125 protein-coding genes, 1 tRNA gene and 4 rRNA genes (2 of these 130 running past the window's edge) are annotated in these 109,866 nt (G+C 55.0%); 35 read left to right on the top strand and 95 right to left on the bottom strand.

The window, feature by feature from the left end:
* The 5 genes from ttdA to mdh all read right to left on the bottom strand — a co-directional run.
* Positions 1-820, bottom strand: partial view of a L(+)-tartrate dehydratase subunit alpha gene (ttdA, locus tag AC3EMD_RS02480; protein WP_008806674.1) — the 5' portion only. The gene continues 80 nt to the left of window position 1, outside the view; the window shows 820 of its 900 coding nt (coding positions 1-820); it begins with the start codon at positions 818-820; its stop codon lies beyond the left edge, outside the window.
* A gap of 32 nt (positions 821-852) precedes the next feature.
* Complete coding sequence (locus AC3EMD_RS02475; RefSeq protein WP_012967161.1) at positions 853-2,121, bottom strand: SLC13 family permease; 1,269 nt, start codon at positions 2,119-2,121, stop codon at positions 853-855.
* Positions 2,122-2,332: 211 nt separating this feature from the next.
* On the bottom strand, positions 2,333-2,998 hold the full coding sequence (locus AC3EMD_RS02470; protein ID WP_032733866.1) for a GntR family transcriptional regulator: 666 nt from the start codon (positions 2,996-2,998) through the stop codon (positions 2,333-2,335).
* Positions 2,985-3,614 (bottom strand): GntR family transcriptional regulator, encoded by a 630-nt coding sequence (locus tag AC3EMD_RS02465; RefSeq protein ID WP_008806677.1) that lies wholly within the window; start codon positions 3,612-3,614, stop codon positions 2,985-2,987. Before AC3EMD_RS02465 ends, AC3EMD_RS02470 begins: the two co-directional genes overlap by 14 nt.
* 131 nt (positions 3,615-3,745) lie before the next feature.
* Positions 3,746-4,684, bottom strand: a complete 939-nt coding sequence (gene mdh / locus AC3EMD_RS02460) for a malate dehydrogenase (protein ID WP_008806678.1) — start codon at positions 4,682-4,684, stop codon at positions 3,746-3,748.
* A gap of 414 nt (positions 4,685-5,098) precedes the next feature.
* Between mdh and argR the strand changes: the two genes are divergently transcribed.
* The 3 genes from argR to yhcN-B all read left to right on the top strand — a co-directional run bounded on the left by argR (position 5,099) and on the right by yhcN-B (position 6,571).
* On the top strand, positions 5,099-5,569 hold the full coding sequence (gene argR / locus AC3EMD_RS02455; RefSeq protein WP_002918625.1) for a transcriptional regulator ArgR: 471 nt from the start codon (positions 5,099-5,101) through the stop codon (positions 5,567-5,569).
* Between the two features lie 373 nt (positions 5,570-5,942).
* The gene (gene yhcN / locus AC3EMD_RS02450) at positions 5,943-6,206 is read left to right on the top strand and encodes a peroxide/acid stress response protein YhcN (RefSeq protein ID WP_008806679.1); all 264 of its coding nucleotides are present in this window, start codon (positions 5,943-5,945) and stop codon (positions 6,204-6,206) included.
* Between the two features lie 98 nt (positions 6,207-6,304).
* Complete coding sequence (yhcN-B, locus tag AC3EMD_RS02445; protein ID WP_008806680.1) at positions 6,305-6,571, top strand: DUF1471 family stress response protein YhcN-B; 267 nt, start codon at positions 6,305-6,307, stop codon at positions 6,569-6,571.
* Positions 6,572-6,682: 111 nt separating this feature from the next.
* Here yhcN-B and AC3EMD_RS02440 read toward each other — a convergent pair whose 3' ends face one another.
* From AC3EMD_RS02440 to aaeX, 5 genes are all read right to left on the bottom strand, one after another.
* Positions 6,683-7,705 (bottom strand): alpha/beta hydrolase, encoded by a 1,023-nt coding sequence (locus AC3EMD_RS02440; RefSeq protein WP_064171729.1) that lies wholly within the window; start codon positions 7,703-7,705, stop codon positions 6,683-6,685.
* A 254-nt stretch (positions 7,706-7,959) separates the two neighbouring features.
* Positions 7,960-8,235 (bottom strand): barstar family protein, encoded by a 276-nt coding sequence (locus AC3EMD_RS02435; RefSeq protein ID WP_012540452.1) that lies wholly within the window; start codon positions 8,233-8,235, stop codon positions 7,960-7,962.
* Positions 8,236-8,314: 79 nt separating this feature from the next.
* Positions 8,315-10,282, bottom strand: a complete 1,968-nt coding sequence (gene aaeB, locus AC3EMD_RS02430) for a p-hydroxybenzoic acid efflux pump subunit AaeB (RefSeq protein WP_008806682.1) — start codon at positions 10,280-10,282, stop codon at positions 8,315-8,317.
* 5 nt (positions 10,283-10,287) lie between these two features.
* Positions 10,288-11,220, bottom strand: a complete 933-nt coding sequence (aaeA, locus tag AC3EMD_RS02425; RefSeq protein WP_008806683.1) for a p-hydroxybenzoic acid efflux pump subunit AaeA — start codon at positions 11,218-11,220, stop codon at positions 10,288-10,290.
* 7 nt (positions 11,221-11,227) lie between these two features.
* Positions 11,228-11,431, bottom strand: coding sequence for a p-hydroxybenzoic acid efflux pump operon protein AaeX (aaeX, locus tag AC3EMD_RS02420; RefSeq protein ID WP_002918640.1), 204 nt, complete (start codon positions 11,429-11,431; stop codon positions 11,228-11,230).
* A 131-nt stretch (positions 11,432-11,562) separates the two neighbouring features.
* On the opposite strand from aaeX, the gene aaeR reads away from it, so the two are divergent.
* Positions 11,563-12,492: an HTH-type transcriptional activator AaeR gene (gene aaeR, locus AC3EMD_RS02415; RefSeq protein ID WP_008806684.1), complete on the top strand. Its 930-nt coding sequence runs from the start codon at positions 11,563-11,565 to the stop codon at positions 12,490-12,492.
* 35 nt (positions 12,493-12,527) lie between these two features.
* On the opposite strand, the gene tldD is transcribed toward aaeR, so the two are convergent.
* From tldD to AC3EMD_RS02370, 9 genes are all read right to left on the bottom strand, one after another.
* Positions 12,528-13,973, bottom strand: a complete 1,446-nt coding sequence (gene tldD, locus AC3EMD_RS02410) for a metalloprotease TldD (RefSeq protein WP_008806685.1) — start codon at positions 13,971-13,973, stop codon at positions 12,528-12,530.
* 88 nt (positions 13,974-14,061) lie between these two features.
* Complete coding sequence (gene yhdP, locus AC3EMD_RS02405; protein WP_110203993.1) at positions 14,062-17,859, bottom strand: AsmA2 domain-containing protein YhdP; 3,798 nt, start codon at positions 17,857-17,859, stop codon at positions 14,062-14,064.
* Positions 17,860-17,896: 37 nt separating this feature from the next.
* Positions 17,897-19,366, bottom strand: a complete 1,470-nt coding sequence (rng, locus tag AC3EMD_RS02400) for a ribonuclease G (protein WP_008806687.1) — start codon at positions 19,364-19,366, stop codon at positions 17,897-17,899.
* Between the two features lie 2 nt (positions 19,367-19,368).
* Positions 19,369-19,950: a Maf family protein gene (locus AC3EMD_RS02395; protein WP_008806688.1), complete on the bottom strand. Its 582-nt coding sequence runs from the start codon at positions 19,948-19,950 to the stop codon at positions 19,369-19,371.
* 7 nt (positions 19,951-19,957) lie between these two features.
* Positions 19,958-20,446: a rod shape-determining protein MreD gene (gene mreD, locus AC3EMD_RS02390; RefSeq protein ID WP_008806689.1), complete on the bottom strand. Its 489-nt coding sequence runs from the start codon at positions 20,444-20,446 to the stop codon at positions 19,958-19,960.
* Entirely contained in the window at positions 20,446-21,438 is a 993-nt protein-coding gene (gene mreC, locus AC3EMD_RS02385) for a rod shape-determining protein MreC (protein ID WP_008806690.1), read from the bottom strand. Before mreC ends, mreD begins: the two co-directional genes overlap by 1 nt.
* Before the next feature lie 70 nt (positions 21,439-21,508).
* Complete coding sequence (gene mreB / locus AC3EMD_RS02380) at positions 21,509-22,552, bottom strand: rod shape-determining protein MreB (RefSeq protein ID WP_002918653.1); 1,044 nt, start codon at positions 22,550-22,552, stop codon at positions 21,509-21,511.
* A 305-nt stretch (positions 22,553-22,857) separates the two neighbouring features.
* Entirely contained in the window at positions 22,858-24,798 is a 1,941-nt protein-coding gene (csrD, locus tag AC3EMD_RS02375; protein ID WP_008806692.1) for an RNase E specificity factor CsrD, read from the bottom strand.
* A gap of 79 nt (positions 24,799-24,877) precedes the next feature.
* Positions 24,878-25,069 (bottom strand): hypothetical protein, encoded by a 192-nt coding sequence (locus AC3EMD_RS02370; protein WP_032691257.1) that lies wholly within the window; start codon positions 25,067-25,069, stop codon positions 24,878-24,880.
* Positions 25,070-25,297: 228 nt separating this feature from the next.
* On the opposite strand from AC3EMD_RS02370, the gene msrP reads away from it, so the two are divergent.
* From msrP to fis, 10 genes are all read left to right on the top strand, one after another.
* Positions 25,298-26,299 (top strand): protein-methionine-sulfoxide reductase catalytic subunit MsrP, encoded by a 1,002-nt coding sequence (gene msrP / locus AC3EMD_RS02365; RefSeq protein ID WP_012540448.1) that lies wholly within the window; start codon positions 25,298-25,300, stop codon positions 26,297-26,299.
* The gene (gene msrQ / locus AC3EMD_RS02360; RefSeq protein ID WP_110203992.1) at positions 26,299-26,898 is read left to right on the top strand and encodes a protein-methionine-sulfoxide reductase heme-binding subunit MsrQ; all 600 of its coding nucleotides are present in this window, start codon (positions 26,299-26,301) and stop codon (positions 26,896-26,898) included. Before msrP ends, msrQ begins: the two co-directional genes overlap by 1 nt.
* Positions 26,899-27,130: 232 nt before the next feature.
* On the top strand, positions 27,131-27,583 hold the full coding sequence (aroQ, locus tag AC3EMD_RS02355) for a type II 3-dehydroquinate dehydratase (protein ID WP_012540446.1): 453 nt from the start codon (positions 27,131-27,133) through the stop codon (positions 27,581-27,583).
* Positions 27,584-27,605: 22 nt separating this feature from the next.
* Positions 27,606-28,073 carry an acetyl-CoA carboxylase biotin carboxyl carrier protein gene (gene accB, locus AC3EMD_RS02350; RefSeq protein WP_008806696.1) on the top strand — a complete coding sequence of 156 codons (468 nt, stop codon included), beginning with the start codon at positions 27,606-27,608 and terminating at the stop codon, positions 28,071-28,073.
* A 10-nt stretch (positions 28,074-28,083) separates the two neighbouring features.
* The gene (gene accC / locus AC3EMD_RS02345) at positions 28,084-29,433 is read left to right on the top strand and encodes an acetyl-CoA carboxylase biotin carboxylase subunit (RefSeq protein WP_008806697.1); all 1,350 of its coding nucleotides are present in this window, start codon (positions 28,084-28,086) and stop codon (positions 29,431-29,433) included.
* 110 nt (positions 29,434-29,543) lie between these two features.
* Complete coding sequence (locus AC3EMD_RS02340) at positions 29,544-29,786, top strand: YhdT family protein (protein ID WP_012540445.1); 243 nt, start codon at positions 29,544-29,546, stop codon at positions 29,784-29,786.
* Positions 29,776-31,227 carry a sodium/pantothenate symporter gene (gene panF, locus AC3EMD_RS02335; RefSeq protein WP_012540444.1) on the top strand — a complete coding sequence of 484 codons (1,452 nt, stop codon included), beginning with the start codon at positions 29,776-29,778 and terminating at the stop codon, positions 31,225-31,227. The genes AC3EMD_RS02340 and panF overlap by 11 nt, the downstream gene beginning before the upstream one ends.
* A gap of 11 nt (positions 31,228-31,238) precedes the next feature.
* Positions 31,239-32,120, top strand: a complete 882-nt coding sequence (gene prmA, locus AC3EMD_RS02330) for a 50S ribosomal protein L11 methyltransferase (RefSeq protein WP_131000216.1) — start codon at positions 31,239-31,241, stop codon at positions 32,118-32,120.
* A 357-nt stretch (positions 32,121-32,477) separates the two neighbouring features.
* Positions 32,478-33,443 carry a tRNA dihydrouridine synthase DusB gene (gene dusB / locus AC3EMD_RS02325; protein WP_008806700.1) on the top strand — a complete coding sequence of 322 codons (966 nt, stop codon included), beginning with the start codon at positions 32,478-32,480 and terminating at the stop codon, positions 33,441-33,443.
* 24 nt (positions 33,444-33,467) lie between these two features.
* Positions 33,468-33,764, top strand: a complete 297-nt coding sequence (gene fis / locus AC3EMD_RS02320) for a DNA-binding transcriptional regulator Fis (RefSeq protein ID WP_000462905.1) — start codon at positions 33,468-33,470, stop codon at positions 33,762-33,764.
* 84 nt (positions 33,765-33,848) lie between these two features.
* On the opposite strand, the gene envR is transcribed toward fis, so the two are convergent.
* A complete protein-coding gene (envR, locus tag AC3EMD_RS02315; protein WP_008806701.1) occupies positions 33,849-34,502 on the bottom strand; it encodes an acrEF/envCD operon transcriptional regulator in 654 nt (217 codons plus the stop codon).
* Between the two features lie 378 nt (positions 34,503-34,880).
* Between envR and AC3EMD_RS02310 the strand changes: the two genes are divergently transcribed.
* The 3 genes from AC3EMD_RS02310 (at position 34,881) to AC3EMD_RS02300 (ending at position 39,642) form a co-directional block, all read left to right on the top strand.
* Positions 34,881-36,020 (top strand): efflux RND transporter periplasmic adaptor subunit, encoded by a 1,140-nt coding sequence (locus tag AC3EMD_RS02310; RefSeq protein WP_008806702.1) that lies wholly within the window; start codon positions 34,881-34,883, stop codon positions 36,018-36,020.
* Positions 36,021-36,032: 12 nt separating this feature from the next.
* Positions 36,033-39,143 carry an efflux RND transporter permease subunit gene (locus AC3EMD_RS02305; RefSeq protein ID WP_060619395.1) on the top strand — a complete coding sequence of 1,037 codons (3,111 nt, stop codon included), beginning with the start codon at positions 36,033-36,035 and terminating at the stop codon, positions 39,141-39,143.
* Positions 39,144-39,420: 277 nt separating this feature from the next.
* Positions 39,421-39,642, top strand: a complete 222-nt coding sequence (locus AC3EMD_RS02300; RefSeq protein ID WP_023298285.1) for a hypothetical protein — start codon at positions 39,421-39,423, stop codon at positions 39,640-39,642.
* Between the two features lie 454 nt (positions 39,643-40,096).
* Here AC3EMD_RS02300 and rrf (AC3EMD_RS02295) read toward each other — a convergent pair.
* From rrf (AC3EMD_RS02295) to AC3EMD_RS02275, 5 genes are all read right to left on the bottom strand, one after another.
* A 5S ribosomal RNA gene (gene rrf, locus AC3EMD_RS02295) occupies positions 40,097-40,212 on the bottom strand.
* A gap of 38 nt (positions 40,213-40,250) precedes the next feature.
* Positions 40,251-40,326, bottom strand: a tRNA-Thr gene (locus AC3EMD_RS02290).
* Positions 40,327-40,340: 14 nt separating this feature from the next.
* Positions 40,341-40,456: ribosomal RNA gene (rrf, locus tag AC3EMD_RS02285) — 5S ribosomal RNA — on the bottom strand.
* Between the two features lie 96 nt (positions 40,457-40,552).
* A 23S ribosomal RNA gene (locus tag AC3EMD_RS02280) occupies positions 40,553-43,456 on the bottom strand.
* A gap of 198 nt (positions 43,457-43,654) precedes the next feature.
* Positions 43,655-45,194: ribosomal RNA gene (locus AC3EMD_RS02275) — 16S ribosomal RNA — on the bottom strand.
* The 16S, 23S and 5S rRNA genes sit together here with 1 tRNA gene alongside, the layout of an rRNA operon.
* A gap of 470 nt (positions 45,195-45,664) precedes the next feature.
* Here AC3EMD_RS02275 and AC3EMD_RS02270 point away from each other — a divergent pair.
* Positions 45,665-46,219: a gamma carbonic anhydrase family protein gene (locus tag AC3EMD_RS02270; protein WP_008807065.1), complete on the top strand. Its 555-nt coding sequence runs from the start codon at positions 45,665-45,667 to the stop codon at positions 46,217-46,219.
* On the opposite strand, the gene AC3EMD_RS02265 is transcribed toward AC3EMD_RS02270, so the two are convergent.
* Genes AC3EMD_RS02265 through dprA form a run of 6 tightly spaced genes read right to left on the bottom strand, consistent with a single transcriptional unit; the run spans position 46,195 to position 49,986 of the window.
* Entirely contained in the window at positions 46,195-46,452 is a 258-nt protein-coding gene (locus tag AC3EMD_RS02265) for a DUF1488 family protein (RefSeq protein ID WP_012967156.1), read from the bottom strand. The two genes, AC3EMD_RS02270 and AC3EMD_RS02265, sit on opposite strands and share 25 nt — an antisense overlap.
* Entirely contained in the window at positions 46,449-47,267 is an 819-nt protein-coding gene (gene aroE, locus AC3EMD_RS02260) for a shikimate dehydrogenase (RefSeq protein ID WP_008807063.1), read from the bottom strand. The genes AC3EMD_RS02265 and aroE overlap by 4 nt, the downstream gene beginning before the upstream one ends.
* 3 nt (positions 47,268-47,270) lie before the next feature.
* The gene (gene tsaC / locus AC3EMD_RS02255) at positions 47,271-47,843 is read right to left on the bottom strand and encodes an L-threonylcarbamoyladenylate synthase type 1 TsaC (protein WP_008807062.1); all 573 of its coding nucleotides are present in this window, start codon (positions 47,841-47,843) and stop codon (positions 47,271-47,273) included.
* A gap of 4 nt (positions 47,844-47,847) precedes the next feature.
* On the bottom strand, positions 47,848-48,390 hold the full coding sequence (locus AC3EMD_RS02250) for a DNA topoisomerase family protein (protein WP_004145330.1): 543 nt from the start codon (positions 48,388-48,390) through the stop codon (positions 47,848-47,850).
* A 26-nt stretch (positions 48,391-48,416) separates the two neighbouring features.
* Positions 48,417-48,890, bottom strand: a complete 474-nt coding sequence (smg, locus tag AC3EMD_RS02245; RefSeq protein ID WP_008807060.1) for a DUF494 family protein Smg — start codon at positions 48,888-48,890, stop codon at positions 48,417-48,419.
* Entirely contained in the window at positions 48,862-49,986 is a 1,125-nt protein-coding gene (dprA, locus tag AC3EMD_RS02240; RefSeq protein WP_012967155.1) for a DNA-protecting protein DprA, read from the bottom strand. The genes smg and dprA overlap by 29 nt, the downstream gene beginning before the upstream one ends.
* 128 nt (positions 49,987-50,114) lie before the next feature.
* Here dprA and def point away from each other — a divergent pair, with 128 nt between their 5' ends.
* From def to mscL, 5 genes are all read left to right on the top strand, one after another.
* Entirely contained in the window at positions 50,115-50,624 is a 510-nt protein-coding gene (gene def / locus AC3EMD_RS02235) for a peptide deformylase (RefSeq protein ID WP_008807058.1), read from the top strand.
* A gap of 14 nt (positions 50,625-50,638) precedes the next feature.
* Positions 50,639-51,586, top strand: a complete 948-nt coding sequence (fmt, locus tag AC3EMD_RS02230; RefSeq protein ID WP_008807057.1) for a methionyl-tRNA formyltransferase — start codon at positions 50,639-50,641, stop codon at positions 51,584-51,586.
* Between the two features lie 52 nt (positions 51,587-51,638).
* Positions 51,639-52,934 carry a 16S rRNA (cytosine(967)-C(5))-methyltransferase RsmB gene (gene rsmB / locus AC3EMD_RS02225; RefSeq protein WP_008807056.1) on the top strand — a complete coding sequence of 432 codons (1,296 nt, stop codon included), beginning with the start codon at positions 51,639-51,641 and terminating at the stop codon, positions 52,932-52,934.
* Positions 52,935-52,947: 13 nt separating this feature from the next.
* Positions 52,948-54,324 carry a Trk system potassium transporter TrkA gene (gene trkA / locus AC3EMD_RS02220; RefSeq protein ID WP_008807055.1) on the top strand — a complete coding sequence of 459 codons (1,377 nt, stop codon included), beginning with the start codon at positions 52,948-52,950 and terminating at the stop codon, positions 54,322-54,324.
* Between the two features lie 140 nt (positions 54,325-54,464).
* Positions 54,465-54,878 (top strand): large-conductance mechanosensitive channel protein MscL, encoded by a 414-nt coding sequence (mscL, locus tag AC3EMD_RS02215; protein WP_004145325.1) that lies wholly within the window; start codon positions 54,465-54,467, stop codon positions 54,876-54,878.
* On the opposite strand, the gene AC3EMD_RS02210 is transcribed toward mscL, so the two are convergent.
* The 32 genes from AC3EMD_RS02210 to AC3EMD_RS02055 all read right to left on the bottom strand — a co-directional run bounded on the left by AC3EMD_RS02210 (position 54,814) and on the right by AC3EMD_RS02055 (position 70,080).
* Positions 54,814-55,092 carry an alternative ribosome-rescue factor A gene (locus tag AC3EMD_RS02210; protein ID WP_131036038.1) on the bottom strand — a complete coding sequence of 93 codons (279 nt, stop codon included), beginning with the start codon at positions 55,090-55,092 and terminating at the stop codon, positions 54,814-54,816. The genes mscL and AC3EMD_RS02210 overlap by 65 nt on opposite strands.
* Before the next feature lie 57 nt (positions 55,093-55,149).
* On the bottom strand, positions 55,150-55,575 hold the full coding sequence (gene zntR / locus AC3EMD_RS02205; protein ID WP_008807053.1) for a Zn(2+)-responsive transcriptional regulator: 426 nt from the start codon (positions 55,573-55,575) through the stop codon (positions 55,150-55,152).
* 2 nt (positions 55,576-55,577) lie between these two features.
* The gene (locus AC3EMD_RS02200) at positions 55,578-55,946 is read right to left on the bottom strand and encodes a DnaJ family domain-containing protein (protein ID WP_008807052.1); all 369 of its coding nucleotides are present in this window, start codon (positions 55,944-55,946) and stop codon (positions 55,578-55,580) included.
* A gap of 108 nt (positions 55,947-56,054) precedes the next feature.
* Entirely contained in the window at positions 56,055-56,441 is a 387-nt protein-coding gene (gene rplQ, locus AC3EMD_RS02195; RefSeq protein ID WP_002919206.1) for a 50S ribosomal protein L17, read from the bottom strand.
* A gap of 40 nt (positions 56,442-56,481) precedes the next feature.
* Positions 56,482-57,471 (bottom strand): DNA-directed RNA polymerase subunit alpha, encoded by a 990-nt coding sequence (locus AC3EMD_RS02190; RefSeq protein WP_002919219.1) that lies wholly within the window; start codon positions 57,469-57,471, stop codon positions 56,482-56,484.
* 25 nt (positions 57,472-57,496) lie between these two features.
* Positions 57,497-58,117, bottom strand: coding sequence for a 30S ribosomal protein S4 (rpsD, locus tag AC3EMD_RS02185; RefSeq protein ID WP_002919224.1), 621 nt, complete (start codon positions 58,115-58,117; stop codon positions 57,497-57,499).
* Positions 58,118-58,150: 33 nt separating this feature from the next.
* A complete protein-coding gene (gene rpsK / locus AC3EMD_RS02180) occupies positions 58,151-58,540 on the bottom strand; it encodes a 30S ribosomal protein S11 (protein ID WP_004388621.1) in 390 nt (129 codons plus the stop codon).
* A 16-nt stretch (positions 58,541-58,556) separates the two neighbouring features.
* A complete protein-coding gene (gene rpsM / locus AC3EMD_RS02175) occupies positions 58,557-58,913 on the bottom strand; it encodes a 30S ribosomal protein S13 (protein ID WP_002919259.1) in 357 nt (118 codons plus the stop codon).
* A 146-nt stretch (positions 58,914-59,059) separates the two neighbouring features.
* Complete coding sequence (gene rpmJ / locus AC3EMD_RS02170; RefSeq protein WP_000868187.1) at positions 59,060-59,176, bottom strand: 50S ribosomal protein L36; 117 nt, start codon at positions 59,174-59,176, stop codon at positions 59,060-59,062.
* Between the two features lie 33 nt (positions 59,177-59,209).
* On the bottom strand, positions 59,210-60,541 hold the full coding sequence (gene secY, locus AC3EMD_RS02165; protein WP_008807050.1) for a preprotein translocase subunit SecY: 1,332 nt from the start codon (positions 60,539-60,541) through the stop codon (positions 59,210-59,212).
* Between the two features lie 7 nt (positions 60,542-60,548).
* Positions 60,549-60,983, bottom strand: coding sequence for a 50S ribosomal protein L15 (gene rplO / locus AC3EMD_RS02160; RefSeq protein ID WP_002919516.1), 435 nt, complete (start codon positions 60,981-60,983; stop codon positions 60,549-60,551).
* A gap of 3 nt (positions 60,984-60,986) precedes the next feature.
* Positions 60,987-61,166 (bottom strand): 50S ribosomal protein L30, encoded by a 180-nt coding sequence (rpmD, locus tag AC3EMD_RS02155; RefSeq protein ID WP_001140434.1) that lies wholly within the window; start codon positions 61,164-61,166, stop codon positions 60,987-60,989.
* Positions 61,167-61,169: 3 nt separating this feature from the next.
* Positions 61,170-61,673: a 30S ribosomal protein S5 gene (rpsE, locus tag AC3EMD_RS02150; RefSeq protein WP_000940121.1), complete on the bottom strand. Its 504-nt coding sequence runs from the start codon at positions 61,671-61,673 to the stop codon at positions 61,170-61,172.
* A gap of 14 nt (positions 61,674-61,687) precedes the next feature.
* Positions 61,688-62,041, bottom strand: a complete 354-nt coding sequence (rplR, locus tag AC3EMD_RS02145; RefSeq protein WP_006817270.1) for a 50S ribosomal protein L18 — start codon at positions 62,039-62,041, stop codon at positions 61,688-61,690.
* 9 nt (positions 62,042-62,050) lie between these two features.
* On the bottom strand, positions 62,051-62,584 hold the full coding sequence (rplF, locus tag AC3EMD_RS02140) for a 50S ribosomal protein L6 (protein ID WP_008807049.1): 534 nt from the start codon (positions 62,582-62,584) through the stop codon (positions 62,051-62,053).
* A gap of 12 nt (positions 62,585-62,596) precedes the next feature.
* Positions 62,597-62,989 carry a 30S ribosomal protein S8 gene (gene rpsH, locus AC3EMD_RS02135; protein WP_008807048.1) on the bottom strand — a complete coding sequence of 131 codons (393 nt, stop codon included), beginning with the start codon at positions 62,987-62,989 and terminating at the stop codon, positions 62,597-62,599.
* Positions 62,990-63,022: 33 nt separating this feature from the next.
* Positions 63,023-63,328 carry a 30S ribosomal protein S14 gene (gene rpsN / locus AC3EMD_RS02130; RefSeq protein WP_002919667.1) on the bottom strand — a complete coding sequence of 102 codons (306 nt, stop codon included), beginning with the start codon at positions 63,326-63,328 and terminating at the stop codon, positions 63,023-63,025.
* A 14-nt stretch (positions 63,329-63,342) separates the two neighbouring features.
* Positions 63,343-63,882, bottom strand: a complete 540-nt coding sequence (rplE, locus tag AC3EMD_RS02125; protein ID WP_003031123.1) for a 50S ribosomal protein L5 — start codon at positions 63,880-63,882, stop codon at positions 63,343-63,345.
* Between the two features lie 14 nt (positions 63,883-63,896).
* Positions 63,897-64,211, bottom strand: coding sequence for a 50S ribosomal protein L24 (gene rplX, locus AC3EMD_RS02120; RefSeq protein ID WP_003031122.1), 315 nt, complete (start codon positions 64,209-64,211; stop codon positions 63,897-63,899).
* Positions 64,212-64,221: 10 nt separating this feature from the next.
* The gene (rplN, locus tag AC3EMD_RS02115) at positions 64,222-64,593 is read right to left on the bottom strand and encodes a 50S ribosomal protein L14 (protein ID WP_002919748.1); all 372 of its coding nucleotides are present in this window, start codon (positions 64,591-64,593) and stop codon (positions 64,222-64,224) included.
* 165 nt (positions 64,594-64,758) lie between these two features.
* On the bottom strand, positions 64,759-65,013 hold the full coding sequence (gene rpsQ / locus AC3EMD_RS02110; protein ID WP_004106347.1) for a 30S ribosomal protein S17: 255 nt from the start codon (positions 65,011-65,013) through the stop codon (positions 64,759-64,761).
* A complete protein-coding gene (gene rpmC / locus AC3EMD_RS02105; protein WP_002919754.1) occupies positions 65,013-65,204 on the bottom strand; it encodes a 50S ribosomal protein L29 in 192 nt (63 codons plus the stop codon). The genes rpsQ and rpmC overlap by 1 nt, the downstream gene beginning before the upstream one ends.
* A complete protein-coding gene (gene rplP, locus AC3EMD_RS02100) occupies positions 65,204-65,614 on the bottom strand; it encodes a 50S ribosomal protein L16 (protein WP_002919759.1) in 411 nt (136 codons plus the stop codon). The genes rpmC and rplP overlap by 1 nt, the downstream gene beginning before the upstream one ends.
* 12 nt (positions 65,615-65,626) lie before the next feature.
* Positions 65,627-66,325 (bottom strand): 30S ribosomal protein S3, encoded by a 699-nt coding sequence (gene rpsC / locus AC3EMD_RS02095; protein ID WP_002919766.1) that lies wholly within the window; start codon positions 66,323-66,325, stop codon positions 65,627-65,629.
* 17 nt (positions 66,326-66,342) lie between these two features.
* A complete protein-coding gene (gene rplV, locus AC3EMD_RS02090; RefSeq protein ID WP_002919773.1) occupies positions 66,343-66,675 on the bottom strand; it encodes a 50S ribosomal protein L22 in 333 nt (110 codons plus the stop codon).
* Between the two features lie 14 nt (positions 66,676-66,689).
* The gene (rpsS, locus tag AC3EMD_RS02085; RefSeq protein WP_001138115.1) at positions 66,690-66,968 is read right to left on the bottom strand and encodes a 30S ribosomal protein S19; all 279 of its coding nucleotides are present in this window, start codon (positions 66,966-66,968) and stop codon (positions 66,690-66,692) included.
* A gap of 16 nt (positions 66,969-66,984) precedes the next feature.
* A complete protein-coding gene (gene rplB, locus AC3EMD_RS02080; RefSeq protein WP_002919786.1) occupies positions 66,985-67,806 on the bottom strand; it encodes a 50S ribosomal protein L2 in 822 nt (273 codons plus the stop codon).
* 17 nt (positions 67,807-67,823) lie between these two features.
* Positions 67,824-68,126 (bottom strand): 50S ribosomal protein L23, encoded by a 303-nt coding sequence (gene rplW, locus AC3EMD_RS02075; RefSeq protein ID WP_000617546.1) that lies wholly within the window; start codon positions 68,124-68,126, stop codon positions 67,824-67,826.
* Positions 68,123-68,728 (bottom strand): 50S ribosomal protein L4, encoded by a 606-nt coding sequence (gene rplD / locus AC3EMD_RS02070; RefSeq protein ID WP_002919794.1) that lies wholly within the window; start codon positions 68,726-68,728, stop codon positions 68,123-68,125. The genes rplW and rplD overlap by 4 nt, the downstream gene beginning before the upstream one ends.
* A 10-nt stretch (positions 68,729-68,738) precedes the next feature.
* The gene (gene rplC / locus AC3EMD_RS02065) at positions 68,739-69,368 is read right to left on the bottom strand and encodes a 50S ribosomal protein L3 (RefSeq protein WP_002919796.1); all 630 of its coding nucleotides are present in this window, start codon (positions 69,366-69,368) and stop codon (positions 68,739-68,741) included.
* A gap of 32 nt (positions 69,369-69,400) precedes the next feature.
* Positions 69,401-69,712, bottom strand: a complete 312-nt coding sequence (gene rpsJ / locus AC3EMD_RS02060; RefSeq protein ID WP_001181005.1) for a 30S ribosomal protein S10 — start codon at positions 69,710-69,712, stop codon at positions 69,401-69,403.
* Positions 69,713-69,921: 209 nt separating this feature from the next.
* A complete protein-coding gene (locus AC3EMD_RS02055; RefSeq protein WP_153242722.1) occupies positions 69,922-70,080 on the bottom strand; it encodes a hypothetical protein in 159 nt (52 codons plus the stop codon).
* A gap of 13 nt (positions 70,081-70,093) precedes the next feature.
* Here AC3EMD_RS02055 and AC3EMD_RS02050 point away from each other — a divergent pair, with 13 nt between their 5' ends.
* Positions 70,094-70,579, top strand: coding sequence for a prepilin peptidase (locus AC3EMD_RS02050; RefSeq protein ID WP_087499161.1), 486 nt, complete (start codon positions 70,094-70,096; stop codon positions 70,577-70,579).
* On the opposite strand, the gene bfr is transcribed toward AC3EMD_RS02050, so the two are convergent.
* The 11 genes from bfr to fkpA form a co-directional block, all read right to left on the bottom strand.
* On the bottom strand, positions 70,563-71,039 hold the full coding sequence (gene bfr / locus AC3EMD_RS02045) for a bacterioferritin (protein ID WP_004206792.1): 477 nt from the start codon (positions 71,037-71,039) through the stop codon (positions 70,563-70,565). The two genes, AC3EMD_RS02050 and bfr, sit on opposite strands and share 17 nt — an antisense overlap.
* A 73-nt stretch (positions 71,040-71,112) precedes the next feature.
* The gene (gene bfd, locus AC3EMD_RS02040) at positions 71,113-71,307 is read right to left on the bottom strand and encodes a bacterioferritin-associated ferredoxin (protein WP_004152415.1); all 195 of its coding nucleotides are present in this window, start codon (positions 71,305-71,307) and stop codon (positions 71,113-71,115) included.
* 179 nt (positions 71,308-71,486) lie between these two features.
* Entirely contained in the window at positions 71,487-72,671 is a 1,185-nt protein-coding gene (gene tuf / locus AC3EMD_RS02035; RefSeq protein ID WP_012540432.1) for an elongation factor Tu, read from the bottom strand.
* Positions 72,672-72,740: 69 nt separating this feature from the next.
* Positions 72,741-74,855, bottom strand: a complete 2,115-nt coding sequence (fusA, locus tag AC3EMD_RS02030; RefSeq protein WP_008807045.1) for an elongation factor G — start codon at positions 74,853-74,855, stop codon at positions 72,741-72,743.
* A gap of 96 nt (positions 74,856-74,951) precedes the next feature.
* Positions 74,952-75,422 (bottom strand): 30S ribosomal protein S7, encoded by a 471-nt coding sequence (gene rpsG / locus AC3EMD_RS02025; RefSeq protein ID WP_008807044.1) that lies wholly within the window; start codon positions 75,420-75,422, stop codon positions 74,952-74,954.
* Positions 75,423-75,518: 96 nt separating this feature from the next.
* Positions 75,519-75,893, bottom strand: coding sequence for a 30S ribosomal protein S12 (gene rpsL / locus AC3EMD_RS02020; RefSeq protein ID WP_002920115.1), 375 nt, complete (start codon positions 75,891-75,893; stop codon positions 75,519-75,521).
* 124 nt (positions 75,894-76,017) lie between these two features.
* Positions 76,018-76,305, bottom strand: coding sequence for a sulfurtransferase complex subunit TusB (tusB, locus tag AC3EMD_RS02015; protein ID WP_008807043.1), 288 nt, complete (start codon positions 76,303-76,305; stop codon positions 76,018-76,020).
* Between the two features lie 7 nt (positions 76,306-76,312).
* Positions 76,313-76,672: a sulfurtransferase complex subunit TusC gene (gene tusC, locus AC3EMD_RS02010; RefSeq protein ID WP_302073913.1), complete on the bottom strand. Its 360-nt coding sequence runs from the start codon at positions 76,670-76,672 to the stop codon at positions 76,313-76,315.
* Positions 76,672-77,058 carry a sulfurtransferase complex subunit TusD gene (gene tusD / locus AC3EMD_RS02005; RefSeq protein ID WP_008807041.1) on the bottom strand — a complete coding sequence of 129 codons (387 nt, stop codon included), beginning with the start codon at positions 77,056-77,058 and terminating at the stop codon, positions 76,672-76,674. The genes tusC and tusD overlap by 1 nt, the downstream gene beginning before the upstream one ends.
* Complete coding sequence (locus AC3EMD_RS02000) at positions 77,058-77,780, bottom strand: helix-turn-helix transcriptional regulator (protein ID WP_002920130.1); 723 nt, start codon at positions 77,778-77,780, stop codon at positions 77,058-77,060. The genes tusD and AC3EMD_RS02000 overlap by 1 nt, the downstream gene beginning before the upstream one ends.
* Before the next feature lie 168 nt (positions 77,781-77,948).
* Complete coding sequence (gene fkpA / locus AC3EMD_RS01995; protein ID WP_012540430.1) at positions 77,949-78,779, bottom strand: FKBP-type peptidyl-prolyl cis-trans isomerase; 831 nt, start codon at positions 78,777-78,779, stop codon at positions 77,949-77,951.
* A 222-nt stretch (positions 78,780-79,001) separates the two neighbouring features.
* Between fkpA and AC3EMD_RS01990 the strand changes: the two genes are divergently transcribed.
* Positions 79,002-79,220, top strand: a complete 219-nt coding sequence (locus tag AC3EMD_RS01990; protein WP_002920136.1) for a protein SlyX — start codon at positions 79,002-79,004, stop codon at positions 79,218-79,220.
* Positions 79,221-79,278: 58 nt separating this feature from the next.
* On the opposite strand, the gene slyD is transcribed toward AC3EMD_RS01990, so the two are convergent.
* The 4 genes from slyD to kefG form a co-directional block, all read right to left on the bottom strand.
* Entirely contained in the window at positions 79,279-79,869 is a 591-nt protein-coding gene (slyD, locus tag AC3EMD_RS01985) for a peptidylprolyl isomerase (protein WP_008807039.1), read from the bottom strand.
* A gap of 93 nt (positions 79,870-79,962) precedes the next feature.
* A complete protein-coding gene (locus AC3EMD_RS01980) occupies positions 79,963-80,163 on the bottom strand; it encodes a YheV family putative zinc ribbon protein (protein ID WP_002920143.1) in 201 nt (66 codons plus the stop codon).
* An 11-nt stretch (positions 80,164-80,174) separates the two neighbouring features.
* Positions 80,175-81,980 carry a glutathione-regulated potassium-efflux system protein KefB gene (gene kefB, locus AC3EMD_RS01975; RefSeq protein WP_008807038.1) on the bottom strand — a complete coding sequence of 602 codons (1,806 nt, stop codon included), beginning with the start codon at positions 81,978-81,980 and terminating at the stop codon, positions 80,175-80,177.
* Positions 81,967-82,530, bottom strand: a complete 564-nt coding sequence (gene kefG, locus AC3EMD_RS01970; RefSeq protein ID WP_008807037.1) for a glutathione-regulated potassium-efflux system ancillary protein KefG — start codon at positions 82,528-82,530, stop codon at positions 81,967-81,969. The genes kefB and kefG overlap by 14 nt, the downstream gene beginning before the upstream one ends.
* A 173-nt stretch (positions 82,531-82,703) precedes the next feature.
* Between kefG and AC3EMD_RS01965 the strand changes: the two genes are divergently transcribed.
* The 4 genes from AC3EMD_RS01965 to AC3EMD_RS01950 all read left to right on the top strand — a co-directional run bounded on the left by AC3EMD_RS01965 (position 82,704) and on the right by AC3EMD_RS01950 (position 86,953).
* Positions 82,704-84,608 carry an ABC transporter ATP-binding protein gene (locus AC3EMD_RS01965; RefSeq protein ID WP_023323334.1) on the top strand — a complete coding sequence of 635 codons (1,905 nt, stop codon included), beginning with the start codon at positions 82,704-82,706 and terminating at the stop codon, positions 84,606-84,608.
* A gap of 225 nt (positions 84,609-84,833) precedes the next feature.
* On the top strand, positions 84,834-85,832 hold the full coding sequence (locus AC3EMD_RS01960) for a hydrolase (protein WP_162493231.1): 999 nt from the start codon (positions 84,834-84,836) through the stop codon (positions 85,830-85,832).
* A complete protein-coding gene (locus AC3EMD_RS01955; protein ID WP_002920151.1) occupies positions 85,829-86,047 on the top strand; it encodes a YheU family protein in 219 nt (72 codons plus the stop codon). Before AC3EMD_RS01960 ends, AC3EMD_RS01955 begins: the two co-directional genes overlap by 4 nt.
* A gap of 36 nt (positions 86,048-86,083) precedes the next feature.
* A complete protein-coding gene (locus AC3EMD_RS01950) occupies positions 86,084-86,953 on the top strand; it encodes a phosphoribulokinase (RefSeq protein WP_008807033.1) in 870 nt (289 codons plus the stop codon).
* A 55-nt stretch (positions 86,954-87,008) separates the two neighbouring features.
* Here AC3EMD_RS01950 and AC3EMD_RS01945 read toward each other — a convergent pair whose 3' ends face one another.
* Positions 87,009-87,413: an OsmC family protein gene (locus AC3EMD_RS01945; RefSeq protein WP_044613556.1), complete on the bottom strand. Its 405-nt coding sequence runs from the start codon at positions 87,411-87,413 to the stop codon at positions 87,009-87,011.
* A gap of 306 nt (positions 87,414-87,719) precedes the next feature.
* On the opposite strand from AC3EMD_RS01945, the gene crp reads away from it, so the two are divergent.
* Positions 87,720-88,352, top strand: coding sequence for a cAMP-activated global transcriptional regulator CRP (gene crp / locus AC3EMD_RS01940; protein ID WP_000242758.1), 633 nt, complete (start codon positions 87,720-87,722; stop codon positions 88,350-88,352).
* A gap of 51 nt (positions 88,353-88,403) precedes the next feature.
* Positions 88,404-90,482: a YccS/YhfK family putative transporter gene (locus AC3EMD_RS01935; RefSeq protein WP_302073912.1), complete on the top strand. Its 2,079-nt coding sequence runs from the start codon at positions 88,404-88,406 to the stop codon at positions 90,480-90,482.
* On the opposite strand, the gene argD is transcribed toward AC3EMD_RS01935, so the two are convergent.
* The 5 genes from argD to ppiA all read right to left on the bottom strand — a co-directional run bounded on the left by argD (position 90,472) and on the right by ppiA (position 93,814).
* Positions 90,472-91,692 carry a bifunctional acetylornithine/succinyldiaminopimelate transaminase gene (gene argD / locus AC3EMD_RS01930; protein WP_048268273.1) on the bottom strand — a complete coding sequence of 407 codons (1,221 nt, stop codon included), beginning with the start codon at positions 91,690-91,692 and terminating at the stop codon, positions 90,472-90,474. The genes AC3EMD_RS01935 and argD overlap by 11 nt on opposite strands.
* Positions 91,693-91,782: 90 nt before the next feature.
* Positions 91,783-92,346: an aminodeoxychorismate synthase component 2 gene (pabA, locus tag AC3EMD_RS01925; RefSeq protein ID WP_008807029.1), complete on the bottom strand. Its 564-nt coding sequence runs from the start codon at positions 92,344-92,346 to the stop codon at positions 91,783-91,785.
* Positions 92,347-92,378: 32 nt separating this feature from the next.
* Positions 92,379-92,981, bottom strand: coding sequence for a putative adenosine monophosphate-protein transferase Fic (locus AC3EMD_RS01920; protein ID WP_008807028.1), 603 nt, complete (start codon positions 92,979-92,981; stop codon positions 92,379-92,381).
* Complete coding sequence (locus AC3EMD_RS01915; protein WP_012540423.1) at positions 92,971-93,138, bottom strand: YhfG family protein; 168 nt, start codon at positions 93,136-93,138, stop codon at positions 92,971-92,973. Before AC3EMD_RS01915 ends, AC3EMD_RS01920 begins: the two co-directional genes overlap by 11 nt.
* Before the next feature lie 106 nt (positions 93,139-93,244).
* Positions 93,245-93,814 (bottom strand): peptidylprolyl isomerase A, encoded by a 570-nt coding sequence (gene ppiA, locus AC3EMD_RS01910; RefSeq protein WP_002920238.1) that lies wholly within the window; start codon positions 93,812-93,814, stop codon positions 93,245-93,247.
* 277 nt (positions 93,815-94,091) lie between these two features.
* Here ppiA and tsgA point away from each other — a divergent pair, with 277 nt between their 5' ends.
* Positions 94,092-95,279 carry an MFS transporter TsgA gene (tsgA, locus tag AC3EMD_RS01905; protein ID WP_002920240.1) on the top strand — a complete coding sequence of 396 codons (1,188 nt, stop codon included), beginning with the start codon at positions 94,092-94,094 and terminating at the stop codon, positions 95,277-95,279.
* Here tsgA and AC3EMD_RS01900 read toward each other — a convergent pair.
* A complete protein-coding gene (locus AC3EMD_RS01900) occupies positions 95,276-96,598 on the bottom strand; it encodes a cytosine deaminase (protein WP_012540421.1) in 1,323 nt (440 codons plus the stop codon). The two genes, tsgA and AC3EMD_RS01900, sit on opposite strands and share 4 nt — an antisense overlap.
* Before the next feature lie 238 nt (positions 96,599-96,836).
* Here AC3EMD_RS01900 and nirB point away from each other — a divergent pair, with 238 nt between their 5' ends.
* The 3 genes from nirB to cysG all read left to right on the top strand — a co-directional run bounded on the left by nirB (position 96,837) and on the right by cysG (position 101,229).
* On the top strand, positions 96,837-99,380 hold the full coding sequence (gene nirB, locus AC3EMD_RS01895; protein WP_302073911.1) for a nitrite reductase large subunit NirB: 2,544 nt from the start codon (positions 96,837-96,839) through the stop codon (positions 99,378-99,380).
* The gene (gene nirD / locus AC3EMD_RS01890; protein ID WP_012540420.1) at positions 99,377-99,703 is read left to right on the top strand and encodes a nitrite reductase small subunit NirD; all 327 of its coding nucleotides are present in this window, start codon (positions 99,377-99,379) and stop codon (positions 99,701-99,703) included. The genes nirB and nirD overlap by 4 nt, the downstream gene beginning before the upstream one ends.
* Positions 99,704-99,855: 152 nt before the next feature.
* Complete coding sequence (gene cysG / locus AC3EMD_RS01885; protein ID WP_012967144.1) at positions 99,856-101,229, top strand: siroheme synthase CysG; 1,374 nt, start codon at positions 99,856-99,858, stop codon at positions 101,227-101,229.
* 75 nt (positions 101,230-101,304) lie between these two features.
* Here cysG and trpS read toward each other — a convergent pair whose 3' ends face one another.
* The 10 genes from trpS to AC3EMD_RS01835 form a co-directional block, all read right to left on the bottom strand.
* On the bottom strand, positions 101,305-102,309 hold the full coding sequence (gene trpS / locus AC3EMD_RS01880; protein WP_008807022.1) for a tryptophan--tRNA ligase: 1,005 nt from the start codon (positions 102,307-102,309) through the stop codon (positions 101,305-101,307).
* Positions 102,302-103,063 carry a phosphoglycolate phosphatase gene (gph, locus tag AC3EMD_RS01875; RefSeq protein WP_012540418.1) on the bottom strand — a complete coding sequence of 254 codons (762 nt, stop codon included), beginning with the start codon at positions 103,061-103,063 and terminating at the stop codon, positions 102,302-102,304. The genes trpS and gph overlap by 8 nt, the downstream gene beginning before the upstream one ends.
* Positions 103,056-103,733, bottom strand: coding sequence for a ribulose-phosphate 3-epimerase (gene rpe, locus AC3EMD_RS01870; RefSeq protein ID WP_004202179.1), 678 nt, complete (start codon positions 103,731-103,733; stop codon positions 103,056-103,058). Before rpe ends, gph begins: the two co-directional genes overlap by 8 nt.
* Positions 103,734-103,750: 17 nt before the next feature.
* Positions 103,751-104,578 carry an adenine-specific DNA-methyltransferase gene (gene dam, locus AC3EMD_RS01865; RefSeq protein WP_008807019.1) on the bottom strand — a complete coding sequence of 276 codons (828 nt, stop codon included), beginning with the start codon at positions 104,576-104,578 and terminating at the stop codon, positions 103,751-103,753.
* Between the two features lie 78 nt (positions 104,579-104,656).
* On the bottom strand, positions 104,657-105,946 hold the full coding sequence (gene damX, locus AC3EMD_RS01860; protein ID WP_032739008.1) for a cell division protein DamX: 1,290 nt from the start codon (positions 105,944-105,946) through the stop codon (positions 104,657-104,659).
* An 84-nt stretch (positions 105,947-106,030) separates the two neighbouring features.
* The gene (gene aroB, locus AC3EMD_RS01855) at positions 106,031-107,125 is read right to left on the bottom strand and encodes a 3-dehydroquinate synthase (protein WP_302073910.1); all 1,095 of its coding nucleotides are present in this window, start codon (positions 107,123-107,125) and stop codon (positions 106,031-106,033) included.
* A 55-nt stretch (positions 107,126-107,180) separates the two neighbouring features.
* Complete coding sequence (gene aroK / locus AC3EMD_RS01850; protein WP_002920267.1) at positions 107,181-107,702, bottom strand: shikimate kinase AroK; 522 nt, start codon at positions 107,700-107,702, stop codon at positions 107,181-107,183.
* A gap of 270 nt (positions 107,703-107,972) precedes the next feature.
* Positions 107,973-109,214: a DNA uptake porin HofQ gene (gene hofQ / locus AC3EMD_RS01845; RefSeq protein ID WP_032731340.1), complete on the bottom strand. Its 1,242-nt coding sequence runs from the start codon at positions 109,212-109,214 to the stop codon at positions 107,973-107,975.
* Positions 109,150-109,530, bottom strand: a complete 381-nt coding sequence (locus AC3EMD_RS01840; RefSeq protein WP_038421864.1) for a HofP DNA utilization family protein — start codon at positions 109,528-109,530, stop codon at positions 109,150-109,152. The genes hofQ and AC3EMD_RS01840 overlap by 65 nt, the downstream gene beginning before the upstream one ends.
* A protein-coding gene (locus AC3EMD_RS01835) for a HofO family protein (RefSeq protein WP_302073909.1) crosses the window boundary here: on the bottom strand, positions 109,520-109,866 show its 3' portion. 82 nt of this gene lie beyond the right edge of the window; the window shows 347 of its 429 coding nt (coding positions 83-429); the start codon falls outside the window, past its right edge; it ends in the stop codon at positions 109,520-109,522. Before AC3EMD_RS01835 ends, AC3EMD_RS01840 begins: the two co-directional genes overlap by 11 nt.

Below are 109,866 nucleotides of genomic sequence, written 5' to 3'. Positions count from 1 at the left end.
AGCAGCCGACGTTGACCGCCACGCCAATGGTGGAAGGATGGCGTGCGGTATTTTCGATATTGACGCCCATCACGGAGGTATTGCCGGACATCCCCTGCGGGCCCAGACCGATTTTGTTGATGCCGTCTTCGAGCATTTTTTCCAGCGATGCCGCCCGTTCGTTATCATTGTGCGAGCCAATCGGGCGCATCAGCGCTTTCTTCGACAGCAGCGCCGCGGTTTCCACCGACGTTGCCACCCCAACGCCAACCAGCAATGGCGGACAGGCGTTCAGGCCATAGCTGGTCATCACATCCAGCACAAAGCGGGTCACCCCTTCATAGCCAGCGCCAGGCATTAACACCATCGCTTTACCCGGCAGCGAGCAGCCGCCGCCAGCCATATAGGTGTAGATGCTGCACTGATCGGAATTGGGAACGATCTCCCAGAAGACCGTCGGCGTACCTTTACCGACGTTTTTACCGGTGTTGTATTCATCAAAGGTCTCGACGCTGTTATGACGCAGCGGGGAGTCGACGGTGGCTTTGATCACCGATTCGCGCAGCAGCGCTTCCAGTTCGCCGATCAGCGGAAAGTTGGCGCCGCACTCCACCAGAAACTGGATCACGCCGGTATCCTGGCAGGAGGGACGATCCAGCTCTTTCGCCAGACGCTGGTTTTCAATCATGGTGGTAAAGATGACGTCCGCCAGCTGGCTGGTCTCTTTCTTATGCAACTCTTTTAGTTTTGCCGTGACGTCATCAGGCAATACTTTGCCGGTATATCCCACAAATCTGGCCATGATGTCGGTCATGCGGGATATCTGTTCGCTTTTGCTCATAAAGGCTCCTTAGTCAGAACAGCGTCCGTAAGTTACGGATGAAAAGGGAAAAGGATTGGCAGCAGGATCAGGCTGACAATGGTGGAAACGATAATCAGAGGGATGCCGGATTTGGCGTAATCGACGAACTTATAGCCCCCGGCCGACAGCACCATCATATTGGCGGGCATCCCGATCGGCGTCGCATAGGCGCAGGAGCTGCCAATCACCGTCGCCATCAGCACCGCACGCGGATCGGCGCCCATACCGGCGGCAATCGACAGGCTCACCGGCACCAACAGCGCGACGGTGGCGGTATTGGACATAAAGTTGGTCATCACCACGGAGAGGGCAAAGACCACCACCAGCAGCATGAACGGCGAGGAGTTGTTGCCCAGCAGACCGATAACCTGGTCAGCCACCAGCTTGCCCGCCCCGGTCATTTCCAGCGCCTTTGCCAGCGCCAGGGTGCCGCCGAAAATAAAAATAGTCTGTGAATCAATGGCTTTGTAAGCTTGCTTTTCCGTCAGCACCCCGGTAACCACCAGCACCAGGGCACCGATACAGCCGGCCACCGCCAGGCTAATGCCGGTCTGTTTTTCGAAAATCATGCCGAGGATCGTGGCGATCAACACCACCAGGGACAGGATCTGCTTCCAGCGTGGAACGTGGCTGTAATCCCGCTGTTCGCCGACGCTGCCCACTTCCCCGCTGTTTGGATTATTGGGCAAAAACTTATAGCCGATGGTCAGGAAATAGAGGATGCCGCAGACCAGCATCGGTAGACCCACTTTCGCATACTCAAAGAAACCGAAGCCGCTGCCGATGTTCTGTAAGGCCGATTGCGCGATCAGGTTGCCCGGGGCGCCAATCAGCGACAGGTTGCCGCCCAGCGCGGCAGCAAACACCAGCGGCATCAGCAAACGCGAGCGGGAAAACCCCGATTTGGCGGCTACGCCAATGACGACCGGGATCAATACGGCTGCTGTACCGGTATTGGAGAGAAAACCTGACATCACGCCAACCACCACCATAATGGTGAAGATCAGCTGCTTCTCCGTTTTGGCGAAGTGAGTGATCACCCCACCGACTTTATTGGCCATCCCGGTTTCAAATAACGCCCCGCCGACGATGAACATGGCGACAAAAAGAATGACATTGCTGTCGATAAAACCGGCAAAGGCCTGCTTCAGATCCAATACGCCAGTGACCACTAACGCCACACAAACCACCATGGAAGTCACTGCCAGCGGCACTTTCTCCCAGACGAACATGACGATAGCGAACACCAGCAAACATAGGGTGATGGTAATCGGTTCCATACTTATAATTCTTCCTATCAATGATATATGATATTGTATCCAATATTGACGAGGGAGAAATTATTCCCATGCAAAAAGTAAGTCAATGCGTTTTTGTGGAATGATCGCGCAATGAGATCTACATCAAGATCCTGCGCAGATCGTCACATTGAGGAATTAATAACGTTGATAAATATAACAAACGCCAGCTATTCGCTGGCGATCGATCCGGTCAGGGAGCAGGATCGGGCAGGTAACGCGTGAGCATATTCTCCATCGAGCGGATGATATGCTCATGCATTCGCTGACGGGCCAGCGCTTCGCTATGCTGCTCAAGCGCTTGTAAGATCGCTTTATGTTCACGGAGGGAAATGACGGCGTACTCTTCTTCGGTCACCTTGTGCCCCATCGACAGTCCGTTCCACATGTTGCAGAGCAGCATCTTCATTTTTTCATTTCCCGCCGCGTTCCAGATCTCCATGTGGAAGGCCTGGTTCAGGTCGGAATATTCAGCAGAATTATTGTCTGCCAGCGCCTTCTCTGCGGCATAGTGAACCTGAGCGATGCGTGAAATATCGGTCCCTGGACGAGAAGCTTTCGCCACCGCTTCACTTTCCAGTACAGCGCGAATTTCGTAATGCTCGCGGATAGTCTGCTCATTAATCCCCAGCACCACCGCACCTTTATTCGGCCGCACTTGAATCAGACCATCGGCGGCTAAAATCTGAAACGCTTCACGTACCGGCATGCTGGAAACGCCAACCATTTTGGCAATCCCTTCAAGGGTAATTTCCTGCCCTTCCACTAAATCCCGCGAAAGGATCGCTTTACGCAAAACCGCCGCCACCTGCTCCTTCGCGGAAAGAAGCTTAATTTTCCCTAATTTAGGCTTCTGCACTTTCCCAATCCTTCATATGTTGACGCATTATCTCCGCAAGCATAAGGAAATAACGCTGTGTTGCCTGAGCAATTTTTTCGCCTTCGCCATGGCCAATGGCGCTCGCCAGTTCGTTCAGGATCTGCGCCGACTCCTGGCCATCCTCTTTCAGGTACAGAATGACATAGGAAATATAACCGTCCAAAAATTGCTGATACGCCTTTGCCAGATAGCGGTTATCAAGATAGGAAATCAGCAACTGATGAAACGCCAGTTCACCGGCATTATCGCCAGCACGCGCCAGCTCCTGCGCGCGCGCGCGAAGTAATTCCCCCTGATTTGCCGGCACGAGGGCAAACAGTTCAGCAGCCATCACCGCGATAACGCGAAAAATATGGCTCACATCCTCGACGGCCAGCGTGGAGACCTGCATATGTCGGTTAGGCAAGCGCACCAGAAATCCTTCCTGTTCAAGGGACTGTAGCGCTTCCCTAACCGGCATACGTGAAAGTCCCAATTGTTCCGCGATGTTCTCCTGAGTCAGTTCCTCCCCGGGTTTCATGGCGCCGGAGAGGATCTGATAACGAATCATCTGCGCGATTTGGTCCCGGGTCTGTTTTCTTTCGATCTTTTTCACGCTGTCCTCATGGCTGGTGGCTTAAAACGCGGGGGATTTTAGCAGATTTGCCCGACCGCTGGCGCATGGAGGCGAAAAGTGAGGCAATAAAAAGCCGGAACAACGGTTCCGGCTTTTTTGCACGTGCGAGGTTACTTGTTGACGAAGTCTTCGCCGAGCGCGATATCTTTCTTCAGGGTGTCCAGCATGCCTTCCAGCGCCTGCTGCTCAAAGGCGCTGAGTTTGCCGATAGACTGTCGCTCTTCCACGCCGTTTTTTCCCAGCAGCAGCGGCTGGGAGAAGAAACGCGCATAGTGGCCGTCGCCTTCCACGTAGGCGCACTCCACCACACCTTTCTCTCCCTGCATCGCGCGAACCAGAGAGAGACCAAAGCGCGCAGCCGCCTGACCCATCGACAACGTCGCCGACCCACCGCCCGCTTTCGCTTCCACGACTTCGGTACCGGCATTTTGAATGCGTTTAGTCAGATCGGCCACTTCCTGATCGCTGAAGCTGACGCCCGGGATCTGCGACAATAATGGCAGAATGGTGACGCCGGAGTGACCACCAATGACCGGGACTTCCACCTCGGTTGCCGATTTACCTTTCAGCTCAGCGACAAAGGTATTGGAGCGGATAATGTCCAGCGTGGTGACGCCGAACAGCTTGTTTTTATCGTACACGCCGGCTTTTTTCAGCACTTCGGCGGCGATAGCCACGGTGGTATTCACCGGGTTGGTGATAACACCGATGCAGGCCTGTGGGCAGGTTTTGGCAATCTGCTGCACCAGGTTCTTAACGATGCCGGCATTCACATTAAACAGGTCGGAACGATCCATGCCGGGCTTACGCGCTACGCCCGCGGAGATCAGCACCACATCAGCGCCTTCCAGCGCCGGGGTAGCATCTTCACCGGAAAATCCTTTAATTTTTACATCTGTGGGGATATGACTTAGATCTACCGCCACGCCCGGCGTAACCGGAGCGATGTCGTACAACGAGAGCTCTGAACCTGAAGGCAGTTGGGTCTTAAGTAGTAGGGCAAGCGCCTGGCCGATACCACCGGCGGCGCCAAGGACTGCAACTTTCATCCTAAACTCCTTATTATGGTTAATTTAGTCTTTCGTTATTCCGTCGCCTGGACCTTAATTCACAAGATGAACAATTACAATGATTATGGCTGAAGAATGCATTATTGTGCGTAGCAATAGAACAGCGGCGCACTTTATGCTTCCTGACTGACCATCCAGCAAAGCGAAGTACCGGATCGACTGTTGGTTACAATACACCCAGCCAGTTGCGCAAAACAACACCAACTCAATAACATTTCATTTACTTTTACATGGCTTTAAGCGTTGTGATGTGAACATGTTCCTTATATGGTTTTTTTGCTAAAATATGCCCCCTTCATAACATTATTGACCTATCCCGTTGCGGATTATTTGCATAAAAATTCACGGTTATGCATAATGATGTTGTTTTTACCACCATAATCTGGGTGACTTATGCGAAGTTCGGCAAAACAAGAAGAACTGGTTAAAGCGTTTAAAGCGCTGCTTAAAGAAGAAAAATTCAGCTCGCAGGGTGAGATCGTCCAGGCGCTGCAGGAAGAAGGCTTCGAGAATATCAACCAATCGAAGGTCTCCCGCATGCTCACCAAATTTGGCGCGGTTCGTACCCGTAACGCCAAAATGGAAATGGTCTATTGCCTGCCTGCTGAGCTTGGCGTGCCGACCACCTCCAGCCCGCTGAAAAATCTGGTGCTGGATATCGACTATAACGATGCCGTCGTGGTGATTCACACCAGCCCCGGCGCGGCGCAGCTGATTGCCCGTCTTCTCGACTCGCTGGGCAAGGCGGAAGGTATTCTCGGCAGCATCGCCGGGGATGACACCATCTTCACCACCCCTGCGCGCGGCTTTACGGTGAAAGATCTGCACGACGCCATCCTGGTCCTGTTCGAACAGGAACTCTGAGTATTCCCCTCTGGCAATCGTCAGAGGGCGACTCCCCTTTCTTTCTCTCTCACGCCCCTCAATCCAACAATTATTTAACATTTTGTGTGATTTAACGCGTCTATACGTTCTTTTACTTAAGGGAAACGCCTAAAACGCACAAAAGATCAAATTCGCATACCTTTATGATTTTATTAGAAATAAATCTTATCACTGCGGATAAGTTGTCATTTTTAATTCTTATAGGTTATAAAAAGCGCAATTCATTGTAACTATTAACGCGCAAAACAATTAGCATGGTATTAATATTTTTGGTGATTAGTGTATACTTGGTTTTGTGATGAGGGTCACGAAACAAAGACCCTCAACAAAAAGATTCGACGAGGTGAACATCATGAAAATCAAAACCACTGTAGCAGCACTCAGCATCCTGTCCGTCGTGTCGTTTGGCGCTTTTGCCGCTGACGTTATCAACAGCGAGCAAGCCCAGGGCCGCGAGGCCATCGGCACAGTTTCCGTCGGCGCGGTAGCCTCTTCCCCGATGGATATGCATGAAATGCTGAACAAGAAAGCGCAGGAAGAAGGGGCTTCTTCTTATCGCATTATCGAAGCCCGCACTGGCGACCACTGGCATGCCACCGCTGAGCTTTATAAATAAGTTGTAGTTCGTCAACGACTAACCCGACACAGATTCTCTACCGCGGCCTGGGCGCATACATCCCCCGCCGCGGCAAAACAAAGACTGGAGTAAAGATTATGAAACGCGCAATGATCATCGCATCCCTTGGCCTGGCTTCCGTTCTCTCTTTCGGCGCAAGCGCGGCCGTTCAGCAAGTTAACGCTGAACAAGCACAAAACCTGCAGTCCATGGGCACCATCTCCGTATCCCAGGTAGGTAGTGCGCCAATGGACATGCGTCAGGAGCTGGCCGCTAAAGCCGAGAAAGAAGGCGCCAGCAGCTACCGTATTATTGAAGCACGTACCGGCGATAGCTGGCACGCCACCGCTGAGCTGTACAAATAAACCCTCGTCGTCTTATTTCGACGACTTGCCCCCGCCTGCCGGGGGCTTTTTTTTGGTTCATCGCCAGACCCGTCCGAACAATGCGTTCCGCCTCCATAACGGAACAGCGATTTACAGATTGGCGTCCTTATCTTTCGTCCCGTTGGCAGTGTGAACCGGCGCGCCGAGCGTCGCTTTAAACCAGTTGACCACGCGATCGATAACCGGCTTCTGATACCAGCTATCGTCGCCATGTTCAGCGCCTTCGACCAGTACATAGTCTGCCTTATTACCTTCCGCTTTTAATGCCTTATATAACTGCGCGCTTTGGACAGGTGAAACCAGGGTGTCAGCGCTGCCATGCATAATCAACATTGGCGGTTCGTTACGAGAGATATGCCCCATCGGGCTGGCATTGAGCGCTTTTTGCCGGTCACTGCCGATAGCCGCGCCAGGCCAGTCGCGAAAAGCGCTGCCATGGACCAGGAGCGCCTCCGTCACGGCCGGCGAGGCGTGCACGTGCTGAACCTCTGGTGGGAAGCCTTCACCAATATTCAATAGATTAGAGATGCCATATAGCGTCGCTGCGGCCTGGACATCGGAAGACTGGTCGAGAAAATCGCCCTGCTCCCAGGCTTTCTCGCCGTGCGTCAGCGCCATCATCTGCGCCATATAGCCGCCAGCAGAATCGCCCAACACGCCGATACGTTTAGGATCAATGCCATATTCCGCCGCGTGGGCGCGCAAGTAGCGGATAGCCGCTTTACCATCGACAACCGGCGCCGGAAACGTGTCTGGTACCGTGCGGTATTCCGCCGCTGCGACGACAAATCCGGCTTCCGCCAGCGCCATGCGCATTTCGATAAATTTATCCCATGCCGCGCTGGTAAAGCCGCCACCAGGGAAGTAGACAATGGCGGGCTTTAGATCGTGATTGCGCGGCACCAGCAAAGACATATGCATCTGACGCACAGAGACCGCGTTTTTAACCTGGCCATAAACCACGCCATTGAATGTGTCGATACGGCCACGAGTCTGGTCCACGTGAATAACCTGCGCACCATCAACATAACCAGGGAGTTCCGCAGCGTAGGCTGTCGCAGACATGGTGCCCAGCATCAGGCCGCTGGTGAATAACAAAGGAAGGGTTTTCATGGTATTCAGTCCTGGAGAATACCTGCCAATAGCAGGTCAAATACAAAATGCGATCGCGTTTCAGGCAGTGTATCCCCGAAAAATCACCATGAATAATGCGCTTTTTGTATTAAATTCATCTACTTTTTTGATGAAAACAGCCATTTATCGCTCAACACTGGTCACGAACGACAGCACAATGTTAGTGGCCGGCAGGATACAGATGACGTCATCCTGAAAATCAAAGCCGTGTTTCTCGGTTTAAAAGATGAACGTTAGCTATGCCGGGCGTTAAAGCGCAACTCCCCCTCCAGCTCCTCTTCTGCTTCATCAAATAATAAAATCAGCGCGCCGAAGCGCCGACGCTGCTTGTCGTTTAAATGAATAAACTCAATATCCAGCGGCAATGGCAGCAGCCCACCAGTCACCGCGTCCCACAGTGAATCGAGGTTGTTGACCTTATCCTGAGCCAGCTCAAAGGTTCGGGAAAACTCCCGGTAGAAATCCTGTTGTTCGGCGATTTCGTCAAAATCAAACGTATAGGTGGTCATGGCAGCCCCTCCCGCTTCTCTTCCTGTCGCCGTTAAGTATAGCGATAAAAAAACCGACGCCTGGGCGTCGGTTTAGGGGTTAACTGCTGGTCAGCACATGCTGGTACTTGTGCAACATCTCAACCAGCCGCCGCACGGGCTCGGTCACCTGGGGCGAAGCCTCCCAGACCCGCAACTTCTCCTGATAGACATCAAGCTCAGCCAGCAGCTGGGTAAAGTAGCGCCGACGCTTATCATCACTCCCGGCGGAGATCACATGATCTGCGGTACGTCGCAGCTGTCGATGGAAGGCCGACAGATCGTCGTTCACCGGCACGGGCGCATCACGCAGGCGCTGATGGGCAATAATCAACGTCAATGCCAGACGGAAGCGGGCGACATCGCCGGGGAACTTATTGAGCAATAAAAACAACTGCTGATAGAGCGCGGGCAGATGGTTCTCTTTACGACGCGCCGAGTTCGTTGTCAGCGAAGAGACCGCCGCAGAGACAAACTGATTCAACAGCACCCGACCGGTTCTGGCCCGAGAATTATCCCTGACAATGAGAATGACCATCAGGGCAAGGAAACAGCCGACGATCTGCCCCAGCGCACTGTCGAGGAACTGACTGAACTGAAACTGCATCGGGTTATCCAGCACCAGAATGTTAATGGTGCTCGCCAGCGCCCCCAGCGATCCGAGACGCCTTTTCTGCACTTCGATACCGATAAAGAACGCCATCGCCGCCAGGCTGATGCAAAGCAGCAGCATGCTCTGCTGCGTCGCCGGCATGATCACCAGGAAGTACAGGGTACCCAGCGGTAACGCCGCCAGGGTGCCATAAAGGAAGTCCATCGCCACCATTCGGGGGTTAGGCAGGCGCATCGCCAGCGCGGTAACGACGGCAATCATCACCATCGCGCCGCTGCCTGAGGTCCAGCCTGTCCACAACCAGAACAGCGTCCCGAGGATACAGGAGACGGAGGTACGCCAGAAGTTCACCATCGCATGGTGGCGCTCAGCAGATTCCACTTTGACCACCGCTTCGCCACGCAGCACACTATCTTCAATGCGACTGATTTTGGTGTTACCCACCACGCCACGCTTAAGCAATAAGTAGCGCGTAGCGGCACCCACCCAGCTGTAGATGGTGACGGGCGTATTATGCTCGCCTTTCCAGGTCAGAAAACGGCGCATACGCTTCAGCTGCTGGTGGACGTCCTGCACTGTCTCCACCGGCTCGGCGAACAGCTCACGGTAGTCATCCGTCACCATTTCCGGGCGCGAGTTCTGAATCAGGTAGGTCTCGCAAGCCTGGGTGATAAGCGTTAATGAAAGGGTATTGATCGCCTTCAGGCGCTGATTCGCCTTCGCCCAGCGAGAGGATTCCATGATCAGATTACTGCGCATACCTTCCAGCGCCGTGGTGCGACGCACCAGCGCCCCCCACGCCTGATCCACTTCCTCTTTTTCACCGTGGGCGACGCATAACTGCATCAGCTTATATTGCGCAATCAGCAGGTTATCCAGCTCAAGGTCGATCTCTTTTTTAATCGAACGTGGAGAGAACAACAGGTCGGCGACGATAGCGCTGACAATACCGATGACAATTTCACTGCAGCGTTCGACCGCAAACTGCGGCGCCAGCATCGGATTGGTATGGATGGTGATAATGATAATCAGCGCAGTGTACCCGGCCAGTCCCCAGGCATAGGAGTTCTCGACCTTAACCAGCGACGAAATCCAGGTACAAAACCCGGCCCACAGGCAGCAAACCAGCATCATCAGCAGAGGCGCACGGATCATCAGGATGATGATAATCAGCGCCGCAATACAGCCAATAAAGGTCCCGGCAATTCGCAACATCCCACGATAGCGGATCGCGCCCGAGTAAGGTTCGCCGCCGGCAGCAAAGGCCGGCCCGGCGGCGACGATCGCTGCCGTCAGTACTGCCCAGCGCGGTGTTTCGAGCTGAAAATGGAAACCGACGAACAGCGCCAGCACCACCGCGCATGCAAGCTTAATGGCAAAGCGGAGATGCCGGGGAGCAATGGTATATGTCCCCATAGCGATTAACCGAATTCGCGCAGGCGCATAGCCAGTTTCTGGAAGAAGTTGGCCCGGCTGGTATCGCGGTCTTCTTTACCGGTGATCACCACCGTCGCCGTGGTGCCCGATGGCCACAGATTGCCCTGCTGCTGGTCGAGGCGAATACGCACCGGCACACGCTGCGCCAGACGTACCCACTCAAGGTTGGAGTCGACCGAGGCCATCCCTTTCGAGTCGCTGCTGCTGCTGGCGTTGGTCACCCCTGCAGCGATACTGTCCACTGTCCCTTTAATGGTTTTGCTGCTGCCAAGTGGGGTAATCTCCGCACGGTAGCCAGGGCGGACGCCTTCCAGCTTGGTCTCTTCCAGATAGGCCATGACGTAAAACGTATTCTCTTTCACCAGCGCCACCGCCGTGGAGCCACGGGTAATAAACTCCCCGGTATAGACGTTAAGGTTGGTCACCCAGCCATCCGCGGGGGCGCGAATTTCTGTGCGCTCGAGGTCCAGCCTGGCCAGATCGCGGCTGGCTACCGCTTTCGCCAACTGATGCTCAACGGTTTGCAGCACGTTGTTCGCCTGGTCTATTTCCTCCCGCGACATCGCCTGTATGCCCAGCTTATTACGCCGACCCGCTTCAACGCGCTTCTCCTGCGCTAAGGTCTGGTAGTAGGCGACATCGGCTTCCGCCTCCGCCAGCGCTTTTTGGTAACGAGGTTGGTCAATAACGAACAATACCTGGTCTTTCTTAACCAGTTGGTTATCCTTGACGTTTACCTGGGAAATCAGCCCGGAGACGTCAGGGGCAATCGCCACAATGTCAGCGCTAAAGCGCGCATCCCGCGTCCACGGCGAAGCGGTGTAATAGACCCAGGCGCGGAAAATCGCCACGAAAGCCAAAATGACCAGTATCACGGTAATAGCGGTACGGAGGATATTTCTTGTTAGTGTTTTCACATCAACCTCAAACGAACAAGCGCGATATCAAATAAAAAAGGCAGCAATATAGCGCCGTATTAAACAGTGCAGGGTGCCAGACAAAATCGTAAATGCCGGTCGGAACCAGCAGTCGATGCACCAGCCAAAAGATGGCCAGCGACAAAAGCAACTCGAAGAAGATCGGCGGAAACGATAAGCCGAAAATCACGATGACAGGAAACAGACTCATGATGACCTTGAATAAGAAGCGTACAGGTAGTGAGCAGATGCGTTTATTATGTAGCTAACAATATATTAACGTAACGATTGCCGCATTATCTACAATGTGTGATCTAAATCACTTTTAAGCCAGAGTGAATAATGGAACGATTAAAACGCATGTCCGTTTTCGCCAAAGTGGTCGAATTAGGTTCATTCACCGCGGCGGCCCGCCAGCTTCAGATGAGCGTTTCTTCGATCAGTCAGACCGTCGCCAAACTGGAAGATGAGCTGCAGGTAAAGCTGCTCAACCGCAGCACCCGCAGCCTTGGCTTAACTGAAGCAGGTAAAATCTATTACCAGGGCTGCCGTAGGATGCTGTTTGAAGCGCAGGATGTCCATGAGCAATTATACGCATTTAATAACACCCCCATCGGGACGCTGCGCATCGGTTGCTCTTCAACTATGGCACAAAATGTTCTGGCGCGCATAACGGCGGAAATGCTGAAAGAATACCCCGGACTCTCCGTCAATCTGGTCACCGGCATACCAGCCCCTGACCTGATCGCCGACGGCCTTGACGTGGTGATCCGCGTGGGGGCCCTGCAGGATTCCAGCCTTTTTTCCCGCCGCCTGGGCTCAATGCCGATGGTATTATGCGCCGCCAAAAGCTATCTGGCGCAGGCAGGCAATCCGGAGAAACCGGCCGACCTCGCCAGCCATTCATGGCTCGAATATAGCGTACGTCCGGATAACGAATTTGAAATTATCGCCCCGGAAGGGATCTCAACCCGCCTGATCCCGCAGGGGCGCTTTGTGACCAACGATCCCATGACGCTGATACGCTGGCTGACAGCCGGGGTGGGTATCGCTTATGTACCATTGATGTGGGCGATCGAAGAGATCAACCGCGGCGAGCTTGAGATCCTGCTGCCCAGCTATCAGTCCGATCCACGGCCGGTCTACGCGCTGTATACGGAAAAGGATAAACTGCCGCTGAAAGTGCAGGTCTGTATCAACTATCTGACAGAGTATTTTGTCGACGTGGCGAAGATCTATCAAGGCATGCACGGGCGCGGGATCGCCCGGTGAAGCGGTTCCCGGCAGCGCCGGGAACCTGGTCAGGATCAGGCGGTACCGCCGACGGTAAGATTATCGACCTTCAGGGTCGGCTGGCCGACGCCCACCGGCACGCTCTGGCCCTCTTTGCCACAAACGCCAACGCCGTTATCCAGCCGCAGGTCATTCCCTACCATCGAAATCTGCTGCATGGTTTCAATCCCGGAGCCGATCAGCGTGGCCCCTTTCACCGCCTTCGTGACCTTCCCTTTTTCGATCAGATAGGCTTCGGAGGTAGAGAAGACAAACTTACCGGAGGTGATATCCACCTGCCCGCCGCCAAAGTTAGGCGCGAAGATACCGTAATCGACCGACTCGATAATCTCCTGCGGCGTCGACTGGCCCGCCAGCATATAGGTATTGGTCATACGCGGCATCGGCAGATGGGCATACGACTCGCGACGGCCGTTACCGGTCGGCGCGACGCCCATCAGACGCGCATTGAGCTTATCCTGCATATAGCCTTTCAGGATGCCGTTTTCGATCAGCACGTTGTATTGCCCCGGCGTGCCTTCGTCATCGATGGCAACCGACCCGCGACGATCGACGATGGTGCCGTCATCCACCACGGTGCACAGCTCAGAGGCAACTAATTCCCCCATATGGCCGCTAAAGACCGAGGTGCCGCGACGGTTGAAATCACCTTCCAGCCCATGGCCGACCGCTTCGTGCAGCAGGACGCCAGGCCAGCCGGCGCCGAGCACCACCGGCAGCATCCCCGCCGGGGCGGCGACTGCCGAAAGGTTCACCAGCGCCATGCGCACGGCTTCTTTCGCCCAGGCATCAGCCCGCACGTCGCCCTCCTGGGAGGCGAGGAAATAGTCATAGCCAAAGCGTCCACCGCCGCCGCTGCTGCCGCGCTCACGCTTGCCATCCTCTTCCACCAGCACGCTGACCGAAAGGCGCACCAGCGGGCGAACATCCGCGGCGAGGGTGCCGTCGGTGGCGGCCACCAGAATCAGCTCATAAACGCCGCTCAGGCTGGCCGAAACTTCCTGCACGCGCTTGTCCGCCGCCCGGGCGACTTTGTCCACCCGGCGCAGAATATCCAGCTTCTCTTCCCGACTCATGCTCTGCAGCGGGTCGATGCTGGTGTACAAAGGGCTGTACTCAACGGCTCCCAGGGTCTGCACTTTGCCATTACCGGTATCACGCACAATCGTCCGCGCCGCCTGGGCGCTCTGCTCCAGCGCCAGCTTGCTAATCTGGTCCGCATAGGCAAAGCCCGTTTTTTCGCCGCTGACGGCGCGCACGCCTACGCCCTGGTCAATGTTGTACGACCCATCTTTAATGATGCTGTCTTCCAGAACCCAGGATTCGTGATAGCTCGACTGAAAATAGAGATCGCCGTAATCGAGGCGGCGCTCGGTCAGTTGACCAAGAATGGCAAACAGATCCTGATGATTCAGGCCATTTGCCGACAGTAATTGTTCACTTACCAGGTTCAGACTCATCGTTATGCTACTCGTTTGTTGCCGCCTGACAGGCGGAAATACAGAAGGCGATCTATTGAGATTGCGGCAATTCCCGGCAATCGTCAAATCATTGCTTTTTGTTGCTACGCGCCTGGCGCAGCACCTCATTGATCTGCGGCTGGTCAATCGGACCAGTAATGCGATAGCGCAGAATCGAGACTTTGTTCCACAGCGGGCCCAGCACCTTGCTGGCGGCAAACACCGCCGCGCCGACGATAGGGTTGACGGCAAAAGCCGCCGCCACGCCGACGGTCGCAGAGATCTCCGGCGCCACCACCGCCTGCAGATCCAGCCGGCGACGCACCAAATCGACCGAACCTTTCATGGCAATATCCGCTTCCAGGCCATCCACCAGCGTATCGTCGGTATGCAGCACGCCATCCTTGATCCATGCCGTACTGTTAATCGAGTCGAAGTAAAAGCCCTCGCTGAAGGTATCGCTAAAGTCGAAGCGCAGCTTACGCAGCAGGGCATCAACGCTCAGCAAACGCAGCAGCTGGCCAGCGTGTCCAGTACTCAGGTCGGTAAACTGTCCCTTGCCGAGGTGGCTTTTAATGATCCCATTGAGCGATGCGACATCGGGCGACCAGGGCGGCGCGCGCCAGTGCAGATCATAGTCGATGTCAAACGGCGAATCCTTCACCGGCGTGGAAACGCCGAAGAAACTGGCAAACTCATCCGTTTTATTGCCATGCAGTTTGCCTTTCAGCGACGTGCGTACACCGGTCGGCGCGCTGACCCAGACGCCATCGGTCGTCAGTCGGCCAAACCCGGTATCCACCAGACCATTGGAGAGCGTTAAGGTATCGCCCTTAATCGCCACATCGCCGTCGATACGGCCATATTTTTGCCCCCACAACCAGCATTCCGCACAGCGCAGCTGCAGATCGGGCCAGCCGTGGAAATCCAGCCGCGTCTCTGCCTGCGGGGCTGCGTTCTTCTCACCGGTCTGGCCATTGGCGCTGGTCGGGTTGAAATAGAGATAACGCACATTCGCCAGCCAGGGCGCATTGTCGCGCATCGTGAGGGTAGCGTTGATTTCACGCCCCTGCGCCTCGACCTGCGAGCCGCCGGCGACCGGCTGCGACATCAGACTGACGTTGTTCCACTGTTGACCGGCAAGCGCCAGCGACGGCGTACGCAGCACAATGCGCTGGGGAAAGAGTATGGTGCTGCTGACTTCATTCGCCGCCCCGTTTTGAAAGAGCGCCAGCCATTGAGCGCCATCCATCGGTGGCAAATTGAGTTCAACCCCAGGCTGGTCAGGCAGCGGAGAGAGCCCCTTGCTGTCCGAAGTAAGGATTGCCCGATCCAACGTCAGCTTATGGTTCAGCAACCAGCGGCTGTTGATATGATTCTTCGCGCCGACGGAGCCGGTCAGGTCGAAGCTGCTCAAACCGCCGGCGACGTTAATTTTGATCGGCATCGGCTCTCCAGCGGGCTTATTGACCGGCGAAGGTAAGTGACTGCTCACATTCTTGAGGTCGCCGTTGATATCAACCTTATAGCTGGCGTTACCATGGTACGGCAGTTCGATAGCGACCTTGCCCTCCCACGGCACGCTGCCGCTCAGCGACTCGTTGACGGCTTTTGGCAGCAACCCGGTATGCGATGGCTGCCAGTTGGCGTTCATCCCGACGTCCACCAGAAACGCTTTTTCGCCCTCCCGGGTGGAAAAATTGAGATTCAGCGGCTGATGAAACCAGGTCGCGCTCAACGTTTCGCTATTGAGATCGCCATTCACGAAGCTGAAATTCCCGCTCAGGTTTTGCAGAGTGGTGTCTAACGGCTTGATAAACAGACTGTTATTCTGCAGACGCACATCGCCTTTCGCGGTGGTCATTTCGCCATCTAAAGGGATGTTAAGATGTAAGCGAGCGCTCACATCCCCGTCCAGCTGCAGGGAATCCAGCGCCGCTCCCAGGGTCTCTTTCAGCGGCGTGGTGTTGAAATAAGGTCCCACCTCTTTGCCCGGGCCTTTGATATCGGCATCAATCAACAGCTTTTCAGCGGTATAGTCCGGGATCGCGGCATCGAGATTGCTGGCGGTGACATTGCCGAGCATCGCTTTATCCGCCCGCATCCACAACCCGTTATTGATGAAGTTGAGGTCGATGTTCAGCCCGGTCAGCGCCGGCCAGTCCGGCTGGAAGGCAAAAGTAGCGTTCTTCAGCGGGACATAAACCTGGAACTGCCCTTCATTGTGCGGGTAAGGGAAAAGATGCGGATTGCCGCCATACACCAGCGTCGCATCGCGAGCCTGTCCGGCTTTAATCGCGCCGCTGAGATAGTCCACCAGCGCCTTGCCCATCAGGTTTTCCGGGAAATAACGCCATGCCTGGCCACCATCATTGGTGCTGATGCCCGCCAGAATGCCCAGCCACGGATCATCTCCCTGCGGTTGCAGATAGCGGAAGCCGCCGCGGGCGCGGACACCCGTCGCCTGCACGTCAATATCGCGGCCATCAAGCATAAACCCTTTGTCGTTTTTCACCCAGCTGAGGGTGGCTTCGCCAGCGGCGATCTCCAGCGGGGCGCGGAAAACACCGGTATAAGGCATCAGCGCCTGCGTCATGCGGGCGCGCAGTTCCCCGTGCTCAACGCTGCCATTCAGACTGCCGGAAAAGTGTTCCGCTCCCGGCAGGAGTTTCCACTGCTTCCATGCCAGATCGCTCCACTGCGCCTGAAAGCGCGTTTTCTCCGTCGCCTGCAGGGGAATATCGAGCGCCAGCAGGTTGATTTTGCCGCTGGGCTGCGTGGTGCGCCAGAGCTCGCCCAGGGAAGGCGCCAGCTTATCGGCGAAGGGCTGTAATCCGCTGAGGCCGCTGAGGGTTAAGTTGCTGGCACGAATGCGTAATTCATCGCTACGCTGATGGTCGTCGCCACCGACGTCCTGCGCCGGGATCCAGGCCATCGCCAGCGCGCCGCTTGGCCAGGGTTTATCGTCGATAGCGATCCGCGTATCGGGAATGTAGAAGCCCCAGCTCTGCTTGTCGTGGGAGAGATGCGCCGTCAGGTTATCCACTGACAGGTGATGAATTTCGTCATCCCCCTGCCAGCTGGCGCCCCCTTTTTTCAGCCATACGTCACCGCTGGCCACATCGCCTTTTTCAATGGTCATCCAACCTTCAAGGCTGAAGCGGGCGCTCTTCAGAGCGATATTGTCCTGCATCCAGCGGCCGAGCCACGGTTTGACGTCAATATCGTCAGCCTGCAGCCAGACTCGCCCTTTATTCAGCAGGCCATCCTCATCGCGGAGATCCATCCGCACCTGCATCACGCCATGCTGGCCGGTGAGACTGGAGAGGCTAAGCTGCCCCTCGGCGCGGTGACGGTTCCTGCCGTTAAGCCAGGTCAGCTGCGGGACTGCCAGCTCCGCCCGCTGACCGGAAATGGTCAGGAAGCTCAGATGGCTGTCGCGCAGGGTAAAGTGGTCGAACTGACGTAAAAAGAGATCGCTGATGCGGTCGGTTTTCAGGCTTTCGCCGCCGTCATTGGTCTGAATAGGGGTGTTGGTATGAACCTGCAGCTGCCAGAAGGTAAGATCGCGGAACTGCCAGCGCATATGCAGCAAACTCTGCCAGACGTCCAGCGCCAGGGTCACGCGCTTCACCGCCATTTTGCCGCCGTCTTTCAGCCCGACCTGAATATCACGGACATCTAACGTCGGACCAAAATTTTGCCAGCTGGCGGTGATCTGCGAGGCATCCACCGGCGTGCCGGTAAGTGTGGAAATCTTCTCCAGCAGCTGCGGACGCCAGGCGTCAAGCTGCGGCAACACGAGACGCAAGCCACTCACCAGCAGCGCGACGATAACAATCAATGTTGCCACGGTGAGCAATAAAATCCCGGGCAGTCGCCTCACGCCTCTCTCCTTGTCAGCCGCACAATGACGCGGTGTCTTACATCATAACCACATCGAACTGCTCTTGATTATAGAGCGGCTCAATTTGTACCTTGACCTGCTTGCCGACAAAGATTTCCACTTCCGCCAGCGCGTGCGACTCTTCCCCTTTCAGGGTTTCCGCCACCGCAGGGGAAGCATAGACCAGGAAGCGATCGGAATCATAAGCATGATGTACGCGGACGATCTCACGCATAATCTCATAGCATACCGTTTCAACCGACTTTACCGTTCCGCGTCCGTGGCAGGTCGGGCACTCGTTGCACAGCACATGCTCCACGCTTTCACGCGTGCGCTTGCGGGTCATCTCCACCAGTCCCAGCTGCGAGAAGCCATTGATGCTGGTTTTCACCCGATCTTTACTCAGCGCCTGCTCTAAGGAGTGCAGTACCCGTCGACGATGGTCTTCATTGTTCATGTCAATGAAATCAATGATGATAATGCCGCCGAGGTTACGCAAACGTAGCTGGCGGGCTATCGCCTGGGTGGCTTCGATATTGGTATTGAAGATAGTATCGTCAAGATTCCGGTGCCCGACAAACGCCCCGGTATTGATATCAATGGTGGTCATCGCCTCGGTCTGGTCGATGATCAGGTAGCCCCCGGACTTCAGCTCAACCTTACGCTCCAGCGCGCGCTGAATTTCGTTCTCCACATCAAAGAGATCGAAAATCGGCTGGCGGCCGCTGTAGTGTTCCAGCTTGCTGGTCATTTCCGGGATATATTCAGCGGTGAACTCAAGCAACGCCTCGTAGGTCAGGCGAGAGTCGACGCGAATACGGTCGAGATGCGCATCGGCAAAATCACGCAGCACGCGCTGTGCCAGGGCCAGCTCACCGTACAGCTGATAACGGGTCTGGTTGCGCTTTTTGCGCTCCATCACCTTGGTCCAGACGCGCTTCAGATAGGCGGCATCGGCGGCCATTTCCTGCTCGTGAACCCCTTCCGCAGCGGTGCGAATGATAAATCCGCCCTGCTCGTCGCAGTAATCTGCGACAACCTTTTTCAACCGCTCACGCTCGGCTTCGCTTTCAATGCGTTGGGATACTCCCACATGGGAGGCGCCTGGCATAAACACCAGATAACGGGAAGGCAGGGTGATATCCGTGGTCAGACGCGCGCCTTTGGTGCCCAGCGGATCTTTGACCACCTGGACCATCAGGTCCTGGCCCTGGCGCACCAGCTCCGAAATATCGCGTACGGTAAACTGCTTTTGCTCCTCACCAGCGACACATTCGGTATGCGGCATGATATCGGAGGCGTGGAGGAACGCCGCCTTATCGAGACCAATATCTACAAAAGCCGCCTGCATTCCCGGCAGCACTCGGCTAACACGACCTTTGTAGATATTGCCTACTATTCCGCGTCGCGCTTCACGCTCAATATGGATTTCCTGCAGAATACCGCCATCGATATACGCGACGCGCGTTTCGGATGGCGTTACGTTAACTAATAATTCAGCCGTCATCTTTATCCCTTTTCTTTACGCAGTGAGTTAAAGTTACTGAGCAACTCATACGTTTCCACCAGCGGTAAGCCGACTACGGCGTGATAGCTGCCATTAATCTTCCTGACGAAGCAACCACCCAACCCTTGAATACCGTATGCACCTGCTTTATCTAAAGGCTCGCCGCTGGCCACATATTCGGCGATATCCTGCTCGCTAAGCAGCCGGAAGGTCACGTCCGTGACCACCAGACAGTCCAGCGTCTGCTGCGTATCTGCCAGCGCCACCGCCGTCATTACCTGATGCGTTTGGCCGGAAAGCAGACGCAGCATTGCTGCAGCGTGTTCAGCGTCGCGCGGTTTCTCCAGCACTTCGCCGTTAAGAATGACAATCGTATCCGCCCCCAGCACCGGCAAATCGCGCGATGCCATCGCCACCCCGGCCTGCGCTTTTTCGCGCGCCAGGCGGACAACATAGTGCTCGGCGCTCTCCTGCGGCTGGCGCTGTTCCTCAATACCGGGAACCAGACGCTCGAAAGTGAGACCAAGCTGAGTCAGCAGTTCCTGCCGACGCGGGGAACCTGAAGCAAGATACAGAGTTGTCATATCAACCTTATTGCACTGCAAATTGCTGACGCACTTTGCGCATCAGCAGGAAGAGCCATGGCCAGAGGACACCGTTTACTACACTACTCCAGAATACTTCCGGACGGAAAGAGACGTTGATCACTAAAAACTCTGCCCAGAAAACAATGATATCCACGGCCAGGGATAACAGCATGACCACCAGCGCTTGTTGCCACAGCGCCAGGTTACGGAACAGCTGATATTTCAGCGCGACCAGATAGGCGATAATGCTTAAGGACAGGGCGCGAACGCCCAGCGTCGAGCCGCTAATGAGATCAAGAATAGCCCCCATCACGAAGCCCGTCCCCACATTCACCCGATGCGGCAGGGCGAGGATCCAGTACAGCAGGATCAATAATACCCAGTTGGGCCGGAAAACGCTGATGTCCGCCGGCCAGGGCATAATTTGCAGCAATAGCGCGATAAGAAACGAGAGCCAGATAACCCAGCGTCCCTGGCTACGATAACTTGCCACTATTGCCCCCCTGCAGGCAGAGACGGCTGCGATGGCGTCAGCCCGGTGGCTGGCGCCGGCATCTGCGGCCCCATGGCATCCGGCGCAGGCAGCACCTGCGGCATCATCTGCATCAGGCGCTCGTTAGCCACGCGATGGACCTCTTCCGGGGTCATCGGGTTGGCGCCATTGCGATCGGCGCCCCACAGCAGCAGCAGATAGCGCAAGCGCTGTAGCCCGGCCGTCGGACGCGCCTGAATCACGGTATAGGCGCGCTGAGTGTCCAGCTTCACCGAGGAGACCACCCCGACCGGATACCCTTCCGGGAAGCGGCCGCCGAGGCCAGAGGTCACCAGCACATCGCCGACGCGAATATCGGTATTCGCCGGCAGATGCTCAAGCTGGAGATCGTCAGTACAGCCGTTACCGGCGGCAATCACGCGAATGTCGTTACGCAGGACCTGGATCGGCAGCGCATGGGTGGCATCGCAGATCAGCAACACCCGGCTGGTCATTTTCGCCACGGCCACGACCTGCCCCACCACGCCTTTATCGCTGATAACCGGCTGGCCTTCGTAAACACCGTTCACGCTGCCCTTATCAATAACCACCTGATCGCTGTAGGGGTCGTTGACCGTTGAGATGACCTGCGTCACCATTTTTTGTTCATCCTGGCGCAGCGGCGAGCCAAGCAGTTCACGCAGACGTGCGTTCTCCTGCTTGTACTGGCCCAGCATCAGCAGATCGCTGTTTTTCAGCAACAGTTCCTGACGCAGCGCGCGGTTTTCCAGTTCGAGCTGATCGCGAGTCGCCAGCGTTTGCGATACGCTGTCGAGGAGTTCCCGGGGACCATTAGAGACAAAGTAGAAAGGGCTGACGGCTGTATCCATGTACGTTCTGATTTGACTGAACGTACCCAGGCGGCTGTCGGCGATAATGACGCCAAGCGCCACCAGCACCGCCAGAATAAGGCGAATCTGTAGCGAGGGGCCACGGCTAAAAATTGGCTTCATAGGCTATGCGTATTCTCGTGTCAGTAAAGACCAGGGGCAGCCGCTAAGCCACCCCAGACCTTCAGGCTGACTACTCTTCGCTAAACAGGTCGCCGCCGTGCATGTCGATCATTTCCAGCGCCTTGCCGCCGCCACGCGCTACACAGGTCAGCGGATCTTCAGCAACCACGACTGGAATACCGGTTTCTTCCATTAACAGACGGTCCAGGTTGCGCAGCAGCGCACCACCGCCGGTAAGAACCATCCCGCGCTCGGAGATATCAGAAGCCAGTTCCGGCGGGCACTGCTCCAGAGCAACCATGACCGCACTCACGATGCCGGTCAGCGGCTCCTGCAGCGCTTCAAGAATTTCGTTGGAATTCAGGGTAAAGCCGCGTGGTACGCCTTCCGCCAAGTTACGGCCGCGAACTTCGATTTCACGCACTTCATCGCCCGGGTAAGCCGAACCGATTTCGTGTTTGATACGCTCAGCGGTCGCTTCACCGATCAGGGAGCCGTAGTTACGACGCACGTAATTAATCACGGCTTCGTCGAAACGGTCGCCGCCGATACGCACGGAAGAAGAGTAGACCACGCCGTTCAGGGAGATAACCGCGACTTCGGTAGTACCGCCGCCGATATCGACAACCATAGAACCGGTCGCTTCAGAAACCGGTAAGCCTGCGCCAATCGCTGCCGCCATCGGCTCTTCGATCAGGAAGACTTCACGAGCGCCAGCGCCCTGCGCGGATTCACGGATCGCACGACGCTCAACCTGGGTGGCGCCAACCGGTACGCACACCAGCACGCGCGGGCTCGGGCGCATAAAGCTGTTGCTGTGCACTTGTTTGATAAAGTGCTGCAGCATCTTTTCCGTCACGAAGAAGTCAGCGATGACGCCGTCCTTCATCGGGCGAATCGCCGCGATATTACCCGGGGTACGGCCGAGCATCTGCTTCGCTTCATGACCTACGGCGGCGACGCTTTTCGGCGATCCGGCACGATCCTGACGAATGGCCACCACGGAAGGCTCATTCAATACGATGCCTTGTCCTTTTACGTAAATAAGGGTATTCGCGGTACCCAGGTCAATGGACAGGTCATTGGAAAACATGCCACGAAATTTTTTTAACATACTAAGGGATAATCCTGAAAGCTGGGGCGGAAAACAAAATCCGCTTACTTTACCAACCACACGCAGCAGCGACAAGGCGCAAAAATCACCTGCTGCGGTGAAAATTAGTGCAGTTCATTTCCTTTGTTACAAATTTTTCCGACTCCGTTCATTGCTGAAATCTTCAGCAGCGCTCCACGCCTGAATTTGTAACCTGTCAAAGGAGGGTCACTGGCATTTACATTGCGATGATCCGGCGAGTAGACAAGCACACCCCCTTCACGATGGCGCGCGTTATTCTACGTGAAATCACGCTAAACGGCAGATCAAACCGAGTATCTTTGCGAATATTTTTTCACATTTGTGTCAAGTGGCTGTGAGGCCGCAAAAAATTCCCCCTGACCGCCTGTGACACCGCATTGGGACAGCACTAACCACTCGCTGCGGCTGCGTACGCCCGTCGCAAAAACTTGCATAGGCATGCCTTTGCAGGCTTCCACCAGACTTTGCACCAGCAGCTGGTTCTCACTGCGCTTTTCAATGTTGCGCGCCAGCCCAGGATGCAGTTTGATCAACTCCGCATCCAGCTGCTTGATCCAGCTGGTTCCCACCAGGGTTAGTCCCGCCTGAACGACCGCCACCCGAACGCCCAGGGCGTTAACCAACCGCATAACCGGCTGCAGACGGCCGATATATTGACAAACATCTGCCTCCGCAAGTTCAAAAATAATCCGCTGACGCTGCGATTTTTCACACTGCATTAAGGCATCGCGCAGCCAGCGCTGAAAACGGGGACGGATCAGCGACTCCACCGACAGCTGTAACGCCAGGTTTTCCTCAGGCCAGAAGCCTAAAAATGGCAGCAGGCGCGTCACCTGCAGGCGGTCATACTCCTCCGCCAGACCAAACTGCAGCACCATCGGCATGTACTCGGCGGCGATCACCTCTTCTTTACCGTCGTACATCCGCGACATCAGTTCACGGTGATGCACCCGGCCATCGCGGGTAACGGCAGGTTTTTGGTACAACCGCGGTCCCCCGCGGCTCAGCATCTGTTCGATCAGCGTCCGCCAGCGAACGTTGCCGCGACCTTTCTCAGGAAGGGTGTCATCGTAAACCGACCAACTATTGCTACCCTGCAGCACCGCGTTGCGCGTTGCCGCTTCCGCGTGCTCCATCACCTGCGCTGTCGATTGCCCGCTGCGGAAAGCACAGATCCCGATATGCATCATATCGTCGCGATCGAGAATGCGCGTCGGCGGCAGTGCGTCCATGGCCTTCAGCAACAGCCCGGCGATACTATCCGCCTCTTTTAACGTGCGGTGCGGCAGCAGCACGGCGAAGTCGCTACGGTGATAGCGCGCCAGTAGCGCGCCGGGATAACGCATAATAAAGGTAGAGAGCAGGTTGATAAGCGTGAAGTAATGCTCTTCGGCGGCCGCCCGTCCCCAGTTGTCCCGTAGCAGATCGAACTCCGGCAGACGGATCATCATGACGATGCCGTAGGCGCCCACTTTCTCCTGGTCTTCCAGCAGCGTGGCCAGCTGATTATCAAAGAACAGGCGGTTATTCAGGCCCGTTTTAGAATCCTGTGCCGCATAGGAGCGAATCAGCGTATCCATACGGCTGCGCTGATCGCTGGCGAATTGCAGCTCCGACAGCAGCATATCCAGCGCGCTGCTGGTGCTGGCTGGCCATTCATAGACCGATCCGCGCACCTGCGGCCCGCGCTCGCCGCTCAGGATGCGCGTGGAACGCAGCTCAAGCAGCTCCTGACCAGCCAGCTGGCGGCGGATCCAGCGGACGGCGAAGAAAATAATCACCACCATAAAGCCGATGGAGATCGACAACGGGGCCGTGATCGACAGCGAGCGGAAATAGTTCACCATTGGGTCAACGTAGACCAGATGCAGAGTGATACCGGGGTGTTTAAGCGACGGGACCGTGATCTCACGGAATTGCTCATGGCTGCCAAGCGGGCGGTAGCTGTCGGTTCGGGAGTGGCTGTAGAGTGGTTTGCCGTTAAGCATGAAATCGATATGCACGATCTCGATCGGCGTCATCAGCTCATCCAGCTGCGGCTCAAGCTGATCAAAAGAGGTGGTGATGAGCCGGTTATCCAGCATGGTCGCCACCGCCTGAACCCGGTTTTCGACCTTGTTCTCAATGCCGTTATAAAAACTCAGCGAAGCGCCAATCAGCGTGACAAAGATGGTCAGGCTAGTTAGCAGCGTGATAAAGGCTGAGAACTTCGTCGTTAATCGCATCCCTGTGTTAACTCCGCGAGTGAATGACTGCCCGATGAACCATCAGGCTCCCGTGCTGGCGCGCGCCTTGCCGCTAGCATTAACCTTTTAAAGCGCGACGCATACTATCAAAGATGGCGAGTCTGGCAATGGAATGCGTATTATCGGCGAAAGTATGCCGATAGCGAGTATAGTCGGCAGAAAAAATTTGCCAATCATTGCCCGCCTGCGGCCTGCGCCAGAAGCGCTTTAATTTTAGACGCAGGATGGCAAACCCGCGCCAGCGACGCAAATTATTACCGGTTTACCGTCTGGCCAGCTTACCGCCCTCTTTTCCCTGCTAAAGATGCCGGGTCATGCGCGGTAAAGGAAACGTCTTGCGCCACTTTCCGATGATTCCTGGACGACCGCGCCTCTGCTTCGGCGGCAGCTCCTCATCCTAATCTGCAATTTTTCGTGACATATTCGCGATAAATCGTCGTCTCCGTCATGCTTAGGGAAACGCATGACGGAGGACACCATGAAAAGAAAAAAACTGACGGAAGCCGACGTCACGGCCGAATCCGTTTTTATGCTCAAGCGGCGCCAGGTGCTGAAAATGCTGGGTATCAGCGCGACGGCGCTTTCGCTTCCCGCCGCCGCGCAGGCCGATCTGCTGGACTGGTTTAAAGGAAATGACCGCCCGCCGGCCCCGGCGGGCAAGGCCCTGGACTTTGCTAAACCCGCCGAGTGGCAGGCTAATCTGACGCTCACCCCGGAAGATAAGGTCGCCGGTTACAATAACTTTTATGAATTCGGCCTCGATAAAGCCGACCCGGCGGCGAACGCAGGTAGCCTGCGCACCGATCCCTGGACACTGACCATCGGCGGTGAAGTGGCGAAGCCGCTGACCCTTGACCATGACGATCTGACCAAACGCTTTCCGCTGGAGGAGCGCATTTACCGTATGCGCTGCGTGGAGGCCTGGTCGATGGTCGTTCCCTGGGTCGGTTTCCCGCTGCATAAACTGTTGGCGCTGGTGGAACCCACCAGCAACGCGCGCTATGTCGCCTTCAAAACCCTTTACGCCCCGGATCAAATGCCCGGGCAGAAAGATCGTTTTATCGGCGGGGGACTTGCTTATCCTTACGTGGAAGGGTTGCGGCTTGACGAAGCCATGCACCCCTTGACGCTGCTTACCGTCGGCGTGTATGGCAAAGCGCTGCCGCCGCAGAACGGCGCGCCGATCCGCCTGACCGTGCCGTGGAAGTACGGTTTTAAAGGCATTAAATCCATCGTCAGCATTGAGCTGACGCGCGAGCAGCCGCCGACCACCTGGAATCTGGCGGCGCCGGACGAATACGGCTTCTTTGCCAACGTTAATCCCCATGTCGATCATCCCCGCTGGTCGCAGGCCAGCGAGCGGTTCATCGGCTCAGGCGGTGTGCTCGATGTGAAACGTCAGCCGACGTTGCTGTTTAACGGCTATGCCGACGAGGTGGCCTCACTGTATCGTGGTATGAACTTGCGGGAGAACTTCTAGTGCGTTTCACCGTCAAACAGATCGCGTGGTTGAAAGTCTTCCTCCACCTGGTGGGGTTTTTACCGCTGGTCTGGTTGTTCTGGGCCGGGCATCAGGGCTACTTTAGCGCCGATCCGGCCAAGGATATCCAGCACTTTACCGGCAGGATGGCGCTTAAATTTCTGCTGGCGACTCTGCTGGTCGCCCCGCTGGCGCGCTATGCAAAGCAGCCATTATTGATTCGCATTCGCCGCCTGTTAGGTTTATGGTGTTTTGCCTGGGCGACGCTGCACCTGACCAGCTACACCTTGCTGGAGCTGGGCATTAACAATCTGGCGCTGCTGGGCTCGGAGATTATCAATCGCCCCTATCTGACGTTAGGCATGATCTGCTGGGTGATCCTGCTGGCGCTGGCGGCGACTTCGACGCAGGCGATGCAGCGAAAACTGGGCCGTCGTTGGCAACTTTTGCACAATTTCGTCTATCTGGTGGCGATCCTCGCGCCGATTCACTACCTGTGGTCAGTGAAGATCGTCTCGCCGCAGCCCATCATTTATGCCCTGCTGGCGGTGGTGCTTTTGGCATGCCGTTATAAGAAGTTCCGCCAGTGGTGGCGCTGAATCCGGTAATGTGCAGTTTCCCGCAGATCTTTTATCAACCGCGACTCTTTTTACGATAGCGGTTGATAATCTTCCCTGATAAGACCAGTATTTAGCTGCCAATTGCTACGAAATCGTTATAATGTGCGACTTTGGTTTTCCTGACGGGGTTTTCTGACCCTGAAAAGGTGACAAGGGCGCATTGAAGGTATATGTTGTTTTTTACCCGAAGATGGCAGGAGATCGCCACACGATGGCTGACAAGTTTCACATTTTGCTTTTGAATGGTCCAAACATTAACATGCTCGGTACCCGCGAGCCTGATAAGTATGGCACCCTCTCGCTGGCTGAAATTGTTAACCGTTTGACATCTGAGGCGGCGGCGCTGAATGTGAGCCTGGATCACCTGCAGTCCAACGCGGAGTATGCGTTAATCGACCGAATTCATCAGGCTAAAGACAACGTGGACTATATCCTGATTAATCCGGCCGCGTTCGCGCATACCAGCGTAGCAATCCGTGACGCGTTGCTTGCCGTGAACATCCCGTTTATCGAGATTCACTTGAGCAACGTGCATGCACGCGAACCCTTCCGCCAGCACTCATACCTGTCAGATGTCGCCGCTGGCGTCATTTGCGGACTGGGGGCGGACGGCTATTCATACGCTTTACAGACGGCGGTAAAACGCCTGTCACAATCACACTAAACAAAGAGTACGGAACCCACTCATGGATATTCGTAAGATTAAAAAACTGATCGAGCTGGTTGAAGAATCAGGTATCTCCGAACTGGAAATTTCTGAAGGCGAAGAGTCTGTTCGCATCAGCCGCTCTGCACCGGTCGCAAGCTATCCGGTTATGCAGCAGGCTTATGCTGCACCGATGATGCAGCCTCAGGCGCCTGCCGCCGCGGCTGCCGCACCAGCTGCTGCAGCTGAAGCGCCGGCAAAAGCGGAAATCAGTGGTCACATCGTACGTTCCCCGATGGTTGGTACTTTCTATCGTACGCCAAGCCCGGACGCGAAAGCGTTTGTGGAAGTTGGCCAGAAAGTTAACGTGGGCGACACCCTGTGCATCGTCGAAGCGATGAAAATGATGAACCAGATCGAAGCCGACAAAGCCGGCGTGGTGAAAGCCATTCTGATCGAAAGCGGCCAACCGGTAGAATTCGACGAGCCGCTGGTAGTTATCGAGTAACGAGGCGAACATGCTGGATAAAATTGTCATCGCTAACCGTGGCGAGATCGCATTGCGCATCCTGCGTGCCTGTAAAGAACTGGGCATCAAGACCGTCGCTGTGCACTCCACCGCGGATCGCGATCTAAAACACGTATTGTTAGCGGATGAGACGGTCTGTATTGGCCCGGCTCCGTCCGTAAAAAGCTATCTCAACATCCCGGCTATCATCAGCGCGGCGGAAATCACCGGCGCGATAGCGATTCACCCGGGTTATGGTTTCCTCTCCGAGAACGCCAACTTTGCCGAGCAGGTTGAGCGCTCCGGCTTTATCTTCATCGGTCCGAAAGCCGACACTATCCGCCTGATGGGCGACAAAGTGTCCGCAATCACCGCGATGAAGAAAGCCGGCGTCCCGACCGTTCCAGGTTCTGACGGCCCGCTGACCGACGATATGGACGCTAACCGCGCCCATGCCAAACGCATTGGCTATCCGGTGATCATCAAGGCCTCCGGCGGCGGCGGCGGTCGCGGTATGCGCGTTGTGCGTAGCGACGCCGAACTGGCGCAGTCTATCTCTATGACCAAAGCGGAAGCGAAAGCGGCTTTCAATAACGACATGGTCTACATGGAGAAATACCTGGAAAATCCTCGCCACATCGAGATCCAGGTACTGGCGGACGGTCAGGGTAACGCTATCTATCTGGCAGAGCGTGACTGCTCCATGCAGCGTCGCCACCAGAAAGTGGTCGAGGAAGCGCCGGCGCCGGGCATCACCCCGGAACTGCGTCGCTACATCGGCGAACGTTGCGCGAAAGCCTGTGTGGATATCGGCTACCGCGGAGCGGGCACCTTCGAGTTCCTGTTCGAAAACGGCGAGTTCTACTTCATTGAAATGAACACCCGTATTCAGGTAGAACACCCGGTTACCGAAATGATCACCGGCGTTGACCTGATCAAAGAGCAGCTGCGTATTGCAGCTGGCCAGCCGCTGTCCATCAAGCAGGATGAAGTGGTCGTCAGAGGCCATGCGGTGGAATGCCGTATCAACGCCGAAGACCCGAACACCTTCCTGCCGAGCCCGGGTAAAATTACCCGCTTCCACGCGCCGGGCGGTTTTGGCGTGCGCTGGGAGTCTCATATTTACGCCGGTTACACCGTACCGCCGTACTATGACTCCATGATCGGTAAACTGATCTGCTACGGCGAAAGCCGTGACGTGGCGATTGCCCGCATGAAGAATGCGCTGCAGGAGCTGATCATCGATGGCATCAAAACCAACGTCGATCTGCAGATGCGCATTATGAGCGACGAGAACTTCCAGCATGGTGGCACTAACATCCACTATCTGGAGAAAAAGCTCGGACTGCAGGAAAAATAATCCTGTATTTGCTGCAAAAGGCCGGTTAATCCGGCCTTTTTTCTTTTTCTCTCCCCTCGACTTTTCCATGCGGTACAATCCCCGCTTTCTTCATCCTCAAGGGACAAAAAATGGACAAACGCTTTGTTCAGGCCCATAAAGAAGCGCGCTGGGCGCTGTGGCTGACCCTTCTCTATCTTGCCGCCTGGCTGGCGGCGGCCTATCTGCCGGGCGTCAGTATCGGTTTTACCGGCCTGCCGCACTGGTTTGAAATGGCCTGCCTGCTGGTGCCGCTGCTGTTTATACTGCTGTGCTGGGCGATGGTGCGCTTTATCTTCCGTGATATCTCCCTGGAGGATAACGATGCAGCTTGAGATTATCGTGGTGCTGATCGCTTATCTGTTTGTTGTCTTCGGACTGTCGATTTACGCGATGCGTAAACGCAGCACCGGGAACTTCCTTAGCGAGTATTTCCTCGGCAGTCGATCGATGGGGGGGTTTGTATTAGCCATGACCCTCACCGCCACCTATATTAGCGCCAGCTCGTTTATCGGCGGCCCCGGCGCCGCCTATAAATATGGGCTGGGTTGGGTACTGCTGGCGATGATCCAGGTACCGACGATCTGGCTCTCTCTCGGGATCCTCGGCAAGAAGTTCGCGATCCTGGCGCGACGCTACAATGCTATTACCCTTAACGATATGCTGCAGGCGCGCTACCAAAGCCGCGCGGTGGTATGGATTGCCAGCGTCAGCCTGCTGGTGGCCTTTGTCGGGGCCATCGCGGTGCAGTTTATTGGCGGCGCGCGCCTGCTGGAAACCGCTGCCGGGATCAAGTACGAAACCGGTCTGCTGATCTTTGGGATCACCATCGCGCTGTATACCGCTTTCGGCGGCTTCCGCGCCAGCGTACTCAACGATACGATGCAGGGAATGGTGATGTTGATCGGGACGATCGTCCTGCTGGTTGGTGTCGTCCATGCTGCCGGCGGCCTGCATCAGGCGGTGGACACACTGCAGCGGATCGACCCACAGCTGGTGTCGCCGCACGGTGCGGATGATATCCTGTCCCCCACCTTTATGACCTCGTTCTGGGTGCTGGTTTGCTTCGGCGTTATCGGCCTGCCGCATACCGCCGTACGCTGTATCTCCTATAAAGACAGCAAAGCCGTGCACCGTGGGATTGTCATTGGCACGATCGTCGTGGCGATTCTGATGTTTGGCATGCATCTCGCCGGCGCTCTTGGCCGCGCCGTCCTGCCGGGCCTCACCGTGCCCGATCTGGTGATCCCGACGTTGATGGTCCAGGTGCTGCCGCCGTGGGCTGCAGGACTGTTCTTAGCCGCGCCGATGGCCGCGATTATGTCGAACGTGAACGCCCATTTACTGCAGGCATCGGCTACGATCATTAAAGATCTGTGGCTCAGCGCGCAGCCAACAAAAAAACGCAATGAGCAGAAGCTCAAGCGGATCTCAACGATCGCCACCTTAGTGCTGGGTATATTAATGATGCTGGCCGCCTGGCGGCCGCCGGAAATGATTATCTGGCTCAATCTGCTGGCCTTCGGCGGCCTGGAAGCGGTGTTTTTATGGCCGTTGGTGCTGGGCCTTTACTGGGAGCGGGCAAACGCTGCCGGGGCGCTCAGCGCGATGTTGGTGGGCGGCGTGCTGTATGCCGTGCTCGCGACGTTTCATATTCAGTTCCTGGGCTTCCATCCTATCGTGCCCTCGCTACTGCTAAGTTTGTTGGCTTTTGTCGTCGGGAACCGTTTCGGCCAACCCGTCCCGCCAGCCCCTGTGATGACTACTGATAAATAAAGAGTTTTGCTATGCCATGGATCCAACTGAAACTAAATACTACCGGCGCGAACGCAGAAGATCTTAGCGATGCGCTGATGGAGGCCGGATCGGTCTCCATCACCTTCCAGGATACGCACGATACGCCGGTATTTGAGCCGTTGCCCGGGGAAACCCGGCTGTGGGGCGATACCGACGTGATCGGCCTGTTCGATGCCGAAACCGATATGAAAGCGGTCGTTGCCCAACTGGAGCAGCATCCGCTGCTCGGCGCCGGCTTTGCGCATAAAATTGAACAGCTGGAAGATAAAGACTGGGAGCGCGAGTGGATGGATAACTTCCACCCGATGCGTTTCGGTGAGCGCCTGTGGATTTGTCCGAGCTGGCGCGATGTCCCCGATGAGAACGCGGTCAACGTGATGCTTGATCCGGGACTGGCTTTTGGTACCGGCACTCATCCCACTACCGCCATGTGTCTGCAGTGGCTCGACGGCCTCGACCTGCAGGGCAAAACCGTTATCGATTTTGGCTGCGGTTCCGGCATCCTGGCGATCGCCGCCCTGAAACTGGGTGCCGCTAAAGCGATCGGGATTGATATCGACCCACAGGCCATCCAGGCCAGCCGTGATAACGCCCAGCGTAACGGCGTCTCCGAGCGTCTTGAACTGTATCTGCCGCAGGATCAGCCAGAAGCCATGAAAGCCGATATCGTGGTCGCAAACATCCTCGCGGGCCCGTTACGTGAGCTGGCCCCATTAATCAGCGTCCTGCCGGTTACAGGCGGCCTGCTGGGCCTTTCCGGCATTCTGGCAAGCCAGGCGGAAAGCGTCTGCGAAGCCTACGCCCCGCTCTTCACCCTCGACCCGGTGGTGGAGAAAGAGGAGTGGTGCCGGATCACCGGCCGGAAAAACTAAGCACAATGCGGCCTGCGGGCCGCATTTTTGTTTCCAGTAGCCACCAAATAATGCCTGGAAATGAGAGGCAGATCGCACTACAGAGTACTTTTTTGGCTACAAAAACAGCGTTTTATGCCGTCAGGTAGCGAGTTTATCTAAGAAAAATCGAGAAGTTTTACGATTTTATAAATGGACACAAATTACCCATCATCAATTAAAGTAATGATTAATATAAGTATTTATTCATCGCTTTTACGCTAGTCCCGGATTCATTGATCTGCAACAGAGGATTGCTCAAAGTTTGGCCTTTCATCTCGTGCAAAAAATGCGTAATATACGCCGCCTTGCAGTCACAGTATGGTCATTTCTTAACTCATGCGCATCGGACACCACCAGCTCAGAAATCGCCTGATCGCAGCGCCCATGGCTGGCATTACTGACAGACCATTCCGGACGCTGTGCTATGAGATGGGAGCGGGTTTAACCGTTTCCGAGATGATGTCCTCTAATCCACAGGTGTGGGAGAGCGACAAGTCCCGTTTACGGATGGTGCATATTGATGAGCCCGGTATTCGTACCGTGCAAATCGCCGGTAGCGTACCGGAAGAGATGGCTGCAGCCGCGCGGATTAACGTGGAAAGTGGCGCCCAGATTATAGATATCAATATGGGATGCCCGGCGAAAAAGGTGAATCGCAAGCTTGCAGGTTCAGCCCTCTTGCAGTACCCCGAGCAGGTGAAGTCAATCCTGACGGCGGTCGTCAACGCGGTGGACGTTCCTGTGACTCTCAAGATTCGCACCGGTTGGGAACCGGAACACCGTAACTGCGTAGAGATTGCCCAACTGGCCGAAGAGTGTGGCATTCAGGCTCTGACTATTCACGGACGCACCCGCGCCTGCTTGTTTAACGGAGACGCTGAGTACGACAGTATTCGGGCAGTTAAGCAGAAAGTTTCCATTCCGATTATCGCGAATGGTGACATTACTGACCCGCTTAAAGCCAGAGCTGTGCTCGACTATACAGGGGCTGATGCCCTGATGATAGGCCGTGCAGCTCAGGGAAGACCCTGGATCTTTCGGGAAATCCAGCATTATCTGGACACTGGAGAGCTGCTGCCCCCGCTGCCACTGGCAGAGGTTAAGCGCTTGCTTTGTGCGCACGTTCGGGAATTGCATGACTTTTACGGTCAGGCAAAAGGGTACCGAATCGCGCGTAAACACGTCTCCTGGTATCTTCAGGAACATGCTCCAGATGACCAGTTTCGGCGCACATTCAACGCCATTGAGGATGCCAGCGAACAGCTGGAGGCGTTGGAGGCATACTTCGAAAATTTTGCGTAATAGAAATAAAGAGCTGACAGAACTATGTTCGAACAACGCGTAAATTCTGACGTACTGACCGTTTCTACCGTTAACTCTCAGGATCAGGTAACTCAAAAACCCCTGCGTGACTCGGTTAAACAGGCACTGAAGAACTATTTTGCTCAACTGAACGGTCAGGATGTGAATGACCTGTATGAGCTGGTACTGGCTGAAGTTGAACAGCCCCTGTTGGACATGGTGATGCAATACACCCGTGGTAACCAGACCCGCGCAGCCCTGATGATGGGCATCAACCGCGGTACACTGCGTAAAAAACTGAAAAAATACGGCATGAACTGATACTAGTCAGTTGCTTGCTTGATATAAAAGGCGCTCTTCGGCATGGGGAAGCGCCTTTTTTATTATCTGCGCCGACAGAACACATTACTGATTCACTACCCGCAGTACAGGCTCCTGCGATAAACGAGCAGCACAGACCACCGCCATAATATTATCCACCAGCGCAGGTGCCTGCTGATACAGATCGAAGCGTTGCGGTTCAAGCAGCCAGTTTTTAATCAAGCCGGAAAAGGCGCTATGTAAAACAATTAATATCACGTCGATATTTGTTTCGGCTGGCAATATATTGTTACGCACACAGCGCTGCAGAATGCCGCCAATAACGGAATAGTTAAATCCAATGCGTTGGCGAATTTCGCTCTCCGATAACATATCGCTGGCAAACTCACAGCGTTGATAAAGGATTTGCATCAGGGCACGCTGGCGAGGATTCTCAGCAATATAGCGCAGGCCGGCAATAAATCGCTGGCGCAAATCTTTTAAGGGCTCCTGCTCATTCCTTGTCGCCAGGTTTTGCTGAATCAAATCCCTGAGCGGCGGCTGCTGCTGCCACATCTCATTAAACAACTCGGTCTTACTGGCAAAATGCCAGTATACGGCACCGCGAGTCACCCCCGCCGCATCAGCGATATCCGTCAGGGTCGTATTGGTCACCCCCCGCAGGGCGAACTGCTGGATCGCGGACTCAATCAGGAGCTGCCGCGTGCGCAGCGCCTCCTCTTTGGTTTTTCTCGCCATATAAGATCTCAGTTCCCGATTAACAGGCAATATAGATTTTTCTGAAGATCCCTTAATCTAACATTCGGTGCACAATATTATTTAGCAAAAATGCAGACAAGCTAATTCTGATGTAGAAAACCAACGAATCACCCTAATGAATATTAATAGTCAACTCATTCATTAAAACAATGTCTGTTTATTATGTTTTACAATTAAGATAAATAGTAAAAACAGATCGGCCATTTTTTTGTTTTTGCGTGCCTTGCTGATTGCTTAAAAATAAGTATCTCTTACATCCAATGGCGTTTATTTGTAGGATGGCAAACTGCTTTTTGATTCCCTCTTTCTTTCACAGATTCGCCGCCGAATTTGGCACGTAATCTATAAGGAACCGCAATGACAACTCACGCCAGAGTGACACTTTTATCCGGTTTAATTATCTCTGCCTTGTTGCTTACCGGCTGCGATAATTCGGGCAACCCGCAACCCCATGCACAGGCGCCGCAGGTGACGGTCCATGTCGTGAACAGTGCGCCGTTGTCGGTCACCACCGAACTGCCAGGCCGCACCTCTGCTTTTCGCGTGGCGGAAGTCCGCCCCCAGGTGAGCGGTATCATCCTGAAGCGTAACTTTGTTGAAGGAAGTGATGTCGAAGCAGGTCAGTCGCTTTATCAGATCGATCCGGCAACCTATCAGGCCGCCTGGAACAGCGCGAAAGGCGATGAGGCCAAGGCCGAAGCCGCAGCCGCCATCGCCCATTTGACGGTGAAACGTTACGTTCCACTGCTAGGTACCAAATATATCAGCCAGCAGGAATACGATCAGGCGGTGGCCACTGCACGCCAGGCCGACGCCGACGTCATCGCCACCAAAGCCGCCGTAGACACCGCCCGTATCAACCTGGCCTACACCAAAGTGACCTCCCCCATAAGCGGGCGCATCGGCAAATCGAGCGTCACCGAGGGCGCGCTGGTCACCAACGGTCAGTCGGATGCCCTGGCCACCGTCCAGCAGCTCGACCCCATCTATGTCGACGTGACGGAGTCCAGCAATGACTTTATGCGCCTTAAGCAGGAAAGCCTGCAGCGCGGCGGTGATACAAAAAGCGTTGAGCTGGTGATGGAGAACGGCCAGGCCTATCCGCTTAAAGGGTCGCTGCAGTTCTCTGACGTCACTGTCGATGAAAGCACGGGCTCTATCACGCTACGCGCTATCTTCCCTAACCCGCAGCATGCCCTGCTGCCGGGGATGTTCGTCCGCGCTCGCATAGACGAAGGTGTCGATCCGCAGGCCATCCTGGTGCCGCAGCAGGGAGTGACCCGCACGCCGCGGGGCGATGCCTCCGTGATGTTGGTGAATGACAAAAACCAGGTTGAAACCCGGGAAGTGGTCGCGACTCAGGCCGTTGGCGATAAATGGCTCATCACCAGCGGACTGAAGCCGGGCGATAAAGTGATTGTCAGCGGCTTACAGAAAGTCCGTCCAGGCGTCACCGTCAAAGCGGAAGCGGAGCGTGCGGCACCGGCCGCACAATAAGGATACTCAGCCATGTCTAAGTTTTTTATCCATCGACCGGTCTTCGCCTGGGTGCTGGCCATCATTATGATGATTGCCGGCGGCCTGGCCATCCTGCAGCTACCGATAGCGCAGTATCCGACGATTGCGCCCCCTGCGGTGGCGATCTCCGCCACCTACCCGGGTGCGGATGCCCAAACCGTGCAGGATACGGTCACTCAGGTTATCGAACAGAATATGAACGGTATCGACAACCTGATGTATATGTCGTCGACCAGCGACTCCGCTGGCTCGGTAACCATTACGCTCACCTTTAAGTCCGGCACCGATCCGGATATCGCCCAGGTGCAGGTGCAAAACAAACTGCAGTTGGCTACGCCGCTGCTGCCTCAGGAAGTACAACAGCAAGGGATTAGCGTCGAAAAATCCAGCAGCAGCTTCCTGCTGGTTGCTGGCTTTATCTCTGATAATCCGGCCACCACCCAGGACGATATCTCTGACTATGTCGCCTCCAACGTGAAAGACCCTATCAGCCGCCTCAACGGCGTGGGCGATGTGCAGCTGTTCGGCGCGCAATACGCCATGCGCGTCTGGCTGGACGGCAATCTGCTGAACAAATACAACCTGACGCCGGTCGACGTCATCAATGCGCTGCAGGTCCAGAACGATCAGATCGCCGCCGGCCAGCTCGGCGGTACGCCAGCGCTGAAAGGCCAGCAGCTGAACGCGTCGATCATCGCTCAGACCCGGCTTAAAGATCCGCAGGAGTTTGGCAAGGTTACACTCCGGGTCAATGCCGATGGTTCGGTCGTCCATCTGAAAGACGTCGCCCGCATTGAGCTGGGGGGAGAAAACTATAACGTCGTCGCGAGAATTAACGGTAAACCCGCCTCTGGTCTGGGTATTAAGCTTGCGACCGGCGCCAACGCGCTGGATACTGCCACCGCGATTAAAGCGAAGCTGGCCGAGCTACAGCCCTACTTCCCTCAGGGGATGAAGGTTGTCTATCCGTACGATACGACCCCTTTCGTCAAAATCTCCATCCACGAAGTGGTTAAAACGCTCTTTGAGGCAATTATCCTCGTCTTTCTTGTCATGTATCTGTTTCTGCAGAACATGCGCGCAACGCTCATTCCGACGATTGCCGTTCCTGTCGTGCTGTTGGGTACCTTTGCGGTACTGTCGATGTTTGGCTACTCCATCAACACCCTGACGATGTTTGGCATGGTGCTGGCGATAGGCCTGTTGGTCGATGACGCCATCGTGGTGGTGGAAAACGTCGAACGTGTAATGGTTGAGGAGAAGCTCTCGCCAAAAGAAGCGACGGAAAAGTCGATGTCGCAGATCCAGGGGGCGCTGGTGGGTATCGCCATGGTGCTCTCTGCGGTATTCGTCCCGATGGCCTTTTTCGGCGGCTCGACTGGCGCGATTTATCGTCAGTTTTCGATCACTATCGTCTCCGCCATGGCGCTCTCCGTGCTGGTTGCGCTGGTACTGACGCCGGCGCTCTGCGCCACGTTGTTGAAGCCAGCCTCAGCCGAACACCATGAGAAAAAAGGATTTTTCGGCTGGTTTAATGCCCGCTTTGACCAGAGCGTCAATCACTATACCAACAGCGTTAGCGGCATTCTGCGTGGAACAGGCCGTTATCTGGTGATCTACCTGGTGATAGTCGTGGGGATGGCCGTGTTGTTCATGCGTTTGCCCACGTCCTTTCTGCCCGACGAGGATCAAGGCGTCTTCCTGACCATGATCCAGCTGCCTTCCGGCGCGACCCAGGAGCGCACGCAGAAGGTGCTGGATACCGTAACCGACTACTATCTGCATAACGAGAAGGCCAATGTTGAAAGCGTCTTTACCGTTAACGGCTTCAGCTTCAGCGGCCAGGGGCAAAACTCCGGCATGGCGTTTGTCAGCCTGAAACCCTGGGAAGCGCGTAGCGGTGATGAAAACAACGTGGAGTCGATTATTAAACGGGCCACCGTGGCCTTCAGCCAGATAAAAGACGCCATGGTTTTCCCGTTCAACATGCCGGCCATTATTGAGCTGGGTACCGCCACCGGCTTCGACTTTGAGCTGATCGACCAGGGTGGGCTTGGCCATACCGCCCTGACCCAGGCGCGAAACCAACTGCTCGGCATGGTGAAACAGCATCCGGATCAGCTGGTCCGGGTACGGCCCAATGGGCTGGAAGATACGCCGCAGTTCAAACTGGATGTCGATCAGGAAAAAGCACAGGCGCTGGGCGTATCCCTCTCCGATATCAATGAAACGATATCCGCCGCGCTGGGCGGTTACTACGTCAATGATTTTATTGACCGCGGCCGCGTGAAGAAAGTGTACGTCCAGGCTGATGCCCACTTCCGTATGCTGCCGAGCGACATTAACAACATGTATGTTCGTAGCGCCAACGGCGAAATGGTTCCGTTCTCCGCCTTTGTCACTTCACGCTGGATATATGGCTCGCCACGCCTGGAGCGTTACAACGGTTTGCCATCCATGGAGATCCTCGGTGAAGCCTCGCCAGGCAAAAGTACCGGGGAAGCTATGGCGCTGATGGAACAACTGGCCAGTAAACTGCCGAGCGGCATCGGTTACGACTGGACCGGGATGTCTTACCAGGAACGGCTCTCCGGCAACCAGGCGCCTGCACTTTATGCCATCTCATTGATCGTCGTCTTCCTGTGCCTGGCGGCGCTCTATGAGAGCTGGTCGATTCCGTTCTCAGTGATGCTGGTTGTGCCATTAGGGGTTATCGGCGCATTATTAGCAGCTTCGCTTAGAGGGTTGAATAATGACGTTTATTTCCAAGTTGGCCTGTTAACGACTATTGGTTTATCTGCGAAGAACGCTATTCTTATTGTCGAGTTCGCTAAAGATCTTATGGATAAAGAAGGGAAAGGCATTATTGAGGCGACCCTGGAAGCATCTCGTATGCGTCTACGCCCTATATTAATGACTTCACTAGCCTTTATTCTAGGGGTCATGCCGCTGGTGATTAGCCATGGTGCCGGTAGCGGGGCTCAGAATGCAGTGGGCACCGGTGTGATGGGCGGGATGCTTACCGCGACACTGCTGGCGATCTTCTTTGTTCCGGTGTTCTTCGTGGTCGTTAGGCGACGCTTTACCCGGCACGCTGAATAATCGACTATAATTATCAAGGCGTCACGCGGCGCCTTTTTTTATATCTATCAGAACAACAAGTTAGTAGACATATTAATTTTTTATCCCCGACTAACGCATTGGAAAATCCCTTCCTGCATATTCTCTTCATTATTTCTCATTTCTCTTCACGATATTTACACTGCTCATAATTTGAGATTATTTCCCCTTCCAGGCCTGTGTCATTGCGGTGGTAAAATAAGCTATTCCGTTATGTGTCAACAACGTTGACAGCAAACGGTTATTTAGAGGTAATACCATGAATAAATTAATATTAGTGACATTGTTAGCAACGTTGCTTGCTGGCTGTGCCCATGATTCCCCGTGCGTGCCTGTCTATGACTCGCAGGGCCGACTGGTGCATACCAATACCTGTGTAAAAGGCACAACACAGGACAACTGGGAAACGGCTGGTGCGATCGCTGGTGGGGCCGCAGCGGTTGCCGGTCTCACGTTAGGTATCGTGGCGCTGACTCGTTAGCAACTCCGCTCCACAAATGCTCAGCCTGGAGGCGTTCCCTTCGGCTCAGTCGCCAGAAAGACAAAAGGCCCAGTCACACGACTGGGCCTTTCATTTACGTTGATATGACCGCTGCTTTCCCCAGAGGCGGTGCTGCGCACCTTTTCCGGGCTACAGGTCGTGCAGGGCGGGTGCGAATCCGTAGCCCCGGTAAGCGCAGCGCCACCGGGGGAGCTGGCGGCGCGTCTGGCCGCAAAAAACAAAAAAGCCCGGTCTTCCGCTGAGCCTTTCGTTTTATTTGATGCCTGGGAATGATGGCGGGCGTCCTGCCCGCTACCCTCCGGCCGTTGCTGCGCAACGTTCAAATCCGCTCCCGGCGGATTTGTCCTGCTCCGGAGAGCGCTCATCGGCAAACAACAGATATAACAAAAACAAAAGGCCCAGTCTTTCGACTGGGCCTTTTGTTTTATTTGATGCCTGGCGATTCCCTACTCTCACATGGGGAGACCCCACACTACCATCGGCGCTACGACGTTTCACTTCTGAGTTCGGCATGGGGTCAGGTGGGACCGCCGCGCTATTGTCGCCAGGCAAATTCTTTACAACGTGCCGAACTTTAACCTAAAAAGTGGTGCTGATACCCAGAGTCGAACTGGGGACCTCACCCTTACCAAGGGTGCGCTCTACCAACTGAGCCATATCAGCACGCTAAATTTGATGCCTGGCAGTTCCCTACTCTCACATGGGGAGACCCCACACTACCATCGGCGCTACGGCGTTTCACTTCTGAGTTCGGCATGGGGTCAGGTGGGACCACCGCGCTGTCGCCGCCAGGCAAATTCTGTTTTCAACACGTCCTGCGGACGCATCGATTAATCTGTATCACGCTGAAAATCTTCTCTCAAATCCGCCAAAACAGCTTCGGCGTTGTAAGGTTAAGCCTCACGGTTCATTAGTACCGGTTAGCTCAACGCATCGCTGCGCTTACACACCCGGCCTATCAACGTCGTCGTCTTCAACGTTCCTTCAGGAGACTTATAGTCTCAGGGAGAACTCATCTCGGGGCAAGTTTCGTGCTTAGATGCTTTCAGCACTTATCTCTTCCGCATTTAGCTACCGGGCAGTGCCATTGGCATGACAACCCGAACACCAGTGATGCGTCCACTCCGGTCCTCTCGTACTAGGAGCAGCCCCCCTCAATTCTCCAGCGCCCACGGCAGATAGGGACCGAACTGTCTCACGACGTTCTAAACCCAGCTCGCGTACCACTTTAAATGGCGAACAGCCATACCCTTGGGACCTACTTCAGCCCCAGGATGTGATGAGCCGACATCGAGGTGCCAAACACCGCCGTCGATATGAACTCTTGGGCGGTATCAGCCTGTTATCCCCGGAGTACCTTTTATCCGTTGAGCGATGGCCCTTCCATTCAGAACCACCGGATCACTATGACCTGCTTTCGCACCTGCTCGCGCCGTCACGCTCGCAGTCAAGCTAGCTTATGCCATTGCACTAACCTCCTGATGTCCGACCAGGATTAGCTAACCTTCGTGCTCCTCCGTTACTCTTTGGGAGGAGACCGCCCCAGTCAAACTACCCACCAGACACTGTCCGCAACCCCGGTCAGGGGCCTACGTTAGAACATCAAACATTAAAGGGTGGTATTTCAAGGTTGGCTCCACGCAGACTGGCGTCCACGCTTCAAAGCCTCCCACCTATCCTACACATCAAGGCTCAATGTTCAGTGTCAAGCTATAGTAAAGGTTCACGGGGTCTTTCCGTCTTGCCGCGGGTACACTGCATCTTCACAGCGAGTTCAATTTCACTGAGTCTCGGGTGGAGACAGCCTGGCCATCATTACGCCATTCGTGCAGGTCGGAACTTACCCGACAAGGAATTTCGCTACCTTAGGACCGTTATAGTTACGGCCGCCGTTTACCGGGGCTTCGATCAAGAGCTTCTCCTTACGGATAACCCCATCAATTAACCTTCCGGCACCGGGCAGGCGTCACACCGTATACGTCCACTTTCGTGTTTGCACAGTGCTGTGTTTTTAATAAACAGTTGCAGCCAGCTGGTATCTTCGACTGGTCTCAGCTCCGTCCGCAGGGACTTCACCTACACACCAGCGTGCCTTCTCCCGAAGTTACGGCACCATTTTGCCTAGTTCCTTCACCCGAGTTCTCTCAAGCGCCTTGGTATTCTCTACCTGACCACCTGTGTCGGTTTGGGGTACGATTTAATGTTACCTGATGCTTAGAGGCTTTTCCTGGAAGCAGGGCATTTGTTACTTCAGCACCGTAGTGCCTCGTCATCACACCTCAGCGTTAAAAGGTACCGGATTTACCTGGAACCTCCGCCTACATGCTTAAACCGGGACAACCGTCGCCCGGCTAACATAGCCTTCTCCGTCCCCCCTTCGCAGTAACACCAAGTACAGGAATATTAACCTGTTTCCCATCGACTACGCCTTTCGGCCTCGCCTTAGGGGTCGACTCACCCTGCCCCGATTAACGTTGGACAGGAACCCTTGGTCTTCCGGCGAGCGGGCTTTTCACCCGCTTTATCGTTACTTATGTCAGCATTCGCACTTCTGATACCTCCAGCAACCCTCACAGGCCACCTTCGCAGGCTTACAGAACGCTCCCCTACCCAACAACACATAGTGTCGCTGCCGCAGCTTCGGTGCATGGTTTAGCCCCGTTACATCTTCCGCGCAGGCCGACTCGACCAGTGAGCTATTACGCTTTCTTTAAATGATGGCTGCTTCTAAGCCAACATCCTGGCTGTCTGTGCCTTCCCACATCGTTTCCCACTTAACCATGACTTTGGGACCTTAGCTGGCGGTCTGGGTTGTTTCCCTCTTCACGACGGACGTTAGCACCCGCCGTGTGTCTCCCGTGATAACATTCTTCGGTATTCGTAGTTTGCATCGGGTTGGTAAGTCGGGATGACCCCCTAGCCGAAACAGTGCTCTACCCCCGAAGATGAATTCACGAGGCGCTACCTAAATAGCTTTCGGGGAGAACCAGCTATCTCCCGGTTTGATTGGCCTTTCACCCCCAGCCACAAGTCATCCGCTAATTTTTCAACATTAGTCGGTTCGGTCCTCCAGTTAGTGTTACCCAACCTTCAACCTGCCCATGGCTAGATCACCGGGTTTCGGGTCTATACCCTGCAACTTAACGCCCAGTTAAGACTCGGTTTCCCTGCGGCTCCCCTATACGGTTAACCTTGCTACAGAATATAAGTCGCTGACCCATTATACAAAAGGTACGCAGTCACACCCGAAGGTGCTCCCACTGCTTGTACGTACACGGTTTCAGGTTCTTTTTCACTCCCCTCGCCGGGGTTCTTTTCGCCTTTCCCTCACGGTACTGGTTCACTATCGGTCAGTCAGGAGTATTTAGCCTTGGAGGATGGTCCCCCCATATTCAGACAGGATACCACGTGTCCCGCCCTACTCTTCGAGTTCACAGCCTGTGCATTTTGGTGTACGGGACTATCACCCTGTACCGTCGGACTTTCCAGACCGTTCCACTAACACACAAGCTGATTCAGACTCTGGGCTGCTCCCCGTTCGCTCGCCGCTACTGGGGGAATCTCGGTTGATTTCTTTTCCTCGGGGTACTTAGATGTTTCAGTTCCCCCGGTTCGCCTCGTTAACCTATGTATTCAGTTAACGATAGTGCAACGAATTGCACTGGGTTTCCCCATTCGGACATCGCCGGCTGTAACGGTTCATATCACCTTACCGACGCTTTTCGCAGATTAGCACGTCCTTCATCGCCTCTGACTGCCAGGGCATCCACCGTGTACGCTTAGTCGCTTAACCTCACAACCCGAAGATGTTTCACTTCTGATTGCGAAAATTTGAGAGACTCGAACACACTTAAACAGTGTGTCGTTTCAATTTTCAGCTTGATCCAGATTTTTAAAGAGCAAAATTTCACAATGCACTTCGCAGTACATTTTGAAATTTATCATTTATCAAACAATCTGTGTGGACACTACAAAGGCAGGTTCTTTAAGGTAAGGAGGTGATCCAACCGCAGGTTCCCCTACGGTTACCTTGTTACGACTTCACCCCAGTCATGAATCACAAAGTGGTAAGCGCCCTCCCGAAGGTTAAGCTACCTACTTCTTTTGCAACCCACTCCCATGGTGTGACGGGCGGTGTGTACAAGGCCCGGGAACGTATTCACCGTAGCATTCTGATCTACGATTACTAGCGATTCCGACTTCATGGAGTCGAGTTGCAGACTCCAATCCGGACTACGACATACTTTATGAGGTCCGCTTGCTCTCGCGAGGTCGCTTCTCTTTGTATATGCCATTGTAGCACGTGTGTAGCCCTGGTCGTAAGGGCCATGATGACTTGACGTCATCCCCACCTTCCTCCAGTTTATCACTGGCAGTCTCCTTTGAGTTCCCGGCCTAACCGCTGGCAACAAAGGATAAGGGTTGCGCTCGTTGCGGGACTTAACCCAACATTTCACAACACGAGCTGACGACAGCCATGCAGCACCTGTCTCACAGTTCCCGAAGGCACCAATCCATCTCTGGAAAGTTCTGTGGATGTCAAGACCAGGTAAGGTTCTTCGCGTTGCATCGAATTAAACCACATGCTCCACCGCTTGTGCGGGCCCCCGTCAATTCATTTGAGTTTTAACCTTGCGGCCGTACTCCCCAGGCGGTCGATTTAACGCGTTAGCTCCGGAAGCCACGCCTCAAGGGCACAACCTCCAAATCGACATCGTTTACAGCGTGGACTACCAGGGTATCTAATCCTGTTTGCTCCCCACGCTTTCGCACCTGAGCGTCAGTCTTTGTCCAGGGGGCCGCCTTCGCCACCGGTATTCCTCCAGATCTCTACGCATTTCACCGCTACACCTGGAATTCTACCCCCCTCTACAAGACTCTAGCCTGCCAGTTTCGAATGCAGTTCCCAGGTTGAGCCCGGGGATTTCACATCCGACTTGACAGACCGCCTGCGTGCGCTTTACGCCCAGTAATTCCGATTAACGCTTGCACCCTCCGTATTACCGCGGCTGCTGGCACGGAGTTAGCCGGTGCTTCTTCTGCGGGTAACGTCAATCGATGAGGTTATTAACCTCACCGCCTTCCTCCCCGCTGAAAGTGCTTTACAACCCGAAGGCCTTCTTCACACACGCGGCATGGCTGCATCAGGCTTGCGCCCATTGTGCAATATTCCCCACTGCTGCCTCCCGTAGGAGTCTGGACCGTGTCTCAGTTCCAGTGTGGCTGGTCATCCTCTCAGACCAGCTAGGGATCGTCGCCTAGGTGAGCCGTTACCCCACCTACCAGCTAATCCCATCTGGGCACATCTGATGGCATGAGGCCCGAAGGTCCCCCACTTTGGTCTTGCGACGTTATGCGGTATTAGCTACCGTTTCCAGTAGTTATCCCCCTCCATCAGGCAGTTTCCCAGACATTACTCACCCGTCCGCCGCTCGTCACCCGAGAGCAAGCTCTCTGTGCTACCGCTCGACTTGCATGTGTTAGGCCTGCCGCCAGCGTTCAATCTGAGCCATGATCAAACTCTTCAATTTAAGTTTGATGCTCGTGAATTAAACTTCGTAATGAATTACGCATGTTCACTCAGAGACTTGGTATTCATTTTTCGTCCGAGGACGTTAAGAATCCATGTCACTTTGAGTGCCCACACAGATTGTCTGATAAATTGTTAAAGAGCAGTTGCGACGCGCTTTAGCGCTCTGTCGCGAGGTGGCGTATATTACGCTTTCCTCTTTCAGAGTCAACCCGTTTTTCAGGATTTTTCTCTTCAACCGAACCGGCTGTTTGTGTGAAGTGATTCACATCTGCCGTGTCAGTGGGAGCGCATTATAGGGATCCCATTTTTTTGCACAAGCCTTTTTTCGATCTTTTTTTCTGAATGGTGATTTTTCACCCTTTTCGTCGCGTAATTGCACGATTTGCTCAATTTTCACCGTTTTCAGGGGTTGCACAGGGAGATAAAAGCCACCAAAGTCTTCTTACATTCCGGTATTTTGAGGTCTATATGTCTGCTCAGCTGCGCCCCTATAAAGCATTTTTCCCACAAATCGGTCTTCGCGTCATGATTGACGCATCCAGCGTTGTCATCGGTGATGTCAGAATTGCCGATGATGTCAGCGTCTGGCCTCTGGTGGCCATTCGCGGCGACGTCAACTATGTATCGATAGGTCAACGCAGCAATATTCAGGACGGTAGCGTTCTCCATGTGACCCATAAGTCCTCTTATAAGCCGGAGGGAAATCCGCTGATCATTGGTGAGGATGTAACTGTTGGTCATAAAGTGATGCTGCACGGCTGCACTATCGGCAACCGCGTGCTGGTTGGTATGGGTTCGATCTTATTAGATGGTGTCGTCGTTGGCGATGACGTCATGATTGGTGCAGGCAGTTTGGTACCGCAGAACAAACAACTGGAAAGCGGCTACCTTTACTTTGGCAATCCGGTCAAACAGATCCGCCCCCTGACGGAGACGGAACGGGAAGGACTGAAGTATTCAGCAAATAACTATGTGAAATGGAAAAATGAATACCTGGATCAGGATAACCAGATCCAGCCCTGAGCATCTTCCTGACCATCGCGGATCAATGCTTCCACCTCTTCCTCTAGATCCCAACGATGTTCCTGGAAGGCGGCCAGCCACTGCGCTGGCCCCTCTGCGCTAAAACGCTGCTGCAGGCTCTGCCCTGAAATTGCGCAGGTTAATTGCATCCCATTGACCAGCACAGGAAAAACCACACCCTGCCGTTCGGCATCCCATGATTCCCGGTCAGGAAACTGAATCGCCTGATTCATGCATTCAGTTCCTGCTGCAGCGTTTCGATGACCGGAGCGATAGCCGGCAGGACGCCGTGCCATAGCAGAACAGCATGGGCGGCTTGCGCCACCAGCATTCCCAGCCCATCAGCACAGTGGACTGCGCCATACTGCTGGCACCAGTGAAGAAACGGTGTTGGCCCTTTCTGGTAAAACATGTCATAGCAATACACGTCAGCGTGGACAACAGATGCCGGGATAGCCGGTACATCACCGTCTATTCCACTGGACGTCGCATTGATGATCAGATCGAATGTTTCCCCGGATAAGGTATCCATCTCTCTTGCGCTGACGCTACCGGTATGGGCGAAGAGAGTGGCTAACTCATGGGCACGAGAATAGGTTCGATTCACGATCGTGACGGCACATCCCAGCGACAGAAGCGGCAAAAGAACCCCGCGTGATGCGCCACCAGCACCTACCAGCAGGATCCGCTGGCGCGGCTTAATGAACCCCAGGCGTTCCAGATCGCTCAGGAGGCCAATACCGTCGGTGTTGTCCCCCAGTAAACGGCCATCTTCCAGGCGTTTCAGGGTATTTACTGCTCCCGCCAGCGCAGCGCGTTCTGTCAGCTCGTCCGCGCGCGCAAAAGCTTCCTCTTTAAAAGGAACGGTGACGTTGGCCCCCTTTCCTCCTTCTGCAAAGAACTGATTCAGAGAAGAGACAAAATCGTCCAGCGGCGCCAGCACACGTCCATAAGGATGAGTAATCCCTAACTGGCGGGCAAACAGCTGATGAATAGAAGGCGATTTGCTGTGCGCGATCGGATTACCAAAAACGGCATAGGTTTCCATGGTTCACCCCTGGCGGAACAGTTTACCCGTCAGGGCATCACGGATTTCAGATGGATTTTGCCGTCCACCTGTGGCGCCATCCACAACCGGGAAGCTGTCACCAAACTGAGCATGAACCTCTGCGGTGGTACGACACGGTGGTTGCCCGGTGAGATTGGCGCTCGTCGAGACCAGCGGTTTTCCGTAAGCTTCGCACAATTCAATCACCAGCGGATGGTTGGTCACGCGTACGGCCAGCGAATCAAAACGCCCCGTCAGCCAGCGCGGCGTTTCAGGACGCGCCGGGAATACAAACGTCACCGGTCCCGGCCAGCAGGAAAAGATAGCGTCCCGCTGCGAGTCACTTAACCGTGAATCATCAACATAAGGCTTCAACTGCTCAAAGCTGGCGGCGATAAGGATCAATCCCTTGTCAACAGGACGCTGCTTCAGCTCCAGCAGACGCATGACGGCCGTTTCGCTGTCTGGATCGCAGCCAACGCCAAAAACGGCTTCTGTGGGGTAGGCGATGACATGTTCATTTTTCAGTACCGCCACGGCATGGGCGACGGTTTCTGAGGGCAGGTTATTGTTCACTGATTTATTCCGCCGGGATCGGCTTTCCACATTGTTTACTGGCACAGAAGCGTCTGAGCCCCTGCGCCGTCTTCTTTTCAATTAACAGCGGGTAATGGCATTCAGGGCATTCGCCCGCTACCGGTTTAAAATTGATAACGAACTGGCAATCAGGGTAGCGATCGCAGGAATGAAAGGTTTTACCGAAACGAGAGCGACGCTGGACCAGATGCCCCTGTCCGCATTGCGGACAGGCGATAGCGGTCTCATCGGGTTTATCAATCAGCTCGGTATGCTCGCATTCGGGATAGCGACTGCAGCCGATAAACATACCAAAGCGCCCCTGGCGTAACACCATGACAGCGCCGCAAGATGGGCACTCCTGTCCCTCCAGCACCTTAACGATATGACCGTCCGCCTGACTTTTCAGGGGACGGATATAGTCACAGTCCGGATAATGCGAACAGCCGAGAAACGGGCCATGTTTCCCGGAACGGATCACCAGTTCAGCCCCGCACTGCGGGCAGGGCTCATTTTTACGCACCGAAAACAGTGCTGATTTGGTCATAACAACTCAATGTTGCTGCAAAAAGATTAATGCAGCATACCTTCATTTACTTCGAAGAGTAATTCTTCCATTTGCTGATAGGCGTTTTCACAGCCCGGAATGTTGAACAGTACCATCAGAATGACCCATTTCAGGTCTTCCAGTTCAAATTCTGCTGTATCCAGCGCCAGGACGCGCTCTATCACCATTTCTCGCGTTTCGAGGTTCAACACCTGAATCTGCTCGAGGAAGAGTAAAAATCCCCGGCAACTGGCATCCAGACGCTGGCACTCCTCTTCGGTATACACCCGAAGCGACAGCGGGTCGGAAGCGAGCTGCATGGGTTCAACGAGACCTTCCTGATAATCAGCCAGTTTCTCGAGCCACATTAACGCGTTATAGATATCTTCCCGCTCAAAACCCGCATCGGTAAGATCCCGCGTCAGTTTGTCCTGATCCACGCGCATTTCTGCTTCGTTATGGATGTAAGTTTCAAACAAATACATGAGTACGTCGAACATGGCTTGCCCTCCTTAATCGGACATAGCCGCCGGGTACAGCTGCGATCCAGCCTGCTAACTCCAGTTCAAGTAGCTGAGCTACGGTTACTGGCACAGATTGGCCGGCACGTTCAGCGACAACGTCAACAGGTGTTACCTCATCTCCTACGTTAGCCAGGAGCTCCGGAAATGGCAATGCTACAGACGGCTGATCGGCGCAATTATTTATCGAATCAGACGTATCAGTAAGCCAGGCCAGCTCGTTTTGCCAGTACTCCACGATATCCTCTGGCGAGGTCACCGGTACCGCGCCTTGCTTGATTAACCAGTGCGGACCTTCAGATCCCGGATTACCAATCGGGCCAGGCAGGGCGAACACATCTCTTCCCTGCTCCAGGGCGCAACGGACGGTGACCAGCGATCCGCTTCGCAACGCCGCCTCAATCACCAGCACGCCCAAACTTAAGCCGCTGATAATACGGTTACGTCGGGGAAAATGAGCGGGAAGCGGCGGCGTAATGAGTGGAAATTCAGAGACCAGCGTACCGCCATTGTCGATGATCTGTTGGGCGAGGTTTGCATGGCGCCGCGGATAAACCTGTTCCAGCCCGTTGCCCAGCACCGCGATGGTTTTCCCCTCCGCGGCCAACGCGCCGCGGTGCGCAACGCCATCAATGCCTAACGCCAGCCCACTGGTGATGGTGATCCCTCTACGCGCCAGCGTTTCGCTGAACAGTTTTCCCCAGCGGGCGCCATACCAGGAGTGCAAACGGCTGCCAATAACGGCAAGCTGCGCGCTGTGAAGCAGGGCGGGGTCGCCACTGACCAGCAACGCGCCGGGGTAATCAGCGATAGCCCTTAGCCGCAACGGATAGCGCGGATCGTCAGCCCGTAACAGATGATGATCCGGGTGTTCCAGCCAGCGCTGCGTCTCGTCAAGCTCCCGCTCGTCAAACCGTAAAAATGGCTTCACCTGCGCCGCGGTCATCCCAACGGCATGTAGCGCTTCACTATCCACGAAAGCGGCTGCGCATAACCGCTGCGCAATATCCAGCATCCTGTCGCCATACAAATTATTGACCTTCATCAGCCGCAGCCAAATCTCGTCGGGCGTCATCCTTACCCCCTGCCATAAGCGGCATTGACAATCTTTGCGATTGGACAGTGAGACTGTCAATTGCAGGGGGTTTTGTCTAGAATAGAGCTAATAATCTTATCAACTCCTGAATACGACTCTGGAACTTTATGGCAGTTTTGCAAGTGTTACATATTCCGGACGAGCGCCTTCGCAAAGTCGCCGAGCCGGTCAAAGAAGTGAATGCGGAAATTCAGCGTATCGTCGATGATATGTTCGACACCATGTACGCCGAGGAAGGCATCGGTCTGGCCGCAACCCAGGTCGATATCCATCAGCGCATCATCGTGATCGATGTGTCGGAAAATCGTGAAGAGCGGCTGGTGTTAATCAACCCGGAGCTGCTGGAAAAAGACGGCGAAACCGGTATTGAAGAAGGCTGCTTGTCCATTCCGGAACAGCGTGCTCTGGTACCCCGTGCGGAAAAAGTGAAGATCCGTGCGCTGGATCGCGACGGTAAGCCGTTTGAGCTGGAGGCCGATGGCCTGCTGGCGATCTGTATCCAGCATGAAATGGATCACCTGGTTGGCAAACTGTTTATTGACTATCTGTCACCGCTCAAACAACAGCGCATTCGTCAGAAGGTTGAGAAACTGGATCGTTTACGTTCCCGTGCCTGATAACAAGGAATACCGTGTCACATTCACTACGTATCATTTTCGCCGGCACCCCCGATTTTGCAGCGCGTCATCTTGACGCGTTGTTGTCGTCTGAACATCAGATCGTTGGCGTGTTTACTCAGCCAGACCGTCCCGCGGGACGCGGCAAAAAATTGATGCCGAGCCCGGTAAAAGTGCTGGCTGAAGCCCATGACGTCCCCGTATTCCAGCCATCGTCTCTTCGTCCGCAGGAGAACCAACAGCTCGTCGCCGATTTAGGCGCCGATATCATGGTGGTGGTGGCTTATGGTCTGATCCTGCCAAAAGCGGTGCTTGAGATGCCGCGTCTGGGCTGCATCAACGTTCATGGCTCCCTGCTGCCGCGCTGGCGTGGCGCCGCGCCGATCCAGCGTTCGCTGTGGGCGGGCGATAGCGAAACCGGCGTGACCATCATGCAGATGGACGTCGGCCTTGATACGGGTGACATGCTGTATAAGCTTTCCTGCCCCATTACCGCTGAGGATACCAGCGGCAGCCTGTACGATAAGCTGGCCGGCCTCGGCCCACAGGGGCTGCTGACAACCTTAGCGCAACTGGCAAACGGAACGGCACAGCCTGAAGTCCAGGACGAGTCACTCGTCAGTTATGCCGAGAAGCTGAGTAAAGAAGAGGCCCGCATCGACTGGTCGCTTTCCGCTGCACAGCTGGAACGTTGCATCCGGGCATTTAATCCTTGGCCAATGAGCTGGCTGGAGATTGACGGGCAGCCAGTCAAAGTCTGGCGGGCATCGGTTATTGCCGAAGCCACGCACGCCGAGCCGGGAACAATAGTGGCAGCAACCAAACAGGGTATTCAGGTCGCCACGGGTGATGGGATCCTCAGTCTGGAATCGCTACAGCCAGCGGGTAAAAAAGCGATGAGCTCGCAGGACTTACTCAATTCCCGCCGGGAGTGGTTCATCCCTGGTACCCGTCTCGCCTGACGGTTGCCTCTTTAAAAGCCCGGATTAGCCGGGCATTTTTATTTTTGCGCTTATGAAAAACAAAATAAACTTACGCAGTCTGGCCGCCCAGGCTATCGAGCAAGTGGTAGAACAAGGTCAGTCTTTGAGCAACGTTCTGCCCCCTCTGCAGCAGAAAGTCAGCGATAAAGACAAAGCGCTGTTGCAGGAGCTGTGCTTTGGCGTATTGCGTACGCTCAGTCAGCTTGAGTGGCTTATCAACAAGCTGATGGCGCGTCCGATGACCGGCAAACAGCGCACCGTGCATTTTCTAATCATGGTTGGGCTTTATCAGTTGCTCTATACCCGTATTCCTCCGCATGCCGCACTGGCGGAAACGGTAGAAGGCGCGGTGGCCATTAAACGCCCGCAGCTTAAAGGGCTGATCAACGGCGTGCTACGCCAGTTCCAGCGCCAGCAGGAAGCGTTATTAGTCGAATTTGCTGAGCATGAAAACCGCTATCTTCATCCCAAATGGCTGCTGAAACGCCTGCAGCAGGCCTGGCCGCAGCAGTGGCAGGAGATCGTCGATGCGAACAACCAGCGCCCGCCGATGTGGCTGCGCGTTAACCGCAACCATCATTCCCGGGATGAATGGCTTGCTCTGCTTAAAGAGGCCGGCTTAGAGGGCTTCACCCACCCTGACTATCCCGACGCCGTGCGTCTGGCCACCCCTGCCCCAGTCCATGCGTTGCCAGGTTTTGCCGAAGGCTGGGTCACCGTCCAGGATGCCTCGGCCCAGGGCTGTATGCGCTACCTGCTGCCGGAAAATGGCGAACGCATTCTCGATCTTTGCGCCGCACCGGGCGGCAAGACGACGCATATTCTGGAGGTTGCCCCGCAGGCTCAGGTCATGGCGGTGGATATTGATGAACAGCGTCTGTCACGCGTCTATGACAACCTGAAACGGCTGGGCATGAAAGCCGAAGTCAAACAGGGCGATGGTCGCTTCCCTGAGCAGTGGTGTGGCAACGAACAGTTCGACCGTATTCTGCTGGATGCCCCCTGCTCCGCCACCGGCGTCATTCGCCGCCATCCGGATATCAAATGGCTGCGCCGGGATCGGGATATCGCCGAGTTAGCCCAGCTGCAGGCCGAGATCCTGAATGCCACCTGGGAGCACCTGAAACCAGGCGGTACGCTGGTTTACGCTACCTGTTCTATTCTGCCGGAAGAGAATAGTCAGCAAATTTCCGCCTTCCTCGCACGAACCCCGGATGCTGAACTTCATGCAACCGGTACGCCGGCGAGCCCCGGGCAGCAAAATCTGCCGGGCCCGGAAGAAGGTGATGGCTTCTTTTACGCTAAGCTAATCAAACGTCGGAATTAATGGGTCACTGCAGATGAAGATTATTATTCTGGGCGCCGGCCAGGTCGGCGGCACGCTGGCGGAAAACCTTGTCGGCGAGAACAATGATATTACGCTGGTTGATACCAATGGCGACCGTCTTCGCAGCCTGCAGGATAAGTTCGACCTGCGTGTCGTCCAGGGGCATGGCTCTCACCCTCGCGTACTGCGCGAGGCGGGGGCCGATGATGCCGATATGCTGGTAGCGGTCACCAGTTCGGATGAAACCAATATGGTGGCCTGTCAGGTCGCCTACTCATTATTCAATACCCCAAACCGTATTGCGCGTATTCGTGCGCCTGATTACGTTCGTGATGCGGATAAGCTCTTCAATTCTGAAGCGGTGCCCATCGATCACTTAATCGCCCCGGAACAGCTGGTCATCGACAATATTCACCGCCTGATCGAATATCCTGGCGCGCTGCAGGTCGTGAACTTCGCCGAAGGGAAAGTCAGCCTCGCCGTAGTAAAAGCCTATTACGGTGGTCCGCTGGTAGGGAATGCGTTGTCCACCATGCGGGAGCATATGCCGCATATCGATACGCGTGTGGCCGCTATTTTCCGCCACGATCGTCCTATTCGCCCACAGGGTTCGACGATTGTGGAAGCCGGCGATGAAGTATTCTTTATTGCCGCCTCGCAGCATATTCGCGCGGTCATGAGCGAACTGCAGCGACTGGAAAAGCCGTATAAGCGTATTATGCTGGTCGGCGGGGGCAATATTGGCGCGGGTCTGGCCCATAAGCTGGAAAAAGATTACAGCGTCAAGCTTATCGAACGTAATCAGCAGCGAGCCGCTGAGCTTGCGGAAAAGCTGCAGCATACAATCGTCTTCTACGGTGATGCATCGGACCAGGAGCTGCTGGCTGAAGAGCATATTGACCAGGTGGACCTGTTTATTGCCGTCACTAACGACGATGAAGCAAACATTATGTCGGCGATGCTGGCGAAGCGAATGGGCGCGAAAAAAGTGATGGTGCTGATCCAGCGCAGAGCCTACGTGGATCTGGTCCAGGGCAGTGTCATTGATATCGCGATATCACCTCAACAGGCCACAATTTCCGCACTCCTCAGCCATGTTCGTAAAGCCGATATTGTCGGCGTCTCCTCCCTGCGCCGCGGTGTTGCCGAAGCGATTGAGGCCGTGGCGCACGGTGATGAGAGCACCTCCCGGGTGGTCGGGCGTTCGATCGATGAGATCAAGCTGCCGCCAGGTACGATCATCGGCGCCGTTGTGCGGGGCAACGACGTAATGATCGCGAATAATAATCTGCGGATCGAGCAGGGCGATCATGTGATCATGTTTTTGACCGATAAGAAGTTTATTTCCGATGTAGAAAGGCTGTTCCAGCCAAGTCCTTTCTTCCTGTAATTCCCAGGGCGCCGAACAGGCGCCTTTTTATTATCCCTTATTATTCAAAGGTTAATATTTTGCGGTAACTATCTACTGGGAATGGCAAATGAAAATACATTTGTTAAACTTACAACGTCAGCTGGCACAAGGAGAATAAAATGAGTTTTTTAAAAGAGTTTCGCGAATTCGCGATGCGCGGGAACGTTGTCGATTTGGCAGTGGGTGTGATCATCGGTGCAGCATTCGGTAAAATTGTTTCATCGCTGGTCGCAGATATTATTATGCCACCACTCGGCCTGTTGATTGGCGGGATCGATTTTAAACAGTTTGCCGTCACGCTACGTGATGCCCAGGGCGATGTCCCGGCTGTCGTGATGCATTATGGGGTATTCATTCAGAACGTTTTCGATTTCATCATCGTCGCGTTTGCCATCTTCATGGCGATTAAACTGATGAATAAGTTAAATCGTAAGAAAGAAGAGGCTCCGGCGGCGCCGCCAGCTCCTTCTAAAGAAGAAGTCCTGCTGAGCGAAATTCGCGATCTGCTGAAAGAGCAAAACAACCGTTCTTAATCAGCACCGAAAGCAGAAGGCCAGTGGCAAAAAAGCGATTCGCTTGCTTGCCACTGGCCTCCCGGTCAATCCTTCCTGCATGTTTATCTTTACGTTGATAGCTTCCTTTCCCTTTCTTGTTTTTCTCTACACGCTGCCTGAATAACGGATCGTGGAGAAGTGCCTCAATGGCGTTATCTTTAATTTGCCCTTTAGTATGCTGATAGCGACTCATATAAACTCCAGTGCATGTGTGAATTCCGCGCGAGTGTAGATCCGCGCGATGAAAAAATCAACGTCCCGTACCGCCATTGCTGGCGCCTTGTTCAAGGGCCTCAAGGATCGAACAATAAACACTACTGTGCGCAGTCCCACAGCAGGCATCATTAAGCCGCTGCAGAGAGCGACGCATCGTCTGCAACTCTTTGATCCGCGCCTCGACTTCGCTTAATCGCGCCTGAACGATCCCTTTCGATTCCTGGCAGGTATGGTGCTCCGGATCGATACGGATCGACAATAATTCGCGGATCGCTTCCAGAGTGAAGCCCAGCTGACGGGCATAGCGAATAAAGCGTAGCCGCTGAAGATCGTTATCCGAGTAAAGACGAAATCCTCCCTCGGTGCGCACGTCATGATCCATCATTTGCTGTTTCTCATAATAACGGATGGTATCTGGCGTGACGTCAGCCAGCTTAGCCAGCTCACCAATACGATACATATTTACTCCTGGTTCATTCTTTGTAGCAAAGCCTCGGCATACTCACCGCGTAAAAAGTCGGTACTCAGACCAGCCTGACGAAGCTTCAGTTCGAGCAAGGCAAGCCGTTTGCTCAGTTCAGCATGACGAGGATCGTCCTGGCGGACGCCCTTCAGTAAATCAGCCAGTGCCACCGCTTCTCTTCGCTGCTCCAGCTCCGGGGGAAGGCATCCAGCATTCTTCAGAAGGCGATAACCTGCCCGCAGCTCCGCCGGCACATGCGAATCGTCATCGAGAGTCAGCGGTTCGCCGCTGCCGGGTAAGTTATCGAACTCACCTTTAGTTTGGGCATCGAGGATATGGCGTTCCGCCCACTGATCCAGTAACCACATTCTACGGCTCCGGGGGATGAACAAAAAGAGTACAGATAGTGTAGTGAAGTGGGGATGCGGTAGATATAAAAAAACCCGCCGGGGCGGGTTTTTTTACGTTACTACAGATTACTCTGCAGCAGCTTCTGCTTTCGGCTCAGCACGATCAACCAGCTCGATGTATGCCATCGGCGCGTTGTCGCCTGCACGGAAGCCACACTTCAGAATGCGAGTGTAACCACCGGCGCGGCTCGCGAAACGCGGGCCCAGCTCGTTAAACAGTTTTGCCACGATCTCGTTATCACGAGTGCGGGCGAATGCCAGACGACGATTAGCAACGCTATCAGTCTTGGCAAGAGTAATCAGCGGCTCAACTACGCGACGCAGTTCTTTCGCTTTCGGCAGGGTCGTCTTGATGATTTCATGACGAACCAGCGAACCTGCCATGTTACGGAACATAGCCTGGCGATGGCTGCTGTTGCGGTTCAGTTGACGACCACTCTTACGATGGCGCATGACCTTATCCTTCTCAGTAAAACCTTAACCTGTGATCCGGTTACTCGTCAGCAATGCTTGCTGGTGGCCAGTTTTCCAGGCGCATGCCCAGAGACAGTCCACGGGAAGCCAGCACGTCTTTAATCTCAGTAAGAGATTTTTTACCCAGGTTCGGCGTTTTCAGCAACTCAACCTCGGTACGCTGTACCAGATCACCGATATAGTGGATAGCTTCTGCCTTGAGGCAGTTAGCAGAGCGGACAGTCAATTCCAGATCGTCAACAGGGCGCAGCAGGATCGGATCGAACTCTGGTTTCTCTTCTTTCACTTCTGGCTGACGTACATCACGTAAGTCAACAAAAGCTTCCAGTTGTTCAGCCAGAATGGTTGCCGCACGACGAATCGCCTCTTCAGGATCGATTGTGCCGTTGGTTTCCATTTCGATGACCAGCTTGTCCAGGTCGGTACGCTGTTCTACACGCGCAGCTTCAACATTGTAGGCAATACGCTCTACAGGGCTGTAGCAGGCGTCGACCAGCAGACGGCCGATTGGGCGCTCATCTTCTTCCGAATGAATTCGGGCAGAAGCCGGCACATAACCGCGACCGCGCTGAACTTTGATACGCATGCTAATAGCAGCGTTCTCATCAGTCAGGTGGCAAATCACGTGCTGCGGCTTGACGATTTCGACATCACCGTCGTGGGTAATGTCGGCTGCAGTCACAGGGCCAATGCCAGATTTATTCAAAGTAAGGATGACTTCATCTTTACCCTGAACTCTCACCGCCAGCCCTTTCAGGTTGAGCAGGATTTCAAGGATGTCTTCCTGAACGCCTTCTTTGGTGCTGTACTCGTGCAGTACACCATCAATCTCAACCTCGGTCACCGCGCAACCCGGCATCGATGAGAGCAGAATACGGCGCAGTGCGTTACCCAGAGTATGGCCGAAGCCACGCTCTAAAGGCTCAAGGGTCACCTTGGCGTGCGTCGAACTCACTTGCTCGATATCGACCAGGCGCGGTTTTAGAAACTCTGTCACAGAACCCTGCATTGTGTCCTCTCTTTGGTACTAAGCTTTACTTGGAGTAAAGCTCGACGATCAGGTGTTCGTTAATGTCCGCAGACAGATCAGAACGCTCCGGCTGACGCTTGAACGTACCTTCCATCTTGCCAGCATCAACTTCCAGCCAGGTTGGCTTTTCACGCTGCTCAGCCAGCTCCAGAGCGGCTTTCACGCGAGATTGCTTTTTCGCTTTCTCACGAATGCTGACAACGTCATTCGCTTTAACCTGATAAGAAGCGATGTTAACAACACGACCGTTTACCATAATCGCTTTGTGGCTAACCAGCTGGCGTGCTTCAGCACGAGTGGCGCCGAAGCCCATACGGTATACAACGTTGTCCAGACGACCTTCCAGCAGAGCCAACAGGTTTTCACCGGTGTTGCCTTTCAGACGTGCTGCTTCTTTATAGTAGTTACGGAACTGACGCTCCAGCACACCGTACATACGGCGAACTTTTTGCTTTTCACGCAACTGCACACCATAGTCAGACAGACGCGGTTTACGCGCACCGTGCTGGCCAGGAGCTTGTTCAATTTTACACTTGGTATCGATCGCGCGAACGCCAGACTTAAGGAATAAGTCGGTGCCCTCACGACGGCTCAGCTTGAGCTTAGGACCCAAATATCTTGCCATTTTCTTTCTCCAACTAACCTGGAAAACGTAGCGTTATACGCGACGTTTTTTCGGCGGACGACAACCGTTATGAGGGATCGGAGTCACATCAGTAATATTAGTGATGCGGAAACCAGCGGCGTTCAGTGCACGAATGGTAGATTCGCGACCCGGACCCGGACCTTTGACCATAACTTCCAGATTCTTGATGCCGTATTCTTTTACGGCTTCTGCGCAACGCTCTGCTGCAACCTGAGCTGCAAACGGAGTGGATTTGCGAGAACCACGGAAACCGGAACCACCGGCTGTTGCCCAACCCAGTGCGTTACCCTGACGATCAGTGATAGTAACGATGGTGTTGTTAAAAGAAGCATGGATATGAGCCACGCCATCAGAGACTTGTTTTCTTACACGCTTACGTGCACGAACTGGTGCCTTTGCCATTATTCAATCACCCCGATTATTTCTTGATCGGTTTACGCGGACCCTTACGGGTACGTGCGTTGGTCTTGGTACGCTGACCGCGAACCGGAAGACCACGACGATGGCGTAAACCACGGTAGCAACCAAGGTCCATCAGACGCTTGATGCTCAGGGTGATTTCACGGCGCAGATCACCTTCAACGACAAATTTACCTACTGCTTCACGCAGAATATCAATTTGTTCTTCAGACAGCTCACTGATCTTAACATTTTCAGCGATGCCCGTTTCAGCGCAGATAGCTTTAGAACGGGTTTTGCCGATACCGAAAATAGCGGTTAAAGCGATTACGGTATGTTTGTGATCAGGAATGTTAATGCCTGCTATACGGGCCACTATGCACTCCTACTATTTAATATGTACGTACCATGCTGAAAAGCCCGTTTTCAGGATACTCAAATGGAAACGTACAGACATACAAAAGATTGGCTGGCTAATCTAGCCAGCTCAATCCAACTTTGCAAGAAAAATATGCGAATAAATCAGCCTTGGCGCTGTTTATGCTTCGGCTCGGCACTGCAAATCACACGGATGACGCCATCACGCTTAACGATTTTGCAGTTACGGCATAATTTCTTGACGGAAGCACGAACTTTCATTTTTACTCTCCGTAACTTCTCGGGCGACCAGTTTTAACGGCCGTAGCCTTTCAGGTTCGCCTTCTTCAATGCAGACTCATACTGACTGGACATCATCAGAGTTTGCACTTGAGCCATAAAGTCCATAATCACGACAACAACGATAAGCAGCGATGTCCCACCGAAGTAGAACGGCACTTTCATCGCGTCACGCATGAACTCCGGGATCAGGCAGATAAAAGTAATATACAACGCACCAACCAGAGTCAGGCGAGTCATCACTTTATCGATATACTTCGCCGTTTGCTCTCCCGGACGAATTCCTGGTACAAATGCACCGGACTTCTTCAGGTTATCTGCTGTTTCACGCGGGTTGAAAACCAACGCCGTGTAGAAGAAACAGAAGAAGATGATTGCAGACGCATAGAGTAACACATAAAGCGGTTGCCCAGGCTGCAAATACAGCGAAATTGTTGTCAGCCAGTTCCAACCAGTACCACCCCCGAACCATGACGTGATGGTTGCCGGGAACAGTATAATACTGGAAGCGAAGATTGCCGGGATTACCCCCGCCATATTCACTTTCAGCGGTAAATGTGTGCTCTGTGCAGCATAGACACGACGACCCTGCTGCCGTTTCGCGTAGTTTACCACAATGCGGCGTTGACCACGTTCAACGAATACAACAAAGAAGGTCACTGCAAATACTAATACTGCAACCAACAGCAACAGGAGGAAGTGCAGGTCGCCTTGACGCGCTTGCTCGATAGTATGGGCGATGGCCGGCGGGAGTCCCGCAACGATCCCGGCGAAGATCAGGATCGAGATACCGTTACCGATACCGCGTTCAGTGATCTGTTCGCCGAGCCACATCAGGAACATAGTCCCTGTGACCAGACTTACAACAGCGGTGAAATAGAACGCAAAGCCTGGATTAATCACCAGGCCCTGCATACCAGGCATATTCGGCAGACCGGTAGCAATACCGATCGACTGGAATATCGCCAGCACCAGAGTACCGTAGCGGGTGTACTGGCTGATCTTACGACGACCAGACTCCCCTTCTTTCTTCAGCTCTGCCAGCGGTTGGTAAACCACCGTCAGCAGCTGCACGATGATAGATGCCGAGATATACGGCATAATCCCCAGTGCAAAGATAGAAGCACGGCTGAGAGCACCACCAGAGAACATGTTGAACATTTCAATGATGGTGCCTCGCTGTTGCTCAAGCAGTTTGGCAAGTACAGCGGCATCAATACCAGGGATCGGAATAAAAGAGCCAATACGGAACACTATCAGCGCACCGACCACAAACAGAAGTCTGCGTTTCAGTTCGCCAAGGCCACCTTTGGCACTTTGAAAATCTAATCCCGGTTGTTTAGCCATCTGCTACTTATTCCTCAATTTTACCGCCAGCAGCTTCGATAGCAGCACGAGCACCTTTAGTCACACGCAGGCCACGAACAGTTACCGGACGAGTTACCTCACCAGACAGGATCACTTTCGCGAACTCGATCTGGACACCGATAATGTTTGCCGCTTTCAGCGCGTTCAGGTCTACTACATCGCCTTCTACGTGAGCCAGATCGGAGAGACGGATCTCTGCGGTGATCATCGCTTTACGAGAAGTGAAGCCGAATTTCGGCAGACGACGGTACAGAGGCATCTGACCACCCTCGAAACCGCGACGTACGCCACCGCCAGAACGAGACTTCTGACCTTTGTGACCACGACCACCGGTTTTACCGAGGCCAGAACCGATACCACGACCCAGGCGTTTACCCGCCTTTTTGGAGCCTTCGGCCGGAGACAGAGTATTTAAACGCATCTCTTACTCCTCAACTTTAACCATGAAGGAAACCGCGTTGACCATACCACGAACAGCAGGAGTATCCTCGCGCTCTACGGTGTGACCAATACGACGCAGACCCAGGCCAAGCAGTGTTGCCTTGTGTTTCGGCAGACGACCGATTGCACTGCGGGTTTGAGTAATTTTAATAGTCTTTGCCATGGTTTATTTCCCCAGAATTTCTTCAACGGATTTACCACGCTTGGCAGCGACCATTTCTGGAGAATTCATATTTTCCAGGCCATCAATAGTTGCACGAACCACGTTGATCGGGTTGGTGGAACCGTATGCTTTAGCCAGAACGTTATGAACCCCAGCAACTTCCAGAACGGCGCGCATTGCACCACCGGCGATGATACCGGTACCTTCGGAAGCTGGCTGCATGAATACACGAGAACCCGTGTGAACACCTTTAACCGGGTGTTGCAGGGTGCCGTTGTTCAGCGCGACGTTAATCATGTTGCGACGGGCTTTTTCCATCGCTTTCTGGATCGCTGCTGGAACTTCACGCGCTTTACCGTAACCAAAACCAACGCGACCGTTACCATCACCAACTACAGTCAGAGCTGTGAAGGAGAAAATACGACCACCTTTAACGGTTTTAGATACGCGGTTTACCGCGATCAGCTTTTCCTGCAGTTCGCCAGCTTGTTTTTCGATGTGAGCCATCTTACACCTCTACCTTAGAACTGAAGGCCAGCTTCACGGGCAGCATCTGCCAGTGCCTGGACACGACCATGATATTGGAACCCGGAACGGTCAAAGGAAACATCTTTGATGCCTTTTTCCAGAGCGCGTTCAGCAACAGCTTTACCCACAGCTGCAGCCGCGTCTTTGTTACCGGTGTACTTCAGTTGTTCAGAGATAGCTTTTTCTACAGTAGAAGCAGCTACCAGAACTTCAGAACCATTCGGAGCAATTACCTGTGCGTAAATATGACGCGGGGTACGATGTACCACCAGGCGAGTTGCACCCAGCTCCTGGAGCTTGCGGCGTGCGCGGGTCGCACGACGGATACGAGCAGATTTCTTATCCATAGTGTTACCTTACTTCTTCTTAGCCTCTTTGGTACGCACGACTTCGTCGGCGTAACGAACACCCTTGCCTTTATAAGGCTCAGGACGACGGTAGGCGCGCAGATCTGCTGCAACCTGGCCGATCACCTGCTTATCAGCGCCTTTCAGCACGATTTCAGTTTGAGTCGGACATTCTGCAGTGATACCGGCCGGCAGCTTATGTTCAACAGGATGAGAGAAACCTAAAGCCAGGTTTACTACATCCCCTTTAACCGCTGCACGATAGCCTACACCAACCAGCTGAAGCTTTTTAGTGAAGCCTTCGGTAACACCGATAACCATTGAGTTCAGCAGGGCACGCGCGGTACCAGCCTGAGCCCATCCGTCTACGTAACCATCACGCGGACCGAAGGTCAGAGCATTATCTGCATGTTTAACTTCAACAGCATCGTTGAGAGTACGAGTCAGCTCGCCATTTTTACCTTTGATCGTAATAACCTGACCGTTGACTTTAACATCAACGCCGGCAGGAACAACGACCGGTGCTTTAGCAACACGAGACATTTTTTCCTCCGATTAGGCTACGTAGCAGATAATTTCGCCACCAAGACCAGCCTGGCGCGCTGCACGATCAGTCATAACACCTTTAGAGGTAGAAACAACTGCGATACCCAGACCCGCCATAACTTTCGGCAGCTCATCTTTACGTTTGTAGATGCGCAGACCTGGGCGGCTGACACGCTGAATGCTTTCTACAACAGCTTTACCCTGGAAATACTTAAGAGTCAGTTCCAGTTCCGGCTTGATGTCGCCTTCAACTTTAAAATCTTCAATAAAGCCTTCTTCCTTCAGCACGTTGGCAATTGCCACTTTCAGCTTGGAGGAAGGCATGGTGACCGCAGCTTTATTCGCGGCCTGACCGTTACGGATACGGGTCAGCATATCCGCGATCGGATCTTGCATGCTCATCTGTCTTTACTCCCGTGATTCAATTGGTGACAATTACCAGCTAGCCTTTTTCAGACCCGGGATTTCACCGCGCATAGCGGCTTCACGGACCTTAATACGGCTCAACCCGAACTTCCGCAGGAAACCATGCGGACGACCTGTTTGACGGCAGCGATTACGCTGACGAGACGGGCTGGAATCACGCGGCAGAGTCTGCAGCTTGAGAACAGCGTTCCAACGATCTTCGTCGGTTGCGTTCACATCAGAGATGATAGCTTTCAGTTCAGCGCGTTTAGCGAAGAATTTATCAGCTAAAGCCACGCGCTTTACTTCGCGTGCTTTCATTGATTGCTTAGCCATTAAGTAACCCTACCTTACTTGCGGAACGGGAAGTCAAAGGCAGCCAGCAGAGCGCGGCCTTCTTCATCAGATTTCGCAGTAGTGGTAATGGTAATATCCAAACCACGAACGCGGTCGACTTTATCGTAGTCGATTTCTGGGAAGATGATCTGCTCACGGACACCCATGCTGTAGTTACCACGGCCGTCGAAAGACTTAGCGGACAAGCCACGGAAGTCACGGATACGCGGTACAGCAATAGTGATCAGGCGCTCAAAGAACTCCCACATGCGCTCGCCGCGCAGAGTTACTTTACAGCCGATCGGATAGCCCTGACGGATTTTGAAGCCTGCAACTGATTTGCGTGCTTTGGTGATCAGCGGTTTTTGACCGGAGATTGCTGTCAGGTCAGCTGCTGCGTTATCCAGCAGTTTCTTGTCAGCGATCGCTTCACCAACACCCATGTTCAGGGTGATCTTCTCGACCCGAGGGACTTGCATGACAGAATTGTAGTTAAACTCAGTCATGAGTTTAGCGACTACTTCGTCTTTGTAGTAATCATGCAGTTTCGCCATCGTACTACTCCAAATTACTTGATAGTTTCGCTGTTAGACTTGAAGAAACGGACTTTTTTGCCGTCTTCGAATCTAAAGCCTACACGGTCAGCCTTGCCGGTTGCCGCGTTGAAGATAGCAAGGTTAGAGATCTGAATAGCTGCTTCTTTCTCTACGATGCCGCCTGGTTGGTTCAGGGCCGGAACCGGCTTCTGATGTTTCTTAACCAGGTTGATACCTTCAACAATGACCTTGCCGGAAGACAGGACATTTTTTACTTTACCGCGTTTACCTTTATCTTTACCGGTTAACACGATAACTTCGTCATCACGACGGATTTTAGCTGCCATGATTCGCTCCTTAGAGTACTTCTGGTGCCAGAGAGATAATTTTCATGAACTTCTCGGTACGAAGTTCACGAGTTACCGGCCCAAAAATACGCGTACCGATAGGCTGCTCGCTGTTATTGTTCAGAATAACGCATGCATTACCATCGAAGCGAATGACAGAACCGTCCGGGCGACGAACACCCTTCTTGGTGCGCACCACTACCGCCTTCAGCACATCACCTTTTTTGACCTTACCACGCGGAATTGCTTCCTTGATGGTGATCTTGATGATGTCGCCTACGCCTGCGTAGCGACGGTGCGAGCCACCCAGAACCTTGATACACATTACGCGACGTGCACCGGAGTTGTCGGCGACGTTCAGCATAGTCTGTTCTTGGATCATTTTAGTGCTCCGCTAATGTCAACTACTACTGAGACCCGAAAATTAGGGTCGTTAAAAAGCCCCATATCGAGGGCGCGGCATTATAACACCACAAACCAGATATGGGTAGAAAAAATAAACGGCTCATCGCTGAGCCGTTTATCCGTATCGAGAATGCGTACTCTATTACAGAACCGCTTTCTCTACAACGCGAACCAGCGTCCAGGACTTAGTCTTGGACAGCGGACGGCATTCGCGGATTTCAACCACGTCACCGATACCGCATTCGTTGTTCTCGTCATGTACGTGCAGTTTGGTCGTACGTTTGATGAATTTGCCGTATACCGGGTGTTTCACCATACGTTCGATAGCAACAACAATGGATTTCTCCATTTTGTCGCTAACTACGCGACCTTGCAGAGTACGGATTTTATCGGTCATTACGCACCCGCCTTCTGAGTCAGTAAAGTCTTAACGCGTGCAACATCACGACGCACTTGCTTCAGCAGATGAGTCTGTTGCAGCTGGCCACTTGCAGCCTGCATACGCAGGTTGAACTGCTCACGCAGCAGGTTCAGCAGCTCAGCGTTCAGCTCTTCAACGCTTTTTTCACGCAGCTCTTTTGCTTTCATTACATCACCGTCTTAGTTACAAAGGTGGTTTTGATCGGCAGTTTCGCTGCTGCCAGGCCGAATGCTTCACGGGCCAGCTCTTCCGGTACACCGTCCATTTCATACAGGACTTTACCCGGCTGAATCAAGGCAACCCAGTACTCCACGTTACCTTTACCTTTACCCATACGAACTTCCAGCGGCTTCTCGGTGATCGGTTTGTCCGGGAATACACGGATCCAGATCTTACCTTGACGCTTAACTGCACGGGTCATAGCACGACGTGCTGCTTCGATCTGACGGGCAGTCAGACGACCACGGCCAACAGCTTTCAGACCGAAAGTGCCGAAGCTAACATCCGTACCCTGCGCCAGACCACGGTTGCGGCCTTTGTGCACTTTACGGAATTTTGTACGCTTTGGTTGTAACATCAGCGACGCTCCTTATTTACGGCCTTTACGCTGCTGCTTTTTAGGTTGAGCAGCCGGTTCCGGTTGTTCAACAGCAGCCATACCACCCAGGATCTCACCTTTGAAGATCCATACCTTAACGCCGATTACACCGTAAGTGGTGTGCGCTTCAGAGGTGTTGTAGTCGATGTCAGCACGCAGAGTGTGCAGCGGTACGCGACCTTCACGGTACCATTCGGTACGTGCGATTTCCGCGCCGCCCAGACGGCCGCTAACTTCAACTTTGATACCTTTAGCGCCCAGACGCATTGCGTTCTGTACAGCACGCTTCATCGCACGACGGAACATAACGCGACGTTCCAGCTGAGAAGTGATGCTGTCAGCAACCAATTTAGCGTCCAGTTCAGGCTTACGAACTTCGGCAATATTGATCTGTGCAGGTACGCCAGCGATATCCGCTACGACCTTGCGCAGTTTTTCTACGTCTTCGCCTTTCTTACCGATAACGATACCCGGGCGAGCAGTGTGAATGGTCACACGGATGCTCTTAGCCGGACGCTCGATAACGATGCGAGATACAGACGCTTTAGCCAGTTCTTTTGTCAGGAACTGACGTACTTTAAAATCGCTGTCCAGGTTGTCAGCGAATTCTTTGGTGTTCGCGAACCAGGTAGAGTTCCATGGTTTGACAATACCCAGGCGAATACCATTAGGATGTACTTTCTGACCCATTGCTAGTCTCCAGAGTCTCAGCGATCGGACACAACCACAGTGATGTGGCTGGTGCGCTTCAGGATGCGATCTGCACGACCTTTAGCACGCGGCATAATGCGCTTCATGCTCGGGCCTTCGTCTACGAAAATTTTCGCAACTTTCAGATCATCAATGTCAGCGCCATCGTTGTGTTCAGCGTTAGCAATGGCAGATTCCAGTACCTTCTTGACCAGTACAGCAGCTTTTTTGTTGGTGTAGGTCAGAATATCCAGGGCCTGCGACACTTTCTTACCGCGAATCAGGTCAGCTACGAGGCGAACCTTCTGAGCAGAAGAACGAGCATGGCGATGTTGAGCTAAAGTTTCCATCTCTTCCTCCTACCTTATTTCTTCTTCGCTTTTTTATCAGCAGCGTGGCCGCGATAAGTACGAGTCGGTGCGAATTCACCCAGTTTGTGACCAACCATTTCGTCGGAAACAAAGACTGGAACGTGCTGACGACCATTATGGACAGCGATGGTCAAACCGATCATGTTAGGAAAGATCGTTGAACGACGGGACCAAGTGCGCAGGGGCTTCTTGTCTCCGCTTTCCACCGCTTTCTCTACCTTCTTCAGCAAGTGCAGGTCAATAAAAGGACCTTTCTTGAGAGAACGTGGCATGGCTTATCCTCTAAAATTATTTGCTACGGCGACGTACGATGAATTTATCAGTACGCTTGTTGCTGCGGGTCTTCTTACCTTTGGTCTGCAGGCCCCACGGGGATACCGGGTGCTTACCAAAGTTACGACCTTCACCACCACCATGTGGGTGGTCTACTGGGTTCATCGCAGTACCGCGAACGGTAGGACGAACACCACGCCAGCGTGCAGCACCTGCTTTACCCAGAACGCGCAGCATATGCTCAGCATTGCCAACTTCGCCCAGAGTAGCGCGGCAGTCTGCTTCGACTTTACGCATTTCACCAGAACGCAGACGCAGGGTGACATAAGCACCATCACGAGCAACGATCTGAACGTAAGTACCAGCGGAACGTGCCAGCTGACCGCCTTTACCTGGTTTCATTTCTACGTTATGAACGGTAGAACCAACCGGGATATTGCGCATCGGCAGGGTGTTGCCTGCTTTGATTGCAGCATCAACGCCAGACTGAATCTGGTCACCAGCTTTCAGGCCTTTCGGGGCCAGGATGTAACGGCGCTCGCCGTCTTTGTACAGAACCAGCGCGATGTTCGCGGAGCGGTTCGGATCGTACTCAAGACGTTCAACAACTGCCGGGATACCATCTTTGTTGCGTTTGAAGTCAACAATACGGTAAGCCTGCTTGTGGCCACCACCGATATGACGGGTGGTGATACGGCCATTGTTGTTACGACCACCGGATTTGCTGTTTTTTTCCAGCAACGGAGCAAAAGGTTTGCCCTTGTGCAGCTCTGGGTTAACCACTTTAACGACGTGGCGACGACCCGGAGATGTCGGTTTACATTTAACAACTGCCATTGTATTACTCCTCCGACTTACTCAGCGCCGCCAACGAAGTCCAGATTCTGGCCTTCCTTCAGGGTGACGTAAGCTTTTTTCCAGTCGCTACGACGACCGATACGCTGTCCGTGACGTTTAACTTTCCCTTTAACTACCAGGGTGTTAACGACTTCGACTTCGACTTCAAACAGTTTCTGCACAGCAGCTTTGATTTCTGCTTTGGTCGCGTCTTTAGCAACTTTGAGAACGATGGTGTTTGTTTTTTCCATCGCAGTAGACGCTTTTTCAGAAACGTGCGGTGCGCGCAGCACCTTCAGCAGACGTTCTTCACGAATCATGCCAGCATCTCCTCAACTTGCTTAACAGCATCAGCAGTCATTACGACTTTGTCGAAGGCGATCAGGCTAACCGGGTCGATACCGTTCGCATCACGTACGTCAACCTTGTGCAGGTTACGTGCGGCCAGGAACAGGTTCTCGTCCAGCTCACCGGTGATGATCAGCACATCTTCCAGAGCCATGTCTTTCAGTTTCTGTGCCAGCAGCTTAGTTTTCGGCGCTTCAACAGAGAACTTCTCGACAACGATCAGACGATCCTGACGTACCAGTTCGGACAGAATGCTTTTCAGCGCGCCGCGGTACATCTTCTTGTTAACTTTTTGACTGTGGTCCTGCGGACGAGCAGCGAAGGTCACGCCACCGGAACGCCAGATCGGGCTCTTGATAGAACCAGAACGCGCACGGCCGGTACCTTTCTGGCGCCACGGTTTTTTACCGGAGCCAGTGATTTCAGCACGAGTCTTCTGAGCACGAGTGCCCTGACGCGCACCAGCTGCATAAGCAACAACAACCTGGTGAACCAGCGCTTCGTTGAAATCACGACCGAAGGTAGTTTCGGAAACAGTCAGCGCGCTCTGCGCGTCTTTCAATACTAATTCCATTGCTATCTCCTCACGCCTTCACAGCTGGTTTAACGATCAGGTCGCTACCGGTAGCACCCGGGACAGCACCTTTAACCAGCAGCAGGTTGCGCTCAGCGTCAACACGTACTACGTCCAGGCTCTGAACGGTTACACGCTCATTACCCAGCTGACCTGCCATTTTCTTGCCTTTGAACACTTTGCCCGGAGTCTGGTTCTGACCGATAGAACCCGGAACGCGGTGAGACAAGGAGTTACCGTGAGTAGCGTCCTGGGTACGGAAGTTCCAGCGCTTAACGGTACCAGCAAAACCTTTACCTTTAGAGGTACCGGTTACGTCAACTTTTTTAACGTCAGCAAACAGTTCAACGCTAATGTTCTGACCTACGGTGAATTCTTCGCCGTCAGCAAGACGGAATTCCCACAGACCACGGCCAGCTTCAACGCCAGCTTTAGCGAAGTGACCCGCTTCCGGCTTGGTTACACGGTTAGCTTTTTTAGCACCGGTGGTAACCTGGATTGCGCGGTAGCCATCGTTAGCCAGGTCTTTAACCTGAGTAACGCGGTTTGCTTCAACTTCGATTACGGTTACTGGGATAGATACGCCATCTTCAGTGAAGATGCGGGTCATGCCCACTTTTTTACCGACTAAACCAATCATTGTTTCAACCTCTCAATCGCTCGATGACCTGATTAACCCAGGCTGATCTGCACGTCTACACCGGCAGCCAGATCCAGACGCATCAGAGCATCAACGGTTTTTTCAGTTGGCTCAACGATGTCAACCAGACGCTTGTGAGTGCGAATCTCGTACTGATCACGCGCGTCTTTGTTGACGTGCGGGGAGATCAGAACGGTAAAGCGCTCTTTGCGGGTCGGCAGCGGGATCGGACCACGGACTTGCGCACCAGTGCGCTTAGCAGTCTCGACGATTTCCGCGGTTGATTGATCGATCAGACGATGATCAAACGCTTTAAGGCGGATACGGATTCTTTGGTTCTGCATGAGACCAGAGCTCCAATTATTTTATAGACGAAATGATTACTCCTCATACCCATTACGATTGATGGGAGAGTGTAACCGTTCTTACATAGTCCCCCGATTGGGAACATTGTTTGATAGCAAAAAGCACTATCAGGGTTCATATCGAACCGGCTGTCAACTTTGACAGGCCCGCGCATTATACGCAAATTCTGGCACGACGCAAGCGCTGTTTAGAAAATCATCACCGGGATTTGCGCGTCTTCGCGATAGTGCGCTGTGCAAGCGCCGTAACGCTGCCAATAAATCCGCAAAGCGCCATCCACTCTCGAAAATTGCATTTTGCCCTGCGCCGAGCCGATAAGCATAGTGAGGCCATGTTCATTGCTCATCACGGGGTAACCTATGCTCGCCGCCCTCCCCTTCTTACTGTTCTATAGCGGATTGACGCTAGCATTATGTCAGCAGGACCTGCGTTACGGCTTGCTGCCAGACCGTTTCACCTGTCCCCTGCTATGGAGCGGCTTGCTTTTTTATCTCTGTCTGGCGCCGCATCAGCTCAACGAGGCTGTCTGGGGAGCACTAGCCGGCTATCTCTCGTTTGCCGCCCTTTATTGGCTATACCGCAGGGTCCGTGGGCATGAAGGATTAGGCTATGGCGATATAAAATATCTCGCCGCCCTTGGGGCCTGGCATGGCTGGCGAATGCTGCCGCAGCTGGTGCTGGTAGCGTCATTGCTCGCTGCCATGACGTGGGTGATATTGGGACTGTCCGCCAGGTGCGGCGGCAACAGAAAATGGGAAAAGAATAACCCGCTGCCATTTGGGCCATTTCTGGCGGCAGCAGGTTTCTGGTGCGGGTGGCAAACGCTGGCTAATCTGACACTTTGATCTGCGACTGCAGGTAATTTTGCAGGCCAATTTTGCCAATGAGATCGAGTTCGGTTTCCAGCCAGTCGATATGGCCTTCTTCATCCGCCAGGATCTCAATCATCATATCGCGGCTGACATAGTCATGTACGCTGTCGGCATAGGCGATCGCTTCACGCAGGTTTTGCGCGCCTTCCAGCTCCAGGCGTAAATCTGACTGCAGCATCTCTTCCACATCTTCACCGATGCCAAGTTTGCCGAGATCCTGCAGATTAGGAATGCCTTCGAGGAAAAGAATACGCTCGATGTACTTATCGGCGTGCTTCATTTCATCAATTGATTCGTGGTACTCAATATCGTTGAGGCGCATCAGACCCCAGTTTTTGAACATTCTCGCATGGAGAAAGTACTGATTGATTGCGACCAGCTCATTTCCCAATAATTTATTGAGATAACTTATGATTTTGACATCACCTTTCATTATATAGTCCCTCCGCTTCCACTTATTGAAGCGTAGTCCGGCCTATAGGGATGTCAAAAGAGAAGCGCGGACTTCAGGCGATTTCTTTGAATTCCGGCATGGTGGTTAATTCATCTTCCATCACTTCACGTGCAGCTCGAACACACTTACCGCATTGATTTCCAACGGGAACAAACTTACGTAATTGCTGAAAAGATTGCGGTTGAAACTGGCGAACAACCTGGCGAATTTTTTTATCGCTAACGCCATTGCACAAACAAACGTACATATAAACTCCCGTTCAATTTATGCACAAATATTAAATGAGAATAGTTATGATTACAATAGACCATTTGCGCATTATCCGCCGCAGCGCACGTTATGAATGGTGTGTTGTACACGTTATTTCGCGGAACTGCGCGCAGCAAAAAGGGCGCCGAAGCGCCCTTTTTATTCGAAGCTAACGAATTAGCCCAGAACTTTAGCTACAACGCCCGCGCCAACGGTACGGCCGCCTTCACGGATTGCGAAACGCAGACCGTCGTCCATCGCGATCGGGTGGATCAGGGTAACAACCATTTTGATGTTGTCGCCCGGCATAACCATCTCTACGCCTTCCGGCAGTTCGATGGTGCCAGTCACGTCAGTAGTACGGAAGTAGAACTGCGGACGGTAGCCTTTGAAGAACGGAGTATGACGGCCGCCTTCGTCTTTGGACAGGATGTACACTTCAGATTCGAACTTGGTGTGCGGCTTGATGCTGCCCGGCTTAGCCAGTACCTGACCACGTTCGATTTCTTCACGTTTGATACCACGCAGCAGAACACCAACGTTCTCACCAGCACGGCCTTCGTCCAGCAGTTTGCGGAACATTTCAACGCCAGTACAGGTGGTTTTCGCGGTGTCTTTGATACCAACGATTTCAACTTCTTCACCGACTTTGATGATACCGCGCTCTACACGACCGGTAACAACGGTACCACGACCGGAGATGGAGAATACGTCTTCGATCGGCAGCAGGAACGGCTTGTCAATCGCACGCTCTGGTTCCGGGATATAGGTATCCAGGTGGCCAGCCAGTTCGATGATTTTCGCTTCCCACTCTGCGTCGCCTTCCAGCGCTTTCAGAGCAGAACCACGAACGATCGGAGTGTCGTCGCCCGGGAAATCGTACTGAGACAGCAGTTCACGAACTTCCATCTCAACCAGTTCCAGCAGCTCTTCGTCATCAACCATGTCGCATTTGTTCAGGAACACGATGATGTACGGAACGCCTACCTGACGACCCAGCAGGATGTGCTCACGAGTCTGCGGCATCGGGCCGTCAGTCGCAGCAACAACCAGGATCGCGCCGTCCATCTGCGCAGCACCGGTGATCATGTTTTTAACATAGTCGGCGTGGCCCGGGCAGTCTACGTGCGCGTAGTGGCGAGTCGGGGTGTCATATTCAACGTGAGAGGTGTTGATGGTGATACCACGAGCTTTTTCTTCCGGTGCGTTATCGATCTGGTCGAATGCACGAGCAGAACCACCGTAGGTTTTAGCCAGAACGGTAGTGATGGCAGCAGTCAGGGTAGTTTTACCATGGTCAACGTGGCCGATAGTACCAACGTTGACGTGCGGTTTTGTACGTTCAAATTTTTCTTTAGACACGGCTATATTCCTTACTATAGTGCTCTCCCCTTCGGAGAGAGCACGGGACTTAGGTTTTAATCCTGTGGATTATTTACCACGGGCTTCAATAACGGCCTGAGCAACGTTGTTCGGCGCATCATCATACTTCAGGAATTCCATGGTGTATGATGCACGACCTTTGGTCAGAGAACGCAGCTGAGTTGCATAACCGAACATTTCGGACAGCGGTACTTCAGCGTGGATCTTAACGCCGGTTACTTCGGATTCCTGACCGCGCAGCATACCGCGACGACGGCTCAAGTCACCGATAACATCACCCGTGTTCTCTTCCGGAGTTTCTACTTCAACCTTCATGATCGGCTCAAGCAGAACTGGTTTTGCTTTCTTAAAGCCTTCTTTAAAGGCAATAGACGCAGCCAGTTTAAACGCCAGCTCAGAGGAGTCAACGTCGTGGTAAGAACCGAAGTGCAGACGGATACCCATATCAACTACCGGGTAACCTGCCAGCGGACCAGCTTTCAGCTGTTCCTGGATGCCTTTATCAACGGCCGGGATGTATTCGCCAGGAATTACACCACCTTTGATGTCGTTGATGAACTCGTAACCTTTCGGGTTAGAGCCCGGCTCCAGCGGGTACATGTCGATCACAACGTGACCGTACTGACCACGACCACCAGACTGCTTGGCGTGTTTACCTTCGATATCGGTAACTTTCGCGCGAATCGCTTCACGGTAAGCAACCTGAGGTTTACCGACGTTCGCTTCAACGTTGAATTCACGCTTCATACGGTCAACGATGATGTCGAGGTGCAGCTCACCCATACCGGCGATGATGGTCTGGTTAGACTCTTCGTCAGTCCATACGCGGAATGACGGGTCTTCTTTAGCCAGACGACCCAAAGCCAGACCCATTTTTTCCTGGTCAGCTTTGGTTTTCGGCTCAACGGCGATGGAGATTACCGGCTCAGGGAATTCCATACGCTCCAGAATGATCGGCGCATCCGGGTCACACAGGGTGTCACCAGTGGTTACGTCTTTCAGACCGATAGCAGCAGCGATGTCGCCCGCGCGAACTTCTTTGATCTCTTCACGTTTGTTAGCGTGCATCTGTACGATACGACCGAAACGCTCACGTGCAGCTTTCACGGAGTTCAGTACGGTATCACCAGAGTTAACCACACCGGAGTACACACGGAAGAAGGTCAGGTTACCAACAAACGGGTCGGTAGCGATTTTGAACGCCAGTGCAGAGAACGGCTCTTCGTCGCTTGCGTGACGCTCAGCCGGGGTATCTTTACCGTCGTCCAGAATACCGTTGATTGCCGGAACATCAACCGGGGATGGCAGGTAATCAATTACCGCATCCAGCATCGCCTGAACACCTTTGTTCTTGAACGCAGAACCGCAGGTTACCAGGATGATTTCGTTGTTCAGAACACGCTGACGCAGAGCTTTTTTGATCTCTTCTTCAGTCAGTTCTTCACCACCCAGGTATTTCTCCATCAGCTCTTCGGAAGCTTCCGCAGCGGACTCGATCAGGTTCTGGTGCCATTCGTCAGCCAGGTCCTGCATGTCAGCCGGGATATCTTCGTATTCGAAGGTAACGCCCTGGTCTGCATCGTTCCAGTTGATGGCTTTCATTTTCACCAGGTCAACAACACCGGTGAAACCTTCTTCAGCACCAATCGCCAGCTGCAGCGGAACCGGGTTCGCGCCCAGACGGGTTTTGATCTGACCAACAACTTTCAGGAAGTTCGCACCCATGCGGTCCATTTTGTTAACGAACGCAATGCGCGGAACTTTATATTTGTTTGCCTGACGCCATACGGTTTCAGACTGTGGCTGAACACCACCAACTGCGCAGTAAACCATTACCGCACCATCAAGAACACGCATGGAACGTTCTACTTCGATAGTGAAGTCAACGTGCCCCGGGGTGTCGATGATGTTTACACGGTGCGGTTCATACTGCTTAGCCATACCAGACCAGAATGCAGTAGTCGCAGCGGAAGTGATGGTGATACCACGTTCCTGCTCCTGCTCCATCCAGTCCATGGTAGCGGCGCCGTCATGAACTTCACCGATTTTGTGGTTTACACCGGTGTAGAACAGAATACGTTCGGTAGTAGTGGTTTTACCGGCGTCGATGTGCGCACTGATACCGATGTTACGGTAGCGTGCGATGGGTGTTGTACGAGCCATTTGATTCCTCGTTTATTTCTTTAGGCGTTCAGTTAAGTTATCCAGAGCGGGCGACTCATCTGAAGCGCCCGCCTGGTGACTATGACTCCGAAGGGATTACCAACGGTAGTGTGCGAACGCCTTGTTGGCTTCGGCCATACGGTGAACGTCTTCACGTTTCTTAACTGCAGTACCTTTGTTGTCTGCAGCATCAGTGAGTTCGTTCGCCAGGCGCAGAGCCATGGATTTATCACCGCGTTTACGAGCAGCTTCAACGATCCAACGCATTGCCAGAGCATTACGACGAACCGGACGAACTTCAACTGGAACCTGATAAGTAGAACCACCAACGCGGCGAGACTTAACTTCTACAGTCGGGCGCACGTTGTCGAGAGCGACTTCGAAAGCTTCCAGTTCATTTTTACCAGAGCGCTGAGCCAGGGTCTCCAGCGCGCTGTATACGATTGCTTCTGCAGTAGATTTTTTACCATCTACCATCAGGATATTGACAAATTTAGCCAGCAGTTCTGATCCGAACTTCGGATCCGGCAGAATTTTACGCTGACCAATGACGCGACGACGTGGCATGGAAATACTCCGTTGTTAATTCAGGATTGTCCAAAACTCTAAGAGTTTAGTATGACATTAAGGTAAATCAGTTTGGCCTTACTTAACGGAGAACCATTAAGCCTTAGGACGCTTCACGCCGTACTTGGAGCGAGCCTGCTTACGGTCTTTAACGCCGGAGCAGTCAAGCGCACCACGAACGGTGTGGTAACGAACACCCGGAAGGTCTTTAACACGACCGCCACGGATCAGGATCACGGAGTGCTCCTGCAGGTTGTGACCTTCACCACCGATGTAGGAGGTGACTTCGAAACCGTTAGTCAGACGCACACGGCAAACTTTACGCAGTGCGGAGTTCGGTTTCTTAGGAGTGGTGGTATATACGCGAGTACATACGCCACGTTTCTGCGGGCAGGCTTCCAGCGCAGGCACGTTGCTCTTTGCAACTTTGCGTGCGCGTGGTTTGCGTACCAGCTGGTTAATTGTTGCCATTAAATAGCTCCTGGTTTTAGCTTTTGCTTCGTAAACACGTAATAAATCGCCTCATATAATATGAGGACGCAGAATTTTAGGGCGGTGCCGAAAAGGTGTCAAGAAATATACAACGATCCCGCCATCACCAGGCCAGCTGACCGGCATGTTTTACCGTGAGTCTGACGAAATCAGTATAGCTAACCCTACCGACACTGTCCGCAATTTGACCAGCCAGCCCGCGGGCGTCAACGTCGTCTTGCAGCACATAGAGGGTTATGGGGGCGGATTGCAGGATCTCAAGGAAGCGACCGCCGGCGATGGCCGCCGTGACGCCATCAGACAGCAATAACAGATCGTCGCCGTGATCCATCACGCGAAGCATTGCTGCGATATCGGCATGCCAGGGAGAAACACTGAGCGTATGGAGCATGGGGGCCTCAGAAACTCAAAATCACATCAAATTCATGCAGACGGGCGCGCAGGGCATCCGGCGCCAGGCATTCGACATCCACCGCCCACGGAGTAGCGGGGTCCAGACCGCGCTCCCGCGCGGAGTCGGCACACAGCCAGCACTGATCGATGTCATACAGTGACAGCAGTTTAAAGGTGGCTATGTAGTCGCGAGCCAGCACTGCACCCGGCCGTTGATCGGGCAGCAGTTGAAAAACGCCGTCGCCTACAAAGAACACGCCAATCTCGTCGGTGAGCGCGGAGGTTGCTAATAAGGCATCGAGCCCTTCCCTGCCGGCGGCGCTGCCGTGCGGCGCGGAGGAAAAAATAAAAGCCACACGTTTCATCAGAACTGCACCATCCGATCGCAAGTGAGCGCGGCTTCCGCCAGCGCACCGAGCCCGCTCAGCGTGAAGCCGGGTTGCAAATTGTGGCTGGCCAGCGCGAGCTGTTGCGCCTCACGCTCGTCCGTTACGCCTCGACGCAAGGCAGCCGCCACGCAGATGTGTAGTGCCACACCTTGTTCATCGTGCAATGATTGCCACGCGCGCACCAGATCGAACTCATCGCTGGCGGGCGCCGTCAGTTGGTTAGCGTTGAGCACGCCTTCGCGATAGAAAAAAACGCATGCCAGTTCATGACCTTCCTGCAATACGGCCTGGGCAAACTGCCAGGCGCTGCTCGCCTGCTGGGTCCCATAGGCAGGGCCAGTCACCGTGAGGGCAAAACGCATTACTTATCCAGCCCCTGGAAATCGCCGCTCTTGAACTGGCGGATATAGAGGTAGACGGTATGCTTGGAGATATTCAGACGATCGGCCACCTGGTTAATGGCGTCTTTGATATCGAAGATCCCTTTTTCGTAGAGATTCAGCACGATTTGGCGGTTTTTCGCATTATTAGACACGCTGCGATCGGCGTTCACCTCTTCAATGGTGAATTCCAGCGTCTGCGCGACCAGATCGTCAACCGAGGAAGCAAAGTTCACCGGTGAGTTGACCTCCGGCGTTTCTGGCGGAATAAAGGTGCTCATGATCTGTGAAAAAGGCACATCCAGATTCATGTTGATGCACAGCAGACCGATCACCCGATGATCGCGATTGCGAATGGCTATCGTCACCGACTTCATCAGTACGCCGCTTTTGGCACGGGTGAAGTAGCATTTGGAAACGCTGCTATCGGCGCCCGTCATATCGTGCAGCATGCGCAGCGCAAGATCGGTAATCGGTGAACCGATTTGGCGGCCGGTATGTTCACCATTGGCGATACGGATGGCAGAGCATTTAAGATCCTGCAAAGAATGTAGCACGATTTCACAGTGCGAACCGATGAGCATCGCCAACCCGTCCACCACCGCTTCATAAGATTTAAGAATATCGAAATCGGTCTGGTCAAAGGGACGTTGATCCAGCAGGTCAAGCTCGCTGGTTTCGTTGGTTAAAAGCGACCTGGACATGAAAAAAAGCACTCCTTTTCAGGAGCCTGTCGTTATTGTCAGGGCAGGCTCATCATCATTATTAAGCTATCTAAAGTAATACAGCGCCTGAGGATCTTTCCAGTTTTAATTATATCTGCGCTCAATAAAAAAGCCGCCGCCTCTGACGAGACGGCGGCCTGAACCCGATTACTTCTTAGCGTCAGCGTTCGCGTCTGCGGCTTTCGCGTCGCCAGCGGCTTCCGGCTGTGCATCCGCCTTCGGCGCCGGTTTGATATCCAGCAGTTCTACGTCAAAGACCAGCGTAGAGTTGGCCGGGATCCCCGGAACGCCGGTTTTGCCGTAAGCCAGATCCGGTGGAATGACCAGCTTGATTTTACCGCCTTTCTTGATGTTCTTCAGGCCTTCCGTCCAGCCCGGGATCACGCCGTCCAGGCGGAAAGAGAGCGGCTCACCGCGGGTATAAGAGTTATCAAACTCTTTACCGTCGATCAGGGTGCCTTTGTAGTTAACCACCACGGTGTCGCTGTCTTTCGGCGCATCACCAGTGCCTTCTTTCTCGACTTTATACAGCAGGCCAGTTTTCGAGGTTTTCACGCCCTTCTCTTTAGCAAAGCTATCGCGGAAGGTTTTGCCTTTGGCTTCGTTCTCAGTCGCGTCTTTTTCCATTTTCTGCTGAGCCGCGGTCTTCACGCGCGTTTCAAAGGCCTGCAGAGTCTGTTCGATCTCCTGGTCGGACAGCTTGCTCTTATCGGCAAACGCGTCCTGTACGCCGGCGATCAACTGGGCTTTGTCCAGCTTAATGCCCAGCTTTTCTTGTTCTTTCAGGGAGTTTTCCATGTAACGCCCGAGAGACGCGCCCAGTGCATAGGCGGATTTCTGATCGTCATTTTTAAATGCCGATTTACTCTCAGCCGCTGGGGCTGCCTTCGCCGCCGCATCTGCAGCAAAGGTCAGCGGTGCATTCAGGGCGACGGCCATTGTGGTCGCCAGCAGCGTTACTTTAAACAGTGATTTCATCCATTTCTCCAGGGCCGGGGCCTCTCACCCCAGGGTTATCGTAAAAAGCAAAAAACGTACTATAGAACGTTGCCGTTAAAATCTACATACGGACGTTCCTGAATATCGCCTCTTTTAGGACTATTTTTGTATGAATAAGTTTCCTGTCAGACGCAGCGATGCTGCGCGAAAAGAGAAACTTAAGTAGAATCCGCTCGCAGGATCAGACTAAAGAGGTTACCCATGCACGATAGCACATTAGAAACGCGCCTTGCAGAGCTGGAAAGCCGGCTGGCGTTTCAGGAAATCACCATCGAAGACCTCAATAAAACCGTGACCGCCCACGAGATAGAGATGGCGAAGATGCGGGAGCATATGCGTCTGATGATCGAGAAACTGAAGGCGACCCAACCGTCCCATATCGCCTCTCAGGCAGAAGAGACGCCGCCTCCCCATTATTGAGACGTAAAAAAAGCGGGTTTCCCCGCTTTTTTTGGCTATCCGCGCGAACGCGACGCCATTAGTGGCAACCGCAACCGCCGTTACCGCAACCACCTTTGCCGTGTTCATGGTCGTGACCATGATCGTGGCCGTGGCCGCCGCAGCAACCGTCATGACCATGGTCATGATCGTGATCGTGGCCATGAGCGCCATGCACGTGACCATGCTCCAGCTCTTCAGCCGTTGCTTCACGAATAGCGACAACTTCCACATTGAACTTCAGGTTCTGGCCAGCCAGCATGTGGTTGCCATCAACCACAACGTGGTCGTCTTCAACTTCAGTGATTTCTACCGGTACTGGACCCTGATCGGTTTCCGCCAGGAAGCGCATACCAACCTGCAGTTCATCAACGCCCATAAAGACGTCTTTCGGTACACGCTGCACCAGGTTTTCGTCATACTGGCCGTAAGCGTCGTTAGCGCCGACAGCTACGTCAAATTTGTCGCCCACTTCGTGGCCATCCAGCGCGTTTTCCAGGCCGGAAATCAGGGAGCCGTGACCGTGCAGGTAATCCAGCGGCGCGCTTACCGGAGACTCATCAACCAACACACCGTCTTCTGTACGTACCTGATAGGCCAGGCTGACCACCAGGTCTTTTGCTACTTTCATGATATCTCCTGAGATGGGAAGAATAGTGGCGCAGATTGTAGCGGAATTCTGCAGCCGTGTACCCTCTAGCTTAAAAAAAGCCGACGGATAACGCTAGTCGGGATGAAAAATGCCAATCACCTGCTCCTCTTTGCGTACATGCTCACGGGCCTCTTTATCCGCCTCACGCATCTGATGACCGCACTTAACGCATTCAACGACATCGACATTATTCTCACGCCACATCGCCAGCGAATCCTGCGCCTGGCACGCCGGACATTTCGCCCCGGCAATAAAACGTTTACGCACTGCCATATGATTTACCTTTATTCAAACTCGTCCCAGCCGTCCAGCTGCCGGCTTTCTTTCTGCATTTCACGCTGAAAAATCTCTTCCAGTTCGCGTCGGGCTTCCCGCACGCGAGATACCTGTACCGTATCAGTATGCACTGGCATTAACTCGCGCAGCATTCGCATATCGAGCCGTCGGAAGTGCAGTTGCGCGCGCTGGGCCTGGTGAGGATGCATCCCCAGGGTGATGAGCGCTTTGCGCCCCAGTTCCAGTGCACTGGAAAAGGTTTCACGAGAAAACTGCGTCACACCGGCCTGCAGCAGCTCATGCGCCTCAACGCGACCGCGAGCGCGGGCCAGAATATGCAGATGTGGAAAGTGTTGTTGACACATTTCCACCAGCCGCATGGTGTCTTCTGGCTCATTACAGGTGATGACGATCGACTGCGCCTCTTCCGCTCCCGCCGAGCGCAGCAGCTCCAGCTGGGTGGCATCGCCAAAATAGACTTTATAGCCATAGTTACGCATCAGATTCACCGCGCTGATGTCCCGCTCCAGCACCGTAATACGCATCTTATTGGCCATCAGCAGGCGACCGATAACCTGACCAAAGCGACCAAACCCGACAATAATCACCTGCGGCTTGTCATCCTCCACCCACGGCGCCTCATCGGTATCATCTGCCGGATTCAGCCGTCGCGACAATAGCTTATCTATCCCCTTCATCAGCAGCGGCGTCGTCATCATCGACAACGTCACCGCCACCAGCAGCAGCGCCATCTGGTCATGCTGGAACAACCGCTGAGAGGCGGGCAGCGAAAAGAGGACAAAGGCGAACTCGCCGCCCTGGCTTAATACGCCCGCAAACTGCATCCGCTCTGAACTTCGCAGGCCATAGAGACGGGCCAGGAGATAGAGCACCAGCATTTTTACCGCCACCAGCACCGCCACGCTCACCGCCACCCACAGCAGATGGGTATACAGCACGCCAAGGTTCAGCGCCATGCCGACGGAGATAAAGAACAGCCCGAGCAGCAGCCCCTTGAACGGATCGATAGCGATTTCCAGTTCGTGGCGATACTCGCTTTCCGCCAGCAGCACGCCGGCGATAAAGGTACCCAGCGCCATCGACAACCCCAGCGCCTCCATAAACAGCGCCGACCCAAGGACCAGCAGTAGCGTGGCGGCAGTAAATACTTCCCTGACCCCTGAGCTGGCGATGAAACGGAACACCGGCCGCAGCAGATAGCGTCCGCCAATCAGCATCCCGGCAAAGGCCAGGACCTTCATACCGACCGTCAGCCAGTTAACATGCTCATCCGCGGAACCGGCCAGCAGGGGCACCAGCGCCAGCGCCGGGATCACCGCCAGATCCTGAAACAGCAGGACCGAAAAGCCTAACTGCCCCGATTCGCTGCGGCTCATTCCCTTCTCACGCATCAGCTGCAGCGCCATGGCGGTGGAAGACATCGCCAGGCCGATCCCGCCGACCACCGCCGCCTGCCATGAAAACCCGGTCGTCATCAGCAGACCGCCGAGGATCGCCGCGCTGAGCATCACCTGCGCCGCGCCAACGCCGAAGATGGAGCTCCGCAGCCGCCATAGCTTGGCCGGATTAAGCTCCAGGCCGATGATAAACATCAGAAACACTACGCCGAGCTCAGAGAAATGGAGAATTTCATCCACATCGCTGATAAACCCAAGTCCCCACGGGCCAATCGCAATCCCGGCCAGCAGATAGCCCAGCACCGCGCCAATACCCAATCTTGAGGCCAGAGGTACGGCAATAACGGCGGCGAACAAAAAAAGAACGCCCGCCAGCAGCAAATCAGATCCCGCCATGTATACCTCCGGCGGTAAGGGGATTGGCCAGCCAGTCCCGGTAGGCCCGAGCGCGGCTACGCAATTCCTCTGGCTGTTGCCGCCGTGCCCAGTAGACAATAATGGGGCTCATCCAGTGCATACGGCACATGCCGGCGGTCAGTTCAAAAGGACGTAAAATATCGTTCATCGGATAGCGATTGGCATCGCGACGGTAGGCGCTCTCAGGTTCGCCGGTGGTGATCACACTACGCCAGTACTTTCCCGCCAGTTCGTTTCCTCCGGCACCGCTGGCGAAGCCGCGGCTTAACACACGATCCAGCCACTCCTTGAGCAGCGCCGGACAGCTCCAGGTATATAAAGGATGCTGGAAAACAATCACCTCATGCTGGCGCAGCAGGTCCTGTTCATGAGCGATATCGATAAAAAAATCCGGATAGTGCGCGTAAAGATCGTGCACGGTGACGTTCGGCAACTGTAAGGCCGGCTCTAATAAAACCCGGTTGGCCACGGAATCATGAGATTCTGGGTGGGCATACAGCAGCAACACTTTCGCTGTCTGAGACATCATTCCCCTCCCGTAGGTCTTCTGGCGGCCTGCGCAGCCCCGGTGTTCTGACACCGCCAGAATGACTTTGTGTATCGTCTTCGTTTTGGGCTACCATGGCGGCCCGGTGAAGCGATTCGCTTCCACACTACATTATCATAATGACAAATTAACATAGTCTGAACATACGGCGCCTTATGATTGTTTTCTCCTCGTTACAAATTCGTCGCGGCGTACGCGTCCTGCTGGACAACGCCACCGCTACCATCAACCCTGGCCAAAAGGTCGGTCTGGTGGGCAAAAACGGCTGCGGGAAATCGACGCTGCTATCGCTTTTGAAAAACGAGATAAGCGCTGACGGCGGCAGTATGACCTTTCCAGGCAGCTGGCAGCTGGCATGGGTGAATCAGGAAACCCCGGCGCTGCCTCAGCCGGCTATCGATTATGTTATTGATGGCGATCGTGAATACCGCCAGCTGGAAGCCGCGCTCCAGCAGGCAAATGAGCGCAACGACGGCCATGCCATCGCCACGGTCCACGGCAAGCTGGACGCCATCGACGCCTGGACCATCCGTTCGCGCGCTGCCAGCCTGCTGCACGGTCTGGGATTCAGCAACGAACAGCTGGAGCGGCCGGTCAGCGATTTTTCCGGCGGCTGGCGTATGCGCCTTAACCTCGCCCAGGCGCTGATTTGCCGCTCCGATCTGCTGCTGCTCGATGAACCGACTAACCACCTCGACCTCGATGCCGTCATCTGGCTCGAAAAATGGCTTAAGGGTTACACAGGGACGCTGATCCTGATCTCCCACGATCGCGATTTTCTCGATCCTATCGTCGACAAAATTATCCATATCGAACAGCAGACGATGTTTGAGTACACCGGTAACTACAGCTCGTTCGAAGTGCAGCGCGCTACCCGTCTCTCTCAGCAGCAGGCGATGTACGAAAGCCAGCAGCAGCGCGTTGCGCATCTGCAAAGCTATATCGACCGCTTCCGCGCTAAGGCCACCAAGGCCAAGCAGGCGCAAAGCCGTATCAAAATGCTCGAACGGATGGAGCTTATCGCCCCGGCGCACGTGGATAACCCGTTCCACTTCAGCTTCCGCCAGCCGGAGAGTCTGCCTAACCCGTTACTGAAAATGGAGAAAGTCAGCGCCGGTTACGGCGAGCGTATTATCCTCGACTCCATCAAGCTCAATCTGGTGCCGGGCTCGCGCATCGGCCTGCTGGGCCGCAACGGCGCCGGGAAGTCGACTCTGATTAAGCTGCTGGCGGGTGAACTCCAGCCGGTGAGCGGCGAGATCGGTCTCGCAAAAGGTATCAAGCTCGGCTACTTCGCCCAGCATCAACTGGAGTTCCTGCGTGCCGATGAGTCGCCGCTGCAGCACCTGGCGCGCCTGGCCCCGCAGGAACTGGAGCAGAAACTGCGTGATTATCTGGGCGGCTTTGGTTTCCAGGGCGATAAGGTCAGCGAAGAGACCCGCCGCTTCTCTGGTGGAGAAAAAGCGCGCCTGGTACTGGCCCTGATCGTCTGGCAGCGCCCTAACCTGCTGCTGCTCGATGAACCGACCAACCACCTTGACCTCGATATGCGTCAGGCCTTAACCGAAGCGCTGATCGACTTTGAAGGGGCGCTGGTTGTCGTGTCGCACGATCGTCACCTGATCCGCTCCACCACCGACGATCTGTACCTCGTCCATGACGGTAAAGTCGAGCCGTTCGACGGCGATCTGGAAGATTATCAGCAGTGGCTCAGCGACTCGCAAAAACAGGAATCACAGAGCAGCGACGCGCCAAAAGAGAGCGGCAACAGCGCGCAGGCGCGCAAGGACCAGAAGCGTCGGGAAGCGGAACTGCGCAGCCAGACCCAACCGCTGCGCAAAGAGATCGCCCGTCTGGAAAAAGAGATGGACAAGCTCAACGCGCAGTTGGCCAGTGCGGAAGAAAAACTTGGCGACAGTGAGCTTTATGACGCCTCACGTAAAGCCGAACTAACCGAATGCCTGCAGCAGCAGGCCAGCGCGAAGTCCGGGCTGGAGGAGTGTGAAATGGCCTGGCTGGAGGCCCAGGAGCAGCTGGAGCTGATGCTTCAGGAAGGCTAATATTGACTTCCTCATCCTGCCTGCGCGTACGATGCCGCTGGCAGGGTGGGTTTCTGCCCTCTCCATGGCCTGCCATCAGTGACATCAATGATTTGTTTTTGCTGTAACCTGGCGTCGCTGGCCACAAGACCACATATTGGCTAACCCCTGTGCGCCCTGCGCGGTATAGTCATCATCACGTTTATTAATTGTTCTGGTGCTATGGTTGAAATCATCCCCACAGACATGACGCCCCCCGAAAACGATTCGCGTGAGTTCCATCCGATGCGCGGCGTGGGCAATCGTCATCTGCAAACCATGCTGCCGCGGCTGATCCGCCGTAAATTGCGCTTTACCCCGCACTGGCAGCGCCTTGAGCTGCCGGACGGCGATTTTGTCGATCTGGCCTGGAGCGAAGACCCGCATCAGGCGCGCCATAAGCCGCGCCTCGTCGTCTTTCATGGTCTCGAAGGAAGCCTGCACAGCCCGTACGCCCATGGTCTGATCCATGCGGCGATGCAGCGCGGCTGGCTGGGCGTGGTTATGCATTTCCGCGGCTGCAGCGGCGAACCTAACCGCAATAACCGCATCTATCACTCCGGCGAAACAGAAGATGGCACCTGGTTTCTGCACTGGCTACAGCGCGAGTTTGGTCCCGCGCCGACTGCGGCCGTCGGCTATTCACTGGGCGGCAATATGCTGGGCTGCCTGCTGGCAGAAGAAGGCGACCGCTGCCCGCTGGATGCGGCGGTGATCGTCTCCGCGCCTTTTATGCTGGAAGCCTGCAGCTATCATATGGATAAGGGCTTCTCGCGGGTTTATCAGCGCTATCTGCTCAATCTGTTAAAAGCCAATGCCTCACGCAAGCTGAAAGCGTATCCTGGCTCACTGCCTGTCGATTTACGCCAGCTTAAAGGGATGCGCCGCATCCGGGAATTTGACGATATGATCACCGCCAAAATCCATGGTTTCGCCGATGCGCTGGATTATTACCGGCAATGCAGCGCCATGCCGCGGCTCAGCGATATCACTAAGCCAACGCTCATCATTCACGCGAAAGACGATCCATTTATGGATCACCACTCCATACCACCGCAGGAGCAACTGCCGGCGAACGTTGAGTATCAATTAACTGAGCAAGGCGGCCACGTTGGTTTCGTCGGCGGCACCCTGCGTAAGCCGGAGATGTGGCTGGAAAGACGCATCCCGGACTGGTTAAACCGTTGGCTGGAGGTCCCCGTATGATTATTCCCTGGCAGGATCTGGATCCCGAAACGCTGGATAACCTGATTGAAAGCTTTGTGTTACGTGAAGGCACCGATTATGGTGAACATGAACGTTCACTTGCCGATAAAGTCGCCGATGTAAAACAGCAGTTGAAACGCGGAGAGGCGGTTCTTGTGTGGTCGGAACTGCATGAGACGGTCAATATTATGCCGCGCGCGCTGTTTAACGGCTAAGGCGACGCCACTACATCGTTTAACCAGGGAGTTGTTATGTCTGCCAAACATCCGGTGATCGCCGTCACGGGCTCCAGCGGCGCGGGCACTACCACCACCAGCCTTGCCTTTCGCAAAATCTTCGCGCAGCTAAACCTGCACGCCGCGGAGGTGGAAGGCGATAGCTTTCATCGCTACACCCGCCCGGAAATGGACATGGCGATCCGCAAGGCGCGGGATCAGGGCAAACATATCAGCTACTTTGGCCCGGAGGCGAACGACTTTGGCCTGCTGGAGCAGACCTTTGTCGACTATGGCCGCCACGGAAAAGGCCAGTCGCGGAAATACCTGCACACCTATGACGAAGCCGTACCGTGGAATCAGGTGCCAGGGACTTTCACCCCCTGGCAGCCGCTGCCGGAGCCGACAGACGTACTGTTCTATGAGGGGCTGCACGGCGGGGTTGTCACGCCGCATCATGATGTCGCCAGCCATGTCGACCTGCTGGTCGGCGTAGTGCCTATCGTTAACCTCGAGTGGATCCAAAAGCTTATTCGCGACACCAGCGAGCGCGGCCACTCCCGGGAGGCGGTGATGGACTCAGTCGTCCGCTCGATGGAAGACTACATCAACTTCATTACCCCGCAATTTTCCCGCACCCATATCAACTTTCAGCGCGTGCCGACGGTAGACACTTCCAACCCGTTTGCCGCGAAAACTATTCCCTCGCTGGACGAGAGCTTTGTGGTGATCCATTTCCGTAACCTGCAGAATATCGACTTCCCCTGGCTGCTGGCGATGCTGCAGGGGTCGTTTATCTCGCACATGAACACGCTGGTGGTGCCGGGCGGTAAAATGGGGCTGGCGATGGAGCTTATCATGACGCCGCTGGTCGAGCGCCTGATGGAAGGCCGCAAGATCGGCTAACAGAAAAAACCCCGGCCAGGCCGGGGTTGAGATGCTTCACAACGGCAGGCGAAGACTACGCCTCGATCACTTCATAGGAGTGGGTGATCTTCACCGCTTTTTCCAGCATCAGCGCCACCGAGCAGTATTTCTCTGCCGACAGATCCACCGCCCGGGAGACCGCGGCATTTTTCAGCGCCTTACCGGTGACGATAAAGTGCAGATTAATATGCGTAAACAGACGCGGCGCCTCTTCGCGGCGCTCCGACGTCAGCTTCACTTCGCAGTTGGTCACCTCATGGCGACCTTTTTGCAGAATAGAAACCACATCGATCGCACTGCAACCGCCCGCCGCCATCAGCACCATCTCCATCGGGCTGGGTGCCTTATCCCCGGAGTTGCCATCCATCAGAATCTGGTGTCCTGACGCGGACTCCCCGATAAAGGTTAACCCTTCAACCCATTTCACACGCGCTTGCATAAAATTTAACTCCAGTATCGCAATTTTCCTGTCAGATTACGCGCACATAACAATTCTCGCAACGGAAGGCGACCTGCGTCATGCTGAAGCGAGACACCAGGAGACATGCGGCGAAAGCTATGCTAAAACAGTCTGGATGCTACAGTATTACATTGATGTACTGCATGTATGCAGAGGAGTTCACATTACGGGCTGTCGAAAAATCATCAGCCAGCTTCCCAGGTATAGGGAAACAATACGATTGCATGCCCGGACGCCGTGTAGTGTCGGCGCCCGGAGATAGCTTATAACAGAGGATAACCGCGCATGGTGCTTGGCAAACCGCAAACAGACCCTACCCTTGAATGGTTCTTGTCTCATTGCCACATTCATAAGTACCCATCAAAGAGCACGCTGATCCACCAGGGTGAAAAAGCAGAAACGCTGTACTACATCGTTAAAGGCTCCGTGGCTGTACTCATCAAGGATGAAGAAGGTAAAGAGATGATCCTCTCCTACCTCAACCAGGGCGATTTCATCGGTGAATTAGGCCTGTTTGAAGAGGGTCAGGAGCGTAGCGCCTGGGTACGGGCGAAAACCGCATGTGAAGTGGCCGAAATCTCTTATAAGAAATTCCGTCAGCTGATCCAGGTTAACCCGGACATTCTTATGCGTCTCTCTTCGCAAATGGCTCGCCGTCTGCAGGTCACGTCTGAGAAAGTGGGCAACCTCGCCTTCCTCGACGTGACGGGCCGTATCGCCCAGACGCTGCTGAACCTGGCGAAGCAACCTGATGCCATGACCCACCCGGACGGTATGCAAATTAAAATTACCCGTCAGGAAATTGGTCAGATCGTCGGCTGCTCTCGTGAAACAGTTGGCCGTATTTTGAAAATGCTGGAAGATCAGAACCTGATTTCCGCACACGGTAAAACTATCGTCGTCTACGGCACCCGTTAAGTTGCTAAGCGGCGTATTGCTCCTGCAGTACGCCGTTTTTGTTTTTCCCTCATGTGGCGCAGGCTGATTTACCACCCGGAAGTCAACTATGCACTGCGGCAAACGCTGGTGCTGTGTCTGCCTGTGGCCATCGGTCTTCTGCTCGGCCATCTCCAGCAGGGGCTGTTGTTTTCCTTAGTGCCCGCCTGCTGCAACATTGCCGGTCTTGATACCCCGCATAAGCGCTTTTTCAAACGCCTGATTATCGGCGGCTGTCTGTTTGCCGGATGCAGTCTGGTGGTGCAGTTGCTGCTCGCCCAGGCCATTCCTTTGCCGCTTATTCTCAGCGGTCTGGCGCTATTGCTCGGCGTCACCGCGGAGATCAGTTCGCTGCACGCTCGCCTGCTGCCCGCGTCGCTGATCGCCGCTATCTTTACCCTGAGCCTGGCGGGCAATATGCCCATCTGGGATCCACTGCTGATCTACGCTTTCGGTACGCTGTGGTACGGCGTGTTTAACTGGCTCTGGTTCTGGCTGTGGCGCGAACAGCCGCTGCGGGAGTCGCTCAGCCTGCTTTACCGGGAACTGGCTGACTATTGTGAAGCCAAATACAGTCTGTTGACCCAGCATACCGATCCGTCGACCGCCCTGCCGCCGCTGCTCACCCGCCAGCAGAAGGTAGTCGACCTGATTACCCAGTGCTATCAGCAGATGCATATGCTGGCAGCCAACCAACGCAACGATCACAAGCGTCTGCTGCGGGCGTTCCAGGTTGGGCTGGATCTACAGGAACATATTTCGGTTAGCCTGCATCAGCCAGAAGAGGTGCAAAAGCTGGTGGAACGCAGCCATGCCGAAGCGGTGATCCGCTGGAATGCCCAAACCGTCGCTGCCCGCCTGCGCGTACTGGCGGATGATATTCTCTATCATCGCTTTCCGCAGCGCTTTCAGATGGATAAACAGATTGAGGCTCTGGAAAAGATCGCCCGCCAGCATCCGGACAACCCGGTCGGTCAGTTCTGCGCCTGGCACTTTAGCCGTATCGCCCGGGTGCTGCATACCCAGCGCCCCCTGTATGCCCGGGATCTGATGGCCGACAAAGAGCGTCGTTTACCGCTGTTTCCCGCGCTAAAGAACTATCTGTCGCTGAAATCACCCGCACTGCGCAATGCCGCGCGCATCAGCGTGATGCTGAGCGTCGCCAGCCTGATGGGCAACGCCCTGCATTTGCCGAAGCCCTACTGGATCCTGATGACGGTGCTCTTCGTCACGCAAAATGGCTATGGCGCCACGCGGGTGCGAATTGTTCACCGGGCGGCGGGAACGCTCGCCGGCCTAGTCATCGCCGGGCTAACCTTGCACTTTCACGTTCCGGAGAGCTATACCCTGAGCGGGATGCTGCTGATTACCCTGCTCAGCTATCTGATCATCCGTAAACACTATGGCTGGGCGATGGTAGGCTTTACGGTGACGGCGGTGTATACCCTGCAACTGCTGACGCTCAACGGCGAACAGTTTATTGTCGCCCGGCTTATCGACACGCTTATCGGCTGCCTGATCGCCTTCGGCGGGATGGTCTGGCTGTGGCCGCAGTGGCAGAGCGGCCTGCTGAAAAAAAACGCCCACGATGCGCTGGAGGCCGACCAGCAGGCGATTCGCCTGATCCTCAGCGCCGATCCAAAAGCCCCCGCGCTGGCCTATCAACGCATGCGCGTCAACCAGGCGCATAACGCGCTCTACAACTCCCTGAATCAGGCGATGCAGGAGCCCGGTTTTAATACCCACTACCTGGAAGATATGAAGCTGTGGGTGACGCACAGTCAGTTTATCGTCGAACACATCAACGCTATGACCACCCTGGCCCGGGAGCATACGATGCTCACCCCGGATCTTGCCCAGCGCTATCTCGAATCTTGTGAGATTGCCTTGCAACGCTGCCAGCAGCGGCTGGACAGCGATGGTCCCGGCAGCGCAGGGGATGCTAATATTCTGGAGTCGCCGGAAACAGAGGTGCCGAACGGTCCGTTAAGCACCCTGGAGCAGCACCTGCAACGCATTCTGGGCCATCTGAACACCATGCATACCATATCGTCAGTAGCATGGCGTCAGCGGCCGCATCATGGCATCTGGCTGCGGAAGATCAGCCGTTAATCACCTTTGCCACTGCCTGGGCAAAACGCGCCATCCCCTCGGCAATATCCTGCTCGTCGATGATCAGCGAGGGAACAAAACGCATCACGTCCGGCCCGGCGTTGAGCACCATGACGCCGGCTTGCGCAGCGGCATAGAGGAAATCACGCGCGCGGCCCTTGTGCTGCGGCTTGAGTTCGGCGCCAATCAGCAGGCCCATCCCGCGAATATCACTGAACAGATCAAATTCAGCATCCAGCTGCTGCAGGTGTTTGACGAACAGTTCGCGCTTCGCGCTCACGCCATCCAGCACCGCCGGGGTATTGATTAGATCGAAGGCGGCGTTGGCGACCGCGCAGGCCAGCGGGTTGCCGCCGTAGGTTGAGCCATGGGAACCCGCATGGAAGGCGCTGGCGATCTCATGGGTGGTCAGCATGGCGCTGACCGGGAAGCCGCCGCCGAGCGCTTTGGCGCTGGTCAGAATATCCGGCGTCACACCGTAATGCATATAGGCGAACAGCGATCCGGTACGTCCCATACCGCACTGCACTTCATCAAAGACTAACAACGCCTGGTGCTGATCGCACAGCTCACGCAGCCCCTGCAGGAAGGCCGGCGTCGCTGCCGTCACGCCGCCTTCGCCCTGAATCGGCTCCACCACCACTGCGCAAGTGTGGTCATCCATCACCGCTTTTACCGCCTGCAGGTCGTTGAAGGGAACATGGACAATATCCGCCGGTTTCGGGCCGAAACCATCGGAGTACTTCGGCTGCCCACCGACGGAAACGGTAAACAGGGAGCGGCCATGGAAGGCATTATGGAAGGCAATGATTTTGGTTTTATACGGGCTATGGCGGGTCACCGCATAGTGACGCGCCAGCTTAAAGGCCGTTTCATTGGCTTCCGTACCGGAGTTCATAAACACCACGCGCTCGGCGAAGGTGGCCTCGACAACTTTACGTCCCAGACGCAGCGCTGGCTCATTGGTAAAGACGTTGCTGGTGTGCCACAGCGTTTCGCCCTGCTCGTGGAGCGCCGCCACCAGCGCCGGGTGGCAATGGCCGAGCGCCGTCACCGCGATACCGCCGGCAAAATCAACATACTCTTTGCCCTGCTGATCCCAGACGCGGCTGCCTTTCCCTTTCACCGGGATGAATTCTGCTGGTGCATAAATCGGCAAAATAATTTCATCGAATGTGGCGCGGGTGATTGCCGGTTGTTCAGTTGCCATGTCTTGCCCATCCCTCTTCGTTATGCAGATGTAATCATGAAAATATAATCACAAAATATGCATAAAAAATCAGTCAATGGCAACTGAAAATCACCGCTTCAGAAAGTTTTCCAGCAATTGATGGCCCTGCTCGCTGAGGATGCTTTCCGGATGAAACTGCACGCCCTCAAGATCCCAGTCGCGGTGGCGGATCCCCATAATCTCAGCGCTGGCGCTGCGGGCGGTGACGATAAACTCGGGCGGGAGCGTCGGCGGATCAATCACCAGCGAGTGATAACGGGTCACCGTCAGGGGATTATTCAGCCCCTGAAACACCCCTTCGCCGTTATGCTCGATAAGCGAGGTTTTACCATGCATCACCTGTGCCGCCCGTACGATGGTCGCGCCAAACGCCTGGGCTATCGCCTGGTGCCCGAGACAGACGCCCAGTAGCGGCGTTTTCCCCGCATAGTGGCGGATAACCGCGAGGGAAATCCCCGCCTCATTCGGCGTGCAGGGGCCTGGCGAGATCACGATTTTCTCCGGCGCCAGCGCCGCTATCTCCTCCAGCGTCAACGCATCATTGCGCCTGACCAGTACTTCCGCACCCAGTTCGCAGAAGTACTGATACAGATTCCAGGTGAAAGAGTCATAGTTATCGATAAGCAGGATCATAGCGGCTCCGGAACAATCAAAACCGGGCTATTCTACTCAGATTCCCGCGCTTCGCTTACCACTTTGCGAAAGATCGCCACCAGCGGAGCCGGATCGCCCATCGCGCTCTGCTGGCAGGCCGCGCTCCAGCCGGCGGGGTCGACGTCACGCCAGTCAAGCAGGTAGCCGGCATGTATCGCCAGCTGTTCAAAGAAAATGCGCTGGGTCAGGCCATTGCCAAGACGAAAAGGGTGCAGCACATTAATTTCGCCATAGAACCAGCTCAGGCGTTCAATAAAGGTCTCGCGCGGCAGGCCATTGAGATAATCCTCCTGCTCAAGGGCCTGCATCAGGGCGTTCCCCTCCTCCTCGATCCGGGCAAAGTGGCAGAACGGCGTATCGCCCAGGTAGAGGTTCACTTCACGTAACCGGCCGGCCCAGTCAAACAGATCCTGATACAGCTGATGATGAATCGCGCACAGATAGGGTAAGCCGCGCACCCGCGGCCCCAGCGGCAAGGTTGCCGCCCGCAACGCCGTCATCTCAAAGGCGGCCTGTTGCAGATTTTTAGCCTGCCGGATGCCGAGGCGGTTGCGCAGGACATTCAGCGCCGGGTAGAGGTAAGGATCGCGTTCATCGCCGAATTTATCGCTCATACTCCCTCCGCAGCGTCGCCAGACGCGCCAGCGCCTCTTCGGCAGTCAACGTAACCAGCGGCACCGTCACGCCTTCAAGGCGACGACTGGCCTGAAAATTGGTATTGCGTGTCTGTTCCCAGAGTCGGGATTTTTGCTTTTCGGTGAGTGGACGCATCGTCGCCCCCCTTATCGTCCCCTGTGTGCCACAAGTATAAGCAGCAATTTCAGGTTATGCCGGGAGGCAACCGGGCGCGGCGATAGCACACCGCGCCGTGGAAGGATTAGGGCAGCACTTTCGCAGAGAGGATAACAACCGGTTTGGTCGGCACATTCTGGTATGGGCCGACGTTATGGGTCTGGACCTGGGAGATCTTATCCGCGACGTCCATACCTTTCACTACCTTGCCAAACACCGCATAGCCAAAGTCGCGCTGACCATGGTCAAGGAAGGCGTTATCCGCCACGTTGATGAAGAACTGGCTGGTGGCGCTATCCTGGTCGGCGGTACGCGCCATCGCGATGGTACCGCGGGTGTTGCGCAGGCCGTTGTCTGCTTCATTCTTAATCGGCGGGTTAGGCTGTTTCTGCTGCATCTGCTCGTTAAAGCCGCCGCCCTGCACCATGAAACCCGGGATCACGCGGTGGAAGGTGGTGTTGTTGTAGAAGCCGCTGTTGACGTACTTCAGGAAGTTATCCACGGAAATCGGGGCTTTCTGACTGTTTAACTCAAGCTCAATGTTCCCTGCCGAGGTGGTCAGCAGCACATGCGGATCGCCCTTTGCCGCCATGGCCGGGGAGAACGCTGAAATGGCGAAAACGGCAGCCATCGCCGCCAGTGTTGATTTGAGCATGGAAATTCCTTAACGGAGCAGAATAAAAGCGAGTGCCTTGATTCTAAAGAGCCTTTGCATCCTGGGCCAGCCTTTTACCAAATTTTACTTAGCTGTAATAATTGTAACCGCGCAAACGTTCTCCTGTGCGGCGAATAAAGTGTGATACATGTCACATTAAACCATGCAAAAGATAACCACTTTCACAATAAACATTTGATTACATCACCTGAACGAATAAAATCTGTCCGCCCGGCGCAGCGTCAACGCGCTTTACCTTTCTATTCACAGGCCAGTCATGACTAACAGCAACCGTATTAAGCTCACATGGATCAGCTTCTTCTCCTACGCCCTGACCGGCGCGTTGGTGATCGTCACCGGGATGGTGATGGGTAACATTGCGGATTATTTCCATCTGCCCGTTTCCAGTATGAGCAACACCTTTACCTTTCTGAACGCCGGTATTCTGATCTCTATCTTCCTCAATGCCTGGCTGATGGAAATCGTGCCGCTGAAAACTCAGCTGCGCTTTGGCTTTATTCTGATGGTGCTGGCGGTGGCCGGCCTGATGCTCAGCCACAGCCTGGCGCTGTTTTCCGCGTCGATGTTCGTTCTCGGGCTGGTGAGCGGGATCACCATGTCGATCGGGACCTTCCTGATCACCCATATGTATGAAGGCCGTCAGCGCGGAGCGCGTCTGCTGTTTACCGACTCCTTCTTTAGCATGGCGGGAATGATTTTCCCGATGGTCGCCGCCGTCCTGCTGGCGCGCAGCATCGAGTGGTACTGGGTCTACGCCTGTATTGGTCTGGTGTATGTCGCCATTTTCGTCCTGACTTTCGGCTGTGATTTTCCGGTGTTGGGCAAAAAAGCGCAGAGCGAAAACAGCCAGCCGGTAGTGAAAGAGAAGTGGGGCATCGGCGTGCTGTTCCTCTCCGTTGCGGCGCTGTGCTACATCCTCGGTCAGCTGGGCTTTATCTCCTGGGTACCGGAATATGCGAAGAGCCTGGGCATGAGCCTCGGGGATGCCGGTAAACTGGTGAGCGATTTCTGGATGTCCTACATGATCGGCATGTGGTCATTCAGCTTCATCCTGCGCTTCTTCGACCTGCAGCGTATCTTAACCGTCCTCGCCGGGCTCGCGACGGTGCTGATGTACCTGTTTATCAATGGTTCCCCGGAGCATATGCCGTGGTTTATTCTGACCCTGGGCTTCTTCTCCAGCGCCATCTACACCTCGATCATTACGCTCGGCTCGCAGCAGACGCGGGTCGCTTCGCCGAAGCTGGTGAACTTTATCCTCACCTGCGGCACCATCGGCACCATGCTCACTTTCGTGGTCACCGGCCCGATTGTGGCTGCCAGCGGTCCACTGGCAGCGCTGCACACCGCTAACGGCCTCTATGCCGTGGTATTCGTGATGTGCTTTATCCTCGGCTTCGTCTCCCGTCACCGCCAGAACAACGCTCAGGCGGCGTCTCACTAAGCCTTCGGCCCCTTTGCGTCCGCAAGGGGGCTGTTCCTCATAAAAGAGAGCTCCTCGCCACCGCGGTCGGTCTGGATCCAGGTTTGCGCCAGCTGGGTGGTCGCGATCACCCTTCCCTGACGAATTGACCAGCGCACAGGCACCTGGCAGCGGACGGCCTCAAAGCCATTCTCCGCCGGGAGAATGATCAGGTTAGCCGGGTTGCCGCTGACAATGCCGTAATCCTCCAGGCCAAACGTGCGGGCGCTGTTGGCGGTGATAAGCTTCAGACCGTCGTTGATCTGCTGGTAGCCCATCAGCTGGCAGACGTGCAGGCCCATATGCAGGACCTGCAGCATATTGCCGGTCCCCAGCGGGTACCACGGGTCAAAGACGTCATCATGACCAAAGCACACGTTGATCCCCGCCGCCATCAGCTCCTTCACCCGGGTAATCCCCCGTCGCTTAGGGTAGTCATCAAACCGGCCCTGCAGATGAATATTCACCAGCGGATTGGCGACAAAGTTGATACCGGAGAGCTTAAGCAGGCGGAACAGGCGCGAGGTATAAGCGCCATTATAGGAGTGCATGGCGGTGGTATGGCTGGCCGTCACCCGCGCCCCTATCCCCGCCTTTAACGCCAGCGCGGCAACGGTTTCAACAAAGCGCGACTGTTCATCGTCAATTTCATCGCAGTGAATATCCAGCGGGCGATCATATTTTTGCGCCAACCGGAAGGCGATATGCAGCGACTCCACCCCATATTCACGGGTGAACTCAAAATGCGGGATGGCCCCAACGACGTCCGCCCCCAGCTTGAGGGCCTCCTCCAGCAGCGCCTCGCCATTGGGGTAAGAGAGGATCCCCTCCTGTGGAAAAGCAACTATCTGCAACTCGACCCATGGCGCGACCTCCCGTTTGACCTCCAGCATCGCCTTCAGCGCCGTTAATGTGGGATCGGAGACGTCGACATGAGTGCGGACAAACTGCACGCCATTGGCGATCTGCCACTTCAGGGTTTTCCACGCCCGGGCTTTGACGTCCTCATGGCTGAGCAGCGCTTTTCGCTCCGCCCAGCGCTCAATCCCCTCGAACAGGGTGCCGGACTGGTTCCAGTGCGGCTCGCCGGCCGTCTGGGTGGTATCCAGGTGGATATGCGGCTCAATAAAAGGCGGGATCGCCAGCCCGCCGCGAGCGTTCAACACCTCGTAGCTTTCGTCGCGCGCCTCGCCCATCGGCGTGATCTCGCCAAAGCGGCCCTTATCAATCGCTATTTGCCACAGGCCGTCGCGGTCTGCCAGGCGTACGTTCTGAATTAACCAAAGCGGCGCTGCTGTCATATCACCTTCTCCATTCAATATGGCTAGTTTTCTGCCCAACCCCAATCGCGGCCCATCCAATTCTTGTACACAAAATCAGCAAAAAGGAAAAGCCAGCGTTTTCCATAACTTAGAAAAATACAGACAAATCAATTATATACCCATTAAGTGGTAGGTGAAGTTGTCATTGATTTGCATCAATAAGCCTGATGGCTGAATCGTTAAGGTAGGCGGTAATAGAAAAGAAATCGAGGCAAAAATGAGCAAAGTCAGAATCGCTATCATCGGTAACGGCATGGTTGGCCATCGCTTTATCGAAGAGCTTCTCGATAAGACGCCTGCCGGACAGTTCGACATTACCGTGTTCTGTGAAGAACCGCGTATCGCCTACGACCGTGTCCACCTGTCGTCTTATTTCTCCCACCATACTGCAGAAGAGCTGTCGCTGGTGCGCGAAGGTTTCTATGAGAAACACGGCGTCAAGGTGCTGGTCGGCGAACGGGCGATCACCATCAACCGCCAGGAGAAGGTGATCCACTCCAGCGCCGGGCGCACCGTGTTCTACGACAAGCTGATTATGGCGACCGGCTCGTATCCCTGGATCCCGCCGATTAAAGGCGCGGAAACTCAGGATTGCTTCGTTTATCGCACCATTGAAGATCTTAACGCGATTGAATCCTGCGCCCGTCGCAGCAAACGCGGCGCGGTGGTAGGCGGTGGCCTGCTAGGCCTGGAAGCCGCAGGCGCCCTGAAAAACCTCGGCGTGGAAACCCACGTGATCGAGTTCGCGCCGATGCTGATGGCCGAGCAGCTCGACCAGATGGGCGGCGAGCAGCTGCGGCGCAAAATTGAAAGCATGGGCGTGAAAGTTCACACCAGTAAAAATACCAAAGAGATCGTCCAGCAGGGCATCGAGGCGCGTAAAACCATGCACTTCGCCGACGGTAGCGAGCTGCAGGTCGATTTCATCGTCTTCTCAACCGGGATCCGCCCGCGCGATAAGCTGGCCACCCAGTGCGGGCTGGCGGTCGCCCAGCGCGGCGGCATCATGGTCAACGATAGCTGCCAGACCTCCGACCCGGACATCTACGCCATCGGGGAATGCGCCAGCTGGAACAACCGCGTGTATGGCCTCGTCGCCCCGGGTTATAAAATGGCCCAGGTGGCCGTCGACCATCTCCTCGGCAGTGAAAACAGCTTCACCGGCGCCGACCTCAGCGCCAAGCTGAAGCTGCTGGGTGTGGACGTGGGCGGGATCGGCGATGCCCACGGCCGTACGCCGGGCGCCCGCAGCTACGTCTATCTCGACGAAAGCAAAGAAGTTTATAAGCGCCTGATCGTCAGCGCCGACAATAAAACGCTGCTCGGCGCGGTGCTGGTCGGTGACACCAGCGACTATGGCAATCTGCTGCAACTGGTGCTCAACGCTATCGAGCTGCCGGAAAATCCGGATTCGCTGATCCTTCCGGCCCACGCCGGCAGCGGCAAGCCGTCGATCGGCGTCGATAAACTGCCGGACAGCGCGCAGATCTGCTCCTGCTTTGACGTCAGTAAAGGCGACCTGATCGCCGCCATCAACAAAGGCTGCCACACCGTCGCGGCGCTGAAAGCGGAAACCAAAGCCGGAACCGGCTGCGGGGGTTGTATCCCTCTGGTGACGCAGGTGCTCAATGCCGAACTGGCGAAACAGGGCATCGAGGTCAACAACAACCTGTGCGAACACTTCGCTTACTCCCGCCAGGAGCTGTTCCACCTGATCCGCGTGGAAGGCATTAAAACCTTCGACGAACTGCTGGAAAAACACGGTCAGGGTTATGGCTGCGAGATCTGTAAGCCGACCGTCGGCTCTCTGCTGGCCTCCTGCTGGAATGAGTACATCCTCAAACCGCAGCACACGCCGCTGCAGGACACCAACGACAACTTCCTTGCCAACATTCAGAAAGATGGCACCTACTCGGTGATCCCGCGCTCCGCTGGCGGCGAAATCACGCCGGAAGGGCTGGTCGCCGTGGGCCGTATCGCGCGTGAATTCAATCTGTACACCAAAATCACCGGCTCCCAGCGCATCGGCCTGTTTGGCGCGCAGAAAGACGACCTGCCGGAGATCTGGCGTCAGCTGATTGAAGCGGGCTTCGAAACCGGCCACGCCTACGCCAAAGCGCTGCGGATGGCGAAAACCTGCGTCGGTAGCACCTGGTGCCGCTACGGGGTCGGCGACAGCGTCGGCTTCGGCGTGGAACTGGAAAACCGCTACAAAGGCATCCGCACCCCGCACAAAATGAAGTTCGGCGTCTCCGGCTGCACCCGCGAATGTGCGGAGGCCCAGGGCAAAGACGTGGGGATCATCGCCACCGAGAAAGGCTGGAACCTGTACGTGTGCGGTAATGGCGGGATGAAGCCGCGCCACGCCGATCTGCTGGCCGCGGACCTTGATCGCGAGACGCTGATTAAGTATCTCGACCGCTTTATGATGTTCTACATCCGCACCGCCGATAAGCTGACCCGCACCGCGCCGTGGCTGGACAACATGGAAGGCGGCATCGACTATCTGCGCAGCGTCATCATCGATGACAAGCTGGGCCTGAACGACCATCTGGAAGAGGAGCTGGCTCGCCTGCGCGCCGCCTTCGCCTGCGAGTGGACCGAAACCGTCAACAACCCGGCGGCGCAGACCCGCTTCAAACACTTTATCAACAGCGACCAGCGCGACCCGAACGTACAGGTGGTGCCGGAACGTGACCAGCACCGCCCGGCCACGCCCTATGAGCGCATCCCGGTCACGCTGGTGGAGGAAAACGTATGAGCCAGTGGGTAAACATCTGCAAAATTGACGACATCCTGCCGGCCACCGGCGTCTGCGCGCTGCTCGGCCAGCAGCAGGTGGCAGTCTTCCGTCCCTACCAGGACGACAGGGTATTCGCCATCAGCAACATTGACCCGTTCTTCAACGCCAGCGTGCTGTCTCGCGGGATTATCGCCGAACATGACGGCGCGCTATGGGTTGCCAGCCCGCTGAAAAAGCAGCGCTTCCGCCTGAGCGACGGCCTGTGCATGGAAGATGCCAGCCACTCCATCGCCCGCTTCGACGCCCGGGTGAAAGACGGCCAGGTGCAGCTTAAAGCGTAAGTCCTCTTCCTCCCCCCGGCTACGGGGGGAGACATAAGCAACACTTCTGACCGACAACGCATGAGTGCGGGATAAGTCGCATGTTTTGTATTACCTTTGCTGCTATTCTACGACCACGCATTTTCTACCCCTTATTTTCATGAGGTTATTCTGTGGATCACTTACCCATATTCTGCCAGTTGCGCCAGCGGGATTGTTTACTGGTTGGCGGCGGGGATGTCGCCGAACGCAAGGCCCGTCTGCTACTGGATGCTGGCGCAAACGTCACGGTCAATGCGCTCGACTTTACCCCTCAGTTTCAGGTGTGGGCCGATTCACAGATGCTAACCCTGGTGCAAGGGGAGTTTATCCCCTCGCTGCTGGACACCTGCTGGCTGGCCATCGCCGCTACCGATAATGAGACGGTGAACCAGCAGGTCAGCGACGCAGCCGAAGCGCGGCGTATCTTCTGTAACGTGGTGGATGCCCCGCGCCAGGCCAGCTTTATTATGCCGTCCATCATCGACCGCTCGCCGCTGATGGTCGCCGTCTCTTCGGGCGGGACATCGCCGGTACTGGCGCGCCTGCTGCGCGAAAAGCTGGAGTCAGTCTTACCCCTGCATCTCGGCCAGCTGGCCCGCTATGCCGGCCATCTGCGCGCGCGCGTTAAGCAGCAGTTTGCCAGCGTGGGCGAACGCCGCCGCTTTTGGGAGAAGCTGTTTGTGAACGACCGGCTGGCGCAGTCGCTGGCCAATGACGATCGGCAGGCAGTGGCGGATACCACCGAGCAGCTACTGACGGAGCCGTTGGAGCATCGCGGCGAGGTCGTCCTGGTTGGCGCCGGTCCCGGTGACGCCGGGCTGCTCACGCTCAAAGGTCTGCAGCAGATCCAGCAGGCTGACGTGGTGGTTTATGACCGGCTGGTTTCCGACGACATCATGAATCTGGTGCGTCGCGATGCCGACCGGGTGTTCGTCGGCAAACGTTCTGGCTACCACTGCGTCCCGCAGGAGGAGATCAACCAGATCCTGCTGCGTGAAGCGCAAAAAGGAAAACGCGTGGTCCGGCTGAAAGGCGGCGATCCCTTTATCTTTGGCCGCGGAGGGGAAGAGCTGGAAACCCTCTGTGAGGCGGGCATCCCCTTCTCCGTTGTTCCAGGCATCACCGCCGCCTCCGGCTGCTCCGCCTACTCGGGGATCCCGTTAACACACCGCGATTTCGCCCAGGGCGTCCGCCTGGTCACCGGCCATCTGAAAACCGGCGGCGAGCTGGACTGGGCAAACCTGGCAGTGGAGAAGCAAACCCTGGTGTTCTACATGGGCCTGAACCAGGCGCCGGCGATCCGCGAGAAGCTCATTGCTCACGGCATGGCGGAAGATATGCCCGCCGCCATCGTCGAGAACGGCACCGCCGTGTCGCAAAAAGTGGTCAGCGGCACCTTAGGGCAACTGGATATCCTGGCGCAGCAGATGGCTAGTCCGGCGCTGATCATCGTCGGCCGCGTGGTCGGCCTGCGGGATAAACTGAACTGGTTCTCGAACCACTAATCTTCGCCTCCCCCGCGTGGACGACAGACATAAAAAAGGCGGGATAATATCCCGCCTTTTTAGCTGTTGCGTCGCTTACGGCCTGGCGACAAAACCAATCGCTTCGTATACCGCTTTCAGGGTCTGAGAAGCGCGCGCGCTGGCTTTCTCTGCGCCGTCTTTCATTACCTGGTTGAGAAACGCTTCGTCGTTACGGAAACGGTGATAGCGCTCCTGCAGCTCAGTCAGCATGCCCGACACCGCTTCAGCGACTTCGCCTTTCAGGTGGCCATACATTTTGCCTTCAAAATGCTGCTCCAGCTCAGGAATGGTTTTCCCGGTGACCGCGGAGAGGATATCCAGCAGGTTGGAGACACCCGCTTTTTCTTTCAGGTCGTAGCGTACCACCGGCGGCTCGTCGGAGTCGGTCACCGCGCGTTTGATCTTCTTGACCACCGATTTCGGATCTTCCAGCAGGCCGATGACGTTGTTGCGGTTGTCGTCGGACTTGGACATCTTCCTGGTCGGCTCCAGCAGCGACATCACGCGTGCGCCGGACTTCGGAATAAACGGCTCAGGCACTTTAAAGACATCGCCATAGATGGCGTTAAAACGCTGGGCGATATCGCGGCTCAGTTCCAGGTGCTGTTTCTGATCTTCCCCTACCGGAACCTGGTTGGTCTGATACAGCAGAATGTCAGCGGCCATCAGTACCGGGTAATCAAACAGACCGGCGTTGATGTTTTCCGCGTAGCGTGCGGACTTGTCTTTAAACTGGGTCATGCGGCTCAGTTCGCCGAAATAGGTGTAGCAGTTCAGCGCCCAGCCTAACTGGGCGTGTTCCGGCACGTGCGACTGAACGAAGATGGTGCTTTTTTGCGGATCGATGCCGCAGGCCAGATACAGCGCCAGGGTATCCAGCGTCGCCTTGCGCAGCTGCTGCGGATCCTGACGCACGGTAATGGCGTGCTGGTCCACGATGCAATAGATGCAGTGGTAATCATCCTGCATGTTTACCCACTGACGCAGCGCACCCATGTAGTTGCCAATGGTCAGTTCACCTGAGGGCTGTGCGCCACTAAAAACGATGGGCTTAGTCATGTTTCAATTCCTGAGTTTCACTGTGCGGTAACCCGAGAGCGGGTAAGAGTTCATTAAACTGGTCGAAGAGATAGTCCGGCTCGCTCAGCGCAAGCGGTTCGCCATAGTTATAACCGTAGGTCAGGCCAACAGAGCAGCAGCCTGCCGCTTTGGCCGCCTGAATATCATTGCGCGAATCGCCGACGAACAGCAGCTCGGCAGGAGCCAGAGAGAGCTTTTCCGCTACCAGCAGCAGCGGTTCCGGATGCGGCTTTTTGTTCTGCACGTCATCGCCGCCAATCACCACGGTAAAATATTTCGCGATATCGAGCGCGTCCAGCAGCGGGGCGACAAACGGCGTCGGCTTATTGGTGACCAGCGCCAGCGGCAGGCCTTTGGCATGCAGCGCGCCGAGCGTATCGGCCACCGCCGGGAACAGGAAGCTACCCTCTTCCGCCGTTTCGGCGTAATAGCGGTCAAACAGTTTACGCAAAATGCGCAGCTGTTCGTCTTGCGGAATATCATGATCGTCGACGGAAGGCTTACCCATCGCCGCCCGTAACGTCGCACGCTCCTGACGAGCCCAGGTCAGCGCCCGCTCCATCAGGACATCGGCGCCGTTGCCGATCCAGGTGACAACGCGTTCTTCTCCCGCCACCGGCAACTCCAGGGCGTAGAGGGCGTTATCAACCGCCGAGGTTAGACCCGGCGCACTGTCCACCAGCGTGCCGTCGAGATCAAACGCGATGCCGCGGATCGCCTGTAATTTATCCATGACTCACCTTCGCTAATTCACTACGCATTTGATCAATCACTTTCTTGTAGTCCGGCTGACCGAAGATCGCCGAACCGGCAACAAACATATCCGCACCCGCCGCGGCGATTTCGCCAATATTGCTGGCTTTCACGCCGCCATCCACTTCCAGGCGAATATCGTAGCCAGAAGCATCGATGCGCTGGCGTACTTCACGCAGTTTATCCAGCGTCTGGGGAATAAAGGACTGGCCGCCAAAGCCCGGGTTAACCGACATCAGCAGGATCACGTCCAGCTTATCCATCACGTAATCGAGGTAGCTCAGGGGCGTCGCCGGGTTAAACACCAGGCCCGCTTTACAGCCGTGCTCTTTAATCAGCTGCAGGCTGCGATCGACGTGTTCGGAGGCTTCAGGATGGAAGGTGATGATGCTGGCGCCGGCTTCGGCAAAATCAGGAATGATGCGGTCGACCGGCTTCACCATCAGGTGGACGTCGATTGGCGCGGTAATACCGTAATTGCGCAGCGACTTCAGCACCATCGGGCCAATCGTCAGATTCGGCACGTAGTGGTTGTCCATGACGTCGAAGTGCACGACATCCGCACCCGCCGCCAGCGCCTTCGCGGTATCCTCACCCAGACGGGCAAAATCAGCTGACAGAATCGAAGGGGCAATCAAATACTGCTTCATCCGCATCTCCTTGAAATTTATTTGGTCTTAGGCGGACGGTAGAGCGCTAACAGCTCATCCACCTTTTTACGCGTACCACCGTTGCTGCTGATGCTGCGCCGAACCTTCACAATATGTGTTTCTGCCGCGTTTTTATACCATTCCTGCGTCAACGGTGTGCGGTGGTTGGAAATCAGCACCGGGATCCGCTTTTTCATCAGCGATTCCGCCTTTTGCGCCAGCAGTACCTGTTGTTCCAGATTGAAGCTGTTGGTGTGGTAGGCGGTAAAGTTCGCCGTCGCCGTCAGCGGCGCATAGGGTGGATCGCAATATACCACCGCGCGGCTATCGGCACGTTGCATGCACTCTTCATACGATTCGCAGTAAAACTCGGCGTTTTGTGCTTTCTCGGCGAAATGATAGAGCTCTGCCTCGGGGAAATAGGGCTTTTTATAGCGGCCAAACGGCACATTAAACTCGCCGCGCAGATTGTAGCGACACAGGCCGTTGTAGCCGTGGCGATTCAGATACAGGAACAGCACCGCGCGACGCAGCGGATCCTGGCTTTGGTTGAATTCATCACGATACTGGTAGTAGCGCTCAGCGACGTTGTTTTCCGGGACAAACATCTCACGCGCAGCGGCGACGTATTCGTCGGTACGCAATTTAACGATGTTGTACAGGCCAATTAAGTCACTGTTGATATCCGCGAGGATATAACGAGAAAAGTCGGTATTGAGAAATACCGACCCGGCGCCCACAAAGGGCTCGATTAAGCACTCGCCTTCCGGCAAATGCTTTTTAATATCGTCAAGCAGGGGGTACTTCCCCCCTGCCCACTTCAGAAAAGCGCGATTCTTTTTCATGCTGCCTAACTAATTACACGTTCTCCGGCTGTGGAGAAAGCTCCGACAGCATCCTGCGCTTAAGACTACCCCACGGCATTATTTCAGGTCAGCCTGTACCTGATGCAGTGGTTTTGCCCATGGATTTTTCGCCTGCACGTCCGCCGGCAGCGAGGTGACAGCGCGTTTCGCTTCTTCTTTCGAAGCATAGATACCGCTCACCAGCACGTACCACGGTTGGCCGTTACGCGACGTTTCATAGACAACATATCTATCCAGCTTCTCTTTCTTCGCCCAGTTGTTCAGGTTGTCGTAGTTAGAGGAGCTGCTGAGCTGCAGGGTATAGTTACCCGACGGCGCAGATTTCATTGAGCTCACGTCACCTGCCGTTTTACCGCTCTTCGCGGCTGGCGCTGCCGTTGCGGCTGGCGCGGCAGTGGTGGTGGACGCTGTTGCTACCGGTTTGCTCTGCGCTGTTGCCACCGGTTTGCTTTCGGTTACGGTGGTTTTCGCCGGGGCGGTAGTCGCCGCGCTTTCAACATGCTTCGGCTGAACCGGCTTCGTTTCTACCGGCGCTTTTGCCACGGCCTGAGGCTTCGTCTGCGGCTTCGCTTCGATAACGGTGTGCTTACGCTCTGCCGGACGCGGCGTTGCAGCCGTCTGACGCTCGGTCGCCTGGCGCGGCGCCGCAGTGCTATTGGCGCCATTACGGATCGGCGCGACGGTTGCCGGTTCAGTTGGCAGCGTCGAGTTAGCCACGGCGCCGTCCAGCTGGCCCTGCTGCTGGGTCAGCGCATTGTTCAGATCGCCCTGAACTTCAATACGCTGCTGGCCCTGCGGCTCTGATACTGCCTGGCCCTGCGTCGGGTTCGCGGCAATAGGCGGAACCGTTACGTCCTGCTGTGGGGTGGTGTTGACAGCAGCAGTCTGATCCTGACCGGCAGCAGGCGTGCTGGTGGACTGATCGTCAGACAAATTAATGCTCTTCTCGCCGGAAGCGGTCTGCTGGCTGGACGAGGATGGCGATTTCAGCGCAGAACCAATACCCACGATTAACAGCAGCAGCACCAGAATCCCCACGCCCATCATGATGTACTGACGGGAGGCAGGTTTGGCCGGCGCTTTTTTACGCTTGCGCGGACGACGCTCTACAGGCTGCTCTTCGAGCAGTTCCTCGTCTTCCGCATCCAGTTCTTCTTCGAACTCTTCCTCTTCACGCTCGCGACGGGCCTTACCGGCGCGCGTCGGACGGCCTTCATCGGCATCAAGATCGACGTCGTCAAAATTGATCTGCGGATCGGCATCACGCTCGGAAGACTGACGGGAACGACCAGCACGACGATCGTTGCGATCGGCTTTCATATCGTCTTCTGGTTTGAAATCATCCATTTAACACCCCACTAAAAGGCTTATGCTCACGATTATTGCACATCACCCGAAATGATAACGCCGCGCGAACGCGGCCAGACCTTCTTATTGTTGCGCCTGCTGAGTATCAGCAATCGCGCCAAGAACCACATCATGCGGCACTCCGCCGCGCAGCTCGCTGCTTCCTATTGCGAGCGGGAGCACCAGCCGCATGTCGCCCGCCAGTACTTTTTTATCGCGCATCATATGGGGCAAATACGCCTGCGCACTCATCTCCTGCGGGCCGCGTACCGGTAAGCCTGCACGCTTGAGCAGATTGATAATGCGCTGTGTATCCTGCGCGCGGAACTGCCCCAGCCGTTCGGACGTATGCGCCGCCATCACCATACCTGCCGCCACCGCTTCGCCGTGCAGCCAGTTACCGTAGCCCATTTCCGCCTCGATAGCATGGCCGAAGGTATGTCCAAGATTGAGTAAAGCACGTAACCCGGTTTCACGCTCGTCGGCAGCCACAACTTCCGCTTTCAGCTCACAGCAACGGCGAATACAGTACGCCATCGCTTTTTCATCCAGCGCCAGCAGCGCATCAATGTTGTTTTCCAGCCAGCTGAAGAATTCGCCGTCGAGGATCACACCGTACTTGATGACCTCAGCCAGTCCGGAAGCGAGTTCACGCGCCGGGAGGGTCTTCAGACAGTTAAGATCAACCACCACCGAAACCGGCTGCCAGAAGGCGCCAATCATATTTTTGCCGAGAGGATGGTTCACTGCGGTTTTGCCGCCGACCGACGAATCGACCTGTGACAGCAGAGTGGTAGGGACCTGGATAAAACGCACCCCGCGCTGATAGCTTGCCGCGGCGAAACCGGTTAAATCACCAATTACGCCACCGCCAAGCGCCACCAGCGTGGTGTCGCGGCCATGCGGTTTTTGCAACAGCGCGGTAAAAACAGTATCCATCACCGCCAGGCTTTTATACTGCTCGCCATCGGGCAGGATCACGCTGTCAACGTTGACCCCTGCCTGCTCCAGCACAGAGCGGACGGTATCCAGATAAAGCGGCGCCAGCGTTTCGTTGGTGACCAGCATAGCCTGGTCGCCCGACTTGAGTGGCAGGAAGGAAGCTGGATCGTTAAACAAACCAGCCGCGATGGTAATCGGGTAACTACGTTCCCCGAGGGTAACAGTAAGCCTCTCCATAACGCGACGTCCACCTCAGTGACTTTTACTCTGACGCACTTTTATTAAGCCAGAATCAATTGCTTTCCAGCATATGAATAATCTGGTTCGCGACGACTTTCGCACTCTGATCGTCTGTGCGGATAGTCACATCGGCGATCTCTTCATACAGCGGGTTACGCTCGTCAGCCAGCGCTTCCAGCACTTCACGAGGCGGCGCATCGACTTGTAGCAAAGGACGCTTTTTATCGCGCTGCGTACGGGCCAACTGCTTCTCGATTGTCGTTTCCAGGTAGACCACCACGCCGCGGGCGGAGAGACGGTTACGCGTTTCACGGGATTTTACAGAGCCGCCGCCAGTCGCCAGCACAATCCCCTGTTTTTCCGTCAACTCATTGATAATTTTTTCTTCACGGTCGCGGAAGCCCTCTTCGCCTTCAACATCGAAGACCCAGCCCACATCAGCGCCAGTGCGTTTCTCAATTTCTTGATCGGAATCGTAAAATTCCATGTTGAGCTGTTGGGCTAACTGACGCCCAATAGTGCTTTTGCCGGCACCCATAGGCCCAACCAGAAAGATATTGCGTTTCTCTGCCATTTTTTCGGTACTACTAAGACTATTCGTTAATGATAAACCCGCTTCGCAGACACCCAGCGCCGCAGGGCATGAACTGAAACCTCATATGCAATAGAGCGAGAGTCAGACTAAAAATTATCTCAATACTCCGGCTGGTTTGGCAACTGAATAAAATCGCCGGACAATAAAGGGAGGATTGATGTCGTACCCGACTCTCAAATCGGTACCCCTTGTATGCTAAATCCGTCCTCACGTCAAACACCTGAAACGTGTTTAGCATGAAAAACCTGCTTAACGTACCGCCAGAATCCGTGGCGTAATAAAGACAACCAGTTCACGGCGTTCATTATCTTTCCCGTCGCGACGAAACAGACGCCCCAGCACCGGGATATCGCCAAGCAGCGGGACGCTGTCGCGGGCGGTTTTGTTTTTCTGCGAAAAGATGCCGCCCAACGCTAACGTCTCGCCGCTGCGAACTTCCACCAGGGTTTCTATCTCCTGTTTATCGATGGCCAGCGCCTCGCCATTATCCTGCTTCAGCACCTGACCCGGCGTATTTTCGCTGATCCTCAGCTTCAGCCGCACTCTTCCCTGCTGCAGCACCGTCGGCGTCACCTCCATGCCCAGCACGGCCTCTTTAAACTCCACCGACGTGGCGCCGCTTTCACCGCTGGAAACCTGATAGGGGATCTCGCTCCCCTGCTTGATGCTGGCGGGCTGCATATGCGAGGCCAGCAAACGAGGGCTGGCGATAATATCGACCTGCTGCTTGCGCTCCAGCGCGGAAAGTTCCAGTTCGAGTAAGCGACCGTTAATCTTGCCGATGTTAAACCCCGCACGGGTGCTGGCATCGTTCACCGACATATCGCTGCTCAGGGTGGTGATTTGTCCTGATCCCGGCGAGCCTCCGGCCTCCGCCAGCCGCCACTTCACCCCCAGCTCGCGAAGGCTGGTTTCGCTCATCGACACGATATGAGCGGCCAGCTCCACCTGTCCGACGGGCAAATCCATCTCCTGCGCCCAGGCTTTCAACGCCGGCAGATGCCGGGCATCATCGCGGATCAGCAGCCGGTTGGTCCGTTTGTCCGCCATCAGGTGCCCCCTGGCGCTAAGCAACTTACCGCCCGTTTTAGCCAGCTCCTCGGCATCGGCATAGTGCAGGGTCACGTTCTCGGCCTGCAGGGGCAGGTTCTGCAGGCGTTTCTCCTGTTCCGCTTCACGCTGCGCCTGATTCGCCTTTTGCCAGGCCTGGGTATGCGCGTAGATGACCGTTCCCTGCTGTTGCAAAGAGAGGCCTGCGCTATCCGCCACCGCCCGCAACGCCTGGGTCCAGGGAACCGTTTGCAGATGCAGGGAGAGCGTACCGCTAACGTCCGGCGCCACAACAAGGTTCTTGTGGTTCATTTCGGCCAGCGCTTGCAGCACATGAGCCACCGGCGCGTCATCAACCACTAGCGAAATTGTCTTTTCATTTCGGGCGGCGGGCGCCGCCAGCGGCAGCAGCAGAAGCAGTAGGCTTATCCATCGCATCATATTGTTTCCCTTCACGTTGCCAGCGCCACGCTGGCGGTTCACACCCCGCAGGCGTGGCGATCTCCAGCTCACCGGTCGTCAGCCGGCTCACCCGCCAGCCCGTGGGCAATTGATCATCCATGCGCACCCGCCGCCATTTGCCGCTCCCGTCCTGCAGAAACCCCGTCCAGCCTGCGCCATCCCCGGCCGCGCCGCCATAGCGCCATTGCGATAGCTGCGCCGTGCGGCAGGGATCCTCAACCGGCTGGAAAGGGTCACGCTCGGCCGCCAGCAACGACAGCGGCAGCCACAGTAAGGCCCAGCGTTTACGCCCCATCTTCCGCCTCCAGTTGCAAACGCAGGCGGAGCACCTGCGCCTCACGCTCCAGCGAGAACGATCGCGGGGTCATTCCACCGCGCGTCAGCCAGGAAAAAAGCGCGGGCAGCATCTGCCAGGGCAGAGTCAGCTCCATCTCACCCCCGCTCCCCTGCGGACGCCAGGCGATTAGCTTGGCCCCGGTGAGCGGAATGGCTATCGGCGAGAACGGCTGCTTGTCGATGCGCTCTCCGGACCTTTCACCGGCGGGGATGCGCAGCGACATGATCCGCCGCCACTGCGTTTGCAGGACGGGGTCGCGGGACACTGCCGCCAGCGGCGGCCCGGCAGCGCACC

The sequence above is a fragment of the Klebsiella sp. PK18 genome (assembly GCF_057784655.1).
The sequence above is the reverse complement of the archived record's forward strand: the minus strand, read 5'-3'. Positions and strand labels throughout refer to the sequence as shown.

What these genes read in the sequence shown, in the direction of transcription:
- yhcN (WP_008806679.1), top strand. Translation starts at nt 5,943, where the DNA reads ATGAAAATCAAAACCACTGTAGCAGCACTCAGCATCCTGTCCGTCGTG.
- aaeB (WP_008806682.1), bottom strand. Translation starts at nt 10,282, where the DNA reads ATGGGGACATATACCATTGCTCCCCGGCATCTCCGCTTTGCCATTAAG.
- AC3EMD_RS02200 (WP_008807052.1), bottom strand. Translation starts at nt 55,946, where the DNA reads ATGTGGTTACTGGATCAGTGGGCGGAACGCCATATCCTCGATGCCCAA.
- AC3EMD_RS02050 (WP_087499161.1), top strand. Translation starts at nt 70,094, where the DNA reads ATGCTCGCCGCCCTCCCCTTCTTACTGTTCTATAGCGGATTGACGCTA.
- mscL (WP_004145325.1), top strand. Translation starts at nt 54,465, where the DNA reads ATGAGTTTTTTAAAAGAGTTTCGCGAATTCGCGATGCGCGGGAACGTT.
- secY (WP_008807050.1), bottom strand. Translation starts at nt 60,541, where the DNA reads ATGGCTAAACAACCGGGATTAGATTTTCAAAGTGCCAAAGGTGGCCTT.
- AC3EMD_RS01915 (WP_012540423.1), bottom strand. Translation starts at nt 93,138, where the DNA reads ATGCGTCCACTCACCGAAAAGCAAAAATCCCGACTCTGGGAACAGACA.
- AC3EMD_RS01965 (WP_023323334.1), top strand. Translation starts at nt 82,704, where the DNA reads ATGATTGTTTTCTCCTCGTTACAAATTCGTCGCGGCGTACGCGTCCTG.
- fis (WP_000462905.1), top strand. Translation starts at nt 33,468, where the DNA reads ATGTTCGAACAACGCGTAAATTCTGACGTACTGACCGTTTCTACCGTT.
- AC3EMD_RS01840 (WP_038421864.1), bottom strand. Translation starts at nt 109,530, where the DNA reads ATGGGGCGTAAACGCTGGGCCTTACTGTGGCTGCCGCTGTCGTTGCTG.
- nirD (WP_012540420.1), top strand. Translation starts at nt 99,377, where the DNA reads ATGAGCCAGTGGGTAAACATCTGCAAAATTGACGACATCCTGCCGGCC.
- AC3EMD_RS02475 (WP_012967161.1), bottom strand. Translation starts at nt 2,121, where the DNA reads ATGGAACCGATTACCATCACCCTATGTTTGCTGGTGTTCGCTATCGTC.
- rpsN (WP_002919667.1), bottom strand. Translation starts at nt 63,328, where the DNA reads ATGGCTAAGCAATCAATGAAAGCACGCGAAGTAAAGCGCGTGGCTTTA.
- AC3EMD_RS01950 (WP_008807033.1), top strand. Translation starts at nt 86,084, where the DNA reads ATGTCTGCCAAACATCCGGTGATCGCCGTCACGGGCTCCAGCGGCGCG.
- accC (WP_008806697.1), top strand. Translation starts at nt 28,084, where the DNA reads ATGCTGGATAAAATTGTCATCGCTAACCGTGGCGAGATCGCATTGCGC.
- mdh (WP_008806678.1), bottom strand. Translation starts at nt 4,684, where the DNA reads ATGAAAGTTGCAGTCCTTGGCGCCGCCGGTGGTATCGGCCAGGCGCTT.
- rplE (WP_003031123.1), bottom strand. Translation starts at nt 63,882, where the DNA reads ATGGCGAAACTGCATGATTACTACAAAGACGAAGTAGTCGCTAAACTC.
- AC3EMD_RS02310 (WP_008806702.1), top strand. Translation starts at nt 34,881, where the DNA reads ATGACAACTCACGCCAGAGTGACACTTTTATCCGGTTTAATTATCTCT.
- rplF (WP_008807049.1), bottom strand. Translation starts at nt 62,584, where the DNA reads ATGTCTCGTGTTGCTAAAGCACCGGTCGTTGTTCCTGCCGGCGTTGAT.
- AC3EMD_RS02340 (WP_012540445.1), top strand. Translation starts at nt 29,544, where the DNA reads ATGGACAAACGCTTTGTTCAGGCCCATAAAGAAGCGCGCTGGGCGCTG.
- kefG (WP_008807037.1), bottom strand. Translation starts at nt 82,530, where the DNA reads ATGATGTCTCAGACAGCGAAAGTGTTGCTGCTGTATGCCCACCCAGAA.
- aaeX (WP_002918640.1), bottom strand. Translation starts at nt 11,431, where the DNA reads ATGAGTCTGTTTCCTGTCATCGTGATTTTCGGCTTATCGTTTCCGCCG.
- tldD (WP_008806685.1), bottom strand. Translation starts at nt 13,973, where the DNA reads ATGAGTCTGAACCTGGTAAGTGAACAATTACTGTCGGCAAATGGCCTG.
- ppiA (WP_002920238.1), bottom strand. Translation starts at nt 93,814, where the DNA reads ATGCTCAAATCAACACTGGCGGCGATGGCTGCCGTTTTCGCCATTTCA.
- rpsG (WP_008807044.1), bottom strand. Translation starts at nt 75,422, where the DNA reads ATGCCACGTCGTCGCGTCATTGGTCAGCGTAAAATTCTGCCGGATCCG.
- rpsC (WP_002919766.1), bottom strand. Translation starts at nt 66,325, where the DNA reads ATGGGTCAGAAAGTACATCCTAATGGTATTCGCCTGGGTATTGTCAAA.
- AC3EMD_RS01955 (WP_002920151.1), top strand. Translation starts at nt 85,829, where the DNA reads ATGATTATTCCCTGGCAGGATCTGGATCCCGAAACGCTGGATAACCTG.
- rplO (WP_002919516.1), bottom strand. Translation starts at nt 60,983, where the DNA reads ATGCGTTTAAATACTCTGTCTCCGGCCGAAGGCTCCAAAAAGGCGGGT.
- AC3EMD_RS01945 (WP_044613556.1), bottom strand. Translation starts at nt 87,413, where the DNA reads ATGCAAGCGCGTGTGAAATGGGTTGAAGGGTTAACCTTTATCGGGGAG.
- rpsS (WP_001138115.1), bottom strand. Translation starts at nt 66,968, where the DNA reads ATGCCACGTTCTCTCAAGAAAGGTCCTTTTATTGACCTGCACTTGCTG.
- rpmJ (WP_000868187.1), bottom strand. Translation starts at nt 59,176, where the DNA reads ATGAAAGTTCGTGCTTCCGTCAAGAAATTATGCCGTAACTGCAAAATC.
- prmA (WP_131000216.1), top strand. Translation starts at nt 31,239, where the DNA reads ATGCCATGGATCCAACTGAAACTAAATACTACCGGCGCGAACGCAGAA.
- rplQ (WP_002919206.1), bottom strand. Translation starts at nt 56,441, where the DNA reads ATGCGCCATCGTAAGAGTGGTCGTCAACTGAACCGCAACAGCAGCCAT.
- crp (WP_000242758.1), top strand. Translation starts at nt 87,720, where the DNA reads ATGGTGCTTGGCAAACCGCAAACAGACCCTACCCTTGAATGGTTCTTG.
- kefB (WP_008807038.1), bottom strand. Translation starts at nt 81,980, where the DNA reads ATGGCGGGATCTGATTTGCTGCTGGCGGGCGTTCTTTTTTTGTTCGCC.
- aroK (WP_002920267.1), bottom strand. Translation starts at nt 107,702, where the DNA reads ATGGCAGAGAAACGCAATATCTTTCTGGTTGGGCCTATGGGTGCCGGC.
- rsmB (WP_008807056.1), top strand. Translation starts at nt 51,639, where the DNA reads ATGAAAAACAAAATAAACTTACGCAGTCTGGCCGCCCAGGCTATCGAG.
- AC3EMD_RS01935 (WP_302073912.1), top strand. Translation starts at nt 88,404, where the DNA reads ATGTGGCGCAGGCTGATTTACCACCCGGAAGTCAACTATGCACTGCGG.
- aroE (WP_008807063.1), bottom strand. Translation starts at nt 47,267, where the DNA reads ATGGAAACCTATGCCGTTTTTGGTAATCCGATCGCGCACAGCAAATCG.
- zntR (WP_008807053.1), bottom strand. Translation starts at nt 55,575, where the DNA reads ATGTATCGTATTGGTGAGCTGGCTAAGCTGGCTGACGTCACGCCAGAT.
- mreC (WP_008806690.1), bottom strand. Translation starts at nt 21,438, where the DNA reads ATGAAGCCAATTTTTAGCCGTGGCCCCTCGCTACAGATTCGCCTTATT.
- AC3EMD_RS02440 (WP_064171729.1), bottom strand. Translation starts at nt 7,705, where the DNA reads ATGAAAACCCTTCCTTTGTTATTCACCAGCGGCCTGATGCTGGGCACC.
- yhcN-B (WP_008806680.1), top strand. Translation starts at nt 6,305, where the DNA reads ATGAAACGCGCAATGATCATCGCATCCCTTGGCCTGGCTTCCGTTCTC.
- trpS (WP_008807022.1), bottom strand. Translation starts at nt 102,309, where the DNA reads ATGACTAAGCCCATCGTTTTTAGTGGCGCACAGCCCTCAGGTGAACTG.
- aaeR (WP_008806684.1), top strand. Translation starts at nt 11,563, where the DNA reads ATGGAACGATTAAAACGCATGTCCGTTTTCGCCAAAGTGGTCGAATTA.
- pabA (WP_008807029.1), bottom strand. Translation starts at nt 92,346, where the DNA reads ATGATCCTGCTTATCGATAACTATGACTCTTTCACCTGGAATCTGTAT.
- csrD (WP_008806692.1), bottom strand. Translation starts at nt 24,798, where the DNA reads ATGCGATTAACGACGAAGTTCTCAGCCTTTATCACGCTGCTAACTAGC.
- rpsJ (WP_001181005.1), bottom strand. Translation starts at nt 69,712, where the DNA reads ATGCAGAACCAAAGAATCCGTATCCGCCTTAAAGCGTTTGATCATCGT.
- fkpA (WP_012540430.1), bottom strand. Translation starts at nt 78,779, where the DNA reads ATGAAATCACTGTTTAAAGTAACGCTGCTGGCGACCACAATGGCCGTC.
- accB (WP_008806696.1), top strand. Translation starts at nt 27,606, where the DNA reads ATGGATATTCGTAAGATTAAAAAACTGATCGAGCTGGTTGAAGAATCA.
- damX (WP_032739008.1), bottom strand. Translation starts at nt 105,946, where the DNA reads ATGGATGATTTCAAACCAGAAGACGATATGAAAGCCGATCGCAACGAT.
- tusD (WP_008807041.1), bottom strand. Translation starts at nt 77,058, where the DNA reads ATGCGTTTTGCCCTCACGGTGACTGGCCCTGCCTATGGGACCCAGCAG.
- AC3EMD_RS02250 (WP_004145330.1), bottom strand. Translation starts at nt 48,390, where the DNA reads ATGACCAAATCAGCACTGTTTTCGGTGCGTAAAAATGAGCCCTGCCCG.
- rpsE (WP_000940121.1), bottom strand. Translation starts at nt 61,673, where the DNA reads ATGGCTCACATCGAAAAACAAGCTGGCGAACTGCAGGAAAAGCTGATC.
- def (WP_008807058.1), top strand. Translation starts at nt 50,115, where the DNA reads ATGGCAGTTTTGCAAGTGTTACATATTCCGGACGAGCGCCTTCGCAAA.
- rpsK (WP_004388621.1), bottom strand. Translation starts at nt 58,540, where the DNA reads ATGGCAAAGGCACCAGTTCGTGCACGTAAGCGTGTAAGAAAACAAGTC.
- rplW (WP_000617546.1), bottom strand. Translation starts at nt 68,126, where the DNA reads ATGATTCGTGAAGAACGTCTGCTGAAGGTGCTGCGCGCACCGCACGTT.
- msrP (WP_012540448.1), top strand. Translation starts at nt 25,298, where the DNA reads ATGAAAAGAAAAAAACTGACGGAAGCCGACGTCACGGCCGAATCCGTT.
- tusB (WP_008807043.1), bottom strand. Translation starts at nt 76,305, where the DNA reads ATGCTCCATACGCTCAGTGTTTCTCCCTGGCATGCCGATATCGCAGCA.
- aroQ (WP_012540446.1), top strand. Translation starts at nt 27,131, where the DNA reads ATGGCTGACAAGTTTCACATTTTGCTTTTGAATGGTCCAAACATTAAC.
- rpmD (WP_001140434.1), bottom strand. Translation starts at nt 61,166, where the DNA reads ATGGCAAAGACTATTAAAATTACTCAAACCCGCAGTGCAATCGGTCGT.
- mreB (WP_002918653.1), bottom strand. Translation starts at nt 22,552, where the DNA reads ATGTTAAAAAAATTTCGTGGCATGTTTTCCAATGACCTGTCCATTGAC.
- AC3EMD_RS02265 (WP_012967156.1), bottom strand. Translation starts at nt 46,452, where the DNA reads ATGAATCAGGCGATTCAGTTTCCTGACCGGGAATCATGGGATGCCGAA.
- AC3EMD_RS01980 (WP_002920143.1), bottom strand. Translation starts at nt 80,163, where the DNA reads ATGGCAGTGCGTAAACGTTTTATTGCCGGGGCGAAATGTCCGGCGTGC.
- rplR (WP_006817270.1), bottom strand. Translation starts at nt 62,041, where the DNA reads ATGGATAAGAAATCTGCTCGTATCCGTCGTGCGACCCGCGCACGCCGC.
- slyD (WP_008807039.1), bottom strand. Translation starts at nt 79,869, where the DNA reads ATGAAAGTAGCAAAAGACCTGGTGGTCAGCCTGGCCTATCAGGTACGT.
- trkA (WP_008807055.1), top strand. Translation starts at nt 52,948, where the DNA reads ATGAAGATTATTATTCTGGGCGCCGGCCAGGTCGGCGGCACGCTGGCG.
- rng (WP_008806687.1), bottom strand. Translation starts at nt 19,366, where the DNA reads ATGACGGCTGAATTATTAGTTAACGTAACGCCATCCGAAACGCGCGTC.
- rpsD (WP_002919224.1), bottom strand. Translation starts at nt 58,117, where the DNA reads ATGGCAAGATATTTGGGTCCTAAGCTCAAGCTGAGCCGTCGTGAGGGC.
- AC3EMD_RS02210 (WP_131036038.1), bottom strand. Translation starts at nt 55,092, where the DNA reads ATGAGTCGCTATCAGCATACTAAAGGGCAAATTAAAGATAACGCCATT.
- nirB (WP_302073911.1), top strand. Translation starts at nt 96,837, where the DNA reads ATGAGCAAAGTCAGAATCGCTATCATCGGTAACGGCATGGTTGGCCAT.
- dprA (WP_012967155.1), bottom strand. Translation starts at nt 49,986, where the DNA reads ATGACGCCCGACGAGATTTGGCTGCGGCTGATGAAGGTCAATAATTTG.
- AC3EMD_RS01900 (WP_012540421.1), bottom strand. Translation starts at nt 96,598, where the DNA reads ATGACAGCAGCGCCGCTTTGGTTAATTCAGAACGTACGCCTGGCAGAC.
- rpsL (WP_002920115.1), bottom strand. Translation starts at nt 75,893, where the DNA reads ATGGCAACAATTAACCAGCTGGTACGCAAACCACGCGCACGCAAAGTT.
- rplX (WP_003031122.1), bottom strand. Translation starts at nt 64,211, where the DNA reads ATGGCAGCTAAAATCCGTCGTGATGACGAAGTTATCGTGTTAACCGGT.
- gph (WP_012540418.1), bottom strand. Translation starts at nt 103,063, where the DNA reads ATGGATAAATTACAGGCGATCCGCGGCATCGCGTTTGATCTCGACGGC.
- AC3EMD_RS02305 (WP_060619395.1), top strand. Translation starts at nt 36,033, where the DNA reads ATGTCTAAGTTTTTTATCCATCGACCGGTCTTCGCCTGGGTGCTGGCC.
- rplV (WP_002919773.1), bottom strand. Translation starts at nt 66,675, where the DNA reads ATGGAAACTTTAGCTCAACATCGCCATGCTCGTTCTTCTGCTCAGAAG.
- hofQ (WP_032731340.1), bottom strand. Translation starts at nt 109,214, where the DNA reads ATGATGCGATGGATAAGCCTACTGCTTCTGCTGCTGCCGCTGGCGGCG.
- AC3EMD_RS02395 (WP_008806688.1), bottom strand. Translation starts at nt 19,950, where the DNA reads ATGACAACTCTGTATCTTGCTTCAGGTTCCCCGCGTCGGCAGGAACTG.
- bfd (WP_004152415.1), bottom strand. Translation starts at nt 71,307, where the DNA reads ATGTACGTTTGTTTGTGCAATGGCGTTAGCGATAAAAAAATTCGCCAG.
- AC3EMD_RS02270 (WP_008807065.1), top strand. Translation starts at nt 45,665, where the DNA reads ATGTCTGCTCAGCTGCGCCCCTATAAAGCATTTTTCCCACAAATCGGT.
- AC3EMD_RS01920 (WP_008807028.1), bottom strand. Translation starts at nt 92,981, where the DNA reads ATGAGCGATAAATTCGGCGATGAACGCGATCCTTACCTCTACCCGGCG.
- rplD (WP_002919794.1), bottom strand. Translation starts at nt 68,728, where the DNA reads ATGGAATTAGTATTGAAAGACGCGCAGAGCGCGCTGACTGTTTCCGAA.
- rpmC (WP_002919754.1), bottom strand. Translation starts at nt 65,204, where the DNA reads ATGAAAGCAAAAGAGCTGCGTGAAAAAAGCGTTGAAGAGCTGAACGCT.
- rpsH (WP_008807048.1), bottom strand. Translation starts at nt 62,989, where the DNA reads ATGAGCATGCAAGATCCGATCGCGGATATGCTGACCCGTATCCGTAAC.
- argD (WP_048268273.1), bottom strand. Translation starts at nt 91,692, where the DNA reads ATGGCAACTGAACAACCGGCAATCACCCGCGCCACATTCGATGAAATT.
- AC3EMD_RS01990 (WP_002920136.1), top strand. Translation starts at nt 79,002, where the DNA reads ATGCACGATAGCACATTAGAAACGCGCCTTGCAGAGCTGGAAAGCCGG.
- AC3EMD_RS02055 (WP_153242722.1), bottom strand. Translation starts at nt 70,080, where the DNA reads ATGAGCAATGAACATGGCCTCACTATGCTTATCGGCTCGGCGCAGGGC.
- panF (WP_012540444.1), top strand. Translation starts at nt 29,776, where the DNA reads ATGCAGCTTGAGATTATCGTGGTGCTGATCGCTTATCTGTTTGTTGTC.
- rplB (WP_002919786.1), bottom strand. Translation starts at nt 67,806, where the DNA reads ATGGCAGTTGTTAAATGTAAACCGACATCTCCGGGTCGTCGCCACGTC.
- fusA (WP_008807045.1), bottom strand. Translation starts at nt 74,855, where the DNA reads ATGGCTCGTACAACACCCATCGCACGCTACCGTAACATCGGTATCAGT.
- aroB (WP_302073910.1), bottom strand. Translation starts at nt 107,125, where the DNA reads ATGGAGAGGCTTACTGTTACCCTCGGGGAACGTAGTTACCCGATTACC.
- rplP (WP_002919759.1), bottom strand. Translation starts at nt 65,614, where the DNA reads ATGTTACAACCAAAGCGTACAAAATTCCGTAAAGTGCACAAAGGCCGC.
- AC3EMD_RS02435 (WP_012540452.1), bottom strand. Translation starts at nt 8,235, where the DNA reads ATGACCACCTATACGTTTGATTTTGACGAAATCGCCGAACAACAGGAT.
- AC3EMD_RS02300 (WP_023298285.1), top strand. Translation starts at nt 39,421, where the DNA reads ATGAATAAATTAATATTAGTGACATTGTTAGCAACGTTGCTTGCTGGC.
- rpe (WP_004202179.1), bottom strand. Translation starts at nt 103,733, where the DNA reads ATGAAGCAGTATTTGATTGCCCCTTCGATTCTGTCAGCTGATTTTGCC.
- AC3EMD_RS02000 (WP_002920130.1), bottom strand. Translation starts at nt 77,780, where the DNA reads ATGTCCAGGTCGCTTTTAACCAACGAAACCAGCGAGCTTGACCTGCTG.
- tusC (WP_302073913.1), bottom strand. Translation starts at nt 76,672, where the DNA reads ATGAAACGTGTGGCTTTTATTTTTTCCTCCGCGCCGCACGGCAGCGCC.
- bfr (WP_004206792.1), bottom strand. Translation starts at nt 71,039, where the DNA reads ATGAAAGGTGATGTCAAAATCATAAGTTATCTCAATAAATTATTGGGA.
- dusB (WP_008806700.1), top strand. Translation starts at nt 32,478, where the DNA reads ATGCGCATCGGACACCACCAGCTCAGAAATCGCCTGATCGCAGCGCCC.
- rplN (WP_002919748.1), bottom strand. Translation starts at nt 64,593, where the DNA reads ATGATCCAAGAACAGACTATGCTGAACGTCGCCGACAACTCCGGTGCA.
- rplC (WP_002919796.1), bottom strand. Translation starts at nt 69,368, where the DNA reads ATGATTGGTTTAGTCGGTAAAAAAGTGGGCATGACCCGCATCTTCACT.
- AC3EMD_RS01960 (WP_162493231.1), top strand. Translation starts at nt 84,834, where the DNA reads ATGACGCCCCCCGAAAACGATTCGCGTGAGTTCCATCCGATGCGCGGC.
- dam (WP_008807019.1), bottom strand. Translation starts at nt 104,578, where the DNA reads ATGAAAAAGAATCGCGCTTTTCTGAAGTGGGCAGGGGGGAAGTACCCC.
- rpsQ (WP_004106347.1), bottom strand. Translation starts at nt 65,013, where the DNA reads ATGACCGATAAAATCCGTACTCTGCAAGGTCGCGTAGTTAGCGACAAA.
- tsgA (WP_002920240.1), top strand. Translation starts at nt 94,092, where the DNA reads ATGACTAACAGCAACCGTATTAAGCTCACATGGATCAGCTTCTTCTCC.
- AC3EMD_RS02190 (WP_002919219.1), bottom strand. Translation starts at nt 57,471, where the DNA reads ATGCAGGGTTCTGTGACAGAGTTTCTAAAACCGCGCCTGGTCGATATC.
- envR (WP_008806701.1), bottom strand. Translation starts at nt 34,502, where the DNA reads ATGGCGAGAAAAACCAAAGAGGAGGCGCTGCGCACGCGGCAGCTCCTG.
- smg (WP_008807060.1), bottom strand. Translation starts at nt 48,890, where the DNA reads ATGTTCGACGTACTCATGTATTTGTTTGAAACTTACATCCATAACGAA.
- argR (WP_002918625.1), top strand. Translation starts at nt 5,099, where the DNA reads ATGCGAAGTTCGGCAAAACAAGAAGAACTGGTTAAAGCGTTTAAAGCG.